The organism is Cryobacterium sp. N21 (genome assembly GCF_002929575.1).
Classification (GTDB): domain Bacteria; phylum Actinomycetota; class Actinomycetes; order Actinomycetales; family Microbacteriaceae; genus Cryobacterium; species Cryobacterium flavum.
In genome coordinates this window covers 1-114,629 of sequence record NZ_PJJQ01000026.1, presented here as the reverse complement: position 1 = coordinate 114,629, position 114,629 = coordinate 1, and the positions used below count along the sequence as shown (strand labels likewise).

Below are 114,629 nucleotides of genomic sequence, written 5' to 3'. Positions count from 1 at the left end.
CTCCGGCTGGAGGAGTTGTACCCGTGCTTACTCGCCGTCGGATAGAGCGCGTGCGGCGCGGCTTCCTACCGAGGCGCCGTAGAGCGTGAAGGTGATCATGCCAGCGGCACCGATGAGGCTGGATGCAAGCATAATCGTCAGGGGGACGGGGAGGACGGAGGGCACGGCGGCGGCAATTGAGCACCAGCCCGCCCATCGTATTGGCCGTTTTGCTGCCACATGTGCGGCGAGCCACGCACTATCGCTTGCCATCGTCAAGGGAAGGCGTATGCCAGCGACCTGATTGCGTCCAAGACGTCCGCTGGCTGCAGCCTGCGCCATCCACAGCAGAAGAACGCCACTGCCAACCATGACCACGAATAACACCACTCTGACAATCGCCTCTTCGCCCATAGCTTGACTCTATGATCTGCGTCTTCCACCCGCCAAAAGGAAGGTGCCCCCGCCAGGGGGACGTCGGGCGCGACAGATTTGGCCAAGCCGTCACGCAGCGGGGTTCGCCGATGCCGTGTCGCAGGGGAACCTCTTCCGGTCGATCACAGCGATCCACGTGGGCAGCCAACGAGGATCGGGGTGCGCTCGTCTATGACTTGTTGAGCGCTGCCGCTGCGCGGACGAGCGCTTGGAATGCTGTGGCGTTTATCTTGTCGCCCTCGTGTAGGTCGATGGCTCGCCTCACGCTGGCGGTCTGGCTGGCGTTGAAGAGTTCATCCGCGTCGTCGAGCGAGGCGCCTTTCGCGAAGGTGAGTTTGACCTTGTCCTTGTAGGTCTCCCCGGTGCAGATGAGCCCATCGAGGCTCCAGGTCGGCACGCCGAGCGGGTTTGTCGTCTTCTTCCATTTGGTCTCTTCGACCACGTTCGGTTCGGCCTCAAGGATCAAGCCGCGAATGCGGGCCAGCATGTCGCCTCGCCAGCCACCCAACGCGGCAATGATTTCATCAATCGACGTCATCGGAATCTCCGCTACCTCTCTGTCACACCGGGCGCAGCCCGCACGTCACCCATAGTATGAGACCCCGGAAGGAAGCGTGACGCGGATGGACGAGACTGCAGCTTTCGAGCGGGAGCGCCCTCGGTTGTTGCGTATTGCCGGGCGGATCCTGCGGGACAACGCAGAGGCCGAAGACATCGTCCAGCGAACCTGGCTGCGCCTTCACTCCACCGAGGCTGCCATTGACAACCTGCCCGGCTGGCTGACCACGGTGACCACGCGGCTCTGTTTCGACAGGCTGCGCGCCCCGAAACCGATCCTGGTCGACGACATGGCTTTCCCTTCGCTGATTGAAGATCCCGCCGATGCACTTGCCCTGGCCGACACGGTTGGCATTGCGCTCCAGGTGGTCTTGGACCGCCTCACGCCCAGCGAGCGGGTCGCGTTCGTGCTCCACGACAGCTTCAGCTTTGATTTCTCCACGATCGCCGCGATCCTCAGCACCACTCCCGCCGCCGCCCGCAAGCTCGCCTCGAGAGCGCGTAGCAAGGTCCGCCCGCAGGGCGTGCAGCGCCGCCGAGCTGACTGGGAAGTCGTGGACGCGTTCCTCGCCGCCGCACGACAGGGCGATTTTGAGCAGCTCTTGGCCCTGCTGGCGCCGGGAGTGGCGGTCGCCGGTGATGAAGCGGCGATCTCGGCGGGAACCCCCACCCGGATAGAAGGACGGAGCGCCGTCGCGACGATGTTCAACGGCGCGGCCAAAGCCGCGTTGCCGGTGTTCATCGACGGCCGCCCGGGCGCGGCCTGGTTTCATCGTGGCTCGCCGCGGGTCGCGTTTGATTTCAGGGTCGTCGGCGGGGTTGTGTCTCGGATCGATTTCCGCGCCGATCCGGCCGTTTTGGAACACCTCATCCGCCGCGACGCAGGAGAACAGCGGGGCTGACCGGCCGCCTGCAACAATCGAACCCGTTGTCAGCGGTCACACTTGCTGGCGTTGCATCGTTATACAGGTAGCAAACCTCAAACGGGGCAACGCGTTCACAGTTAGGATTCGAGTCGATGAAAACAATGATCTGCCGCCAGCTGGGCGGCCCGTGCGAAGAACCGTTGTACGGCAACACTGCTGATGAGGTCATCAAGGCCCAGGACCGCCACCTCAAAGACGCCGTCAAGGCCGCAGACACCACCCACGAGCAAGCGCACAAGGATATGAAAGATCGTTGGAAGCACCCAAAACGATCAATGGACTGGTACTCCTCCACCAAGACGGCGTTCGCTGCGTCACCCGAAGACGACTAACCGGGCCGCGGCCGCCCAAAGAACCGCACGGCCCTCTGCGAAACTACACGGCGAGACCTTCCTCAGCGCGCCCGCTCCGCTGTATCCCGCCGTTGCGTAAGCCGGACGCTTAGCGACGCAGTTATAGAGCGAAAGCGACCATCGCAACGTGGCGCTCGACGTGTGTCACAGGGGAACCCTTCACGTGACGCTCGAATCTTCCCTTCGTCGCGCGTGCTGGCTGGGATCGACAATAGCGTCGGCATATTGGTCAACGACGCCGTGATAGAGGGGCAGGGTCTTCCCCAAAGCCTTAAGGGCGACTCGTAAAGCGTCGCCAGGACGCCCAGCATCGAAGAGCGATAACGCAAGGAAAGCTTCGCCTGCATCGCCGATCGTAGGGTCGGGTCTAACGCCTTCCAGAATCTTGATCGCTTCGGTGGTCTCACCGATATTGCGAAGTGAGCTGGCCAGCTGGATGAGAGCCTGAGATCGACGGACAGGGTCGAGGCCGAGGTCCAGCGCACGTCGGTAAAACGGGATCGCTTCCGCTTCCCGTCCAAGAAAGTCTTGCACCGACGCCCACTCGTAGATGGCGGCCGGATCATCGTTGTCCCGCTCTGCGACCAGGATTTGCATTGAACCGAGAATGGCGTCTGCGTCGGCGTCACTGGCCTCCAGCCAGAATCCTCTGATGCGTTCTTCCCAGTTGGCCATGGCCTATTTGGGCAGACTGCAGGACTGCTTGAGCACTGCCCAATGGGTAACGGTCAGCGGGACGCCTCACCATTCCGATAGGGAATTGGTTACCTTCGACTCCGACTGGTGAAGGAGTACCCTTGCTTCGTGCGCCGACGTGATGGAGATGAGACGAGAGTCTTGCGTCTTAACGTCGGAGGTTCGACCCGCACCGAACTGCGGACTGAACTGGGCTCACGAGGCATCTTGCTCAACGCGTACGCCGACATGCTGCTCGATCATACGGTCTTCGATCCGCGAGCCCAGGAGGAGATCAACATCATCGAGCGCAATGTAGGTGAACTCGGTCTGCGCACCGGGGCGACGCTACTGGAGATCTTCGCGGTGGCCCGTGAACGAGGATTTGCGCTCTGCACCCCGGACACCGGCCCGTATCTTCGGCTCGCAATGGCGTCGCAGGCAAACGCGCCTGATTCGGTTCTGTCCGCCGGCAGGTCACCTGCGGGCGCGCTCAAGGTCGCCTCGGCACCATTCAGCGACGACGTGGCGTTTCCGAAAGGTTTCTATCTACGCGTCGTCGACGGCCAGCAGTGGCTGCGTGGGTTCCGCTGCGACCATGAGTACCTATTTTCACCGGAGGACAGGTTCGCATTCCAGCCGTTGTAGATGGGAGCAGCGGGTGCGAAGGGACTCCAGGTTCGTATCGCGAGTTGATGAGCCGTTCGCAAGCCGAACCCTCAGCGGTATCGAGTATCTCACGCGCCATCGGTGAGGATGGCCCAGCGTTCCGTTTCCACCGTCGGATTCGCGTGGGCCGGCGAGCACTTCCTTTCAGCGTCTTTCTGGCGTGCGATTCCCTGCAGAACCTGGTCGATCAACGTCTCGATCGTGGGCCTGTCCAGAGGACCGTGTCCGAACAATAACCGCAGGTACACGGGTCCGTACAGGCCGTCGAGCACGACTTCGAGGTCGAGATCAGCACGCAGTTCGCCACGCTCAGTGGCGCGGAAGAGGACCTCGCGCCCCACTGTCCGCCGCGGCTCAAGCCACCCCGACCTGAAGGCCGCCGCTAGCTGCGTGTCGTGCTGGGCCTCGCCCAACAGCGCGATAGCCATCTGCCCCAGATTGGTTTGTCCGAGCACGTGTGCGAGAGCGGACACCTGTGCGACAAGGTCCTCCCGCAGGGTCCCACTGTCAGGAAAAGCAATGTCAGCTTCGACCCCAGACAGGAACGCTTCGAGAAGTATCGCTCCCTTGCCCGCCCACCATCGGTAGATTGTGGCTTTGCTCGCGCCAGCCCGGTCCGCGATCGCGTCGATGGTCATGCGTGAGTATCCAGATTTTTCGAATAGCTCGATCGCCGCCCTCAAAACCGCTTCGTGTGTGCTTGATGAACGCCGAGAGGGAGGGATCGGCTTTTCGCGGTGTTGATCGGTCACAGGGCAAGTCTAACGAAACGAAACGATTCGTGTAGGCTGACAACCGAAACGCTTCGTTTCGTTAGAATCGAAAGGGCAACCATGTCTCAGATCGCCGTATTGATCACGCACAGGACCAAGCCTGGTCAACGCGATGCCGTTCGTGCCATCTGGCACCGGCACATGGCCCCGGCCGTCCAGGCCAACGACGGCCACGACGCCTATTTTTACTGCGTCGACCCCGCCGTCCCGGACGTCGTGTGCGCCTTCCAGGTGTATCGCGATGCGGCCGCCTCCGCCGCTTTCCTGACCACCGCCGCCTATCGCGACTACGAGCACGAGGTCACCCCCTTGCTCCTGGGCCCCCCTGACGTCAAGCAGCTTGTCCTCGTTTGGTCCAAGGCGTCACCAAGCATCTAACGGCGAGATAGTTCGCCCGACGAGCTGCCCGTAAGCCGGACGTCGAGCGCGACAGATCTGGGGCCAAACCACCCCGCGACCGAGTCCGCCGACGTTGTGTCACACGGGAACGCTATTCGGGCAATTTTCGGCTGGCGCTGATGCCGATTTTTGTCTGGAAGACTTGAGAGATGCCTGTGACCCTTCAGCGAATCCACACTAGCGAGTTCCCGTCGTGGTTGGACCACAGCTGCACCGAATACGTCGGTGATTTGGTTACCCAGGGTGGATCGCACGAGGAAGCTCAACGCATAGCGACCGAGAGCATGGCTCGTTCGTTCCCGGATGGTGCTCCGAGCCTTGGCAATGAGGTCTTTCACGTCATGAACGAGGCGGGTGCGGCAGTGGGATACCTGTGGATCGGACAGGATGTCAGCGCCGATCCAGGGGCGTGGTGGGTCTGGGACGTTGTCATCAACCCTGACCAGCGTGGTCAGGGTTTCGGGAGAGCGGCAATGCTTCTCGGCGAGGAATATGCACGCTTACATGGTGCGCATTCTCTCGGCCTTAGCGTCTTCGGATTCAACAGCGGAGCGCAGGGGCTCTACAACTCGCTTGGGTACGAAACAACTTCGGTGAAGATGCTCAAGAACCTCGTCTGAGCCTTCCGAAAGAGACAGGAAGGCCGCATGACTCCAACTGCCAACTTTGTACTGGTCACCCTCGGCGTGATGGCAATGTCCTTCGCCACTGCCGGTTGGCGCCCCCGAGGCCCGAGACGGACGCCCGTATACCGAACTTCTACGGTACGGCCTCATCAGTCGATCACTGCAGCGACCGCTTCGATCTCGACGAGCTGATCGGTATACCCGAGGACGGTGACTCGTAAGAGCCTGCTTGATACGTCATGCGTGCCGAAGGCCTCGCGGACAACTGCCCAAGCCTTGACGAGGTCGCTCTGATGAGAGGAGGCGACGAGAACTCGTGTGCCCAGAACGTCATCGAGTCGGGTGCCAGCCGCGTGCAAGGCAATAACAAGGTTTTCCATCGCCTTGCTGGCCTGCGCCGAGTAGTCTCCGACTCCTGCGGTGCTGCCATCCAGATTGAGGGGGCAGGCGCCGGCCAGAAAGATGAGGCGCGACTGAGCGGGAGCTGTCGCCGCGTAGGCGTACTGTGCCACATCGGAAAGCTCAGCAGAACGGATCAAGTCAACTTTTTGCGGGATGCTCTCACTGTATTGGAAACCTAAATCACGACTGACTTGCTTTGGAAAGCCCGCCAGCCGGACCCCTGGCGGAGAAGGCTGCGGCTTTTTCGATGTTGGTTCAGATACGCCACGAGCGCGAACGTCGCTTTGAATGAGTACCAGCTATGACAAGTAGAACGCTCCACGCGACGATCCCGGCCATGCCAATACCAATGCGAGTCCAGGGAGGGAGGCCCCACAAGACGATTGTGGAAGACTGTAGCCCTAAGGCGCCGGAGATCAAAACATATGCACTGGTGGAGGCCAGGACGATCGATGTGATGATCAATGCCCAGAACGAGATCAAGCGGGACCGCGGCGCGAAGTTGTTGGCGTAGTCACTCGGCGTTCCAAATTCGCCAACTGGGTCTTCTCCGGATTCCACAGAATGGCTTTCGACCTCGCGCACGATCTGCGCGATCGCCTCCTCCGGAACACCGCGCAGTTCGAGTATCTCGGTAAGCTCCTCCGCGTACTGGTCTCGTGCTGCTTCTGTCATGAGGGTTCCTACTTTCCTGAAATGACCGCTGTGGCGTGGTCGGCGAAGATTTGCCAATCGACTCGAAGCATTGCGAGGCGCTGTTTGCCCGCTGGAGTTATCGAATAGTATTTACGCCCGGGGCCACCTGCGCCCTCTCTCCACGAAGCGATAACATCGCCATCCTGTTCCAGTCGGGTCAGGAGCGGATAGAGGGTTCCGCCCTTAACGACACCCAGCCCGCCTTCTCTCAGTCGCTGTGCGACCAGATATCCATAGGTTTCTTCTTCGCTCACGATGGATAGCACGGCCGCGGTGAGTGCACCACGGAGCCACTCGGTGGGCCACTTCATAGTCACCATAAGTAGATGGTGTCACATACTAGTTAGACGTGCAACCTACACTCGGTCGTGCCCCCTCGCCAACCGCTGATACCCGTAAGCCGGACGTCCAGCGCGACGGATCTGGGGCCAAACAACCCGGCGCCAGAGTGCGCTTTTGCTGTGTCGCAGGGAACCCTCTACGAGACGAGGGGCGTCACCCTTGGGGAGGAGTCCGATTCTGTGCTGGGCAGTTCGCCCGCATACCCCGCGCAAGGACCTTTGGTAACTCTCCAGGGTTGGCACGAGAGCGAGTAACGCGGTCCGGAGGGCGTCTCCGTAGCGCCCCTCGTCGCACAACGCCAGCGCCAGAAATGCCTGGCGCGCAGGTTCATCAACGGCTGACATCGGCGCCGCTTCAAGCATCGATACCGCTTCTGCAGATTCCCCCACGTTGCGCAGCGTGCTCGCCAATTGAATGAAGACTCGCGTCGCCCGTTCCCCTTCGAGCCCTGCCTCGAGCGCAGCTCGATACAACGGGATCGCTTCAAGCTCCAACCCCAGAGAATCGTATACGCCACCCATCTCGAACATGGCAGCAGCATCACCGGCCGGGCGATCCGCTACGAGTGATCGCATCCTTGACATTGCGTTCTCCGGATCTGACGCGTCGAAATCATGCTCGTAGAAGTCGTCGATCCTCTGGTCCCAAGCCGCATCAATCATAGGTTCAGCCTCCCATAGGATCGATTGAATTCCTCTAACTGCTGCCGCTCGTACCGTCCGCCGTGCCCATATTCGGAAACCCTTACGGTCATGGGAATAGGGCGACATTCCCGACGCGCTGGAAGCGCAAAGGTTGCAGCCGAGCCTCACCCAATGTCAATTCCATGTTGACAAGAGCCTCTGTCAATCTATAATTGACACATGAAAGAAACGAGTCCCTCCCTGAAATCGCAGCCAGCATCGACAGCCACCTTGCTCGCGCTTGCTGCCGTCGGCATCGCGCTTACTACGCTGCTCGTTGCGTCCATTGCGATCAAGATCGCCTTGCTCGTCGTGGCTGCACTCCTGCTGTTCGCGACTGGGATATTCCTTGCGTTAGTCATCGCACGCCCCAAGCCGTCTCGCAATTCATGAGTCCCTTGCCAGAGTGGGACGACAATACTCTTCGCCATGCTCTATCGGATGCAATCGCAGAGGCTGACCCGTCCCTGGCGGGTCGTCTGGAACACGATCCCAACTCCTACCTGGACCTCATCGACCTGACAGCCCGGAGCGCTGAGGAAATCGCTCAGCTTTTGCAACTCGCCGTCACATCTGCCCGTCAAGCCGGCCTGAGCTGGGACCGCATCGGGCAGCAACTTAGCATGAGCCGCCAAGCGGCCCAGCAAAGATTCGGGCGGGTCGTTGACGGTATCGTCACTCCTTCCTCGGACAAGATACGTCGGCTCTCTCCGCTGACTGCGTTTGACGAGATGGAAGAATTAGCCGCAGCCGGACGCACGGGGTGGCATTCAATTGCCTATGGAATGTACTTCCATGACCTCATCCAATCTGATGAGCAATGGGAACACCTCCGGGTTGTGGCCTTCGCGTCCAGCCGACGCGCCTTGGAGAGCGAAGGGTGGCATCGAATAGGCTCGATGTGGTTTCCCTGGGCCTACTACGCGCGCCCCACGGGCAAACCAATCGAGTCAGACGGTGATCCCGGCGATCACACCCGTTAGTCCAACCTCGCGGCTTAGACCATGTTCTGGCCTCCAGATTGAGTGCCAACGTCCGCTGCCCCCAAGGGGGACGGCAAATTCAACCGGTCGTCGCAACACTCGATTTCTGTGAGGTGTTGTAGGTGTAGTCGAAGTTTGAGTTGGTGGAGAAACAGGCGCGGTTCTGGGTGTTGATGGCCCAGGGCTCGACTCTGACTGCAGCGTGTGATGCTGTGGGGGTGAATCGACGAACTGGACGGCGTTGGCGTCAAGCAACGGGTGGGCGGATTCATCCGAGGCAGAGCGGAGGACGCCTTCTCGAGTAGTCAGGTGGGTTCCGTGCGGTGGCCCGTCATCGATGACGGGCCACCGTCGGTCGTTGCCCAGAAAGGGTGTTGAGCGCGTGCTTAGTCGAGGACGCCGCAGGCGGCCGGGTCGGTTGCTTCTGCAGGCAGGTTCGGGTCGAGTTCGCTTGCACCCGCACTGAAGTCGTACTCACCGTTGCCGTTGTAGTCGACACCATGGATCACGACGACGCCTTCGCCTTCGCGGATAGATTCGGCAATTTCTTTCGCCGTTCCTGTTCCGTCCGGCCCCGGGTAGCCCGTTCCCGCCACCTTGGTGATGCGGATGTTATCGCGGCTGTAGTGGTAGCTGCCGCTCTCAGACACCGGAAAACGAGTCACATCCAGGAAGCTTGTGGGAGTCGTGTCGCCTGTCGTGGTAAGCGACACAACGACCGGACCGTACGCGGGAACCCCTTCCACGGTGTTCAAGCGGCCATCACCGTTGCTGTCCAGAGCCAGGGTGGGGCACTCGTGCAGCGCTTGCTCGCCGTAGTGGATGTGTTGGGCATGCGGAGCGTCTGGTGTCAGACCAGAAGCGTGCACTTCAATGTGCTTGATCCTCTGGTTACGAACTGTTGCTGTGGCAGTTCCTGACGCCCCGGAGCCGTTGAGCTCCGTGAGATCGGCGGACAGCGATACCGTTTTTTTTGTCGCCGGAGTGTCCAGGATCGTGCGCTTGAGCTGCGCCGGCCCCGAATGTAGCCGCAGCGAGTAACGCAACGGTCGAAGCCCCCAGAATCCCCATGGAATATCGTTTCACGATTATCTCCTTGAGTAACCGCCAGCAAGAAGGTCCCGCTGGTCGTGGATAGTTCGTAATAAACACTAATGAAATTTAGTCATATTAAGGGATTTGTTCACTTTTTTATTTCCCAGAGTCCGAGCAATACTCGGCGCCGAACCAGTCGACGTTGGGCCACGGCGACTCCGATCCCTCGCCGATCAGCACAGGACGACAGACAAGGTCCTCAGATCCGCAGCAGGACAAATCCGTTTCCTCTGTTGCCAGGAGCGACCGTCCAGTGCAGACCGGGTTCTGCCGGTCGGTCTCAGAGGTGCTCGGCGGGGTGCACTGAACCTGCCCCTCCTGCAGGGCCATCACGTCGGCCGCACCTGCGCACCGCCCCACGCTCCCGGTAGGGCAGAAGGGTGGCCGCCATCTGAGCCGGGTCGACCGTGTAACGGTTGCGGAACACCTGAATTCAGCGGTGAAGCGTGCCAACTCTTGACACTTAATGCTCTCGGTAGCAGGGCGGATTCAAATGGTCGTCGCAACGATGGGCTTTTCTGGTTTGAGAGTAGTCGTTGCATAGCTTGAGTGGGTGCGATGCCGCCGAGTGTTTTGGGAGTCGATTATTGAGTTCGGTAGCGACTTCCAGGAGACCTCCCACCAAGCAACAAGCGCTCTGAGCTGGGCCCACGTTCCGGACCCGAGCCCCGCACAGAGCAGCGGGTACCTGAGCGTCAGAGAATGGTGGTGCGATAGGTCAGAATCTCGGTGCCGTTCCCTTCGCCACCATCGTCGGGGGCGACCCACATCGTCACGGACCCCGCGTCGACAGAGACCGAGAAGGGGTTTCGAGTGACCGTGTGCCCAGCAGCCGAATACAGCGACATTGGAAATTCATGCACGATCGCGCGCTTGGCGGTGTCGATGAGCGCTAAACCTCCCAGCTCACAGGTTCCGGATGCCGCGGGCAGCACCGCGATACCGCTCGCGACGATGAGACTCTCGCCGACGAAGCGACAGTCCTGGTAGTCGATGAAACCGCTCGGGTTCTTCCAGCGCGAGATGAGCGCCCCGTCGATTGTCCAGGTGTAGAACTCGCGTGAGCCCCAGCTGGCGCCGTGCACCAGCGCATTCGCCAGGTCGCAGACCACCCAGCTCACGTGGTCGTCAACCCGAAATCGCTCTCGAATCTCGGCGGTTTCAGGGTCGATCGTCATAATCATGCTTTGGCCGCCCGGGCGGTACTGCGCTACCGAAACCCACACCAAACTGCCATCGAAGTCGATGCCTCCCGGGTGGTACATCTCGCCGTCGCCCACGATCAGGTCCCGCTGCAGCGCTCCTTGCTTGTCTACGATGAACACGTGACCCACCCCGCGATTTTCGGCCTGAATTTCCACCGAAGACAGAAAGGTGAGCCCCGCGGCGAAGGCAAGCCCCTGCGGGTGGAAGGTGGCAAAGTCGAGCGGTAACCGGTCAACCAGGTTCCAGGGCGTGTGGCGGTCGAGGCCGTCAAGTGCGAGCATCACCTCGCGCCCACGGCGGCTCGCCACAGGCCATACACTTCCGTCGCGGCCTCCGGGGCGGCCACCAGAATGCCGCCGTGCTGAGGAAACGCGTTCGGAATTCCGTCTTCGTCAAGTACGACGCCACCGGCCTCCTGCACGATCAGCGTGCCGGCCAGATGGTCGACGGCGCTGAACTGACCGATCACCGAGGCGGCTCCCCGTCCGGCGGCTATTCCCACGACGGTCAGGGTGGCTGAGCCCATCACCCGCATGATGCTGAATCGCTCGCCAAGGGCGGTCAGGAGTTCGATCATGCCCGGCCACGGCAGGTGCCCGGCGAGCTCCGTGTGCACGACCCGTCCGGCCAACGACAGTGGTCCCTCGCCGGCTCGGGGCAGCGCCAGGGCAGCGCCATTGAGCCGGGCGCCCTGCCCGGCCACCGCTTCGAACAGGTCGCCGCGCCAGGGTTCGGACACGACGGCGACGTAGGGAACGTGATCCACCGCCAGGGCGAGTGAAAACGACGTCCACGGAATCAGGTTGGCGTAGTTTGTCGTGCCGTCGACCGGGTCGAGGTACCAGCACGGCACACCGGCCTGCGCCTCGCCGCCCATTTCTTCGCCGACGAAGTTGTGCGACGGAAATGTGGCCGCGATGCGCGCTCGCACGTGGCGTTCGACGGCAACGTCCACCTCGGTCACGAGGTCACCGGGGTTCGCCTTGGTCGAAATTGTTCCCCTGTCGGCGGATCGGCTATAGTCCTGCGCCCAGATCGCGAGTTCCCGGGCAATCGCACTGGCCTCGCGCAGCTCGTCCGCCGAGAACGCCGAAACCGCAGAGAAAGCCGCCGGCTCAGGCCCGACGGCCTCGCGCACGGTCTCGGCGAGCAGAGCCAACCGATTGGAGGTCACGGAATCCACGCCCAGCGCGAGCACCCACCGCATGATCGCGGCGCTATCGACCGTCCAGCAAGCGACCCCTAAGCCCAGGGCATGAATGTCGTCCACGAGCTTTCGGCTGAGCACGACATACTCCGCGTTCACAAACTCCGGCCGGAGCTCATCGATCAACTCGAGCGGTGGAACCTCGCGCCGGTCCCACGGCAGCCAGATGCGAGCCTGTGCATCCAGAGAACGGATGCGCCGCATCCCGGCCAAACTTCCACACCACGCGACGTCCAGGCCGCTTTCTCGCACTACTTCAAAAGCCGGTGCGGCCGGCGCTTCCTCGTCCATGTCGATAAGCAGCAGGGTGGGGAAATCTTCGAACAGCTTCAGCGCGTCTCGCAACAACGGGACACGAAGATCGTCGCCGCCCAACAGGGCGACCTGCGCGTAGGTCAGGTCCGAGATGGCGGCGTCGAAGCCCCACAACCGAACGAGACTCGCATCGTGCAGCAACACCACCTGGCCGTCACGGGTGACCCGAACGTCGACCTCGACGTAGTCCGCTCCCGCCGCAATCGCCGATCGAATCGCTGCGAGGGTATTCTCCCGAAAATTCTGGGAATCCCCGCGATGAGCGGTGACGGCGGCGACCCGCTGGGCGGCCGCGCTGGGCGCGCTCATAACGCCACCCCGCCGGTCGCGACGAGCCGGCCCTGCCGAAAGGTAAGCGCGTTCTGGATGGCGGCGTGACCGCGATCACCGGGCGCCGGTGGCAACCCGGAGGCGAAGGCGCGAAGAGTGGCGTCATCGCGCTTCAGGTAGATTTCGTGAAAATGCCCGTGGGGCACGACGCGCTCGACGACGGCCGGGCGTGCATCGAATGATGCGTGCAGGGTGAACACCACGTCTTCCGGGCGAATGCCGATGACGTCGTCACCGGGCACGACGGCGCCGTTCACCAGCGAACCCTCGATCCGGTTCAGACTGCCGATGAAGGTGGCGACGAATTCGGTTTCCGGCCGGGAATACAGCTCGGCCGGCCGGCTGAACTGCTCAATTTTTCCGGCGTTCATCACGGCGATTCGGTCGGACATCGACATCGCCTCCTCCTGGTCGTGCGTCACGATCAGCGTCGTGATGCCCAGGCGCTGCTGAATTTCACGGATGTCCTCACGCACTTTCACCCGCAGCTTCGCGTCCAGGTTGCTAAGCGGTTCGTCCAACAACAGCAGCTCCGGCTCCTGCACCAGGGCGCGCGCCAGGGCAACGCGCTGCTGCTCCCCCCCGGAGATGCGGGCCGGCCGCGAGTGCTTGTGATGCAGCAGGTTGACCAGCGCGAGGACAGCGTCCACTCGCTGCTCGATCTCCTTCTTGCCGAGGCGACGCAGTTTGAGAGGGAAGCCAACGTTCTTCACGACCGTCATGTGCGGCCACAGCGCATAGTTCTGAAACACCATGGCACTGGGCCGTTTCTCGGCACCGAGGGCGGACACCTCGCGGTCGTGCACCTGGATCGAGCCGGCGTCGGGCGCGAGGAATCCGGCGATCATGCGCAGGGTCGTGGTTTTTCCACAGCCGGAGGGGCCAAGCAGGGAGACCAGTTCCCCGTCCTGCACGGTCAGGTCGAGATTGTCGATGATGGTGCGACCACCGAGCACCTTGTGTAGGCCGCGCACGCGCAGACCGCGCGAGCCGCCGGCATCCGTTTCACGGTGTGTGGGTGTCGTGGAATGTATTTTTTCGATCAAAGTCATGGTCTTCTCTACACTTCTTGCGATGCTCGGAGTGGGGCTATTTGATTTGGAATCCTTCGGCGAGCGTGCCGCCGACGATGTGCTTGTGCGCCGCTAGCAGCAGGGCGACCGAGGGGATGGCCAGCAGAATGGAGAACACGGCCGCCACCTGATTCGGGTAGTTGAGCACGAGGGTGTACATCTGCGTTGGCATGGTCATAATGTCGGGTGCGCCAATGAGATAGGTGCCCTGCGCCTCGTCGAACGACGCCAGAAACGACATGACCGCTGCTACCAGAATTCCCGGCAGGGCCAGGGGAAAGGTAACGCTGATGAAAACCCGTAGCTTCGTGGCGCCCGCGTCGCGCGCCGCTTCCTCGAGACTGCGTGGCACCGCAGCGAAGGCCGCAGCGGGAATCCAGGTCATGAACACCACGGTTCCCAACACGTGCACGATTAGCACGCCCATCACGGTACCCATCAGGTTGAGCGCATAAAACAGCGAGGCGATGGTAACGTACAAACCCATTTTCGGGAAGGCGTTGAGGGCGAACAGCCCGATCAGAAAAGTTCGCCGACCCCAGAATTCGTAGCGCGCGAAAGCATACGCGGCCGGCAGACAGATGCAGGCAGACACCAGCACGGTCAACGCGGCTAGCGCAAGCGAATTCTGCACGGCCCGGCCGAGCGTTTCGTCGCCGAGCACCACGCTCCACCAGCGGAGGGTCCAGCCGTCCGGGCCGAGGTTGGGGAAGGTCCAGGATTCGGCGAATGCTCGAATGCCCAGCCAGGCCAGCGGACCGAGAATGAAAACGACCATGAGGACGAAAAAGAGCCCGCTGAGCGGACCGCTGAAGCTGAGCCGCGCTGCGGACTTTCGCGCGCGCTTGGTGATCATCGTCATCAGACTTTTCCCTGATCCTTTGCTGATCGAAAGTTGGCCCAGACATACGCTGCGGCAATACCGGATGCGATCACAAAGACGATAAAGGCCATCACGACGGATTGCTGCGGCTGATTAAAGGCCGAGAAATAGTTGGACATGCTCACGCCGAGCATGTTGGGCGCATTCGGCCCGGTGAAGTACGGAACGGTGAAGGAGCCGACCACGCCAATCGCGGTGAACGTGACCGCAATCAGGATCGGCACGAAGGCCATGGGAATGAGAATGGACACGACGATGCGCAGAAAGCCGGCACCGGCATCCCGCGCGGCTTCGATCATGGCGTTGGGGATTGCCTGCAGGCCGGAGGTGATCATGAGTACCGCGAACGGCAGCGAGGTCCAAACGGACCCGATCACCACAGCGACCATGGTGAAGGCCCACACCGGCGCCTCGACACCGAACTGCGCAAAGACGCTGCGCACGAAGCCGTCACCGGAGTAGAACGTGACGATCGCCCAGGAAGCGATGACTACCGGGATGAACAGCGGGATGATCGCCAGACCGGACAGTAGCCGAGCCATCCGTCCATCGCGGAGCTTGAGGAACAGACCGATTCCCAGGGCCAGAAAAATGACGATGACCGTGCTGAGCGCTGTCACGCCGACGGTAACCGAGAGGTCGCGCAGGATGCGGGAGTTCGAGAGCACCTCGATATAGGCTGCCGGTGTTCCCCACCAATTCTCGGCTTCGTGCACGTTCAGGCCGATCGAGGCGATCACATGGTTCAAGCCACCGGTCAGACCAATGCTGAACGCAAAAGCCAGGACGATCGGGAATCCCACGAACAGCAGAATCAAAATGATCGGAGGAAGGGCGAGGAAGAAACCCAACGGGCGACGCGCCACAGCCGGGGTGGCTATGGCGCGTCGCTTTGAGCCCCTCGTCGGGGCGAGAGTCACTGTCCCGGCACTTCCTGATCCCACAGGTTGCTCAAGTCACTGCCCATCTGAGAGAAGTAACCCTTGCGCAGGTTGCCGGTATCGGCATCAGCGAACTCGTTTTGAATGTCGGTCGAAAGCAGGTCGAGGCTGATTGCCGGGAAACCAGCGATCTCGTTCACGATCATTTCCTGGGCGCCGGGGGTCAAGACGAAGTTGGCGAGCTTGAGCGCACCCTCCTGGCGGGGGCTGGCAGCCGGAACTCCGAGGTAGGCCGCGCTTCCGGTGAAGGACGGGTCAGAGATCTGCGTGTAGTCCACGGACTCGCCAATCGCGCCGTTCTTCTTGCCCGAGATGAACATGTCGGACCAGACCGGCGCCATCGAGATTTCACCGCTTGCCAGCAGGTCCAGCGTCTGCTGGTTGCCGTTGGGGTAGAAACCATTCTGGTAGATGTACGGGTTCAAGCTGCGAAGCGTTTCGAACCCTTCGGTCCACTCGCTTTCCAGTTCTTTTTCGTAGCCGACGGTCATTTTTGCGCGGGCATCGTCAGAGACGTACTTGTCGAGGACCGTCGCGACGAAGGCCGAGCCGGATCCGCCGGACTTCGGGGAGTTGTAGGTGAATTCGCCCGGGTTTGCCTCGATCCACGCCAGCAGCTCGTCGAGGGTCTTCGGAGGTGTCGGGATGGTGGCGGTGTCGTATGCCAGCAGAACGACGGAGCCGCGGTAGGCGATTCCACCAGCGCCACCGGCCTCGACGACGTCTTCGGGAATGTCGTTGAAGGCGGAGATTTCGTCTGCGGTCATCGGCGTCAGCAGCCCAGCCTCGGCGGCCATGGGCACGAATCCGCCGTCAACCAGGTCGAAGCCCGGGTCCTTTTCCTGCTCCGTGGCACTCGTCAGCTTGGCCATGGTCTGGGCATCGTGCTCGCCGTGCAGATCGAGGTTGACAGCGACCGTGTATCCGGGGTTCTCCTCTTCGAAGGCCGGAATCAGGTGGTCTTCCCACAGCGCCTGGATGTTTTCACCGCCACTGATGAGTACCGTGAGGGCCTGGTCGGCTGAATCGCCGGGGCCGGCCAACGATGTTGCTGCGTTGCTTTGCACGCAGCCGGCCAGGGCCATCATGGCAAGTGACGCCGCGGCGGTGGTGGCAAGGAGCCGAGTGGTTTTCATTGCTGTCCATCTGTTAGTAAGGGCGCACCTCAGAGTGAGATCAGAAAGATAATCTGAAATGAAGACAACGAGAACCTATCCCACAGGTAAACGCAGAATGACGCTTAACTAACGCGAAGGTGAACGCAGATCGCTTGGTCTGGCACTCAATGGGCACGCGGACTGCGGCTTTGGACCGCGATGCATCAGCTGAACCCAACCCAGAGAACCGGGCCCAGGGTATAGAGCTTGTTGCGCTTTGCCCTCGGGCTAAACATTGACTAGAAGTATCGACGCTCTTGGATTCAAGTGGTCGTCGCAACAAAGGTCGATTTAGGTATTGAAAAGGAGCTTACTGACGAGTTCTCCAGGGTTTGCCAAGTTGAGGAATTTGCGCGGTCGGTTGTTGAATTCGTGGGTCACTCGTCCCAGCTCCGGCAGGGTCTGCGTGCTGAGATCGGTGCCCTTGGGAAAGTATTGGCGCAGGAGGCCGTTGGTGTTTTCGTTTGATCCTCGCTGCCACGGGCTCGCGCGGTCGCAGAGGTAGACATCCATGTTCGCGTCTTTGCTGAATGACTTGTGGAGCGCCATCTCCACTCCTTGGTCCCAAGTGAGGGAAGTGTGGATGTGGGCGGATAGGGAGCTCAGGGAGGCCAGGAGACCGTCGCGGACGGCCTGGGCACTGTGATTGCCCGGAAAGTGAATGAGAGCAAGAGCGCGTAGTCAATTCGATCAACAAGCGCCGCGACGCCGGAAAAGATCTGGGCAGGCGACCGCGACTCATCACAGACAGTCAAATCCGGAATGCCCGCGGCAGCCCAGACTTCACCGGGCTTAACCAGACCAGCCAATACCCATTACAGAGGCTAGGACCCGACCCCAACGATCCGGCAAGGCACCGACCATCGAACGCGCTGGGTCGAACTGATCGACACGGCAGAAGGCCACCTATAAACCACATCAGATCATTTACAGCCAGCTCAGACCTTCGCACGGAGATAGACGTAAACAGTTTCGCGGCTGATCCCAAACTCACGAGCAAGCACAGACTTCGGCACACCAGCAGCAGCCTTCTCACACAGCTCGGCCGCACGGAACGTGTCGAGTGACGGGGTACGACCCCGGTAAACGCCCCGCTTCTTCGCCAAGGCAATACCCTCGCGTTGACGTTCACGAATCAAAGACCGCTCAAACTCAGCAAACGCCCCCATAACGTTCAAAAGCAGGTTCGCCATCGCATTGTCATCGCCGGTAAAGCACAGCTGCTCTTTCACGAACTCAACCCGGACCCTCTTCGCTGTAAGCCGGCGCACGATCAAGCGAAGGTCATCCAAGTTACGGGCCAGACGGTCCATAGAATGCACGAGAACGGTATCGCCCTCGCGGACGAACTTGATCATCTCCTCCAGCTCGGGCCGGTTCTGATCCTTCCCCGACGCCTTATCCTCAAACACCCGATCGACGTCGACTCCAGCAAGCTGACGGATGGTGTTCTGGTCGAGGGTACTCACTCGCACATATCCAACTCGCTGACCCGTCATGTGACTTTTTCCCTGCTCTGTTAGGTTGAAGTCTAAGACCCGGCCATGAGGGGTGTCTACCAATCAAAAAGCGACCCTATCTTGACAATATTAGATAACGGTGCCTGACGCCTAGTTGGGGTACACGTCCCGGCGAGGGTAAATGTGTATGAGTGTGCATTTCGGAGACATCGGACACACCGCACATTCCCAGATACGTCGGGCGTGTTGAGGCCGCGCATCTCCATGCGCTCACCGGCAACGCATCCCCTCGCCGTGACCGATGCGGGGACGTCGAACCGGTGCTCTCGAGCCGCCACAGCGCACCATGGAGATCGTCGCCAGGAAGGTGCGGGCTACCAGGCAGTCGCGTGCGTCACCACCCACCGCATGCCTCAACTCGCACTTGCTCACACCCACTCACAGATGTTCCGTTACCGCTGCGTTACTGCTGGGTCAATCTCGGCAATGAAAAACCCCCTACTCCCCAGTTGAACACTGGGCTGTAGGGGGTTTTTCGTGGCGGTACCGGTGGGATTTGAACCCACGGTGGAGTCTCCCCCACACGACTTTTCGAGAGTCGCACCTTCGGCCGCTCGGACACGGTACCGCCGTCGATCCTAGTAGAGACTGGGGTCCGACGCGAATCGGCGAACATGCAGCAGACACACGGATGCCGCGGAGTAGCCTCAGTGGGTGCGCGAATCAACCCCGAGCATCCGCCCGTTAATCGCTACCGGTATCGCCGTTGTCGCGACCGGCATTGTGCTTGCCACGACCTGGTTTCGTCGCGACCTCGAACAGCAGAAGGCCATTCTGAACGAAACCCTGCCGGTGCATTCCGCCTGGTGGCGCGACAATGCCAAGCAACCGGGTGAGCTGCTCTACGTCGCGATGGGCGACAGTGCGGCCCAGGGCATCGGTGCCTCCAGCCCGAACAGGAGCTACGTCGGCGTGCTCGCCGATCACGTGCGGCTGGTCACCGGCCAAACCGTGCGTGTTGTGAACCTCAGCGTGTCGGGTGCCACGGTGGCTTTGGCCGTGCGCGACCAGCTTCCCCGCTTCGAAAAGCTTGAGCCCGACCTGGTGACGGTCGCGATCGGTGCCAACGATATCGCCCAGTGGAACCCCACAACCTTCGAAGCGGACATTCGCACCATTTTCGCCGCGCTGCCGCCGCACACCCTCGTCGCCGACCTGCCGTGCTTTCACCTTCCCCACAACGAGGTCAAGGTGGCAGAGGCCAACGAGATCATTCGACGCGTCGCCGACGAACACGAACTGACCGTGGTCCCGCTGCACTCGACCACCAAACGGGCCGGGTTCCGCAGCATCCTGACCCACGTCGCCAAAGACTTGTTTCACCCCAACGACCGCGGCTACCGTTCCTGGGCCGAGGCGTTCCTGCCAGCGATGAGCGCGGATGCCGCGCGGGTGTCAGCGCATCAGGGAGCGGCAGTAACCTAACTCGCTCACTGCTGCGCAGCGACCGAATCGGCGTCCCCCATGGGAGTCTCCAGCTCCCATACCCCCGACAACACAATATTGTCCATCAAGGTGAGCAGTGTGTCAGCCAGGTCAACGTGCGGGCTTGAAAAAGTGATCAGGCACAAGCCGCGATGGTCGGGAAACTCAATCCAGTAGTCAACGATGAGAAGCGGGAGGTCTGGCGTGCCCACGTCGGCCGACGCGCTCGCGACCCTGCTGTGCCTCACGAGTGGGCCCGCCGGGGTGACCGCGCTGAGAAGCTTTGCCTCGGGTGCCAGCCGTTCGCTCAGCCGCTTGGCCATACTGTCGAGATGGGTGCGGCCTCCCTGGGCCGGCCCGAGTTGCTGCCAGTACAACACAACATTCAGCGCGAGTGCCCCGGTAGGGTTGCGCTGCAACAGGTAGGCCATGAATTCGGCTCCGCCGGCAGCCGCACGAATGCAGGTTTCGGTGAGCCAGCGGGCGAGTTCTCGTCGCAACACCGGCGCCGCCGGCAGCCCCTTCAGTTGGCGGTTGACGAGTTGCTTGACACTCGCGTCTCGTGCTGCGGCATCGTCGAGAGCGATCGAAAACCAGTCTCCGGAAAGCGGCAAGTCAAAGCCGGTGACCCGCGACAGGGTCGGGTCTCCATCGCTTCGAAATTCAGACGGGTGCGTATCGCCGGCTACCCAGGCCGCCTCATCATCGCCGGGTTGCGGCTCCAATGCGGCGATCACGTCGGCAACGGAGGCCGACATCGTGTGCGGGCCAGCGGGATCAAACACGACCGCGTTGAGAAAATCGGCATGCTGGATCAGAAACGGTACGAGTGCTGCACCGCGCTGCAGGGCGAACTCGCGGTCGGAAATGTCGCTGATGAATTCTGCGAATGTCTCAGTGGAGGAGAACAGACAGAGGTTGAAACGTGGAGCGCCCGCGGGAGAGTCAGCGGCGGCGAACACCCGGGTCTCGAGCACCCCGACTTTACTTCGCAGCAACGGCACGACGACAAAGTCGAGGCGCAGCGCTCGGCCGATAGCCTCGACATCCTGATTCTCAAGCGCGACGGCCAAATGCGCCGACCCGACCTCGGTCGTGGCAGCAACGACAATGCCGTCCGGCAGATCATCCGTCATGACAATTTCTCCGCATCAATCTCGTCCTTTGACCCTATCCGCACCGTGCACAGCGCCTCGCGTCGGCCAAGCAGCGCGTCCTCGGTCACGTCGACTTCGTTCTCGCGGGCACCAACGGAAAACAACTCGAACCGGTCTTTGATCGCCGTCGGATTGGCGAGCACGAGACTGGCACTTGGCCACCCCGGCGGAGGCTTGAGCGCCGCGAACATGTGAAGGAACGGGGGGTACTCCCGTTTGAGAAGATTAATGGGAAAGACGCCGAATGACCCGCTCAGGTCCTGCGCCCACTGCGCCGCCGCAAAATCGCCCGCATAGGCCGCATCAGTGATCCACGGCGTCTCGGCGCGACGTCCATTGTAGATCTGGTCGGCATCCGCTTGCAGCTTGCCGGCACGGGCTGCGTCGGCGACGAATTCCACCTCGGCGAGCGCGGTCGCCGATCCCCGCCTCATGATTTCGGCACGAGCGTTCGCCGGCGTCTCCGAACCGTCAACGGCGTAAACGGCCGCTGAAACCACCCAGCTCTCAAGATCGGAACGATCGGCCACGGCGCGAGCACGAGCCTGGGCAAACAAGTACGTCGAGGGGAGGCTGGAATCCACGCTGGCGTTGCGCAGAAAGACCCCACGATTCCAGCCACCGATACGAGCGGATGCCTGCAGCCCGCGCGCGACAAAATGGCCCGGCTCCCCCCACACACCCACGTCGTACGAGTACGCCAGCTGCGCAACCGTGCGTCGCCATACGCTCATGGAACAACGAACGGCAGGTCGTTCAGCACCGTAATTTTGCCTTGGGCATCCCACGGGATGCGATACTCGGGCGCACCGCCAAGATTTCCTTCATACGGCAAACCGTGGCGGAGCGTCTGCACTGCCTCCACGTCATCGAGACGCGCGACGACCACACGACTCATACCATTGTCACCGGGAAGGCCCATCTGCATTCGCGGATTGCTTAGCCCCTGCACATCGACCGGGCTCCACGAGCCTCCAGTGGCGTTGGCCTTGCCACCATAGGCACGCCAAATGGTCTGCCCATTCACGGGCGGGGGCACTGGAGTGCGCATGTCACCAGCCCACTGTTTCCAATCGGCAGGACGCAACCGCAAGGACTGCTTGACCGTGATCTGCTGCCCCACCTTCATGGTGACTTTCTCTGCCATGAGCACTCGTCCGACCACTTTCACCGCTGCCCCCATGCCGATGAAGGACAGCGCCACCCCCGCGATGCTGAGTCCGGCCTCTCCCCAACTGCGTTCTCCGGAGGAGGCGAGCACGATATTTCCGATCGCGTTGACCACCGCTGCGAGTCCGGCCACCACGAGAAGCGCCGCGGCCAGCAGCTGGCCTACGACCGGAATCCACGAAACCAGCAGGGCCAGTACGCCCGCGATCGCCGAAACCCAGCCGGCAATGTCCGTGATGACGGCGAGTGCGTCCTTACCCCAGTTGTCCCACCAGCCGTCGTTGAGGTCATCCGAGGATGTGATATTTTCGATGCTGCCGCGTGCAGTCTCAGCGCCCCGGTCACGACTGGTGACGGCGTCATTAATTCGAGTGATGGCCAAGCCGACGCCAGCGGATGCCGACACAGCATCCGTTTCAAACGTCTCGGCAACATTCGTGTACATGAGCGCCTGCACAGGATCGGTGTCATCGGCGGCCAACCGCAAGTAATGACGCTGATGCGCGCTGGATTCGTCTGCCGTATCCCGGGCGATACGAGCGCTTTCCAGCGCGGACTGCGACTCCCGCTGCGCGGATTCCAGCTGGGGCGCATAGTCGAGCAGCGCCTGACCGACGGCTCGGTAGCGCTTCTCGGCCCGCAGAATGTTGTCGGCGACCGTGTTCGCGGTCTCCTGCAGCGCTTCGACCGCCTCCGAGACCACGCTGCCCCCGGCGTCGAGGTTGCGCAAGCGCCGCTCAGCACTCCGGATCGCGTCGGCCACCTCCAGATAGGACAACCCGCCGCTCTGCACGATCCCCGGCTCCCCCGGAACCGGGTCGGAGCCCAAGTTGACCGGTGTCCAGTCGATGGATCTCATTGCGCCACGCTTCCCGTGGACGTCGCCGCCATCGGGGACGGAACTTCAATCGACTTCGCCAGTTGGTTGTCGACGTCCTCAAAGGTGTCCGCGCAGCCAGCCGCGCCTTCTGCGAGAAAAGCAATCGAGTCGACCATCTCGGAGCGACGGTCGTCCCATCCGTGAGCAAAATCCGTCACAGCCTCGGCCAGCCCGGAATGCCCAACGGCCGCCGCAATCGTGTCACTTCGCGTGTTCGCATTGTTGAATTCCTGCGCGACAATGGTCAATTCGTCACTCAGTCCCCTCAAAGACTGTGTGCTGACACATAGGTCGGCCATTGTTCCTCTTTCTCCCCACTGCTGGTTCGTTCTGTTCAGGATACGACCGGGTCTGACGTTCTGCGACCGCAACGGCCGGTTCAGGCAGCCGATTGCCGCCGCAGAGCCGACTGTCGGTGGCCCCGGCTAGGCTCGAAACATGGCAAAATCCGTCTCTTCTTTCCGCTGCTCCGAGTGCGGCTGGACGACCCTGAAATGGGCGGGCCGTTGCGGCGAATGCCAGCAGTGGGGCACCGTCGTCGATGCCGGCCAGACAGCCGGCATCACCCGCAAGCTCAAGGCCATCACGCTCGTCGGCGATGGCATCGCCCGCCCGATCACCCACGTCGAAACGGATGCCGCCGCTCACTGGCCGACGGGCATTAATGAATTCGACCGTGTGCTCGGCGGCGGCATCGTGCCCGGCTCGGTGATTCTGCTCAGTGGGGAGCCTGGCGTCGGCAAGTCCACGCTGCTGCTCGAGGTCGCGTCTAAGGCGGCCGCAGCGAAGAGCCGCGTGCTCTACGTCAGCGCCGAAGAGTCGGTGAGCCAGGTTCGGCTGCGCGCCGAACGCACCAACGCACTCGAACCCGAACTCTATATCGCCGCCGAAACCGATCTCGGAGTCATCCTCGGGCAGATCGATGCTGTCAAGCCCGACCTCATCATCATTGACTCCGTGCAGACCGTGTCGAGTGCGCTCTCCGACGGGTCGCCGGGTATGCCCAGCCAGGTGCGGGAGGTGGCATCCACTCTGATTCGGGTCGCCAAGGATCGCGGCCTGCCGGTGCTGCTCGTCGGTCACGTCACCAAAGACGGCTCGATCGCCGGTCCGCGGGTGCTCGAGCACCTGGTCGACGTGGTGTGTCAGTTCGAGGGCGACCGGCAGACCTCGCTGCGGTTCATTCGCGCTCTGAAGAACCGGTTCGGGCCTACCGACGAGGTCGGCTGCTTCGAGATGACCGGCGACGGCATCGCCGAAGTGCCCGACCCGAGCGGGCTGTTCCTGAGCCGGGCCACCGAACCGGTCGACGGCACGTGTGTAACCGTCGCGTTGGAAGGCCGTCGGGCGATGCCGGTCGAGGTGCAGGCGCTCGTCACCGACACCCAGGCACCGAATCCCCGCCGGGTCACGAGCGGCGTGGACTCCGCCCGCGTGGCTATGCTGCTCGCGGTTTTGCAGGAGCGCGCGGGAATGAACCTCTCCACCAAAGATGTATACGTGTCGACGGTCGGTGGCATCCGTCTGAGTGAGCCGGCCGCCGACCTGGCCATCGCGCTGGCTATCGCGTCCGCGTTCACCGGGCTGGCCGTGGCACACAATGTGGTCGCCTTCGGCGAGATCAGCCTGGCCGGCGAGGTACGCGGAGCACTCATGTCGAAGCAGCGAGTTAACGAGGCCGTTCGCCTCGGGTTCACCACCCAGATCGACGCCGCCTGTGGGTCGATCCACGCGGCGGTCGCCCTGGCACTCGGCACCACCCGCAAACCGCGCGACGCCGAACTCGATCGGGCGTTCTAGCCCCGGCCGCCCCCGGGCTCGATTGTTCCGTCGGGCGCACCCGGTGCGCGATTCAGTTAGTCGGCGTCGCTGTGGCCGAGCTCAGGGCTCAGGGCGTTCAGCAGGTCGGCCGGGGCGGCCTGCATCACGTTGGGTCCGGCAATGTCGAAGAAGACCATCTCCAGCGTCGCGGCGTGCACGGTGAGAAACTCCCGCAACCACTGGCCGTCGCACACCATGACCTGCGGGTCCACGTCGTCGGGAACCACTCGCAGGTAGTTCTCCGCGGCGGAGAAGAGCAGCAGCATCCGCTTGTCTGAGCCTTCGCGGCCGAACACGCGCACCTGGGCCGCCTCGCCGTTGACCACGAGTTGCGGCACGATCATGTAGTCGTTGCGCAACGCATATGCGACGGCGACGACGTCCTGCGCTGCCAGTGCGGCGGCGAGCGCCTCGGAACGGGTGTTGGCAGTCGTATCGGTCACACATTCATTCAATCAGGCGAAGCTCCAGACGCCCAGCTGGCAGCGCACGCCACGAGCGAACGGATGCCCGCTCGCCCCCGCGGCGCGCAAACCGGACCCCGTGTGCGGGAGCTAAACCGTGCGCGCGGGCTAAATCAAAAAATCATCCGGGTGCCGAAGCAGCCGTCCCACAGGTACGGCGGTCCTGATTGCTCCCGCGACCGGATCCCCTGAATTAGCCACCGAGCCGTGTGCCAGCCGGTCGACCGACAGGCCCTAGTTTAGGATCATCAAGGCCGGGTCGGCCGCCTCGATGCCTTCCACGGTCACGTGCAGGTAATACGAGGCTCCGCCGGCCGGAACCGCGGTGCGGGTTTCGGCTTGACAGGTATCGACGGCCGAGCGGGTGCGATCCCAGGTGATCGGTGTTGCCAGCGGCATGACCACACCGGGCTTGAGGGTGACCTGGGCGTCGATCGGGTTGGTCTGGCAGTCGGTGGAGGTCCAGTAGACGTCCTGCCCGCTCATCACGGTGAACACCTGCTTGGCGTTGCCGGCGTTGATCACACAGTCGGTGGTTCCAATGTTGGTCAGGCTCAGCGACAGCTGCGGCAGGACTCCAACTGCATAGTTGGTCGCGTCCGTGACGGCCGCAACCTGCACATCGGACGGGTCGCAGGCCGCGCCGTCGACGGCGGTGGCTACCTCGGGGATGGTGGTGGCGGCATCCGTCGGCGCCGCCGACTCGGTCGTGTCGGCCGCGGGCGTTTTCGGGGAGTCCCCGTCGCCCTTGCTCACGCCCGGTTGCACGATGATGAGAAACAGAATGACGAGCACGGCGAGCAGGCCGAGCCCCACTACGAAACGCCGGCGCCGGTACACCTTGCTGGACTGGCGGCCGACCGGTTGCTTGATCGTCGACATGCCCCAAGGTTATTGAAGTTCAGCGGCAGAACTCGGTAATGGTGTGCGTGTCGGCGGTAATTGCTGCCGGAAAGACCCGCTCGCAATCGAAAGACTGCGAACGGGCACTCCGGTGCCCTCTGTTTAGTGGTGCCCGTGTTTGGGCGGTTTCGGTGCTTTCTTGGCCTTGTCGACCTTCACATCGGTCCAGCCGATCACCTCACCGTCCGCGTTCTGTGCGGACACTGTGTATTTGCCGTTCTTGAGGTTGTCTGCGAGCGTGACGCTCACGGTACCCTCGGCGCTCACGAGCAGCCAGCTGCCCAGGTCGTCGGTTTTCTTCTTGGAGTAGGCCCACACCGACACGTACTCACCCGCGTGTTTGACACCAACCTCAATAACTACCGTGTCACCAGCCCGATAGGCCTTCTTGTCAGTGTCGATCACGTTCTTGAGCTTCTTGGTGAGCTCCTTCTCACCAGCCGCGGTAGGCGCATCGCCCGGTTCGGCGGTCACGGAAACCGCCACGGCGAGCCGCACGATCGTGCCCGACTCCGCTGCGGTCATCTCGAGCATGCTGTTCTCCACCGCATCCGCCGGCACCGTGACGCTGACGGTGGCCGTACCCGTCGAATCAACGGATGCCGTCCCCACGTCGGTGCCCGACCAGCGCAGCGCGAGCTGCGTGTTCTTCGGAGCGCCAAGCGAGGTGAGGTTGAGGCGGCCGACCGTGAAAGTGACCGAGTCACCCGGGTCGACTGCCGCCGTGGGGGCACCGGTGATCGAGGCCTGGTTTGCCTTGAACGACGGCGACAGTGGGCTGTTCGTCTGGATGTAGGAGATCCAGGCGTCCCGGTCGACGAGACCGGAGTCCCGGGTATCGGTGCCGTTCAGGAACTCGCGGAAGTTGTCGCCGCCGGTGAGCAGAAAGTTGAACGAACCGATGCGATATGACTGCGCAGGGTCGATCGGGGTGCCATCGATCCAGACGCCTGTCACGCGGTCGCCAGCGCCACGGTCGGCGTCGAACGTGTAGTTTACGTTGTCGCTCAGGCCGAGCTGCAGGAACGGACGACTCGGAATCGTGCCGTCGGCGTTGGTCTGCCACTGCTGCTCGAGAACGGTTTTGAACTGCGCGCCCGTGAGGCTCGTGGTCCAGAGATTGTTTAGGAACGGCAGTACTGCATTTGCCTCGGCGTAGGTCACGACACCGTCGGGATCAAGAGACAGGTCAGCACGCATCCCCCCGGGGTTAACGATGCCAATCTCGGCGCCGCCGATGGTGGAGTCGGCCAGGGAGGCGCGCAGCGAGTTTGCCACGAGCGTGCCCATGGTAGAGGGAGCCATGCGGTCTTCGGCGCACGGCGCAACTCCGCCCGTGCAGGCCCGAGTGATGTCAGCGGTGACCGAACCGACGGGCACGTTGCCCTGGACCGCGGCCTCGGCCAGCGCGGCGTTCGTGATCGTCTGAACCTCGGCAGCGCGCGGGTACGCGGCCACGAGGTCGGCGTCGGGTGTGGTGGAGCGGGCCACGTTCCGGTTCTTGACCGTGGTCGTATCCCCGGTGGCGATGTCGTAGCTGAGCACGACCTGGCCGATGTTCTCTCCGTAACTGCCAGTCTGCAGCACCGGGCGCGTCACGCCGTCAGCTGCCCCGGGAACCTGTGCGTCCCACGCGTACTGCTTGTGCGTGTGCCCGGTGAAGATCGCGTCGACCTCTGCCGAGGTGTCATTCACGATTGCGGCGAAGGCGCCGCCTTCGGTGAGCTCCTGCTCGAGCGTGGCACCATCGGGAATCCCCGCGCCGGCACCCTCGTGGTACTCGGCGATGAGAACATCCGCTTCACCGTTCGACGGGTCGCCGTCGGTGAGCTGGGCGGCCACGCGGTTGACCGCGGCGACCGGGTCACCGAAGCTGAGGCTGGCGATGCCGTTGGGCGAGACAAGCGCCGGGGTCTCTTCCGTCACGGCACCGATAACGCCGACCTGCACGCCGGCCACGTCGATGATGGTGTACTCCCGCATGGCTGGAGTTTCAGTGCCCGCGTTGTAGACGTTGGCACCGAGGTAGTCGAAGTTCGCCGTGTCGGCCACTCGACCGCTGAGGTCGCTAAACCCCTGGTCGAACTCGTGGTTTCCCACACCAGAGGCCGCGAGGTTGAGTGCGTTCAGCACATCGATCGTGGGCTGGTCGTTCTGCGAGGCCGAGGCGAACAGCGAGGCGCCGATGTTGTCGCCGTCCGAGAGGAACAGCGAGTTGGCGTCGCCATATTCCGCCCGGAGCTGCTCAATGGTTCCGGCAAACTTGACGGTATTGGCGTCGATGCGTCCGTGGAAGTCATTGACGTTGAGCAGGTTGAGCTCAACAGCGGTGGGCGTGGCGAGGTTTAGTCCGAGCACGACCGGGTCGTGATCCGACGAGCGGAACGCGTCGGCGACGTAGAAGTCGGTGACGTTGTTGTTGTACCTGCTGTACTCCAGCGCGACCGATTCCACCGAGTTGATGTTCCAGACGTCGACGGCGTTGACCGTGACAGCTGCTTCGGGCGAGGCGAAGACGTGGTCGAGTGAGCCGACAGTGCCGCCGAAGGCGTACGTATACTCTCCGCTCTTGTCGCCCTGGTTGATGTAACCGGCGTCAAGTAGCACCCGAATCGGGTCTTCGAGGTCGTAGGCGTTGAAATCGCCGGTGAGAAAGACCCGATCGATGCCGGAATCGGCCTTGACCTGGTCAGCGAAGGCTACGAGCGCGTTGGCCTGCTCGATGCGGGTCGGGTTGGATGCTCCCTGACCGTCACCCTGATCGGCGTCGTCACCGGTGCCTGATCCCTTCGACTTGAAGTGGTTCACGATGGCGAGAAAGCTCGACTCGTCGTCCCCGACCAGCTGGAATGCCTGGGCGAGTGGTTCACGTGCGCGGCCATTGAAGGCGACGGATTCGGTGAGGATGACCGACTCCCCCACCGTTTCAACAGCGGCGGGCTTGTAGATGAAGGCGGTGCGAATCACGTCCTCGCTGGCCGGAAGCGCGGCCGGCGAGGCCACGAACGCCCAGACGTCATTGCCGGAAGCCGCGTTGAGCGCTGCGGTCAGGTTGGCGGGGGCGTCGTCGCGGTCCTTGCCGAACGCGGCCGAGTTCTCGATCTCCTCGAGAGAGACCACGTCGGCATCGAGGGCATTGATCGCCGAGACGATCTTGGCCTGCTGGCGTTCGAAACTGAGCTGGGTGGCGGCGCCGCGGGCGTCACATCCGCTGCTCACCGTGGTCGGAACGCCGGCCCGGTCGTTGTAAAATCGGCAACCGTCGAGCGAGTCCCCCGTGGTCGAGAAGTAGTTCAGCACGTTGAAACTCGCCAAGCGGATGTCGCCGCCCACGTTCTCCGGCGCGCTCGTGCGGGTGTCGGCGAAGGTCACCGGCTGTACGGTAGCTGCATTGGACGATACGAGGGCTGTCACCGGCTGGAACTTCCAAGCGTCGTTGCGAAAGTCGAAGATGACCGGCGAGAGGAAGGAGACCGCGGCGCCGATGCGCACCGGTGCACTGGTCGACAGGTACGGAACCGGGCTGCCCTGGTTCGCTGCGGCCAGGTAGTTCGTCGTGGCGCCGTCGTCGAGGGTGACTGCTCGGCCGGCATTCTCGGCGAGGGCCGACTGATACTCGGCGGAGCCGGGCAGGGCCGTGACGCTCGGGTTCACTAGTGGGGTCGTTCCAGCGGCGAGGCCAATTTCGGCGTATTGGTTGGTCGTGTAGTTGTTGGTGACGGTGAAGTCGCCCTGCGGGGCGAGCAGCATACCCTCGAGGGTTTCGCGCTGTTCTGCGCCGGTCGGCAGCGCCACAGTGACCGGGGTCGGGGCGACCACGTTTGTGGTGGAGAGCTGAGTGACGTCGTCGACGGTGCCGAAGGTGACCTCGGTCATGCCGAAGAATTCCACGACGGTGCCGACGACCTGAACGTGGTCGCCGATCTTCACGTCGGCGGTCGCCGTGCTGGAGTAGGCGAACACGCCGTGCGAGGCAGTGTGGCTGGCGAAGTCCAGTTCGCCGCCGGTCGCTGCGGTTTGCAGGTAGAACCCGTCGAAGCCGCCGGTCGGGTAGGCGGCCGTAACGACACCCGAGGTCTTGACGACGGTTCCGGCGAGCGGGCTCGTGTCGGTCGTTCCCTGGATCGCGTCGATCGCGGTCAGTTCGTCGGGCGCCGGGGTCGGGTCGGGGTCCGGCTCGGGTTCGACCGGTGTGCCAGTGTCGCCGGCGGCGTTCGTGGGCGTCGGGGCCGACGCGGTGAAGTCGGCGGCATTGACGTCCGTATCGACAGATCCAGTGCGGTTCACCGATGTGGTGACGGATGCCGCGGTGGCGGCCGTTCCTTCAAAAGTGTTCGAGCTGCCGTAGCCGATCAGGTCGAGGATCTCGGTCTGGCCGGTCAGTGAGCCGGTGGCCGGAGCCGTCAGTGCCGTCGACTGGCTGGCGAAGAAGATCGTGCCAGAGCCGGCGGCAAAGGAGGTGCCGAAGGCGGCATCCGCTGTGGGCAGGGTTGCGCCGTTTGCCGCATTCGAGCTGCCCTGCACGAGGTAATAACCACCGGCAGCAATAGTGCCGGTCAGGGCGACGACCCCGGTGGGGTTCGACGTGCCGCTGGCCGAGCGGTACTGAATGGAGGTGCCGTCGAGCGACACGTCGGCGTCGCTGGGGTTGTAGAGCTCGACGAACTTATTCAGGTAGGTCGCGCCCGAGCTGCCGCCGTTCAGGTACGCCTCGTTGATGACGACTCCGGTGCCGGCGGTGTTGGCGCTGGCCGGCATAGCGATGAGCGGAGCGGCCGCAAGGCTCACCCCAAGTAGTGTGGCGAAAACCAGCCTGGTACGGCGATGATCGGCGGATGACATGGATCTCCTCATTCATAGAATGATGCGTGTGTCATTGCGCCCGGGGTCGTGCTTATCGGAAGTTCCCCCGGCCCACGGTTGGCAGGTGCAATAGTTCGCAGCCTAGCGACGGCCCGTGTCCGGGGGGTGAACTCCGCGTATTTTGCTCCTATGAGCAGCGCTTCAAGCCGTGATCGGGCCGATTGCGCCGACATTCGCTAGTTCAAGCGCTTCACCATGCGGGTGTTGCCGAGCGTGTTCGGCTTCACTCGGGCCAGGTCGAGAAACTCCGCGACGCCCTCATCGGGCGAGCGCACGAGCTCGGCATAGACGGCCGGATCGACGGTCTCGGTGCCCATGTCACTGAACCCGTTGCGGGTAAAGAAACCCACCTCGAAGGTGAGGCAGAACAGGCGGCTGAGGCCGAGGTCGCGGGCATCCGCTTCGAGGCGCTGCATCATGGTGTAGCCGACCCCGGCTCCGAGCCACTCGGCGTCGACGGCGAGAGTGCGCACTTCGCCGAGGTCCTCCCACATGACGTGCAGTGCGCCGCAGCCGATCAGTGTGCCGGACGAGTCAACGGCCACCCGAAATTCCTGCACGGCCTCATAGAACACGACTCGGTCCTTGCCGAGCAGAATGCGCTGCTGCACGAGCGGTTCGACAAGCGCTTCGATGCCGGGCACGTCGCTGGTGCGAGCACGGCGCACCGTGTATCTCGTTTCCAATTTCACTCCCCTAGTCTATTGACCGCCCCACCACCCCCGTTTCTCCCGCGAGAGCGCAAAAAGTGCCCTAATGGACGTCCATTGGGGCACTTTTTGCGCTCTCGCGAGCAGGTAGAACTAGTCGCTCGTGATGGCCAGGTCGGGAGTGGCCGGACCGGTCCCCACTGCGGCGGCCGTGTTCACTCCGACGCCGACCGGGTCAACCCGGGTCGTTGTGGTGAAGATGTACTCGCCGTTGACGTAGTCCACGTGCACGTGATCGCCAGCGTTGAGCTCGCCCTGCAGAATTTTCTCCGACAGGCGGTCCTCCACCTCGCGCTGAATCGCGCGACGCAGCGGGCGAGCACCGAGCGTCGGGTCGAAACCGACCTCGATCAGGTGTTCCTTCGCCGGAACGGTGACCTCGACGGTCATGTCCCTGTCGAGCAGACGCACGCCGAGGCGCTTGATGAACAGGTCGACGATCTGCAGCAGCTCGGGCTTGGTCAGCTGCGGGAACACGATGATCTCGTCCACGCGGTTGAGGAACTCGGGCTTGAAGTGCTTCTTCAGCTCGTCTTTCACCTTGCCGGCCATGCGCTCGTACCCGGTCGTGCTGTCCCCTTCCAGCTGGAAGCCGACCGGTCCGCCCGAGATGTCCTTGGTACCAAGGTTGGTGGTCATGATGATGACGGTGTTCTTGAAGTCGACGACGCGACCCTGACCATCCGTCAACCGGCCCTCTTCCAGAATCTGGAGCAGGGAGTTGAAGATGTCGGGGTGGGCCTTCTCGATCTCGTCGAACAGCACCACGGAGAACGGCTTGCGCCGCACCTTCTCGGTGAGCTGGCCGCCCTCTTCGAAGCCGACGAATCCGGGAGGAGCACCGAACAGGCGCGACACGGTGTGCTTCTCGCCGTACTCACTCATGTCGAGCGAGATCATGGCGGCCTCGTCGTCGAACAAAAACTCGGCGAGCGCCTTGGCCAGCTCGGTCTTGCCGACGCCGGTGGGGCCGGCGAAGACGAAGGAACCGGAGGGACGCTTCGGGTCCTTCAGGCCGGCACGGGTGCGTCGGATGGTCTTGGCGAGGGCCGAGATGGCCTCTTCCTGACCGATGACGCGCTGGTGCAGTGCCTTCTCCATGAAGACGAGCCGCGAGGACTCTTCCTCGGTGAGCTTGAACACCGGGATGCCGGTGGCCTGAGCGAGCACTTCGGCGATCAGGCCTTCGTCGACGACCGCGGTGGTCTTGACGTCGCCGGACTTCCACTTCTTCTCGAGGCGCAGACGCTCGCCGAGGAGGTTCTTCTCCTCGTCGCGCAGGCCGGCGGCCTTCTCGAAGTCCTGCTCTTCGATGGCGAGCTCCTTGGCGGCACGCACCACGGCGATCTTCTCGTCGAATTCGCGCAGCTCCGGCGGCGACGACAGGATCGACAGGCGCAGTCGGGCGCCGGCCTCATCGATCAGGTCGATGGCCTTGTCGGGCAGGAACCGGTCGGAGACGTAGCGGTCGGCGAGGTTCGCCGCGGCCACGAGGGCACCGTCGGTGATTGACACCTTGTGGTGCGCTTCGTAGCGGTCACGCAGTCCCTTGAGGATGTTGATGGTGTGCGCCAGCGACGGCTCGTTCACCTGGATCGGCTGGAAGCGGCGCTCGAGGGCGGCATCCTTCTCGAAGTGCTTGCGGTACTCGTCGAGGGTGGTCGCACCGATGGTCTGCAGCTCACCGCGAGCGAGCAACGGCTTCAAAATGGATGCTGCGTCGATGGCGCCCTCGGCGGCTCCCGCACCCACCAGGGTGTGGATCTCGTCGATGAAGACGATGATGTCGCCGCGGGTGCGGATCTCCTTGGTGACCTTCTTCAGGCGCTCTTCGAAGTCACCGCGGTAACGGCTGCCGGCGATGAGCGAACCGAGGTCGAGCGAGTAGAGCTGCTTGTCCTTCAGGGTCTCGGGCACATCACCCTTGACGATGGCCTGGGCGAGGCCCTCGACGACCGCGGTCTTGCCAACGCCGGGCTCACCGATCAGCACAGGGTTGTTCTTGGTGCGACGCGAGAGGATCTGCATGACCCGCTCGATCTCTTTCTCGCGCCCGATGACCGGGTCGAGTTTGTTATCGCGGGCCATCTGGGTGAGGTTGCGACCAAACTGGTCGAGCACCTGGCTGCCGGCCGTGTTGGCCGCCTGCTCGTTGGCACCGACCGCGACCTGCTCCTTGCCCTGGTAACCGGAGAGGAGCTGGATGACCTGCTGGCGCACTCGATTGAGGTCGGCACCGAGCTTCACGAGAACCTGGGCCGCGACGCCCTCGCCCTCGCGAATGAGGCCGAGCAGAATGTGCTCGGTTCCGATGTAGTTGTGGCCGAGCTGCAGCGCTTCGCGCAGGCTCAGCTCGAGAACCTTCTTCGCACGGGGCGTGAAGGGGATGTGGCCGGTGGGCTGCTGCTGCCCCTGGCCGATGATGTCCTGAACCTGCTCGCGCACGGCATCCAGCGAGATGCCGAGGCTCTCGAGGGCCTTCGCGGCGACGCCTTCACCCTCGTGAATCAGCCCGAGCAAAATGTGCTCGGTACCGATGTAGTTGTGGTTGAGCATCTTGGCCTCTTCCTGGGCCAAAACGACGACGCGACGAGCTCGGTCGGTAAATCTCTCAAACATATGATCGCTCCCTTGGCGCCAGGGCAGTTGGTGCCGTTACATCGAGAGTAACCAGCCTGCGCGCCTCGCGGGCGTTTGTTCGCCGTAGGCGTGACTAATGCTGCGGAGCATCATTAGTCACGCCTTGTTTTTATAGGAACAGCGTGACGGATGCTGGGCGCGGCCGCCTATTGCACCGCGGACGTGAGGCGGGCGAGGTTGTCGAGGATGGTGGAGCGCAGCGGCTGCTTGAGCCATTCCTCGAGGGTGAGCTCGCGGCTGTTGCGCCGGTTCTCGTCTTCCATGGCTCGCAGGTTGCGCACGAACGACCGGCCGCGCACCATGAGCGACACCTCCATGTTGAGGCTGAACGAGCGCTGGTCCATGTTGCTGGAGCCGACGACCGCCACCTCGTCATCGATCGTGAAGTGCTTCGCGTGCAGAATATACGGCGCCTTGTACATGTAGATGTGCACGCCAGCGGTCAATAGCTCCTCGTAGTAGGAGCGCTGTGCGTGATACACCACGGCCTGGTCGCCGATCTCCGACACGAACAGTTCCACGTGCAGCCCCCGCTGCACGGCGGTCGTGATGGCATACATGATGGATTCGTCTGGCACGAAATACGGGCTCGTGATGATGATGCGATCCTGCGCGTAATAGAGCAGCGCGAGGAACAGGCGCAGATTGTTTTCGCCCTTGAACCCGGGGCCGCTCGGCACGACCTGGCAGTCGAGAGCATCCGTTACCGGTCTCGGATGCACCGGCTCGATGTCGCGGGTGAGCAGTTCGTTGGTTTCGCTGTACCAGTCGGTGATGAAGATGGCGTTGAGTCCCGACACGATCGGGCCCTCCAGCCGCGTCATGAAGTCTTTCCACATCAATCCGCGACGAATGTTTTTGCGCATGTTGTAGGTGCGGTCGATGATGTTCTGCGACCCCATGAATCCGACCAGGCCGTCGACGATGAGCAGCTTGCGATGGTTGCGCAGGTCGGGCCGCTGCCATTTGCCCTTGAACGGCTGCACCGGCAGCATCAACTGCCACGGAATACCGGCATCCGTCAGCCGTTTCTTGGTCTGGCGAAAGCCGGGCTTACGCATCGACTGAATGTGGTCCAGGAGCACCCGCACGCTGACGCCGCGTTTGTGCGCGTTTTCGAGGGCGTCGAAGAAGGGCGCGGTGGTGTGATCGAGCGAGAGGATATAAAACTCGACGTGCACATATTTCTTGGCCAGGTTGATGTCGGCGATCATGGTGTCGAAGGCCACCTGGTATTCGTTGATCAGGCTGGCCGTGTTGTCGCCGACGAGCGGCATCGCCCCGAGGTTGCGGTTGAGTTCGACGACCGATTCGAGCCAGCTCGGCCACGGATGCTCGCGGCTCACCAGTTCCATACCCTCGGTGCTGTCGAGGATGAACTTGTTGATTTCATCCTGCATCAGGCGGCGCTTCTTCGGCAGGGTGCGGTAGCCGATCATCAGAAAGAGCAGCACACCGAGGTACGGAATGAAGAAGATGGTCAGCAGCCAGGCCATGCCCGACATCGGGCGGCGATTGCGCGGGACCACGATGATGGCCACCACGCGAACGGAGAAGTCGGCGATCAGGGCCAGCAGAACGGTGATGGTCAGGCCGTCGATGCCGAACATTGGTACTTAGGTGGCCGGTTTGTCGAGACCGAGCCTGGCGCGTTCTTCGGCTTCGATTTGGGCGTACACCTTGCGTTCGGTACGGTCGGCGCGCAGGATCGAGCGCATCAGCATCCAGAAGACCAGGCCGAGCGCAATGGTGGGTACGACCGAAAAGAGCGCGTTACCCCAGAAGTTCTCAATCACACCCCCAGACTACGCGCAAAGGCGCCCTACTTGCTGAGCAGGCCGAACATGCCGGTGCCCAGGTAATACACCCCGACACCGCCGACGATCACCCAGAGCGCGATGCGGTTCATCGACAGCTTGCGCCCACCCTTGTCCGGCTTCAACTCGTCGTCGGGCAGATAGTTCATTACTTCACCAGTGGAAAGAGAATTGTTTCGCGAATGCCGAGCCCGGTCAGGGCCATCAGCATACGGTCGATGCCCATGCCCATGCCACCGGTCGGCGGCATGCCGTATTCGAGTGCGCGCAGAAATTCTTCGTCAAGGCGCATAGCCTCCGGGTCGCCGCCGGCGGCGAGGCTGGCCTGTTCGATGAAGCGTTCGCGCTGCACGACCGGGTCGACGAGCTCGGAGTAGCCGGTGGCCAGTTCGAAGCCGCGCACGTAGAGGTCCCACTTCTCGACGACGCCGGCCACCGAACGATGTCCACGCACAAGGGGGCTGGTGTCGATCGGAAAGTCCATAACGAAGGTGGGGCGCACGAGTGAACCCTTGACGAAGTGCTCCCACAGTTCCTCGACGTACTTGCCGTGGATGGGGTGGTCGATCTCGATGCCCTCGCGCGCGGCGAGCGCAACGAGGTCGGCGAGCGGTGTCGCTGGCGTGATAGTGATTCCTGCGGCCACCGACAGGCTGTCGTACATGCCGATGCGGTCCCAGTCGCCGCCGAGGTCGAACAGGGTACCGTCGGCCCAGGTCACCACGTATGATCCGGCGATAGCAAACGCGGCATCCTGAATAAGCTTCTGGGTGAGGTCGGCGATGGAGTTGTAGTCGCCGTAGGCCTCATAGGCCTCGAGCATCGCGAACTCGGGTGAGTGGGTCGAGTCCGCGCCCTCGTTGCGAAAGTTGCGGTTGATCTCGTAGACGCGGTCGATGCCGCCAACCACAGCCCGCTTCAGGAACAGCTCGGGTGCGATACGCAGGAACAGCTCGGTGTCGAAGGCGTTGCTGTGGGTTTGGAACGGGCGAGCGGATGCCCCGCCATGCATCGTCTGCAGCATCGGGGTTTCGATCTCGATGAAGCCTCGGTCGGTGAAGGTGCGACGCAGGCTTGCGACAGCTTTGGAGCGCGAGAGCACGTTGGTACGGGCCTGCTCGCGGCTGATCAGGTCGAGGTAGCGACTGCGCACCCGGGTCTCTTCGCTGAGCTCACTGTGCAGGTTGGGCAGCGGCAGCAGCGCCTTCGAAGCGACCCGCCAGTCGGTCACCATGATCGACAGCTCGCCGCGGCGGCTCGAGATGACCTCTCCGGTAACGAACAGGTGGTCGCCGAGGTCGACCAGCTCCTTCCAGGCAGCGAGGGACTCGTCGCCGACGGCGGCGAGGGAGACCATGGCCTGGATCCGGGTGCCGTCACCCGACTGCAGGGTCGCGAAGCATAGCTTGCCGGTGTTGCGCAGGTGCACGATGCGGCCGGCCAGTCCCACGGTGACGCCGGTGACGGCATCCGCTTCGAGGTCGCCGAATTCGGCGCGCACGGCCGGAATTGTGTGGGTAACCGGAACCGAAACCGGGTACGCGCCGCCGGCCGGGCTCGCGGCGGCAGCGTTCAGGCGGTCGCGTTTGCCGAGGCGCACGGCCTTCTGCTCGTTCATCTCCGCGTCGGAGAAGCCCTCGTCGTCGGTCGCGGCGGGCGTGGGATTCTGGCTCATATACTTCTTTCGTTGGTGCTGTCTGTTCACAATAAAGCGGATGCTGCCCCTCACCCCAGGGTGAGCGACACGTTGTCGATCAGCCGGGTCGCGCCCACCCGCGCGGCCACGAGCATCCGGGCCGGCCCGCGATAGTCGCCCGGCACCGTCAACAGCGTCAGTGGGTGCACGATCACGAGATAGTCCAGTTTAACAAGCGACTGGGAGCCAATGCGCGCATTCGCAGCCGCGAGGGCAGCAGTCGGGCCGGCCGGCGCCGCCTCCACCGCCGCGCTGAGCCCGGCGAACAGGGCCTGCGCCGCCGTGTGCCCGGCGTCGTCGAGATAGCGGTTGCGGCTCGACAGGGCCAGACCACTCGGTTCGCGTACGGTCTCGACGACCTCGATGACCGTGCGCACGTTGAGATCGGCAACCATCCGCTGCACCAAAAACGCCTGCTGGCCGTCTTTTTGGCCGAACACCGCGGCATCCGGTGTGACGATGTTCAGTAGTTTTGCCACGACGGTGAGCATGCCGTCGAAGTGGCCGGGGCGCGCGGCACCCTCGTAGAGCGAGCCGACCGGGCCGGTGGTCACCCGGGTGTCGCTGGCACCGCCCGGATACATCTCGCGGGCGCTCGGCGCGAACACGAACGAGACGTTCTCGGCCGCCAGCGCAGCGAGGTCGGCGTCGAGGGTGCGCGGGTAGCTGTCGAGGTCTTCGCCAGCGCCGAACTGCAGCGGGTTCACGAAGATCGACACCACCACGATGTCGGCGAGCGCGCGTGCCCGCCGCACCAGCGCGAGGTGTCCGGCGTGCAGCGCCCCCATGGTCGGCACCAGCACGATGCGCGTGTCTCCGCCGGTCAGCGCCGCACGGTCGCGGGCCTGCCCCAGACGGTCGTGCAGTTCGGCAATGGTACTGAGAACTTCGATGGTACTCATTCGACCTCCCGGTCGTCATCAAACGGATGCTGTCGCTGCTCGATCTGGTCGAACCCGGCCAGGTCCAGTCGTTCGGGGCTCGTGCGCCCGAGGGCGTTTTCCATCGCGGAGCGCAACAGCGGACCAAGAATAGCCCCCGGATGCTCGAGGCCGATTCCGTCGAGCAGCCGGGTGGCCTGCTCGACGATCGAGGTAGAGAAGGCGGTGGCGATCTGGATGGCTTCGGCGTAGCTGGTGCGGTCCGCCTCGGCGACGATGAGCGGTTCGCCGCCCATCTCCACGACGAGCGCCTGCCCGATCGGCAGCACCGGGCCTGGCGCGGTCACGGCGAAGTAGCTGTCGGCGAGGCGGGCCAGGTCGAGACTCGTTCCGGTGAAGGCCATGGCTGGGTGGATGGCGAGCGGAATCGCGCCGACGGCCTGCGCGGGCGCGAGCACCGCGGTGCCGTAGCGGGCGGAGGTGTGGAGCACGAGTTGGCCGGGCTGCCAGGTGTTGGTCGCGGCGAGGCCCTGCACGAGGCTTTCCAGCTGGGCGTCGGGCACGGCGATGATGACCAGTTCGCTGCGTTCGACGACCTCGGGCACGGGCAGAATCGGCACGAGCGGCAGAATGGCTTCGGCGCGGTCTCGACTGGCCTGCGAGATCGCGGAGATGCCGACGATGGCGTGGCCGGCGCCAGCGAGGGCTGCTCCGAGAATGGGGCCGACGTGGCCGGCGCCGATGATTCCGACGCCGAGGCGTCCCGGTTTGGCGTTCATTCGGTGGCCTCCGTGGCTGGCACTGGAGTCGCAGTCCGACTCCAGTGGTGACTGGTATCGGCGAGGGCCGATCGCACCGCGCCCGTCGACATCCACTCGAACAAGACGAGGGCTTCTTCAACGTCGATGACGCTGAGCGAGGCACTGACCGGTCCGGCGACCGTGTGCAGGTCGGCCGAAGCGAGGCGCAGTCGGCGCCGAACGGCGCCCTGGCTGATGCGCACTCCCTGCATGCGTGCGAGGGGCACCAGAATGAGGTCGCGCGACAGCACGCCGCGACGTATCAGGGCCACCGGGCCAGAGACGGCCCAGCCGGTGCGCCACCACGAGAACGGGCGCAGCCAGACGGCCCGCGCTGGGGCGTTGCTGTAAAAATCGGCGAGGCCGGCGTCACGTTTGCGGCCGCCGAGCATGCCGTTTTCGACCAGGGCACGGTGGGCGTCGGTGTCGAACCCGGGAAGCGCCAGTTGCAGTACTTTTTCGACGTCGGCGAGGGTGCCGACCGGCAGCAGGGTGGTGCTCGTCACCGCGCCACTGCTGCGGCCGGACGTCTGCCCGGCGGTGTTGATGCTGATCTGCCACCATCCGAAACGGCGCCAGAGAATGGGCTGTGACACCTTGATGGCGTGGATGCGCCCGGGCGGCAGGGTCTGGCTGCTGGTCGAGAGCAGCCCGTAGCCGACGCGCACTCCGTCGGTGGTGCCCGCGATGCTGAATCGCAACGTCTTGGTGATGCGGGAGAAGTAGTATCCAGCGCTGCCGATGAGGCCGGGCAGCACGGCTACGAGCACCCAGCCGCTGCTGCCGGCGATCACGCTGATGATGAGGCCGACACCGGCCAGCAGGAGAAAGACGGTGAAGCCGCTCAGCACGACCGACCCGATCAACCGCCCCGGCGGAATGCGCACGATCGACTCCGGTGGGGCGGCATCCGGGTCCAGTTCCGGCGCCCGAAACTCGTTGAAGCGCGCGGTTGCGAAGTCGCCGAGGGCGGAGTGGGCGGTGGGCGGGCCGATCAGCGGTGGCGCGGCGCTGTCACCGGGCAGGGGCTGTGCGGCGGCCGCGAGGGCGCCGGGTGCGTCGGGTGCCGTGCCGGGCTGCCTGGCCTGGCGCAGGCCCGAGGCGAGGTGCAGGATGTCGCGGCGCAGGTCATCCGCTAGTTTCGAGCCGAGGTAGGCGAGCTGCACGTTGCCATCTTGCCCGGCGACGGTGATTTCGAGTCGGGCGGCACCGAACAGGCGGGGAATCAACGGCCGGGCGAGGTTGACGCCCTGCACCCGGTCGAGGCGGGCCTTGCGGTGACTGCGAAAAACGAGGCCGCTGCGCACTTCGACGACTTCGCCGTTCACACGAAAGGTGTGCAGGCGCCAGGACAAATAAAAGGCTACGAGGATGACCAGCAGAATGCCGGCGATGATGAGCAACGCCCAGCCGGTGGCCCCGCGCTGGTAGATCTCGTCGATCGGATCGCCGCCGTAATTCTCTTCGCCGATGAACAGATCGATGAGGCGTTCGCGCAGGTTGGCCACGATGAAGCCGATGATGGCCACCATGAAGATTCCGCCGCGCAGCAGCGGGGTCGCCGGGTGCAGGCGGTGCCATTCACCGTCGGTGAGGTCGGTGCGCGGTGCTGCGAGGGGCGCCGGAACCGCAGCGGCGGGCTCGGTCACAGTCCCGCCCGGCGGCTCTCCGCGAGTTCCACCAGCCGGTCGCGCAGGCTTTCAGCGTCGGCCTCGGCCAGGCCGGGAATAGATACCCCGGCGGTCGCCGCGGCGGTCACGAACTTGAGATCGGCCAGGCCGAGCCAGCGGGCGACCGGGCCGCGGGTGATGTCAATGAGCTGCATACGCCCGTAGGGCACCGCGACGAAGCGTTGAAAGAGGATGCCGCGGCGAAAGAGCAGGTCATCCGCACGCAGCAGGTAGCCGATGGAGCGCACGCGCCGGGGTTCGAAGATGAGGTTGATGATCGACAGGACGAGCACCACGATGCCGACCCACATTGCCCAGGTCGCATCGAGCAGCAGCCAGAGCAGGCTCGCTCCGCCGCAGACGACGACGGCGTTCACGATGGTGCCGACGATCTCGACCAGCACGTACTTCGGGGAGACGCGCTTCCACTCCCCCACGTCGGCCAGTTCGAGGCGTTTCGACGGCTCGGGCAGGTCAGCCGTCGGAGGCAGCGCTGCCGGCAGGTTCACGTCGGTCAGGTCAGGATCAGGCACGGGTACCTCCAGAATCGTCGGTGTCGCCGTTCCTGTCATTGTCGGGCGGCAGGGTGCAGAAGTGTTCGGCCACCAGGCCGGCCGTGAGCATGAGGGCCGCCCCGATGGCCGTACCGATCGCGAGCCACAAGGACGTGACCGCCGGAACGACCGATCGGGTGAGAATGTACAGCACGATGCCGAGGGCGGCACCGAGCAGCAGCGACGCCGACAGCGAGGTCGCCTTCGACAGCACGGCCACGCGCATCGCCCAGAACGGGTCGATGCGGCGCAGCGCCTTGCGATGGCTGCCCTGGCGCACCTGCCAAGCCAGGCTGACGACCACCGCACCCAGCAGGATCAGAGTCAGCGGCAGGGTGACCGGCGGAACGACGATCGGGGCACCGGAGGCCGCGAAGGCGATCTCGAGCAGAAAGCCGATCACGAGGCCGATCAGCAGAACGACGAGCAGCCCGGTCGCGTGGGAGCGCTTCATTGCCCGGCACCCAGCGCGAGGTCTGCGGCATCCGCTGCCCGGTGCACCGTATTGCCGGTCGCGGCCAGGAGGTCGCGCACCAGACCGCGGCCCGGGATAACGGCTGCGGAGTCGACGTCGAGCCAGGGAGCGAGGACGAAGTCTCGTTCCGCTGCACGCGGATGCGGAAGGGTCAGGCGGTCGTCTTCGACGCTCAGATCGCCGAACACGATGAGGTCGATGTCCAGTGTGCGGTCGCCCCAGCGTTCGGCGCGTACCCGGCCGTGCTCCGCCTCGATGGCGTTGACGGCGTCGAGCAGGCCATGTGGGTCGCCCGCGTAGTCGATGGTCAGCACCGCGTTGAGGTAGCGCGGCGCGCTCTCGTCGACGCCGCCCGGTTTCACCGCGGCCGATTCGTAGACGGGCGAGACGGCCATGAGCGCGGCACCGGGCAGGGCGGCCAGATCGCGCACGGCCTCAGACAGGGTGGCCGCGCGGTCGCCCAGATTACTGCCGAGGGCGAGCACGACGCGTTCCGTTGACCCGGTCATGACCGCGACCGGGTGATTTGCACGGCCACATCGGTGAACGGCACGGAGATCGGGGCCTGCGGCTTGTGCACCGTGACCTGCACGCGCAAGGCTGGCGGGTGGGCCAGCACGACGCCCGCGATGCGCTCGGCGACGGTTTCGATGAGGTCGACCGGGTTGTGCGCGGCCGCGGCCGTGACCTCCTCGGCGAGTTCGCCATAGTGGATGGTCTGGGTCACGTCGTCGCTCGCCGCTGCGCGCACCAGATCGAGCCAGACGGTGACGTCGATGACGAAGTCCTGGCCGTTTTCCTTCTCGAAGTCGTAGACGCCGTGGTGGGCGTTCACCCGCAGGCCGGTGAGGGTGATCGAATCAGTCATGGGTCCATTGTGACGGACTCGACGCGGGTCCCGGCAATTCCTCCGTGACGCAGGGCGTCGACCGCCGAACACTGGCCAGTACGTTCAGGGCCGTGCGGGTCGCCGCGACGTCGTGCACCCGCACCGCCCAGGCGCCGGCCTGGGCGGCCAACACGCTGACCACCGCGGTGGCCAGGTCTCGCTCGATGACGGGGGCACCGACCGGCAGCACGCTGGCGAGAAAGCGTTTGCGGGACGCCCCGACCATGACCGGGAGGTCGAGTGCGGCGAAGGCGTCGAGCCGGTGGAGGAGCTGCCAGTTGTGTTCGGTCTTCTTGGAGAATCCGAGGCCCGGGTCGAGCACGATTCGATCCCGGGCCACTCCGGCGGCGGTGAGCGCGTCGACGCGGGCGCTCAGTTCCGCGACAACGTCGGTGACGACGTCGCCGTAGTCGGCGAGGGTGTCCATCTGCTGAGCGTGGGCACGCCAGTGCATGGCGATATAGGTGAGGCCGGTGTCGGCGGCGACGGCGGCCATGCCGGGGTCGGCGAGTCCGCCGGAAACGTCGTTGATGACGCTCGCACCGGCTTGCGCTGCTGCGCGGGCGGTCGAGGCGTTGAGCGTGTCGATGCTGAGTTTGAGGCCCTGCCGGGCGAGCTCGGCGACGACGGGAATGACCCGGCGCTGTTCCTGCTCGGGCGACACCCGGGTGGCGCCGGGCCGGGTGGACTCGCCGCCCACGTCGATCAGGTCAGCGCCCTGGGCGTGCAGTAGCAGGCCGTGCTCGATGGCGGCATCCGTTGACGCCCACTGGCCGCCATCGCTGAACGAATCGGGGGTGACGTTGAGCACGCCCATGATGAGCGTCATCCGCCGGCCGCAATCAGCGCGATGATCTCGGCGCGAGCCGTCGGATCGGTCAGGGCGCCGCGGGAGGCCATGGTCACGGTCGAGCTCGCGCTCTGCCGCGGGCCGCGGGTGCCGACGCAGCCGTGCACGGCGTCGAGCACGACGAGAACGCCGAGCGGGTCAAGGCCGGTCTGCAGCGCATCGGCGATCTCTTCGGTGAGCCGCTCCTGCAGCTGGGGCCTGGCTGCGATGGTTTCGACCACGGCTGGTAGTCGGCCGAGCCCAACGACGCGGTCCCCTGGCAGGTAGGCCACGTGCGCGATGCCGAGGAAGGGCAGCAAGTGGTGTTCGCAGATCGAACGAAAGGCGATGTCGCGCAGCAGCACAAGTTCGCCCGTGCTTTCCCCGACCGGAACGGAGTCCGCCAGCAGGTCCTGCGGGTTCTGGTCGAGGCCGGCGAAGAACTCGGCGTAGGCATCCGCTACCCGTCGCGGGGTGCTTTCCAGGCCCACTCGCTCCGGATCCTCGCCGATTGCAGCGAGGATCTCCGAGACGGCCGCCTGGATGCGCGCCCTATCCACTGCCACGGGCGCCTAGGCGGTTGCGGGGCGGGGGTTGCGGGCCGGCGCGCGCTTTGGTTTGGCGGGAACGGCGTCGCCGCTGGAGATGCCTCCGTCAACGGCAGCGCCGTCGATGGGAGCCTTCGGGGCCGGCATGGCGATGGGCGGCACGTCGGAAACGGGACGCTTGTCGCTGGAGAGCCACTGCGGGCGCGGCGGCAGCTTCTCGACGTTGGCGAAGATCTCGGCCAGGGCGGTCTGGTCGAGAGTCTCATGTTCGAGCAGGTGCGCGGCGAGGTTGTCGAGAATGACACGGTTCTTGATCAGAACTTCGTAGGCCTCGTCGTGGGCGTCTTCGAGCAGCTGGCGCACCTCGCGGTCGACGCTCTCGGCGACGCGCTCCGAGTAGTCGCGCTGGTGGCCCATGTCGCGGCCGAGGAAGACCTCACCGGAGCCCTGGCCGAGCTTGAGCGGGCCGACGACACTGCTCATGCCGAATTCGGTGACCATCTTGCGTGCGGTCGCCGTGGCCTTCTCGATGTCATTGGAGGCGCCGCTGGTCGGGTCGTGAAAGATGATCTCTTCGGCGACGCGGCCGCCCATGGCGTAGGCCAGCTGGTCGAGCAGTTCGTTTCGGGTGACCGAGTAGCGGTCTTCGAGCGGCATCACCATCGTGTAGCCGAGGGCCCGGCCGCGCGGCAAAATGGTGATCTTGGTCACCGGGTCGGTGAAGTTCATCGCGGTGGCGACGAGGGCGTGGCCGCCCTCGTGGTACGCGGTGATGAGCTTCTCTTTGTCGCGCATGACGCGGGTGCGGCGCTGCGGTCCGGCCATGACCCGGTCGACGGCTTCGTCGAGCGCACGGTTGTCGATGAGCTGGGCGTTGGACCGGGCGGTGAGCAGCGCGGCTTCGTTGAGCACGTTGGCCAGGTCGGCTCCGGTGAAGCCGGGTGTCTTGCGGGCGAGCACTTCAAGGTCGACGCCTTCGGCCATCGGCTTTCCCTTGGAGTGCACCTCGAGGATGCGCTTGCGGCCGAGCATGTCGGGTGCGTCGACGCCGATCTGCCGGTCGAACCGGCCCGGGCGCAGCAGCGCGGGGTCGAGGATGTCGGGGCGGTTGGTGGCGGCGATGAGGATGACGTTCGCCTTCACGTCGAAGCCGTCCATCTCGACCAGCAGCTGGTTGAGGGTCTGCTCGCGTTCGTCGTGGCCGCCGCCCATGCCGGCGCCGCGGTGACGGCCGACAGCGTCGATCTCGTCGATGAAGATAATGGCGGGAGCGTTCTCTTTGGCTTGGCTGAACAGGTCGCGCACCCGGCTGGCGCCGACACCGACAAACATTTCGACGAAGTCCGAGCCGCTGATGGCGTAGAACGGCACGTTGGCCTCGCCGGCGACCGCGCGGGCGAGCAGCGTTTTACCGGTTCCGGGAGGGCCGTAGAGCAGCACGCCCTTCGGGATGCGGGCGCCGACCGCCTGGAATTTGGCCGGTTCCTTGAGAAAGTCTTTGATCTCTTCGAGTTCTTCGATGGCTTCGTCTGCGCCGGCGACGTCGGCGAAGGTGACCTGCGGGCTTTCCTTCGAGACGAGCTTGGCCTTGGACTTGCCAAACTTCATGACCTTGCTGCCACCGCCCTGCATCGAGATCATGAGCCAGAAGAAGGCACCGATCAGCAGCACGGGGAGCAGGAAGCTCAGAACCGAGAGCACCCAGTTGGGCTGGGGTACCTCGTCGGTGAAGCCGTCCTTGGGGTTTGCGGCGGTGACCGCGGTGATGATCTCTTCGCCACGCGGGGCGACGTAGTAGAACTGCACCTGGGTGCCGAGGTCACCGCTGGCCTTGGTCAGCGTGAGGTCGACGCGCTGTTCACCGTCGACGATGGTGGCTTCGGCGACGTTGCCCGACTTGAGGTAGCCGAGGCCCTCTTGCGTGCTGACCTCGCGGAATCCGCTCATGGTGATGAGGCTTGACCCCACCCAGACGGCGATGACGGCGAGCACAATGTAGAGAATCGGGCCGCGGAGTAGCTTCTTGACGTTCATGGTGACCTCAGGCTAGCGCTCGATTGCAAGGGAATGCCGTGTGTTCGCCCAAAGGAAAACTTGGGGCTTGGTGCAGGCTGTGGCTAGAGCGCGGCTGCGGCGGCGGTGGAGTAGACGTGCGGGGCGAGAATGCCGACCGAGCGCAGGTTGCGGTACTTCTCGTCGTAGTCGAGGCCGTAGCCCACCACGAACTTGTTCGGAATGTTGAAACCCACGTATTTCACGTCGATGTCGACGCGCGCGGCATCAGGCTTCCGCAGCAAAGCGCAGATCTCAATGGATGCCGGACCGCGCGTTTTCAGGTTCGCCAACAGCCACGAGAGGGTCAGGCCGGAGTCGATGATGTCCTCAACGATGAGCACGTTGCGACCGGAGAGGTCGGTATCGAGGTCCTTCAAAATGCGTACGACGCCGCTGGACTGCGTTCCGGAGCCGTAGGAACTGACCGCCATCCAGTCCATGGTCACCGGGTGATGCAGTTCGCGGGCCAGATCGGCCATGACCATGACCGCGCCCTTCAGCACGCCGACCAGCAGCAGGTCGGTGCCGGCGTAGTCGACTTCGATCTGGCGTGACATTTCGGCCAGGCGAGCCCGAATCTGCTCCTCGCTGATCAGGATCTCGGTGAGGTCGCCGTCAATGTCGCGAGGTTCCATGTGAAAGGTGCAGTCCTTTTCTTTCGATGTGTCAAAGAACGGAAAAAATCAACATTCCGTCCTGCCGTACAACTCTAATACCTGGCAGGCTGAGCGCTCCCTGTCCGTGCCAGTCGGTCACCAGCGCCGCCACGGCCAGGGTCTGCACTCGAGTCAGCCATACGCCGCACATCGCCTCGACTCCGAACCGAATCACGCGCTGCCGCACGGCGGCCGACTGCGCGTCCAGCAGGTCCGTGGCGATCTTCCCATTGGCCCAGTTTTCCCGCAGCATCGTGCGCGCCAGCTCGTCGAGGGCGTCCGAGTCTTCCCGCAGGGTCTCGGCGGTGCGGGCGAGCGCCCCGGCGACCCCGGGGCCGAGTTCGGTTTCCAGCAGCGGCAGCACCGTTTCTCGCACCCGCACCCGGGCGTAGCGCGGGTCGAAGTTCTGCGGGTCGCTCCACGGCTCGAGGCCGGCATCGGTGCAGAATTGCCAGGTTTGGGCACGACGGATGCCCAGCAACGGCCTGAGAATCGGCCCGGTTCGCGCCGCCATGCCTCGCAGGCTGGTCGATCCGGAGCCGCGGGCGAGGCCGAGGAGCACGGTTTCGGCCTGGTCGTCGAGGGTGTGGCCGAGCAGTACGCCGCTCGCGCCGGTCTTGGCCAGGGCAGTATCGAACGCCGCGTACCGTTGAACGCGTGCCGCGGCCTCCGGGCCGGTCCCGTCACGCTCGACAGTCACGCTCAGCACCAGTACAGGGTCGAGGCCCAGCCGGCTGGCGGCCTCGGCGGCCCGCGCCGCGACATCCGCTGACCCGGTTTGCAGGTTGTGATCGACGATGACCGCGCCGGCACGGATGCCCAACCGCCCGGCTTCGAAAGCGGTCGCGGCGGCGAGCGCGAGCGAATCGGCGCCGCCGCTCAGGCCGACCAGGACGAGGCCCTCCGGCGGCAGCAGCTCGCGCACGGCCCGGCGAATGTCGGCGACGGCCGGGGTCAAGCGCGGGCGGCGGGGAGATTCCATCCAGTAACGTTAGCGGCAGACTTTGATCAAGGGAGAAACCAGCCATGGCCGAATACGACGCAGTAATCGAAATCCCTCGCGGGAGCCGCAACAAGTATGAGGTGGACCACGAAACCGGTCGCGTGTACCTCGACCGCGTGCTCTACACGAGCTTCATGTACCCCACCGACTACGGCTACTTCGAGAACACGCTCGGCCTCGACGGCGACCCCGTCGACGTTCTCGTGCTGCTCGATTACCCGCTGTTCCCGGGCGTTGGCGTCTCAGTGCGCCCGGTCGGCGTGTTCAACATGACCGATGACGGCGGAAGCGACGCCAAGGTCATCGCCGTTCCGGCCGGCGACCCGCGCTGGAATCATATCCAGGATGTCCTCGACATTCCGGAGTACACCCGCAAGGAAATCGAGCACTTCTTCGAGCACTACAAGGACCTCGAGCCGAATAAGTGGGTCAAGACGGAGGGCTGGGGCGACGCCGAAGAGGCCAACCAGATCGTGGTCGACGGCATTGCGAAGCTGGCCGCAGAGGGCCACTAGCCCGGTACCGACGAAGGCCCCCTGACTGACCAGGGGGCCTTCGTTTTGTCTGTGGGCCTGCTCGCGGGGGCTAATTCAGGAAATCGGCCGGGAAGGGCCGCAGCGCGCGCACTGGTCCGCCAGCCATCGTGCGATGCCGCGAGGATCTCCTGAATTAGCCAACGGGCGGCCTATCCGGCGCGGTGTTAGGCGGCCGGGCGACCCACGTAGGGCGCCACAGCCCAAGACGACCAGATGCTGTGCACGCGCACCCGCGACGAGGGGTTTGGCGCTTCGAGAACCTGGCCGTTCCCCGCGTAAATCGCCACGTGGTAATAGTTGCCGGGGCTGCCCCAGAACACCAGGTCGCCCACCTGCACCTGGGCGAAGGAGACCAGCTTGCCTTGGCTGGCCATGGTGTTGTACTGGTTCGTGGCTGAGTGGGTTCCGATGTAGACACCAGCCGCTGCGTAGGCGGCCTTTGTCAGGCCGGAGCAGTCCCAGGCGTCTGGACCGGAGCCGCCGAAGACGTAGCGGTCGCCGAGCTGGGCGTTGGCGAACGCCAGCGCGGTGTCGACGATGCTCGCATTGGGCAGGGCGACGGGTGGGGACGGCGTTGCCGGCACGGACGGCGCAACCGACCCAGAACCCGAACCTGATCCAGAACCGGCACCTGAACCTGAACCAGAGCCGGCGGCTGCTGCGGTATCCCGCACGGCCTGCGCGGCCGCGGCATCCGCTATGGCAGCAGCGGAAGCCTGCGCCTGCGCGAACGCGCTGGCCGCAGCGGCCGCGTCTTCGCCGGCATGGAAGCTGCGTTCGGCCTCGGCCGTGGTGTCTTTGAGCAAGGCGAGTTGTTCGAACAGTTCGCTCGACTTGCGTTGCTGAGTGTTGTAAGCGGCCTCGGCTGCGGTCGAGCTCGCCGTGGCGACATCAAAGGTGGTCTTGGACTCTTCGGTGAGACGTTCGCGTTCCTCTGTCGCCGATGCGGCCTGCTCGCCGAGGGACTCGGCCGCGTTCTTGTCCTGCACGGCCTCGGTGTAGATCTGCTCCGACTGCTCACTCAGCTTGCTGGCCGTTCCGAGCTGGCTGAGCAGGTCATCCGCGCTGTTGCCGTTCAGGAACAGGTTGAGTGACAGACCGCTGGCACCAGACTTGGCGAGGTGCGCGGCGATGAGGCCGGCCCGCATCTTCGATGTTGCCGCGGTGGCTTCGGCCGTTGCAGCCTGCTCACTGAGGCTGGTTTCGCGCAGGGTAGCGGCGTCCAGGGCATCCTGCGTCACTCGGTAGGCCTCGGCCGCAATCTGCGCGGTCGTGACGGCCTTCGCGGCCTGGCTGGCCAGCCCGTTCAGCAGCTCGCCGAGAGTCGCGATCTCGGCCTGCTTGGTCGATTCGTTCTGCTTGGCCTTTTCGACGTCATTCCAGCTCGGATAGTCGGGGGCAGCGAAGGCTGCCCCGCCGGCAGCGGCAACGGATGCTGTGACCGCCGAGACCGCGCCCATCGCCACCGCCGACAGCAGCCGCTTCGACTTGGTGCGAACCCGTGCGCGTGCGGTGGTGCTCGGTGCGGTTGTAGTGCTCTTAGCCAAGTGATGCTCCCCGGTCGGCCATGAATGGAACGGGATTGATGCGGTTTCCACCAATCCACACTTCGAAGTGCAGGTGGCAGCCGTTGGCGGCGCCGGTATCCCCGGAATAGGCGATGATCTGCCCGGCGGACACTGACTGGCCGGAACGAACGTTATAGCCGCCGTTTTGAATGTGGGCGTAGCCGGTTGAGACGTTGTCGCCGTGGCTGATCTTCACGAAGTTGCCGTACGTGCCGAGAACGCCAGCCCAGGTGACGACGCCGGCGTGGGCGGCGTAGATGGGCGAACCGCAGCCGGTGCCGAGGTCGGTGGCGTAGTGGAAGCTGCCGCTGCACTGGCCCCCGTTACAGATGACCGACCGAGGGCCGAAGCCGCCGGTGATGCGACCGCTGGCCGGAACGGCCCAGCCGGTCATGCTCACGGAACCACCGGAGCCTCCGCTGTTGGCACGCGCCGCTGCGGCAGCGGCGGCCTTTGCCGCCGCTTCAGCCGCAACCCGGATGGCTTCAAGCCGGGCGCGTTCGGCAACTCCGGCTTCATACCCGGCTGTCGTAGTGGCTTGGGCGTCGCGCATGAACTGCAGCTGCTGCTCCAGTTCCACGCTCTTGGCCTCGGACTCGGCCAGCGCGTTCGCTGCTGCTTCGGCGGCAGCCTGGGCTGCGGCGAGCGCGGCCTCGGCGGCGACGCGCAGAGTCTCGCGTTCGGACTGCGCGACTTTGGCCTGGTCTCCGAGCGACTGGGCGTTGTTCGTGGCCGACTGCGCCGATTCGTAGACGTCGGAGCTGCGCTCAACGAGCTTGCTCATGTTGCCGAGTTTGGCCAACAGCAGGTCGGCGTCGGCACCGTCTCCCTGGCCCTCCAAGAACAGGTTCACGCTGAGATCGGTGCCACCGGTGCGGTAGAGCTGGGCGGCGAGCTGGCCGGCTTGCTTGGTCGCGGCATCCGCTGTGGCCTTGCTCGCGTCGGCCTGGGTCTGGATATCTTCGGCACGTCGGGTGGCGTCGTCGAATTCCTGCTGAGCCACCTCGAGTTCATTGGCACTCTTTTCGGCTGCAGCCTGCGTCTCTTGTACCTGCACCTGTAGGCCGGCAATGAGATTCTCGATAGCGGTGACCTGCGCGGCCGCCGAGGCGGTGTTCGCCTTGGCGTTTTGCAGGTCCTGCCAGGAGGGGTAATCGACGGCGCGGGCGGGCGCGACGGGGCTCACCAGGGTGATCAGTAGAGTCATGGCAGCCATGATGCTGGTCAGCGCCAGGGTGTGCCTGGGCCAGCGATTGGTTACACGCAAGCGGCGGGCGGGCGGGTCAGTCCTAAGGCCGGTCACGGTTCTGGTACGAATCATTGTTTCCCAACAGGCTTATAGCAGTCGCCACGTGCGCCGAAGCAGACTCTTCAGAGTAACAAGCTGGGCACGATTCACCCAGTCTTACCGGTGAATCTAACCCGCGAAATGCCCGCTGGCCCGCTCATTTGCTGGCGCGGTGCGAACCGGCGTCGAAAACAATTGACCAATCGAGCGGATGCTGCGCGCGCCGATTTGGCCTTCTCTTCACAAGACCGTATGCTTACTCTTCGGCAGCCATGAACTTTGTGGCTCACGGCCCCATCGTTTAGCGGCCTAGGACGGCGCCCTTTCACGGCGTTAACACGGGTTCGAATCCCGTTGGGGCTACGCAAACTGCACGTGCACGAAGCATTACTCGAAATAGAATAGTCTTACCAAGTGCCTCGCACACAGATTCACATTTTTACATCGAGGCCCTGTAGCGCAGTTGGTTAGCGCGCCGCCCTGTCACGGCGGAGGTCGCCGGTTCAAGTCCGGTCAGGGTCGCAAAGGTAATAGCCCTTTCGAAAGGAAGGGCTTTTTTCCTTAGAAGAGGCGTTTTTCAACGCAGCTTTGGGGCCCTGTAGCTCAGTTGGTAGAGCGTTCGACTGAAAATCGAAAGGTCACCGGATCGACGCCGGTCGGGGCCACTAGAATCCTCGTAAGCCCAGTGCTTACGGGGATTTCTTTGTTTTTACGAAGGTTTTCAGTCGGCCGCCCCGCATAAACCCCGCACTTTCAAATTAGGCCATCGAGCCGCTTTTCCATCACTTCAGCAGCCCGCTTCGATCCCTTGACCGTGTTCATGTAGACGTCTTGAGTCATAGACGGGTTCTCGTGACCGAGGTAATCGGCGATCTCAGTGGCCGACAGCCCCTCCTTGTCGAGAATTGTCGCCACGGTCTTTCGAAACGAATGTGTAGACAGCTCGGGATAGCCAAGCACGCCGCGCCGGTCACGAATCTCGCGCTGAGTGTTCGACGGATCGCGTAGGCGCATCAGCGGCGTAGGGAATAGAAGCGTCGTGAACTCCCGCAGCACCTCATGACGGCGGCGGAGCAGCTCCATCGTCTGCGCCGGTAAGGGCGTAATACGTGCCGACTTCTCGGTCTTGGGGAAGTTCTGCCGCACGACACCCTTGCCCTTCACTCGAACGTTGATGGCCTCGACGGTGGCCGTGCCGGCTGGAAAGTCCACCGAGCCGATTTCAAGGGCGCATACTTCCGCCACGCGCCAGCCGGACGAGAGCATGAACTCAATCAATCCGACAGCGTCCCACCTCATTAAGTCTGCATCGGCCCGGGCCAGAGCCAGAAATGCGGGCAGCTCGTCGAGAGGGATGGCGGCGCTGCCTCTCTTCTTCCCCCGACTTCGGGAGATTCGCTCCAGCTCACGCACGGGGTTCTTGTCTAAAGCGCCGTTGACAACGGCCAGAGCCATCATGCCGCTCAGTGTTGAGCGGCAGTTTTTCGCAGCGCCAGCCCCGCTCTCCTTCTCGATGCGGTTGAGAAACGGCTGCAGACGCTCCGGCTTAGCCTCGGCCACGGTGAGGTCACCGATCTTCGGGATGATGTGGGCGGACACCGCGTAGCCATAGGTTTCCAACGTGCCCTCGGCTCGCCCCACATCACGCTTGGCGTCTAGAAACATCTGCGCGAGAACACGCAAGGATGTGGTCGGCTTCAACTCTCCGCCCCGATCCGCCTCGATGGTCGTAAGCGCCTGTTTCAGCGCAGTTGTCGCCTTTGCCTTACTGGAACCATATTTTTCAACTTGACGAGCCCTCCCATCGGTGAATCGGTAGCGGGTGCGTGCGCGCCATTTCCCGGTCTCGAGTTCACTAGTATTAATGGTGCCGTACGTCCCAATTGCCATCCTCGGTCTCGCCATCAGCGCCCCTCCTTCATGAACCCTCGGATCTCGTCAACGAGCACGCGAGTTACACGGCCGCGGGCCTGCGGCGCGCTGTCGGGTCCGGCACGGCGGGATGACTCCTCCTCGAGCGAACGCGTCCAAAGGTCGAGCGCTAACTGCCGCAGTCGGACGATGCTAACGCCGAGTTTCTTGGCCGCGCGCTCCTCGGCAAGGCTGCCTGCATTGCCTTTAGTCGGGTTCCGGGTCGCCGGTTCAGGGGGCATTTGGGACTGATCGAGGAGCTGGGCGAACCGGTCGTCCTCCTCGGCAGATGTCAAGCCTCGACCGTTCATCTCGCCCATCTTGCGCGAGACCTCAGCCTCAAATTCCCAGTCCACCTCGAAGTCATTCTCGGCATCGACAGGGTCGTCGGAGTTCCTTGTTACCCCTGCGCCCCTAAGCGCGTCATCGACCCATGAGCGCTTCACCGGGTATTGGCCACCGGCTACCAGAGTGAGAACCTCCACGTCTCCCAGCAGAGCTGAGAGCGTGAGCGGCCGCCCCAGGAGGTCCCCCAGGGCAAGCGCCAGCAGCAGCAGAGTCGGCAGCGTCAAGGACGCCTGCCCGCGCTCGATGTTACTGACGCTGCTGGCGCTCCAACTTGCGCCGTAAGAACGGGCGGCGTGGGCGATCTGGTCGAGTGTAAGACCTCGCTCCCGTCGCATTTGCGAGACAAACGCGCCGACGGCAGCAGATATTGTTTCGGATTCTCTCATGCTTACAGGATACAGAACTTGTAGATGAAAAAGAAAGCCACTAGCATCTAGTTACACGTTATAGAACTTGTAGAAAGGAACGCTGCAATGACAGTGCACCACCCAGAAGTGCGGCCAATCGCACTCCTCACGGCTAAGGACCTCTCGGCTCAGACCGGCATGTCGATGTCCACCATTTACCGCAAGCGCTCGAACGGCGAGTCGCTGCCTCGAGCAGTGAAACTCGGAGGGCACGCGGTTCGGTGGCGTCAGTCCGACGTCGACGCCTGGATCGAGGAGCAGCTCGAGCCTGCAGCGGGGTGACCCAAAAAGAACGCTATCCCAATTACCCCAGCCATGAAAAAGCAAAACGCCCCGACTATTGCCGAGGCGCTCTACACGATATTCAGCTCCAGCCAACGAGTTACAGCTCGTCTAACAGCCGAAAGAACCTAAACATGACACTACCAAAAGTCACCGAGACGGACAAGGATTCTCAGCCCGACCTCGTCCACGATGCGAACTCCGAGCGGACGACCTCCTCTGATGATCGCGTCTTGACCAGCGGTCCTCTCACAGACAATACGCGCGAGCGTCCTCCGGGCGCCGCAGAAGGCTCGAAAGTTGACACGGAATCAACGCGCCCTTCCAATGACGCGCTGGACTCGCGCAATGGCAAGAATCAACAGCCAACCAGCCTTGACAAACTTCCGCTGCAGTGGAGTCGTGCACAGCGTATCAACTTCGCCACCGAGGGTTACATTGAGGGTCTCCCTCACCTCGACCCCACGGTACTGCCCGCCAAGTTGACGGCGAACTCTGAGCTCTTGGCTCTCACGACACAGGCCTGCGTTCGCGAATGGGGCGGCGATGAAGGCAAAAAGAAGCCCGTTTATGTGCCGGGTGGCGCCCCTGCCGCGCTGACGGCATGGCAGCTCGCGATGCTCGCCGCACGCTGGCACCGGATCCGTCGGATCGCGCATGCTGGCCTGGGCGACACGACTCTCGATGAGCTCAGTTACTATCAGACCACCGGTGCGAACCGCGGTCTCTTCGTCGTCGATGAGTCTGCTCTGAGAGCGCTGATCCTCGGCTTCGACCAAGACATCCCCGACCCGAAGATGAGGGAGATCGTCGGCAAACTCTACGACATCGCGCCTCGCGTAGAGAAGACCTCTGACCGCGACGCAATCCCATGCAAGAGCCGTGTCTTCAATTTCCTGACGAAAACGCAGAGGGACTATGACCCCGACATCGATGTCTTCACGTCGAAACTCGCCGTCGACTGCCCTCCCACCGAACCGGAAGAACCGATGCGCTTCCTCAGCGACAGCTCTAAGTGGCAGTTCAGTGAATGGCTGATTGATCTCTTTAAACCTCTGGATGATGCGGAGGATATTGCGAATACAGTCTGGGAGATCATCAGCGCCAGCGTCCGCCCCGGCGTCCGCTGGAACAAGGCGGCATTCTTCCACAGCACCCTCGGCGAATCGGGAAAGGGCACGCTCGTCGAGATGATCCAACATTTATTCGGCGAGGGCTCTGGCGCGTATTGCTCGATCCCTCTCGACCAGTGGGGCGGGCCGGGCAATGATTTCAAACTAGAGCCGCTTCTCACTGCGATCGCCGTGCTGGTCGACGAAAACAACGTCGGGGAGCATCTCACCTTCCTAGCAAATTTGAAGGCCGCAGTAACGGGCGATCGTATCCCAATCAACCGCAAGGGGCGGAAGGTCATCACAATGCGCTTTCGCGGATTCGTTGTTCAGTGTGTCAACGCGCTTCCCAGCACTAAGGACAAGTCCAGCTCGTTCTCGCGCCGCCAGCTGTTCGTGCCTTTCCCGAAGAGTTTCACAGGAGCCGCATTTCCGGAGATCAAAGAGACTTTTCTGAGCGATCCCAAGGTGCTGGAGTACGTGCTCTGGCGCGTTCTCCATATGAAGCACTACACACTGTCAGAGCCGAATTCGTGCCGCGACCTGAAAGAGCAGGCGCAAATGCGAAACGACTTGGTTCGCGAGTTTTGGATGGAGCTTCGTGAGGACTTCGCATGGGATCTCCTACCATTCCCATTTCTGCACCGCCTATTCGAGGCGTGGCGCGTGCGCGAGAATCCCGGCAGCAAGCCGATAGGAAAGCAGACGTTCACCGACCGCGTGATGGAGGCCGTGCGCAATGATCAGCACTGGTTCTCTGACGGCCGCAACAAGGCAATCAATCGAGCTCAGCGGATGCTCGGTGAGGAACCGATGCTGCGCGAATATGGCGTCCCCTCGGATTCCTGGAACAACAAAGCGACGACGTTTAAAGGATTGCAGCGGCGCACCTCGCTGCCTGCCAGCGTTCAGGAGCTGTCGCATCTCTTGGCGAGCGACATTGCGGATTGGCAGCGTCGCGCCATCGAGGACGACGGCGTGAGCGATCCGACTCACGTGCCTGAACATGCGCGCATCCGCCGCATGGGCTCCGGCTGCTCGTGTCCGTCGAAGGGTGGCGCAACGAAACCGCAGCTCGCGCGGGCTGCCGCGGTCAACCGGTCAAAGGCGATTGTCGTCGCCTTTGAGAATGCGCGCGCAGACGCCGATGAGCGCGCAAGGACTCTGCTGACAGCTCCAACGGGTGGAATCCTGTCGCAAGTCGCGTAATTTGACGATGGCAGCGTTATCTTCGGTGACGATATCCTGCTTTAAGAAGGCCCCGCCAGATTCTGGCGGGGCCTTCTTAGATGGCGATTTGGTGATCGTTGCTCTCGACTTCGGTTCACTTGCTATTCTCCGTAATCGCCTACCCTGCCTCGCCTATACATGGCCACTTTCTCAGCGTCGAAGGGCGTGCTCGTCCGCCACGTCCCTCTCGGCGTGGCGAGTCGGTGCAGCCAGTCGTGCTGAACGTGGCATTCGTCAGTCTCCCGCCCCGCGCGAGGCACAGACGGGCCTACGGCCAGCTACCGCAGAGCGAGCATGCACACAGGGGGAGAGCTCAAGGCGATGGTGAGCTAGATTACAAATCTCATCTGAGATTACAGACTCGGCTACATCGTTGTAACGGCGGCAACAGCAGGATTCCGCGGCTGAAAGCACCAGTATTACAGAATTACTAAGTTACAAAAGATCTAGAGATGCACAGAAGGCCCTTATTTCATCACCTGGCCCCTTGTACGGTTGAGGGGAGAGAATATTCGTAACTAGAAAATCGTGGTTGAAAAACGCCTTCTGAACTGGGTATTTACTCGTTACAAGAGGTGGTCCGCAATCGTAATGGCGCCATCCACTCAGCCCCACCTTCTCCCCCACTTACCCGCCATGGAATTCCGGCCCGCTCCCCCAGGTCGGTCGAGCATAGCCCCCTCCTACGCCGCGATCGTGTGCCCCGCGCCGCATCGGCTTTCACCGCGACTCGTGCGGAGATCGACTCGCATGCTGCCACCGTCGGCGACAGCGTTGTCCCTGTCTTCCCCTCGCTCTCCGAAGATGGGACTGAGTCCATCGCAGTTTGAGCGGTGGCGGCCTTAAAAGTAGACATTTCAGCGATGGCCAGCACCGACTGGGACAGCCTTCGTGCCGAGACTCGATACTAGGCAGCGGCTAAGGACTACGAAGCCATCGTTTTCCGCAGCCAGCGCGGAGCCGGCTTTCTACCCAGCTGCGCTGAACGCGGTCTCAGCGGCGGGTTCGCGCAGCGCCCAGATGGGCCATGTCTTCAGCTGGTCGCGTTCCTCAGGCTTGAGCAGCTCGAGGCAGTATTTGGCGTCTTCGTGGTCGTCGAGCAGGAGGGCGCAGGCGACTTCGATCTGGCCGGCAAGTTCAAGGTCGCTTCTCGACATCAAGCGTTTAAGATCTCGGATCTCGCTTCGGTGCGCACTGTTGAGATCTCCTCTTCTTTTAAGAATCTGCCATCGGTTCACGAGATGGTGTGGTTCCTCCCCCGCCGTAGCGATGAGCCACTCGGAAAGTGCATTCGCCGCGCCGAGGAATTCTCCGCGGCGCTCCTCGTTCGCATCCGCTGCGGAGATGAGCGACAGCACCTGGAGATTTGCCATGGTGGCGGTGTCAGGGAGGTCGGCGATGACGTCATACGCTTCGGTGATCCGCTCCAGCCATAGATTCAGGATTGATTTCAGGTCCCCGTTCTCAACGATCTCGTACATCGTTGATGGTATGTACTCGGACTCATCATCATCGGTGCGCTTCCGTCCTGCCCGAAATTCGTGGCGTGATTCCGGGGCAAACGGATCGATGTAGCGCCACGATCCCGGATCTGATCCGCGAGTGACGAGAAGCATCAATTGCCAACGGCCTACCTGCCGCACTACCCACCCAGGTTCTCCATTTTCAGCGAAGAACTCTTTGTGGTTTACCAACGAACTGTGAACGAGCTGAAGTTCCCGATGCTGGTTCTGGTCGATTTCGCTGAGGTTCACCAGCTTGGCATCCACTCCGAGCACTTTGAAGAGATCGGCTAACTTGCAAAGGTAGTCCAGATGACGACGCAGCTCCGGATCATCACCGGTGACCTTCTCGAACGGGATTGCTCCCCCATCAACGACGAGCGGATGACGATCGAGCAATGCCACAAAGAAGCTGAGGGCCTTCAGCCGCTCCGGGAGAAGGTCCACCAAAGTGAAGTTTGCTTGCACCGACTGGACATTTGAAACCTTTCGGAAGCGCAGCGACAGCCCATCTGCGAGCTTCATCTCGACGGTCTCATCGTCGATCGTTTGCACAGTTACCTGGTCAAACAAGAAACCGCCGCACTCGATTTTCACGTCGACGCTACGAGGAATGTAGGTCGGCGGGAAGAGCTGCAGCTCACCATCGAGGTGCAGCGACAACCCCTCAGTCGTCGTGAGTACCACTGTGACTTCGGTCTCACCAGTCACCAGCGACACTGGAACATCAAGTTTCAAGTTCTGGGCTGAGAAAACCGTCAGACTCTTCATCTGGGGAAACAGCGAGGAAACATTGCCCGCGGACGGTCGCTGCTCTTTGGTCTTGTGCGCGAAGTGTAGGAGCCGTTCAATCTCATCCTGGTTGGTCGGGAAGTCCTTGAGTGGCACCGAAATTTGCTTGGTTGTCGGTGCGGCGTCGGAAAGAATCTTCTCGATACGAAACGGCGAAAGGAGGGCGTAGTAGGGATGCCGTTCTCCTGTATCGCGGTCAATGGATACGACGAAATACAAGACGCCCGAGTCGGCCTGATAGGCCAGAAGGTCAGTCCGTGAGATCGGATAGGACTTCTTGAACCTCCCCTTGGCTGGGGTACTTCGTCCTTTGACCTGGACCGAGACGCGTCCGACCCACTCGTCCTTGCTGCGCTCGAGGCCGCTGTAAATTTCGATGTGCCCATCCGTGAACGGCGTCTTGTCGTTGGTTGTGATCTGCTGAATTAGGTGCGGGCACATCGCAACCAAAGTGCTTATCTCGTTCACCGCGAGGGTCTCGATGTCCATGACAAGAGTCTCTCAGAAACCTTGTCAACGACTGACTCGCATGGCGTCCAAGGCTGTTCCCCAGTCCGTCTGCTACCCCCAACGGAGTCATCATCGTTCGAATAGCGGTCGGAAAATGGGCACGTCGCGCCCACTCCCACCTAAGCCGAACAGAGCGGGAGGCCTTGGACCGCAAAGTGTCCACAATATGGTTACCGGTCGCCCACTCGGGCCCGCAATTACGGTCAAGTATTTTCACCGGACAGATGGGGACCAATCAATGTCCACATATTGGTCAAGTTCTGGTCGCAAAGTGCGGTCCCGGCTCCCGGACGCCTCGGCCGTTCCGTGAAGGCCTAGACGCGGGTACATCTGTGCTCACGACGTTGAAGATGACCATTGAGACAAGGCCGCGGACACGTCGACCCGATGACAGCTCCGTGCTCGCACAGACCCTGAACGCCTCCAGGGTCTGGTCAATTCGCTGCTCAGGCGTTCGACCTGCGCAGCGGTTGCAGCATCGCTGAGGGCCGATTTCACAACAGTGAAGCCCACCACACGGCCATCGCACGGGGTGCGCTTGCCGGCCCCGACCAGGGGTGGATGCGCGCGGTGACAGGGGGTCTCGGGGGGCGCAGCCCCCTGAGCAAGGAGTTATCCAAAGATATGAGCGGAGCGATATGTCTGACGGATAAACTGCTTGCCGTACTTCTTGTAGGCTGGTACCACCCTCGCGGAGCGTGGGAGATACAGGACCGGACTACAAGAAGTACCGAGCGGAGGGGGCGGACTGATGACGAGGACCGATGAGGCAAGCGGAGCGATGCCGAAGCGGACGAGGAAGAAGGCCGTCAACTTCGCGAAGCGGCGCACACTGCGGTTCAGTGACAGTGAGGAACGAGCTGTCGAAAACGTGCGTCGGGCTTTGGCCCGGTCCAGCGGTCGGGACATCGCAGATGTCACCTTCAGCGAAGCACTGCGCCTGCTCATTACGAACAAGATCGGCACCGCCGAGATTGAAGCGCAAGCGCTCGTGATGGAGCGTAACGGCGTATCGCCGGGACCTAATCTTGCCAGCATGTCCGACCGGCTCGGCTATGAGCTGGGTCCAATCAGGAATTTCCTTTCGCACATTTCTGGGAACGTGAATCAAATCGCGAAAAGGCTCAACATGAATGATCAGGTGACGGCCGACGAAGTCTCGAACGCACTCGAGGGCGTTGCTGAGATGAAGGCAATGCCAGACGAGATCGAACGGCGCATCGCGCACCTTGTCGCGCAAGGTCTTCCACCGCGCGGAGCGGTGTAGCCATGCCAGTTGTAGTAGCGAGTGCATCGCGCTCAGGTCATGCGCTCATAAGTTATGCCCTCGACGACAAGCCCGACCAAAAGGGAGAGCGCTACGTGATGGCGTCGGGCGTCGGCGGATTGCTTGTCTCGGTCGCGAAGCAGCAGATGCGAGACGTCAGAAAGAAGTGGGGCAAGGACAAGCCTGGCGCGTTTGTGCAGGCGTACCACGTGATCGAAAGCTTCGCGAAGGATGAGCTCGATCCAGATGATCCTGACTCTTGGATGACGGCGCAAAAATTGGGCCGCGCGCTGGCTGTGGACCGTTTCCCTGGTCGGCAGGTGCTCATCGTCACGCAGCGCGACGGCAAGACAGGCTGCGTGCACAATCACATCGTCGTAAACAGCGTCGATACCAAAACAGGCCGGAGCCTCGACAGCAGCATTGTCATGCATTCCCGTCTCGTCGAAGCCCACGAGCGCGTCCTCGAAGCCGAAGGGTTCGAGCAACGCGCCGATCTCAAGAAGGCGTTCTCTGACGCCTCTGAGCGCCAAGAGCGGGGTGAGCCGAGCGGGCTCCGCAGGGGCAACTCGACGCAGCGAAGTGAGCTTCGCGAGTTCCAGCGATACATCATGTGGGAAGCAGACAGCGACATCGCCGACGAGTTCGGGGCAGCGCACAAAGCAGAGCCGTTCAGCTCGACAGTTCTCAAGAACCTCATCGAGCAGACGCTTGCAGATCCAGCGGCTATAGGCTGGGCCAGCTTTGTCGCCGCGGGCCGCGCGCACGGAGTTCACATCCAGCAGCGTGGAAAGAAGGGCCGCGGCATTTCTTACGGCATGCTGCGAGAGCAGCCCGACGGCACGCGCGCTGAAGCCGCAGCAAGCGACCGCCGACGCTGTTCGTCGCTCGGTACTGGCTTTGAGATGGATGCGGTGGATCTGGCGCTGGCGCGCAACAGCGCAGCTCAGCAGGCGGTAGCCATTCCTGTTGCTGCCGCGCCAGTGCAGATGACGCTCACTAAGCCACTAAATCGACCGGCCCAGCAGGGCCTAACCATGAACGAACGGTTGAGGGCCGCGCTAGCTGCGGTCCACGAAGAAGCGAACGTCAAGACACAGCAGACGATCGCTGAATACAATTCAGCGAAAGCCACCTCTACAAACGTGGAGATATCGGACGCTACCTCCACGCAGCCCGAACAGCGGGCAGCTGCGCCTATTCCCGACGTTGTGTCGCTCCCCGCTCTGCCTGAGGCAAACGAGGCGCGGGAAGACGTTCAGCTTGCCCCAACGGCAACGATTGACCCCGACGCCGCCGAGGTCGTCTCGACGCCTCAGGAAGTCAAGCAGGCTGCCGAGAAGCTGCGTACGGTCAACGACCGCAACCGGCGCCTCGGTCTGCCGGCTGTGTCGCCCGAGCAACACGCTGCCAACCAGGCTATGACGCCCGAGCAACGTAAGCGGCGGCTGGAGCATCCCGAGTGGTTCGACGACATTGAGGCGGTCACGAAGCCTAGTAAACAGGAGCACGTGCTTTGAGACTGCAGGCAACGACGGACGGCCGCCGGAGCCCGAAAGGGGCGTCAGCAGCAGCTCAGCAGTGGTGATGCACGGATATAGTCGGCGTCATGAGCGCTGACTGCACGACCAACTCCCCTACCGATCCATTCGTGCACTGGTGCGAGACGTGCGGCCGTGAAGAGGTGCTCAGCACCCAAGACGCTTTTGATGCCGGGTGGGATTTTCCTCCCAGAATGGGAACCTTCGGCGTAATCTCGCCGCGCACCTGCCCAAGCTGCCCAATGACGAGCACCGTGTGGTGGGCGATCTCAGTTGAGAAGCTCAGCATGGACGACCTGACGCCTCACCAGCTGAAGGTTCTTGGCCGGATCCTAGAAGAAGTTCCACCAAGCGCCGGCGGCGTGCAGTAGCCGAGTTCGACTGGTATCCGAGAGAACGTGCACCATACCGAGGCAGAGACTCTCGTGTGGGGGCAATCGGCCCGCTGGCGACGTCGTTTGAATGCCTCTAGTCTGCTGTTCATGACCCCTCCCGCGCCCACCCCAAATGATGCCGAGGGGCGCATCTACCAGCCCGTCTCGGACGCAGCTGTTTGGCGACTCGCGGAAGCCGTGGCCTACCTGGCCAACGATTCTGACTATTTCCTTCAAGCGCTAACCGACATGCTCACGGCAATGAGGCCAATCTCGCGCGAGCGGCCGACCGATAACGAAGTTCGCTTCCTGATCGAGTCAGGTGGATTCACCGCTGAAGCGTGGGCCGAGACTTCGGCATCCGTCGACAGGGGATATTTGCAGCTTGGTGAAACGCAGGGGTGGCTGCTGGACCTTTTCGCAACCATGTCGCTCGAGAACGTCAGTGGGTTTCTGGGTTGGGACGAAAAAGCCGTTCAGACAGCTGTCACTGACGCGTACCTCTATGCGGTCGAAGTATCAGGCCGGCTCCGATTTCCTTTATGGCAGTTCATTGTCGGAGATCCCAACAAGCTCATTCCCGGGCTCACCGACATAATCGAGGTCGTCACGCCGAGAGGGGATTGGCACAGCATTGCTGGCTTCATGGCGACGCCGCAGTCACGCCTCGTCGCCGAGGGGTGCAAGACCCCCGCTCAGTGGCTCCGAGACGGCGGCGACGTCCACGACGTCATTGAGATCGTGGAAGCTTCGGATTGGCGTTGAGCACTTGGCACCGACACCTGATGGGGCGCTACAAGATCCGTAAGTAGAGAGGGTGAGGAACGGATGAATGAATCAGGCTGGCGGTATCCATTCCGGGTAGATCGCGTAGATGAGACGAGTCAGCAGCCAACCGTGACTGGTCGGACACGGGACATCGTTCGCGCCGAACCGCGCCAAATCCCGATCGATCTGATGCCGTTGTTCTTGGAACTGACGGGCGAGGACACCTCCGACGAATGGGCGCGGGGCGCGGGCCTGTACATCCGACACGTGCGGAAGACCACGAAAGCTCGTCCATCGTTTTCGAGACTCTTCAATAAGCTCCTGTCCCAAAATGAAGCCGGGGCGACGGCCCCACGAAAGCAAAAATACTTCTTCAATCAGATCGTCGCGATTCACTGGCGCCGCAGGGGTTGGATCTGGTTCACACGCGATTCATGCTCGTTGTCTGAGGGACCGGCGTCCAAGGACTTCGGCCGCGCTCAGAGAGCGAAGGCCCGTGCCTCACGATTCGTAGTGACCGAGCTGCGCGCGTTCCGGCTCGAGGCGGAGTTAGAGGACTACCTCCGGGCCCATCCGTCGATACTGGGCGCGGATCTGCTGATTATCGGCAAACAGGTGCAGACGACTTCCAAGCGCCGCATCGATCTTCTGGCGATCGATGCAACAGGCAGAATCCATATCATTGAACTGAAGGTGGATGGGACTACCCTCGAGATCGTTGGCCAGGTGACCGACTACCTGTTCTGGGTCCAGCAACTCGACAGTACCGAAATTATTACCATCGCCGCTCGAGGTGAGTACGGCATCGACTTGGAATTTGCTTTCTGCGAGCGATTTGGGCACCCTCTACCCGTGGTGATCAACCAATCCCAGGTCCTCACGATCATCGCAGCGTCTATCGACCTGCGAACTCAGCGCAGCATGATGGCAATCAGGCATTCCGGACTTTTGACCACAATGTTCCGCTACACCATCCAGTCCGATACCGTCAGCCTGATACCGTGCTGTCGGGATGGCGAGGATGTTGAAGCCACGCGCGTCACGCCAAGTCTCCAGGCTCTGCGAAAAGGTGTGACCGCTCCGAAGTCGCATCTGCCATGGGGCATCAAAATACACATTGACGATAGCGTCCGTGAGTTCTGGCTGACCCACGCTCCGCATTTCCCGACCATCGTACTTTTCAGCGTCATCTACGCTGATTACGAGCAGTGGGTTCGCGCACGAGCAGACGAAGGCCTAGAGCTCGTCACGGTAGGGCTATTCGGCCGGCAGCTGGTTGCGATCGTTGCTGAGTCCGACGAGTGGGTACACGTCTTTATTCCGACCGGGAGCACTATGAAATCGCTCGCGGCATTGAAAAGCCTGCCGTCGACTCGCCCCGACCCAGCGGACGGCCACCACACTGGGGCATATCTGCGAAATCCGGGCTACCGGGAATCTGAACGCTAGTCGAAACCAGGGTATTGCTTCAAAGCAGCACGTCTCACTCGATTCGGCGCACAAGCTCAGCCATCTCGGCCATCACGTCGGTGCACGATTCCGCTTGCGGTTGAGAAGCGCTTATTTCGAGTTATCGCGTTAACTCGAAGTAAGAGTGCGCCTATTCCGAGTTAGACGCCTCCGGCGAGCCCGAGATTTGTACTTGAAACCGAAGACGCTCAGACTGATCTCGATCGTGGCCCTGACGGTGGCGTTGGGAAGTTCTGTCACCAGGTGACACCGCCGGAGTGCTTGGGGACTGAGTAGTAGTTGAACATATCGAAGACGCTGACGGTCATAGCGGGTTCTCAGTCTCTAATCAGCCAAGGGAAGTGGGGCGCCGAGTGTGGCCCGTCGCCCCACCAAGCAAATTTCTATCGCTGCATCGAAGGAAACGGCGCGGAAGGTGTTGCAGTCGGTACCCACACGGCCTTCAGTTGGGTGTACTCATCGATCACCCCGGGGCCCGAGGAGCGCCCGTGCCCGGAGTCTCCAAAACCGCCAAAGGGGACGGCGACATGAATGGTCTTATACGAGTTTATCCAAAAGGTCCCTGATTTCACCGCGGCGGCGACACGGTGTGCGCGGGCAACATCCGAGGTCCATACAGCGCCGGCGAGGCCGAAGTTGGTCGCGTTCGCGCGGGAGACGGCCTCCTCTTCGGAGTCAAAAGTACTGACTCCAAGTACTGGTCCGAATACCTCCGTCGTCTCAAGGCGGTGGTCGGGTTCGACGCCGTCGAGGACGGTAGGAATGACCCAGTTTCCCGCGGCGAAGATGCCGTTAAGGAGTCCGGCCGGCGCGGACGTGCCGGTGAGGCGGGTTGCTCCGTCTTCTTGGCCGCTGCCGATGAGGCCGCGGATGGTCTCGACCTGACGGCGGGAGATGATCGGTCCGACCTCGGTGGTCGGATCCAGCGGGTCGCCTAAACGCAGGTTGTTGACGTGGTCGACGACCTTTGCCACGAACTCGTCGTGAATGCTGCGTTCGACGAGGAGACGGGATCCCGCGACGCAGGACTGGCCCGCTCCGGCGAAGATCGCGTTGACCGCGCCCATGGCGGCCTGGTCGAGGTCGGCGTCGGCGAAGACGATGTTCGCGCTCTTGCCTCCGAGCTCTAGCACAACGGGGATTCCTGCGCCGGCGGCCGCGCGGGCGACGATACGGCCCACGGGGACGGAGCCGATGAAGCTGAGCTTGCCGACGCGGCGGTCCGTCGAGAGCTGCGCTCCGATAGTGGTCCCCATTCCGACGGCCACCGAGAATACACCGGCCGGGAGCCCTGCCTCTTCGGCGAGCTGGGCGAGACGGATAGTGCTGAGGGGCGTGAACTCGCTCGGCTTGATAATGACGGCGTTACCTGCAGCCAGCGGGGCTGCCGAATTCCATCCGGCGGTATTCAGCGGAGCGTTCCACGGGGTGACGGCGACGACAACCCCCCACGGGACGCGCTGTGTATAGGTGAGCCAGTCACCGGGGACGGGAATCGTCTGGCCGGTGACCTTATCTGCCCATCCGGCGTAGTAGCCGAACATCTGCGCCACGCGTCCGGCTTCGACGCGTGCATCGCGCAATGGCTTGCCGGTGGTGACGGTCTCCAGGATGGCGAGTTCTTCTTGGTGGTCGGAAATGTTCTTCGCGACGGCGCGGAGGATCTCGGCCCGGTCGAACGGGTTCATGACTCCCCAGATTTTCGCTCCCTGCGTGGCAGCGTCGAGGACGATGTCGGCGCCAGCCGTGCCGGGGTCGGGGTAGCTGAGGACGCTCTCGCCGGTGGCGGCGTCGATGAGCTCGATGGGGTCGCCGCTGCCGACGTGGACGCGGCCGTTGGCGTAGACGCCTATCCCGTCGGCAAAGGTCTCCGCGATGAGAGTTCGGGCCCGTTCGGCGGGGTGGGTCGAGCTGCCGCGGACGGATTCGAGGATGGTTGTCATGGTCAGGAGTCTTTCTGCGTCGTGGCTGCCGCTGCCGGGGTAAGGGCGTCGGTGGCGGTGGTGAAGGTGGTGGTGGCGGAGGTGAAGTCGGCGGCAGGGCCGAGTGAGACAAGAGCTTGCTGCCATGCCTCGTTGGTCTGGGCGAACACGCGGGGTGTGGCACCGCCTTGTAAGGCGACGGCGTACGCGAGGGCGACGTCGCGGGACATGAGGCCGAGGGAGAATCCGGAGCTGAAGTTGCCGTTGAGGATCTGCTCCGGGTACATCTTCGTGCTGACCGTGGACGCGCCGGTGGCGGTGTTCAGGGCGGCGACGGCGGAGTCGAGGTTGATGCCGTAGGCGGCGGCGACGTCCATCGCTTCGGCTACTGCGAGGAGGTTGGTGGAGACGAGCATGTTGTTGAGCAGTTTCACGACGTTTCCGGCGCCGGCGGGTCCGACATGCTTCCATTTCCCGCCGGTCAGTCCGGCGAGGACGGGCTGGGCAGCAGAGATGGCGTCGTCGGAGCCGCCGACGAAGGAGGCGAGGGTGCCGGTGGCAGCGCCGGTGTTTCCGCCGGAGACGGGCGCGTCGACGAATTGTGCTCCGCTCTCGACGGCGAGGGCGGACATCTTCTGGCTGGTCTTCGGTTCGGAGGTGGTGGTGTCGATGATCGCGATCGTGCCCGGTGCGGTTAACAATGCGGGAACGGTGCCTTCGACGATTTTCGCTGACGGGAGCGACATGACGATGTAGGGGATGCCGGCGAGGGCGTCGACGGTGTCGACGAGAGTGATTCCGGCGGCGACCGCGGTAGTCCGAGCGGCTTCGGAGGGGTCGAAGCCGAGCACAGTCCAGCCTTGGCCGACGAAGGACGTGGCCATGGCTCCGCCCATGGATCCGAGGCCAATGATGCCGATACGTCGATCGGTGGGGAGTGTGATGCTCATGGGAGTCCCTTTCTGTATGTTGTGTCGGTAGGTCAGTCGTTGAAGGTGCCGAGCTGCTGCCACAGTTCCTGCGTTCGGCGCAGTGCTGCGCGGCTTCGCTCGGGGCGCGCAGCTTCCATGCCCGAGAGCAGCCCGTAGACCACCGATGTCGCGGCGGTCGCGGACTGGAGAAAGGAGACACCTTCGCTGGGAACGATGAGGGGCAAGTCGGCGGCGGCGGCGAGTTTCCCGCGCCGCATGTCGGTGATGGCGATGACCGTCGTGCCGGTATGTTTGGCAGCTTCGGCAGCGGCGAGGACGTCTCTGATGGGGCGCCAGACGTTGCAGACGACGAGGACGTCGTCTGCGGTCAGCGTCGTCATGGCCGTGGCGAGGTGGGGTCCGCCGCGCCCCTCGAATGAGATGGGGTACCCCATCACTGAACCCAGGTGGGCAAGAACGGATGCTGGGGCGCTGAACGACCCCATACCGACGACTAGGATACGACCGGCGGAGGCGAGCGCTTCGATGGCTGCTTCGCTGTCGGTGATCTCGATGGAGTCGATCGTTTGTTGGAGGTTGGCGATGTCCTGGTGGATGGCGTCGTGGACGGCGCTCGGCAGTGTGGACGACGGGTGCGCGCGGAGGGTCTCTTCGGAGGTCAGCGTCGCCAGATAGCGGACACGCAGCTCCTGCTGCAGTTCCGGCCAGCCTTTGAAGCCCAGAGCTTGAGCAAAACGAACCACAGTGCTGGGATTGACTCCCGCTCGTTCGGAGATCTCGGCGATTTCGGAGTACGAGGCGAGCTGCTGGTTCTTTAGGACGACTTCGGCAACGCGTCGGTGGGACGGGGTGTGTCCCCCGGCGGGCTCTAAATCGTCGAGCCAGAGAGTTAGCGGATCAGTCATGTGCCATCCCGTTTCGTTATTGCAATAATAATTGCATTGTGTGATGCATGCAATGCGGATTGCTGACGCAGATCTTGTGGGAATCCGCCTCAGAATCGGCTATTACCAGAATCCCAGCGCGAATTCGGCGATGACTGCGGAGAAGACGAACGAGGCGGTGATGGCGACGAGGCCGACGGGGATGATCTTCCATCCCACGGTCTTCAGGAGCGCGAGGTCCTTGCCGAGGCTCAGTCCGGCAAACGTGAGTGCCACGCATCCGATCGACAGGAAGTCGATTGAAGTGACGAGGACCACGAGGGGCGCGGCGATCGGCGAGTAGGGGCTGGAGACGAGCGCCCCGATGGTTGTTACCCAGACGATTGCGGAGATCTTCCGGCTGACCTTGGCAAGGAACTGGCCGAGGAGAAGGAGTGCGATCAGTACCGCGTAGCCGCCCACGATATTCACGTTCACTCCCCCGGCGAAAACGGAGGCCGTTCCGATTCCTACGATGGCCATGATCGGGATGGAGACCCAGGGGCGAATGTAGACGGGCGCGGCGGATTCGTTGACCTGCTCGCGGAAGACGCGGTTGGATTCTTCGGTCTCGGCCGAGACGGCAGAAGCGGCGACGGCCGCGACCTTCTGGCGTCGGGTGAGGAACGTGTAGAAGCGGTCGGCGAGCGGGAGAGCTATGTAGATGCCTACGTAGACGCCGAGAACGGTGGTGATGAGGTTGGAGACGGCGGCGATGGCAAGGATGGATTCTTCCTGGCCGGGGTAGGCGCCGATAATGCTCGCGGTGGAGGCAGCCATCATCGACCCGGATCCGACGCCGGCGCCCATCGCCAAGGCCAGGGGGTCGAAGATGTTCGCCGATGCGACGAGCGAGGTGAGGAGCGTGATGTAGATGGCGCCAAAGAGGGTGCCGAATACGTACATCGCGAGCACGCCCCGGTACTGGTCGGAGTCGGGTCCATACTTCTCGCTGACCATTGCAAACGCAGGCTCACGATCCAGGGAGAAGGTGGCACCGATAGTCGCTTTGCCCATGCGCAGTAGTACGGCAAGAGGCAGGGCAAGGGCAACTGTGCCGAGTAAGTGGCCGACTTCCTGCAGCAGAAGTGCGGGGCCCGCCTGCAGCAGGGTGGGGATATTGGGGCCGATGTTGAAGGCGAGCCGGGCGACCAGGAACAGGACGGCGATTCCAACGAATGCGTTGGCGATCCTCTGGAAGTCCAGACTCACCCGCTTGATGCGCTGGAAGGAGATCCCGGCGCCGATGAGTAGTCCCCAGACCATGGGGAAGAAGACGATGGCTGCTGGGCCGAGGTCGAGGGTGTGGGCGCCGATGAGTTGGGCGACGAGGGCGACGACAAATGCAGCGGCAGCGACCGGCCAGATCTCACGCAGTCCGACGATGAGCTTCACTTTCGCGTCTGTGGTGATGGTCATAGTCGTGTCCTTTTTAGTGGTGGGCACGGCGCGCGGCAGCGGTCGTGTAGTGCTGGTGGGATTCGGGGGACGACGCCACGCTGGCGACCGTCCAGGCCATGCCGACGCCGGCTTGCAGCATCACGTCGTATGCCGCGTCCGTATTGGCGCCGGCGGCGAAATCGTGGGAGTGCACGGGGCTGGCCACCCCGGGTATCCCAATCCATGGGTGGATCGAGGGAATGACCTGCGAGACATTTCCCATGTCGGTGGATCCTCCGGTGAGTCCGGCGGCGCGGCTCACGTCGTGGCCGAAGATCGCTATTGCGGCGCTCCAGTGCGAGCAAAGGTCCTCGTCCTGGAGAAGGGCATCGTAGACCGGGCCGATTGCTTCAATGGACAGCGCCGCTCCCGTCGCCAGCGCACCCGCCTCGAAGCAGCGGTTCACTTTCTCGAGGAGGATGTCGAAATCGCTGCGGGAGAAGGCGCGGGCTTCGAAGTTCACGACCGCGAGCTCAGGGATGATATTCGTGACGGATCCGGCCTCGGCAACGTAGAGGGCGACACGGTGATCATCCGGGAGTTGCTGGCGGAGAAGCCCGACGGCCACCTGGGTGACTACGGCGGCATCCGCAGCGTTGACGGCGAGGTGAGGGGCAGCTGCGGCATGGGAGGCGGTCCCGGTGAAGATGGCGCGGAACCGTCCAACGACCTGGCTGGACGTCCCGGCAGGGTTGAAGCTCATGCCCTCCGGAAACGGGTGCACCATCAACGCAAGCGCGACGTCGGCGAACACTCCTGATTCAAGGAGGAGCGCCTTTCCTCCTCCGTGCTCCTCCGCTGGGGCGCCGAAGACCTTGAGAGTGATGTCGAGTTCGTCCAGGAGCGGCAGCAGACCGAGTGTCGCCGCGAGTCCTGCGCCGGCAATCAGGTTGTGCCCGCAAGCATGTCCCACTTCGGGAAGTGCGTCGTATTCGAGGAACACGCCAACCGTGAGCCGTCCCGACCCCTTCGCGCCGACGAACGCCGTCGGCAGGCCGCCGAGAGTACGCGTGACGACCATCCCCTCGCTCTCGAGGAACGCAGCGAGCAGCTCAGCCGACTCAACCTCATCGAATGACATCTCAGCCAAAGCATGGATTCGACGACTGACATCGATGACGCCCTCGGCCGATTCGGTGACGATCCGGTAGATGGTCGACTGCAGCGGAGTCAGCTCTTGATTGGTCTTCATTAACCTCATGCGGCTCATTATCCATCTCCTCGACATTCGAATGCAATCCAATTGGCAGAAATGCATTTCTGCAATTCACGTTGCTCTCAAAGTTAGGGGCTGCGCGTGGGACCGAAAAACCGGGCATGTTACGGGTTTGTAAATTCCGTCATGAGCAGTTCACGGTCTCTCGCCGTCCGCGTCTGCTGACGTCAGTGCGAGGCCAGGCATCGAATTGCATCGAAATCTCTTTACATGGTTCCCGCGGAGGTCTTAGCCTCGATCCAGCGGTCCGCCTTGGGTTAGTGGCGTCGCTGATTTTCTAGCGCGACCGTGGTGGTGGGCGTGGCGATTATGAACGTCATTAGTCGAAGCCAGGACGTCGTCCGGTGAGGAAACTCTCTAGATCAGCACGGTAAACGACCACACCGTGCTCTGGACACACACCCATGGTCTGCCCGCGCATCCAAGCCTGAAACGTGGGCAGACGGTCACCGAAGAGTGCGTGGATCTCGGCCGATGTCGTGCCAAGCTCGCACGCTCCGCGCTTGCCTACACCGACGTCGAGTGACGTGGCAAATCGCTCCATTGCTGCGACGTCGTCCACAGTCAGCCCAACGGTGGGCGCCGGCTCGAGCATCATGTGTGACACAGTGAAGATCAGGTCGTCGCCAAAGTTCGGCGAAGTGCGACCAATCGCAATCTCCTCGTCGTCCGCCCAGATCCAGGGCTGCCCGGCGGTCTCGACTAGTGCACGTAAGGCGGTTCGTTTCCACTCGGCCAGCACAGCTCCGCGGTATCGCGGCGGCCTGCTGCCCAACACGAAGCCGCCTGATAGCTTTCCGTCGAGTGTTTGCTCGATGAAAGCTCGTACGTTTGGACCCCAAGATGTGAGCCAACCGAGCTCGACGTTGTTGGTTTGGACGAACGTGTCGAGTGCCTGGACAACCGCGGGATCGATGTCGACCCAGTACTTGTGACCGTGAGCAGTACGCACGTGACGACGTTCGATTCCATTAGCAACGGGCGGCATCGCCTTCTCGTAGGATTGCCCGTTCCTGCGATTTCTCTCCCACAGGTCGACGTCGATGGAGTTCAGTACGCCGTCGACGTCGAGGGCGAGCAGGATGCCGGTGCCAGGAAAAGTGTCGGCCGGGAGCAGAGTCTCTACGCGCGTGTCATCTATGGCAGTCATTGTGTCACTTGCACTGGTTGATAAAGTTATCAGCCGCCGCGTGCGGTGATATCTTTATCAGAATCCGGCGGCAACCCTCCGTAAGCCGCGAATCCAGCTGCACCACCGGGACTGGCTTATGAATCTCTATTAATTTGTATTAACGCTATTAACACGACGTCCCCCGTTTACTGTGTTTTTGTTTCTTTATCCTGTTTATCAGGAGGCCGTGCGCTCGTCCACGAACCGTATGGCGTGCTCGAACTGAGACTCGTTGAAGGATAAGGCCATGTGCTCGATCTCAGTGGCCTTGATGCCGTGCTTCTGCGTGGTCTCGCGCCAGGCGCTGACAGCACGTGTCACGCGGGAGAGCGCATCTGCGGCGTCACTCTTCGTGAGACGGTACGCATCCCGACCCTCGATCAGAAGCCGAAGGTCGCGGTGCGTTGGGTCATCACGGTTATGGATCCGGCGTGGGCGCACTCGGCTTCCCGCGCGGGTCGGGTTCACTTCGAAGAGTGGGCTAAGCCGCCAAGCGCCGCGCTCGCGCGTAAATCCTTGGCTCTTCCAGTGATCGTCGACGTTGTTCACGAGCACAGTGAACGCCACGCGGCCGAACATCTCGCGCAGGTCGCCAGCAGACGCCGAGAGCGTGACCTGGTCGATCGTGTCGGCGAAGTCCTCGTAGCTCGCAGAACTCTGCGGCCCGAGTCCCATCGCCGTCATCGCAGACATATAACCCACGCGCGATTGATCAGCGCCAGCGCCGACTCTATCGAAACGCTCAATGAGTAACGATGACTTGTGCTCGTTGAGGCGGATGAGCCGACGGCGGGGCACGCGCAGGCCGGCCGGCGCCGCCGAGGGCGCTCGCGAACTTGGGGATCGGGAACATCTTCCATCTCTGCAGCCTGCCCGGTCGAGCTGGCTCCTGCCATTACGGCGTTCGTAAAGGGAACTCCTTCGCCGCCTTCTACGACACTATTCGGGACGATCCCGGTGCCCTATTCAAGGTTGACAGAGAGGGGTATTGGAACTGTCGGAAAGGAAATGGTAATTCGAATCTTACCTTTGCTGTTGCTGACGCCCTGCGTCGTGTGTCGTCTCCAGCGCTTGGTCGAACATTTGGGTCCGAGGGTCGCGCAGTTAGGTCAGCAGTTGGTTTCTCGCCAGGTCTGCATAGAGCGCACTGTTAGCAAGGAGTTCGCCGTGCGTTCCGATCGCGTCAACCCGCCCATCCTTCAGCACAATGATCTGATCAGATGCGACTACAGTGCTCAGGCGGTGGGCTACCACGATCAGAGTGCGTTCTGAAGACACGCCCTCCAACGCACTGAGAAGCGCTTTCTCCGTGGTCGAGTCGACGCTGGAGGTCGGCTCGTCAAAAAGCAATACGCGTTGCTGGCCGAGGAGCACCCTCGCCCACGACAACCGCTGTCTCTCGCCACCTGATAGGAGACCCCCCGAATCTCCTACCTGCGTTTCCAGACCCAGGGCGGATCGTGCGACGACCTCAGTCAATTGCACCTGAGCAAGCACAGCTTCCATCTCAGCGGCCGTTGCGTCTCGTTTGCCGAGACGTAGGTTGTCGCCAATTGTTCCGCCCAAGGCAGGTGCATTCTGCTCGAGATACCCGATGCTGTTTCGGTAGTCCGACATCCCCAGCTCTCGAACGTTGCACCCCTGGTAGGTGATTGCACCACTGTCGGGGATGTAGAACCGTTCAATAAGCGCCAAGAGCGTTGACTTGCCGGCACCGGACGGGCCAACAATCGCTACCCGAGATCCCGGCGCGATTCGGAAAGTCACGTCGTCAAGAGTCGGGTGCGCAGCTGAATATCCAAAGCTCACATTATCGAACGCAAGCAGCGGCGCCCCTGCGGTCTGATGCTGGTGTCGAAGCGGGATACCCGCTGGATCTTCCTCTATCGGCAGGGCGATTATTTCAGCAATACGGTCAAACGCAGCTAGGCCGGCCTGGATCTGGGTGAAGGCTCCCATCGCCTGAGTGACGGGCATCACAAGAAGGAAGAGGTACAAGATGAAGGCCATCAGCTCGCCGATTGACATCTGCCCGCCAGCTACTCGAATTCCACCGAGGGCCAACACGACGATAAATGCGCCTTGTATACAGATAGACATCAATGGCTGAACGGTTGCCTGAAGCCGAGCCATAGCCACACCTGCGTCATAAGCTCGGGCGGCCGCCGCACCAACACGCTTTTCCTCGTGGGCGGTCGCATCACTTGCACGGATGAGGCGGATGGACGCTAGCGCCCTCTCGACGAGTGACGTCATCGCGGAGACTTCCTCTTGAGTGCGCTGGCTGATTACGCGAATAGCTTTGCCGACGAAGGTCACTCCGACTGCACCGACGATGACGGACCCGACGGTGATTGCGAACAAAAAGGGGTCGAGCATGACCATCAGAACAACCGCGGCAAGAAACATCAGAATCGCGGAGATAAAATCGAAGAGTCCAGAGGTGACAATGGATCGAACTACGCCGGTGTCGGCACCCATTCGGCTGATGAAGTCACCTTTAGGGCGATGGTCGTACTGATGCATTGGAAGACGTAGAATTCGCGCGATCAGCGATTTGCGTAACCCCAGGATCACCGCTTCGCCGGTGCGCTGGAGGGCGAATGACTGCAAGCCGCGTAAGAGTGCCTCGCCGAGCGTAACCCCGACCAACACGGCGACCCAGGGGCCGAGAGCCTCCGACGCTCCCACGGCGTCGATCATGCCACGCACCACCAGCGGTTGAGCAACTGTTAGCACAGTCGCCGCCAGGGACACGACGGCCACGATGACGATCGCGAACCGGTGGTCTCGCAAATGGGGCCAGAAGTCTTTCAGCGAAGTCTTCGGTGGCCCCGCTTTTGCATCGAAGTTGTCTATCGCCGTCGCTGTCAGCTGATCAGTCATTCCGAACTACTTTCGTTTGGCGCGAGGTCATAGCGCGGTTGGTGTGGCACGTGAGCCGCTCGATATTCGCCCAGGTTTCGGCGAGTGATATTACAGTTTGTTGACGGGACGCCAGAGGATTGCCTCTCCCAGCGGATCGCTCGTTCCGATCTGACGTCGGCCTAATAGCAGTCGTGAACAGCACGTTTTTTCGGTCAATCATCAGCGAAGCGGGCGGGGTATTCGGGGCCCTCGACGTGCATCTCCACCTGATGCCAGCTGACGCGGCTGGGAGGGGCTCCGACCGGCCCCGTTTTGCCATCCATCCCGCGTGGCAGACGATCTGCATCAAGGGCATGTGGGTCGTTTACCAAATACACCGCTCCCCACGTGTTCAAATGCGGATTCGAGTACCACGTCTTCACGATTACGCCGCTTAGGGAGCGGTACTTCTCGGCGGCGGAGGATTGGACCCATTCGCGCAGGTCGTCGATTGTTGCTCCAGAGCTCACGAGGTCCCATTCGGCTATTACGAGGAAACGCATGTGTGCCTCACGGGAATGGGTGCGGGAACGGATTGATGTCCGCTTGGTCCAGAGGTTTCTCGCGGTACCCGAGGAGAGCCGGGACCGACAGCAGCCGATCGATGTTTTCTGTCCTACGGAGCGCGTGCCCGAATGTCATCGTAAGCGACCCTGTCACCAAAACTTTTACGCAGCTGAGTCCAGCAGCACGATGCTCGTCTGTTGTTTGGTCGACGACGATCACATCTTGCCCGCATCGGTCTAGGCGTTCCACAAAGTCGTAGACGTCGTCGCGCAAATCGGAACTCGCAATTTCGACGTGGAGCTTTGAGCGCTCTGAAAAGGAGGACATCTGGGATTCAGACAAGAAGGCAAACCGAGACGAAGCTTCTGCTGAGCCGTAAACCGTCGCGTGGTCTTCCATGTTGCGGACAAGTGTTGAATCCCGTGCCATCGCCAATGCTCGCTCGGCGTTCGTCGGAAAACGGCTGATGAAATCTTTGAGGAAGGGGCCGAGTTCACTGATTGCGCTGAGCGCTGCCCTCTCTAAGTTCAGGTGGGCACCAGCGGCGCACACCCGAGCGGGACGGACGGTGTCGGTCAAGCTCGATCTGGCGTCTTCGGCCATCGCCCAAACCGTTGGGATGCCGTTCTCAGTCGTCTGATCGAATAGTCGAATGATGTAGCCGGTTTCCTGTTCGAGCAACGATGCTTGTATCCGCAATGACTGGTCAGCGGCGGACGTGAGGTCGAGTTCCGGAATGGGTAGCTGTGCGTACCAGGTCAGTAGAAAGGCGTCGCGCTCCACGACCTCGAGCAAGCCGAACAATATCGCTTCTTCAATCGAGCCTCCCAGCGCACAGCCGTTCGATACCTCTGATGTGAACGGCAGCTGCTGGGAGTCGTGGGCGACGTAGTAATAGGCGGTCGACTCTGGCACCAAAACGGGGCCGTTGGCAGCGAATGAAAATGCCCATACCCACGCGCACTCCAGGTCGCGTTGAAAACGTCGGTAGGGGTACGCACCTGACGTATATGTGTCCTCTGGGTGAACGCCGAATAGTCGAGGGTCGACAGCGTCTGGTTGGAGCGCGTCATATGAGCCGACAATTGCGGTACGCCGTGCTCCGGGCTGGACGCCGCCGTACCTCTCCAGGGCTTCCAGAATCGCGGTGGCTTCACTTTCGTCGTAGTTCATGCTTCGGCCAAATCCCGGCTCGACCCAGTCGTGTCGGCGGAGTTTCATCAGCGCGGCGGAAATTGCTAGACCGCCTTGGTTGTCCCTACGGACCGCGTGGATGAGTCCGGTCTCACTATCAACGTATGTAGAGCGGAGTTGGTCGAGCTTCTCGACTGCGGCAGAGAGACGGTATTGGTCGGGTCTGCTCTTGATCCGCGTTTGGAGGCTCAATGTCCCTGCCTCCGCTGTGTCTTCTGGAAGATCGGAACATTCGGGGCACAAAGGGTCTATCAGGAAAAGATGGCGAGATGCGGTCAGATTCCAATGGTCGAAGATAACGACGGACCGTTGATAAGGCGTGATAGTCGAGTCGTCGATTTCCAGCTTAATGATGGTCGTCAGCGTGTGCATCGCAATGACATCGAGCAACGGCTGTGGCCGTTGGTCGCTTTCCATCCAACGGCGCTCGTCTGCGTCCTTCGCCGCATTGTTCGGGCGCGCTAATCGACGCCGCGTTGCGAAGCAGGTGTAGCACCCGGGGGCGTCGTTGACGAGCGGACCAACCACCGTTTGTGCAGCGCCCGTTGTGACGATGAGAGCGGGTCGAGGCGCCTTGGAGGCTGGGCGGTCCACGACTACGGAGGCTGAGCTTTCGGGGTGCCGGTAAATGCCCGACTCCAGTACGTCGAACCCTGCCCGAAGGAAAGCTGCCTCTAGGGCGTTGGAGGGCGGAAAAGACCGGCCAACTGCCAGGATAGGAGCCGAGATTGTGGTCACAAGTACACCGCCGCAATACGAAAGGGGAAGATCTCGGCAAGTGCCGGGTCTTGGGTGAGGGTGAAGTAAGCGATCTCTCCGTACCGGCTTACCCACGAGACGTCGGAGAACCAGTCCGGGTGGCGCGGCGCCACATTCGTGTCATCCGGTAGCGCCCAGCCTTGAGGACGCATTCCTTGGTTGTCTCCTTTAGATGACTGGTGCCACGCAAGGGCGAGCAGCAGAGCGGCGTCTTCTGCATCTTCAGCGTTCGCCCCTTCTGCGTAGACCGCGTGTTCTGCCGCCACTTGAACAGCACATACATGAAACGGTGTGTTGGTCAAATGCCAGGTGACGACCTGACGGTTGTCAAGGGTGCGCAACAAGGCCTCGTGGACAGTTCTCCGGGCTTCTGTGCGCAGCCCGTGCAATTGGGCTGTTCGGAGCATTCGGCCTAGCTCCAGAGAACGAGCAGCTGCTGCTGTGGCGGAAATCCAACTGGTCCCGTGCGCCAAACCGGCGGGCACTTCCGATAAATCCCGCTCGGTGCCGAACCGCGACCCCAGTTCTTCGTCGAGAAATACCCAGTCTAAAGAAACTCGTGCGGTGTCACTGCGCATGACGCCTCCGGCTCTTGGCGTCCTTGGCGTCCTCGGCGATGCCACAGCCGGGACGCCAGGACCGAATCCGTGTACTAGGAGTGCCAGTCGCGCCGCGGCTACGCGTGCCGCCTCGAGCGTGGCTCCATACCCGTATGCGCGAGTCGGAATTGCCCGACCGTCGCGAACCAAAACGCGCGACACCTGCAATGGGCCTTGCTCCAAGCCAGATTCTGACGGGACTCCGATCGGGCCGATGACATCATCAGCGATGCAGGCTGCCCTACGCGAGAATTCAACGTCGGACACTTCCGCAATCGCCTGGTCATGGTGCTCGATGGTCTCGGGGTCGGTAGTTCCGGATCGACGCACGAGTGTCCGGTCAGTGGGCTCAAGTGTCAGCAAATCAAAAGATCGAACAGCCGCCATGCCGGGTTCCTGCGTGCTCAAGGACGCCACTAAAATCGATTGGCAGAGCTGGTATACGGCGGCTTGCAATCGGCTCACATCTATTCCAGTTGCCGTCCGGTCGGCGCCGCCCATGCGGTGAAGCAGGTCGTCGGCTGTCGGTGCTGGTAGGTCTGTTCCGGGCCGAAGCCACCAAAGTCGATGACCTATGAGTGCGACGTGGTGGAAGTGGCGCCGCGCAGCGCTACCGGCTTCGTTGCTCACTATGCGCGTTTCCGGTGTGGGTGCCCAATCGATCTGGATGCTGGTCCCACCGAATTCTGCTGTGTCAGCGTGTGCTTCGCCCGTCGTGACCTCGATTCCAAAGAGCGCGAATGTTTGGGCCAGGAAATGGGACACCGCGTTTTCTGGCTCGGACAAAAGAATAATCCGAGGAAGTACATGGCGAAGCCCCGTACCGCGTTCTAGACGGGATCCGGCCGAGGGCGCAAGTTGCGCTGTGTCGCTGACGATGTTTAGCGCTCCGGCTCCCTTGAGCGTCCGAACCAACTCCTCAAACGCCGCAGCGCGTCCTTCAGGCATGGCCGCGACCAGTCCGCTCAAAAGCTGCGGTTCGACTGTCTGCTGTGCCAACCAATCGACAATAGGAAATATTGAACGCCCGCGAACAAAAGACGCGCCGACCGCGTTTGAGATGAGAGCCCCATCTAGGTCGTCTGTAACCGTGGCGTCTGGACGCCATCTAACGAAGATGCTCATGCTGGGCGCTCCGTGAACTCCTCGGTCGCTGAGCGCGAGCCGAGGAGAAACTCCCCAATAGTGACGTCGGTCAGAGGGTCAAGGCCGGTCGCAGCGGAGAACAGGTCACTGTCTCCGCTTCCGATCGCGCACGGAGCAAGCCCCATGTCGGAAGCGACGAGATACATCGTTTGCATGACCACTCCGACGTGTTTCAACATCACGGCGTACCCCATTTGTTCATATTTCCAGAGAATGCGACCGACGCGGGCCACGAAGAAGATCACTACCTGCGGCTCGGATTTCACCGTCGACGAGTGGGAAGCGATACGGATCAGGTTTGCCAAGGCACCAGGGTCTGGTGTGTCAATCTTGTCCAGTCCGTGATCGAACGAGTCGTAGTGGTACAAGCCAGGACGTAGGCCGACGACATTGCGAACCGCAATGAAAGTATCAATTTCGTACGCGGACCCGCCTGATGGGTGCGGTCGGCTGAGGTACTCCACGCCGTCGACGCGATGCGAAAGTCGCGTCCGAACAGACCGGTACAGAAACTCTCCGAGCTGGTCGAGGGTCAAGGCATTCGCGTCGTCATGCACGCGAAACGACCGACGGTCCTCGAGAACCTGATGCAGGCTTCCCCCGATTTTGTTGTCGGCAAAGGGCGGGCTAGGTAGTGAAAACTGCTCGATCACTCGGTGCTTGGGGAGTGCGGGAAGGGCAGGGAATTCGTCTTTGGCCCAAAATGTGCCGCCGAAATTTCTTGCTCGACCATAGCGGCGCGTACGTTCGTGGAACCACAGCTCATGAGCGGACCATTGCCGCTCATTGAATCCTTCCGGGTCCCCCTCGTTGGTGGCTTCCAGCCATCTGAGCGCTGTGGCGATGGCTCCCCCGTTGTCGGGAATTTCCGCGCTAATGCCGTGCCAAAGGACATCTAGGACATTGGTCGAGTGAATCACGGCGTCGGCCCACGAATGAGGCAGTTCGAGCCTCACCTCGTCCCCAGCGCGAACCACAATCGCGAATTTGGATGCGCGCATGTTTTTCGGTGAACGATGAAATTGCGGGTAGTCGGCGACGCTGCGCCGAGGGACGATCGTAAGCAGAGGTTGTCCGCCTGCGATCAGGAGGATCTCAAGCCATCCGCCGCGAATCAGCTTCAGTATTAGTGCTGATTCGGTGCTGACCCCTGACAAGACGGCCAAGTCTGGCAGCGAAACGTCGACCCAGTCGTCTGCGAGATCGCGAAGAAGAGCCTCGTTCGTGTCTGAGATGACGCCCAGGTCGAGTTTCGCAGGCCATTTTGCGAGAAAGGTCTCGCGATTTTCGCCGGTGACTTGGTAGACGCCGCGGAGAAGCTTCGCCCGCCAATGCCCGTCTTGCGATTCGGAAGAAAGTACCTGGATCTGATCGACCCCAACGACACCGGTCATTATCCCTCCAACATTCTCAGCGCGCTCACGCCGTATAAGTCCTCGACACTGTTTGAGATCAGCGTGCAAATCATGAATCGCTGATGAGGCGTCAGGCCCGCCTTGGTAAGGTGTAGATAGGTCAGATTGAGTACCAATCGGAAGCGTCGGAACCAATCGCTCTCCCGGGTGTCCAACTGCCATCGTGAATTGGCGGCAAGTCGCGCGTGAAATGCGCTCGTGGGCCACATGTCCACACTTCTGGCGCCCGTCTTCGCAGGTGAGGCGGGAAAGATCTCGGACAGCGGAGCGACGCCCGCCGTCTCGATGAGAATGTCTACGAAGTTTTGGATCCGCGATTCGGACTGTCCGGAGCCGGCAGCTTCTACGATGTTGCTAAGGCGTTCGCGCATCGATGAGCCCCCGGCAAGGTACATCTTTTCCCAGGCACCACGTGTCTCGGCCATCCCGCCTCCCGCAAGGTAAGCCTCAGAGTGAGATTTAAGGGACACAAATCCGCTCTGTATAGAACCGTCAGCAAAACTGTGGCTTACAACGGTGATCAAATCGAAGGCGTAGGCGAGGAGGTCTGCAGGTTTAGTCAGAGAGGTCATCGATAAAACGTCGAGCTCCAGAGAGCGCCTTTGAAACTCGATCAGAATACCGTTGAGTGCGCTGTTCGCCTGCCGATCTTCCCCTGCAGGTTTATAGGCCGACCGGGTTACCTGACCGTCGCGCTGCCAAGGAAAGAGCACTCCAGTGTTTTTCTCGTAGGTGGCCAGCTTCGTGTGCATGTTCACGAAGTTCGCCGGATCCACGTCGCGTGACGAGCGGTATTGCGCGTCGGCGGACAGGAGTTGACTGTGGATCGCCGGCAGGACCGAGGCAGCGTAGGACGCTGCCCTTGAATCGAAAACACACGAGACATGCGGTCCGCGTGCCCATCCAACCTCAAGGAACGCGTCAACTCCGCTCCTCCGGGCTAATGCGAACACGGGACTCGCGCGCTCTACTATGAATGGGACGTGATCCGAATCCCACCGGTAGGCGGTCACTGAAACCCATCTACTCATGCTTCCGACTCTGTTCCCACGGATGCTGAGTCCGCCGATGGCAGGGCTTGTACGGCGATGCGGCGCAGATAAAGCTCTTCCTTGAGCGAGAGGCCCATTCGGTTGCACCAGAGATGCGCGCAGATGTCGAGCGCGGATGCGGTGGCGACTTCACCGGCTCTGCGGGAAATGGCGCGTAGGGATTCTGCCCATCGGCCAAGGACGTCGGAGCGTCCTGCCTCGTGTGCCGCGGATTGAGCGTCCTCTACTAGTGATGCCAACGCCGGCGGGAGCTGGACTGGATTCTCGCCCTGCGTTTCCCCGCTGGACCAGCGACCGAGTATCGTCTCTGCCGAGCGGATGTCCAGGTCGGCGGAAAACCAAGTGGTCAGCAAAATCGCTGTACTGGTACTCCACCTCTGGCTTCTGGTCGTTTCAAGATTTTCCAGCGCTAACTCGGACGAATCGCAAAAGTGTTGCTCAAATGCCGCCAAGGTGTCGCCCCAACCGTATTTCGCGTTCTCCGGTTTGTACGGTGGTGTCCACACGTCGCCGTGAGGACGAAGTGTGTGAGATGCGTCGTCGACCAGCTCACGCGATGCGAACTCGCGGGAAACGCGGGCGAAGCTATCTTGCGAGTAGATGTACACCGGAGCGTGGTCCCTCGCCCACCCTGCGCTTACTTGGCACAATTCTGTAGCAATACCACCGGCTCGCTGCGGGTTATCGCCCTGAATCCGGATTCGGACGTGTGGGCCTTCCTCCCAGTAACGAAGAAAGAACCAGCGCGCGACATCACCTGAGCTTTGTGCGTCTTGCATAAGAGGACGAATTACGCCCGTGAGTAGTTCGTCGGTGTCTGCGTCGCAACGAATGTGAATCGATTTCCAAGCGGCTGAGGGGGACTTTCGGGTTTTGGCTTCGTATCTACTTGTCGTCATCTGCTCGCCCTCTCGCGTTCGATGTGCGTAACTGGGGTTTGGCTCTCGATGAGGATTTCACTCACGAATTCAGACGGGTCTCCGTCCATGGGGTCGGGGAGCGCCTCGTCGAAGACGTAAAAATCGCAGTTTTGGCCATGCCGTAGATAGTCTGCAATACCCCACCATGAGTCGAGATCCAAGAAGACAGGTTTTCGGGATTTCGCCTTGTCACCGGAAAGCTCCTGGCCCCAAGCTCGTGCGAAGGAACGTTCCGGTATCGCTGAGCTGGCAAACCATTCTCGCAACCGATACCAAAAGACCGGCCTAGATTCGCTGGCATCCTGTGCTGGGAACAGAGGCGCAGGAACGATCCATCGCTGTCGCTGAATGACGACTCGGCCTACTTGAATTCGCGGGACCACGACTGTTTCTTCTATTTCGTCCAAGCGAAAGTTTGACGCGAATGGGGGTGCACTGGGGTGGAGCAGATATGTATTCGCAAACACTCTTTCGAGAAAACGAGCAAGTGGCGGCAATTGATAGTCCGCAAGCATGCCGACGTGTGCCGGGACAACAACACTGTCGAATCGGTCATCGATGAGGACGAGCCCGTCTCCAGAGGATGGTCGTTCAACGGCCAGCGCTGAAATCGGAATCCGTTCCGCGAGAGGCCGGGCGGAATAGGTAAAGGGGTAGTCGATCTCCCACTCCGTCGTTGACCCCCGCACGTTTAAACTCGAACCATGCGTGCCGCTGTACTCTGCCTGGCGCGCATTCGTTTGGCGGCTCTGGCTGAGCACCGGGAACTCTGCATCGACGCTTCTTAGCATGAAATTTGTGCGCGCTCGGCCGCGTCCGTTACCACCGTGAATCACGTTGATCGCTAACAAGCACGGGGCATTGATCCGCGCAATGGGCTGGACGTAACATGCTGCAGACTCGGGAATGCCCAGCCATCGGGGCCAGCTGGCGAAAACCTTAGTCACTTCGGCTGGGGGAATAACTGAGTGACCGCCGAAGGTGAACTGGTCCACCAACCGGAAAGAGTCGGCACGTAACGCGGCCAACTGCCTCAATCTAGGAGGATCGGCAGCATCGCCGACCACGGGTTGCCGCGGGATTCTGCTGAAGTATTTCTTGAGTGGTGCAGTTCGCGGCGACTCGGGAGTCTGGAGAGCTGTGCTGATGGCCCGGTAGAACTCCAACAAACTAGTTCGCTCGCCTGGTGCCATGAACGACGCCGCGAAATCTTCGACCGCGAGACGACCGGGAAGTTTAGGGTCAAATTGCGACAACCAGGAACGAGCTACGTCAAGCTCAGGAAGCGCGTCTCCCCACCCATCGGTTGATACAGACCAGTCGGCGTCGAGGACGACTGCGCTTTCGTGGATGACGTCAACCGAGATGCTGTGAGCGAGGTCCGGCGGGGCGACGAGCGCAAGAATCGTTGAGGCGCTACGGATTGCTCTAGTGATCCGTTCGCGCTGAGCCGTCTGATCAAAAATCGTGAGCGAGCATTCCTCCAGATCGTTCTGCAACTGCTCTAAGACGTGGCCATAAGATAGTGCCTGCGTCACCACACGGTCCAGGGTACTTAGCCAATCGTTGAGTGCGGTCAGTGGTCGCAGGGCGTTGTCGGAGACCGGCACATTGCTCTGCAAGAACCCTGCCTGCAGCAACGAACGAACCATGTCCAAGGCGTCCGTTCGCCCGACACCGTGCTCTTCCAGTGTCTGCGCCCATCCACCTACAGACTGCGGCTTAGAAGGAATATTGAGCATGGTCCTCAGTAGTCCGCTGGACGGCATGCGAAGAATAGATTCCCGCGGGGTCGAGCCGACAAACTCGATGCCATGCTGAGTCTCGTTGGCGGACGGATTGACTCGAATGAAGAGGTGCGGTTCGAAGGCTGCGTTATGACGGATGTCCTCAAGAATCAGAGTCCAGAGTCGCCCGTCGAGCTGCAGCACCGGCACGGTTGGCTTCAACTGCACATCCGACCCTTTTGGTTTCGTCGTCAAAGAACCTTGCGCGGTTCGCGTGAACGTCGAGTATGGACTGGTTTTAGCGGCGACCCTCGCCAGAAACGTCGCGAGTCTCATCGCAATCTTCTTCTCAAGAGGACGGCCGTCTAGAGCACGACGCGCGAGAACAAGTTCCAAGGAGGGGGCGGCAGTCAGCAATCCGTGCAGCACGTGGGGGTCTGAGGCGAGACCCACGTTGGTATGCAGGTGACGTCGCTCTTCATCCGCAAAAGCAGACCCCAGAGCAAGCCTGAGCCGCTCCGTCGTAACCAGCGTTGCATCCAGGCTGTTCATTGCGGATTCGACTAAGTGCCGCCGCGGGAACTGATCAGGAACGACGTAGGCGCCGGCGACCTTGAGGTCGCGTACCGTGCGCCTCAACCTGATGAGCGACTTGGATAGCGCGGGGGATGCCCGAGCGTCGCCGACAGCGTCGAACAGGACCGTGCGAGCATGCTCGCGAGCCGTATCGACGGTATTCGATGCGATCTGAAACTCGGCCATGATTGTGATCGTTCGAGGCCAACGCAGGCTATGGAGCGTCGACTTTGACGCTCCAGCTATACGGACGTCCACGGTCGAGTCAACACCTCGACGGGCGACCGCTGACGATTCCGGCGCCTTCGTCATCGGGTCTTTCTCCTGTTCTTTGAGAGGGAGAGGTGGGCGAAGTGGCACGGAAAGTAGCCACTCCGCCCGAGCAACGGACTTACGCGCTGCTAGAGGGGGCGGAGCAGGAGCAACACGGGTAGCAGAAGCAGTTGGTCGAGGCCCCAACTTCATCCATTCCATGTCCCGCGGTGAGGGAGTTAACGTTCAACCCCTCATCCATCAACTCGAATACATCGATTGGCAAACCTTTGATCGAATCAGCCATGAGAGTTCACACCTTTCGCTACGTCGGCAAGCCGACTGGTTTGTGCCAAGACCATTTGGCCTCACAAACAGATTGCACTGTTTGTTTTGAGTTGTCAATTCATTCCTGATAAGTGCCGAACACTTATGGCTCAGTGCCGCCGATAGCGGCCGGCAAGTGTGCAACCCGCCACTGCGCCTGAGGGTACAGGGAGCCGCTAGCCCGTCGAAGCACGTGGGCCAAGGCGCCGCGGAAAACGCTTGAAGCAAGGAGTGCGTTTGCGATTAGCGCGACGCTGATTTCCTGGGCGCGCCAACAGGCCACACGGCACACGATCCGGGACAGACCGATACCTCACCTCGCCCTCTCTTCCAGAGGCACAGGGCTCGGCTGATTTCGCTGTTTAACCGCGGAGTAGCCCTCGAACGTCGAGCCCCGGATGAGCTTCCTTTGCGTGTCCAATACCAGTAAGAAGCAAGGCCCACATCTCTTCCAGACGGTCGAGAATGTCTGCCCATTGGGTGCGCGCCTGCGATAGGGATTGGACGCCGGTAAAGGTGGCAATCACGTAGGCCGCCAATCGATCAGTGCTGTGATCGGAAACAATGTCCCCGTCTGCGACGGCGCGCTCGATCAATGCATTACAGGTTTCAATCCAGTCTTCGTAAGGCCCGCGAGCCGTTTCAACGAACACGTCGGCTGATTCCGTACTCAGCCGAAGTCCGGCCCGAACGAGAGGTGACGTCGTTATCTGAGTTGCGAGCTCCCGCGACAGCATGATCATGGCTGGTAGGCCCCGAATTTTTTCGTCGAGAAGCACTTTCCCGGCATCGAGAAACAGTTGATGCTGACGCTGAATTACTTCGAGCGCAACAGCTTTCTTTGAGTCAAAATGGAAATACAGTGACCCTTGGGTTGTCCCACCTTCACGTAGGATATCCGCCAGGGTCGCCTGAGCATAGGTCTTGCTCGCAAACACGGTTCCTGCCGCCTGGACGATAATTTCCCGTGTCGCGTATGCTCGAGCTTGCTTGGCCATCAATTTCCACTTGTAAGTTGTAAGTTGTAAGTTGTAAGAAATATTACGGGGTTCCCGGTACTTTATTCCGGTCCCATACCAGTGCCGAAACTTTCGCCTCGTGCGGCACAGCCTGCGGCGGCATGGCAACCAAGCTCGACTCGTACCAAGCGGCTCCCGCTGGGGAAATATCTATCGGTATCCCAGGGTTAGTGGCTAGAAGACCCCACAACGATCCAGAATCCACCCAATTGTCTTTGGCAACCATTTCTATCTGCGATTGCGTAACTCCCATCTTCCCCAGCGCCCGCAACGTGTATCCGGTGTCATACGAGACACTTGGCAAGCGTATTGCATGTGGCTGAGTGACGCTCTCTACGAGTTGCGCCACTGTAACGGTCTCCGGGTGCGCTGCATGGAAGACTCGACCTCCGACATTAGGGGACAGGTCGGTGGACACCTCGCTGATCACCCTCGCGAGACTTTCGCTCGAGATGATGGATACCCGCGCTCGACCGCCCTCAATCCATCCGCCTAGTGCACGCATGGCGCGGAGCAGCGGCGGAATGAAGAAACGATCGCCCGGTCCATAAACAAGGTGTGGGCGAAGAACAATTCCGCCAACGTCGATGGTGGCACGCTCGGCGACGAGACGACTGGTGTTCAGCGTTGATCGCGGAGTCAACTTGTCGAGCTGCTCCCGCGCACCGTTTGACACGGCCCCTCCATAAACACTAGTGCTGCTGATGTACACCAGTCGAGATGCGCCAGCTCGTTCCGCTGCGATGGCGAGGTTGGCGCCGCCCACGGCGTTAACTTCGTGTTGTTTACTCGGGTCAAAGCCGACAAAGCTCGCTGCGTTCACGATTGTTTGATGGCCCTGGCAGGCGCTGACCAAAGAGGGAAGGTCAGTCAGGTCTCCCGGGACCGCGTTAGGTCGTCCCTCCAATGCGGATCCTCGTCTTGCAAGGTAGGACGCCTGCACTCCTTGGGAAAGCATCTGCTTCGCTACAGCTGACCCAATGAAGCCGCTTGCACCGACGATAAGCACGCGAAATGTAGGGTGGGCGACGTGCGTCACGAGCATCGCTTCGCATCCGGCCCGGCCCCGGTTTTACTGCCTTGCCGTGGCGCCGTGTAAGCGAGCGATGCAGAGGCGATTATTCCAAATAGGTCCGGACACTCAACCTCCACGCTGTGCAATATGCCTTCGGATCCGCGGTCAAAAGTTCTCGATTTCACAATTCGCAGGACGGAGGACGACACTCCCCCACCATGGGGCGTCCTAATGGCTGAGAATCGTGCGCGGCGCATCCAAAGGTTCGATGCCGTCGACCGGCTCACGTCCGATGCTGCAAAGATAAGCACTTGCGCCATCTGAGACGCGATCACCAGGCAGTCGATAACGGTGACGCCTGGCCAGTATCGGCCTTCTATCCCCGCGCTTTCCGCGCCGCCATATGGGTGAATCACGTGGCGGGACGTAATTGCCTCATGATCACTTGTCGGCTCGAAGTTCAGTGATGACGAGTGGGAAGTATCTTTGTAAAGGTCGGTGAGAGCTCCTGAACCAATCGGCACCGCCACCGGTCCTTCTAGACTCTTCGCTTGCCCAACCCTCGCCGTCGCCGCCAGGTGGCAAATGTTCATTGAGACTGAGACCCCGCCGATGCGTGTCCGGAAAATTGAAGTGATGCCGGCTCCTGACCCTTCTCGGGAAATTCTGAAACAGTGGACCGGGATTGATCCAAGCTCGATGAATGGCGTCGCGCCGGCTCTAATTTCGATGTCAGCAAGCCATGCCGCGGCGAGTTGGACGTCAGATAGCTTTTCAACATTACTCAAGTACGTCTCTGCGAGCCGAACAGCAAGCACCACGGCATCAATGGTGCTCAAATGCGGCACCCGCACGGAGCCGTCCGCATGCGTCGACCAATTACGAGGGTATTGAGCAGTTCCGATCCCAGCCACCGCTAAATGTCCATCCTCGCGGGTTAGGATCTCGAGCTGGGCCAGTTGATGGTCGACTCGGCGGTAGCCGTCTCCGAAGTACCGCCCGCTAGAGGCCCCAAGGTAATCGTCGAACCCGTTCCCTGTCGTCCTGAAGTGATGGGGGTCGGCCGGGAAAAGTCGGGCGGGCGTGTTTCGCGACGCGCGTGTCACGGCTCTCGGCCAATCTGCAAAAGGTCGACCACTTCATCTGGAACCGTGAAGTGCCTAGCCTTGACACCGAGCTTGTACTGGGATCTCAGCAGGGGCAGAACGTCCTCCGGCACCACGCCTTCCGCCTGAAGCGACGCGACAATAAGAGTCACCGGGCGAGCGAACGCAACAAGCATCCGTTCATCGGCTCGACCGTCAATTTCATACACCCGCTCACGGATCACCCGTCCGCCGTTCGTGGCGGCTTCTCGAATGACAGCTGCGTCTACAAGCTCTTCATCATCGAGTCGATCTAACACAGCGAGCAACGTCGACGGCGTCCACGGCGTCCTTAGAGAAGGCTCATCCCTAACCCGTTCGATATCGGCGACCGACGTGGCCCGAACGACCACGTCCAAGACTTCACATCGTTGAAGGAACTCAGCGGGCTTTAGGAAAAAGACACGTTGACTTGTGCGCGCGGCATACTCGGCGACTAGTTCCCGGCGGGGGTCAACCAAGAACCCCTTGTCGCGTTGCCTCCAATCGTCTTTGACGTCGCCGGACACCCCTTCCTCGTTTACAGAGTCGATCGTGTCTACGTGCGCGTGACCTGGCGGCTCATGAGCCAACGCCTTTCGAATGCCTCCATCGGTTGCCGCCGGCCGGCTCGTCTCGTCGCACGCATCGCCGACTTTGCCCTCGAGTAATACTTCCAACCGTTTCAGCACGCTGTCGGTGTCGGTCGGTGTCGCAGTATGAATTCGAGTAGGCGTATCCATCTCCAGCCGCTCCCGGATTTCCGCGAACGCCGCGTCAAACCGAGAGAGCATCGGAACCCTATTGACCGCGTTTAGGGCCAGAGACTTCGACCAACGCATGATTGCATCACGGGTCGATGATTCGCTTTCGCTCAAAGCACCGGGACTGTCTCGAACGTCCGAGCTGGCCTTTCCTGAAACACGGCTGCGATTTCGCCAGAATTCCCGGACCAATTGGTCCGGCACGAATAGACCCGGCCCGACTTTGGCGAAAAATTCGAGACTTCTGTCATCAACCGTTTCGTGGTGATACCGGTAAAGATTACGAGAAACATTCGTGTCCTCTGCAAGGAACCCATATTGCAGTGCCGCCCACGAATCTTTGCCAGTTGGAATTCTGAACGATTCGAGTCCCGTGTGTAGACCGTTCGGAGGCATTGGCGCTCGTTCCTGTCGTGTGCGATTCCCTCGCCGACGCCCCCATTCCAAGGACAGGGTCGTCTAACGATCGCAAGGGCCTTGGATTTAACATACCTATTGAGTTGTTTTTTTTCGATCGGTATTTTTGAAACCGCCGAGTTCTTCACCGCACGGGCCCAAACGACGGGGTGTGCACAGTAGATGTGCCCACAACTGGGGTGGCCATCGACATGGTCGCAAAACTCGAGGCTAGGGACTGCGATTTGAGCGTAAGGTCCTGCGATCGACCACACACGAGGAGAAGCCCGCATTTCGAGACAACGGGGCCCCGGGCTATCTGGCCGTGCAGTCGAAGAGCCCAACCGTCTGGCCCAAACTCCTAGTCCGCGGTGCAGATACGGAGGTCGGATGTTGCCGGAAAGCGAATCAGGTAATTGCGGTCCGCAGCTCCAATAACCCCCCAGTCGTCCTTGGTCAATCTGATTCCATCGGGCGACACCTCGGTGATACGCACGCGCAACCAGGTCCCGCCTGCGAGGAGTAATTCGTAGCGATCCGCGAGGTAGCCGATGCCGAGCTCGTCAAGAGTTTGCTCCGCGGTCAGCCAATCCACTTCTTCGGTCTGCCGACGTCCGAGCAGATCGACCGCTACGAACCCGTCACCCGTTGGAATCATCCAACCGAGACGTTCTTTGTCCCCAGACCGGCGATGCTCAATCCAGCGCTCGTCCAACATGGCCACATTTCTCCTTTCACGGACACACCAACGATCATGACTAGCTGCTAAACCCACGACGATACAAACCTACTGCAATGTTTTGGATCGCGGACAGGCGGTCCAGCGCCGATCCGCTTCCGCAGACCCCTGCCATAAAAAGGCAACCTATTCCGACGTCACGTGGTCTGCGCCTGCATGCTGAATTGAGACAGACCTCAAGAAAATCTGTTTCATGACTAATCGTCGTAAGTTCAGTGCCGAGTTCCCTGCCGAGGCCATCGTGAACCGTCCCGGGTTTCATGCCGCCGTTTTGTTGGCGGCTTCGATATTTGTCGGGCCGTTTGTCCCAGCGTAATAGTTGACCTCATATTCGGCCGGCGGCATGTTTCCCAGGGCGCTGTGTAGACGCCGATTGTTGTACCAGTCGAGCCAGTCGAAGGTGAGTTTCTCGACGTCGGCGAGGGTCTTCAGCGGACCGGTTATGAAGGGTGAGTTCTTCGCGACGGCCTCGTTCTTGTAGAGGCCCATGACGGTCTCGGCGGCCGCATTGTCATACGCGTCACCGACCGTGCCGATCGATGCGACCAATCCCTCGAGCGCTACGGTCTCCGTGAATCGAATGGACGTATATTGCGACCCGGCATCGCTGTTAAGCCGAATTCGGCTTAACAGCGATTATGCCGAGGATGACGTTAAGCCGAGGAACCGTGTTGATGCTGGTTGTTTGCAGGGAACGGCGTTTGTTTTATCGGATTAGCGTCTCCGTCGATCAGCGGAGTGTGTAGAGCATTTGCAGTTTCTCCTCGCTGAGCCAGGTGTTGTCGGCGATGTTGATTTCAGGAGTGGCGGCGTTCATTGCCGCGGTCATCATGTCAAGAGTGGCGAAGGCGTAGAACGCGGAGGTGGTGCTCATGCTTTCGTGGCCGAGGAGTTGCATGATGATCGGCAACGGGATGCCCTGTTTGTGAAGGTCCATCGCTTTCGTTTTGCGCAGCATGTGGCAGTGCAGCCGAATCGGAACCGTCCGACAGTTCTGCCTGGCGAGGTTGCCTGCGGTGGCCAGGATCGCCGAGACACTGTCGACTGACAGCCGAGTTGGCTGCCCAAGGTGGGAGCTGTGGAACAGCGGACGCGTCGCCGGGAGCCGCGCGAGGTTGGGATGGAACTCCGCGAGATAGACCTGCAGATGTTCGACCGTTTTATCGCCCAGTGGGACGATGCGGCTTTTGGCTCTTTTCCCGGTCAAGGTCAGGTGCGCCGGCGTTGCCAGGGCCAGGTCCCCGAGGGTGAGGGCGGTGAGTTCGCTGACGCGGGCGGCGCTGTCATAGAGAAGGATCAACAGCATCCGGTTGCGGCGGGACTTCGCCGTGGAGCCGTCACAGGCAGCGAGAACCGCGGCGGTCTCGTTCGCCTCAAGGTATTCGATCGGTTTGCGTGGTGCCGTCGGTGCTTTCAAGGTCTTCGCGGTGTCGTGGAGGGCGACGAGGGTCAGGTCTTCCTGGGCTGCGAAAGCCAGGAATGCGGTGATCGCAGTCAGCCGTAAGCTGACGGTTTTGGGCTGGTAGTGCTTCGTCTCGCGCATCCAGGTGAGCCACTCTTTCAGCATCGGCCGCTCGAGATGAACGAAGCTGATGTTCTTGCGGTTCAGCTGCTTTTCATCGGTGAGGAAGCTGACGAAGCACTCCAGGGAGATGCGGTAGGCCTCGATGGTTCTCGGCGAGAGGGCGCGGACTCTGGGCATGTAGTCGTGGAGGTAGTTGCGGGCGAAGCCCCAAAAGTTCGGCGTCGAGGTGAGGGGGTCGCGTTTCATCAGAAGCCCACTTCGGGCAGCAGCCGGTCGCTGTCGCGGGTGATGGCGGCGTAACTGTTCATGAAGTCCGGCGAGGTATGGACGTAGTAGTAGGTGCTGTCCAAGGACGCGTGGCCCATGTATCGGGCCAAATAGGGCAGCATCGCGTTGACGTCGGTGCCGTCGGCCATCCACCGCTGAAGGTTCGCGTAGGCGAAGTGGTGCCGGAAATCATAGGGACGTGGCCGCTTCCCCTCCAAAGTTCGCGTCAGTGCAGCCTTGTCCCAGATGCGATTGAAGATTATCCCGACCGCCACCGGGGTCACGGGTTTCCCCGTCGGCATGACGAAGAACGGGGCCCGATCGCCTGCGATAACGCCGCGGGTGCGGGCATCGCAGCCAGCCAGAAGCTCCACGAGTTCACCGGTGAGTGGCAACCGCCGGTCGCGGTGCCCTTTCGATGCGAGTACTTCGATCACACCGTCGTCCAGGTGGACGTCGTGCGGGGTGAGGTGGCGGACTTCTCCGGTGCGCAGCCCGCAGGAGTGCATCAAGGCGAAGAATGCGACGGCCTGCCATGTCCACGGCGACGAACCCTCTATCCGGGCGGCGGCCTGGAAGAACAACCTGATTTCGGTATCCGCCAACAGGTAGGGCTGCGACCGGACAAAACTTGCCTTCCAATGATCCGACAACACATAGGCGTTGTCATCGCCATTGATATGCGCCCACCGGCCGAAATCCCGAATGTAGGACATCCATGATCGGTAAGGTCCCGGCCGGGATGATTGCAGGGCCGTCACCCAGCCCTCGATCGTCGCCCGGTCGAGATTCGCCAGAGAATGGTCGGCGCAGTATCGGTCGAACTGTTTCAGATACCAGATCCGGGACGCGCCGTAACAGCCCATGCTCGACTTGAACGCGAGGTAGCCCTCCAGATCGGCGGCGAACACGCTGGTGAAACCGTGCCCGCTCATCGTGCGGTCCCTGCCGGCAACGGGAGCACGCAGGCGCGCATCTGCTCGGTGTCCTCGCCCAAATACACGTTGGTGGAATCCGGAGACGAGTGGCCCAGAATCGCCGAGATCGTCGGCAGCGGCGTCCCCGCGCGCAGCAGCTTCGTCGCCGCGTGGTGACGCAACTTCCGGGTGCCCACTTTGGTCTGCGTCACACCGGCGGCCCGAAACGTCCGCCGCGTGATCGCATAGATCGACGCATGGTCCGCCAACGCGAGGTGCGGGGCCAACGACCGCAGGAAAACGTTTGGGATGTCGGAATGCGGTCGGTCACCCAACACATACTCGGCCAGCTTGCCGAGGACCACCGCAGGCAGCGGCAACGTCAGCGGGTTGCCCGTTTTCTGCTGCACGATACCGAGCGTGGAGCCGCGCCAATCGATGTCCTTCAGCCGCAACGCAATAAGGTCGCAGGCACGCAAGCCCGTCACCAATGCCAGCAACGTAATTGCCGCATCCCGGGCAGGAACATCCCTGCCGGTGCAGGCCCGAACCACCAGTAGCTCGTCACGTTCGGCAAGTTCGGGAATGAGCTGGTGCCACCGCCGGATCCGCGCCATCGTCAACGCGTCAAGTAAATCCTGCCGACGTGTAAAGGCGAGGAACGGCCGGAAGTTCGTTACTGCGGACCACAGCGCTGATGGCGCCCACCGTTCGAGCAACGAGTCCAGATATCCGAAGATGGTGGTGCCATCCGCTTCTTCCCACGACGTGATCCCGCTTGCTTCCAAAAAGAGCAGGTATTCACGGGCTGCGCGACCGTAGGCGCTTCGAGTAGATATGGCCAGGCCGCGGCGTTCTACCTCGTCCGACCACGCATCTGCCAGGGCGACGAAGGCGGCGCAATGAGGAACCACAATGCCAGCGCCGCGGGTTCCCTTCACCAGGCTCACCAGCCCGGTCGCCACGTACGAATCGAACACGCTCACCAGCCGGCCGTAATCGAAGCGGCGCTGGCCACTGAAGCGGCCCGTTCTCGGACTCGTCGTCATCGAGGCGAACTCCGCCCCCAAAGCCGGCGTGTAGCGGCCGTCGTCCTTCTGCGCCAGCACTGCCAACCATCGAATCGACTTCTGATAGTTGCCAATCGTCGACTCTTTATAGCGGGCCGCTCTCAACACCTCGACAACGACGACACCAATGTCATCAACCATCGTTTCCATAGCATTTTCCCTTCATCGCGCATCCGGACATGATGAAAGTAACGCTGGTTGAGGCATCGCACTAAACCGACAAAACCGCGGCCATCCCCAAAAAACTTCTGGCGTCGGAACGGTTCCTCGGCTTAACGTCATCCTCGGCATAATCGCTGTTAAGCCGAATTCGGCTTAACTCGGACCGTGGCACCCAATATGCCTCGGCCCAGATCACCGCATTCGCGATCAAGAATGGCATCACCCGCTCGATGGGATTGACCGGTATTTGCTGGGACAACGCGATGGCCGAGAGCTTCTTCGCGACGCTGAAAACCGAGTTCTACTACCGACGCGTTTGGCCCACCCGCGACCGCGCTACTCGGGAAGTCGGAGCCTGGATCGAGGACCGATACAACCGTCGGCGCCGGCACTCCTCAATCGGAGATGTCAGTCCCGTCGACTTCGAACTGCAATACTCGTCACAGACCGCGGAAGTTCAACTCGCCGCTTAACCCGTGTCCACTAACCGGGGGCAAGGCCAGAGAGCCCGCTGCCTCACTGGAGGTAGCGGGCTCTTTTGCGCGGGGAGGGCTTCCTCTGGCGCCGATATTCGAGGAAGGCTGCACTCGAGGAAGACATCTAGCCTGTTACGGACTCGCTGTCTTGGCGAGAAAAAAAACTACTTCGCGGGCAGGTGTCTGAGACAGCTTGACGATCCACTTGGGCGTCGCTACGCCGCTACGGCGGTCTGCATTCACTCGAACACGCGCCGCTACGGCCTGGGCTTTCGGGCTAGGTCGGCTGTCGCTCTGACGTTGCTGAATCTCGTTGATCGTCATGGTGTGCCTCCCGTTCCTGTACTAATTATGCGCGTGGGAGCGTTTCTAGAAGCCAATAGAACTCTGTAGTTTCGCGAGAGGAGTACGTGCAATATTGACACATATAGTCCGTAATGGGACTATATGTGTATGCATCTCTCCACGTCTCAGGCCGCGACAGAGCTGGGAGTCACCCCCCGGCAGGTGAGGCGATCTGCTGCCAGCGGACGCGTTGTTGCCACCAAGTACGGCAGTTCACACGCATTCTCTCAGCGACAGATTCAGGCTCTCGAACGCACAGCGCACCGAGGTCGTAACTGGACAGACGCTGTGCAGATGGCTGCTCTTGACCTGCTCGCTACTAAGAAAACCTCTGACCTGACCAACGCAGCGCTGAGCAGCACCGAGCGAAGCCGACTGAAGCAGCGCATCCGAAGCATGGACGTCGGCGCGCTGGCCGGCCAGATCCTACGCGGCCGCGTGTCTCTGCGACGAGCGGCAAGCGACGAGGCCAAGAGTCGTTTCGTAGCCGCGCTGGCCAGTGAGCTTGGCCTCTCCGCTGGTGGCGGACTGGGCATACTGGTCTCACAGGACGCCAGCCGTGCGGCCAGAAGGGCACGTCTGGGCCTCGATGACTCCGGCGACATTGCTGTTGTTGAAGGCGACGAGGTGCACCGCAGGGTCCTGGAGGCCCTAGCTCTGTACACCTACGGCGATGCGCGCGAATGCTCAGCCGCGACCCACTGGATCGCATCTGCGCAGAAACACATATGAGTCCCGGCCCGCTGATCAGCCGTCCGCTGATCAACATTGACGCTCGATCCAGCAAATGGGAAGAACCGCCTTGGCCGTCAGCCTTCGAGCTCGCCCGGCTGCTCCCGCAGAGCTCATGGACACTCGTTGGTGGCCTCATGGTGAAGCTTCATGCTGAGCTGGCTGAGCTGCCAGCCCCGCGCACGACAGTCGATGTCGACTCGGCACTCCACCTCGAAACCAAGGCGATCAGTTTTCTCCAGGCAGCCGCACTCTTGCAGGAAGCTGGCTACGTCCTGGATAGATCGACCAAATACGCGTACCGTTTCGACCGCGGACCCGAGCGGGTGGACCTCATGTGCGCGGATCGACAGTTCATCTTTAGAGGCCCTCGATACGGCGGCCGCCCACTGTTCGGAATCCCTGGCGGTACTCGCGCACTCCAGCAGACCCTCAACATCGATGTTTTGACCGAAGCCGACACCGTGAGGCTCGTCATCCCCAGCGTTCGTGGCGCACTGGTGCTCAAAGGCGCTGCCTATCTGGCGGACTCTCGAGATCGAGGCCGTCACGCTGAAGATGCAGTGGTGCTCCTTGCCTGCATGGACGACGCCAGCGAGGCGCTGCTCGGGCTGAGTCAACAGAGCCGGGGACGGCTCCGCGCTCTTGTCAACGTACTGATCGAGCAGACGGCGCCCTGGGCCAACCATGATGCCGTCGTCCAGTCGCTCGCACGGGAAACGCTCGACGAGCTAGCCGGACTGCTGGGCAAGTAGCCAAGTAGCCGTCGACGCCGGAGCGAGCCGCCGGCCGAGTGATCATCGCGCTGTGCCCAGACAGGCGGCCGGATGGCCCGCCGGGCCGGCCGAGAGTCGGATGTCCGGCCTGGCTCGGCCGAGCGCGACCGGGCAGTGATGCAAGTGGCCGGGCCGGCCAAGCCAGGCCGGACAATCTCTGAGGTCTCCATACCCCTTTTTCTGCGCAGCCTCATCTCACTTCAAGGGTCTGGTTTTTTACCCCCGATAATCGCACTTATCCCTACTATTGGCGGGGTTGTGTCAGTCACATTCGCGCGACCTGGAGCAGGATCTACGGACTCGGAAACCACCAAGCGCACAGAAAACTATCTGCCGGCCGGCGTCCTTCCATCACAGTGGATGGCGACGCGGGACTGTTCAGACCGAAGCCGACAACGGCGTTCAGTGCGAGCGCGGGGAGAGCGCTAGCAAAGTATTTGGGTGAGTTCGCCGCGATGTCACACGTAGCGACCTGGCCGGCGTCGGGAATTGGCGCGAGCCCACTGCATTAGCGGTGGGCCCTCCTTAGTCACGATAACCGACCTCACTAATAACGCCATCCAAAAGCAATTCACACGAGTTCCGAATGGAGACTGAGCCCAGGGTTGACTGGGCCGATTGCGGGCCATCGGCGGGCTCAGTGCGCACAGCCCTGGGTGGCTGGGAGTTTCCGACGAGTTCGGTGATAGTGACGAAAATTCCTCTCTTTTTCCAAACTTAAAGTCATTAACGTCATGATTGGATACGACTCAAACCACTGAAACCCCCATAATTCAACGGCTTCTGGATTTGATCGCTTAACGAAATTTCGGGTGAATTGTTTCTGGCCTAATAGTGACTCATGCCTGAATAACGCGCATGCATACTCGCTTTCACTACCTCGAAGTCTCCAAAGTCATCGGCGCGTCTGCGAAGCATTCCGTCACATAATGCCCGTTATTGCGGTGTTTCTTCTAAAGTCAATCATTTTTGTGGCGAAAGACTAGCGATCCTGAGATTTTTCGCAGATAAATTCATGTGGGCGGTAATTTGCGGAACTGAATAGACACAGTTTCACCGAGCTCCGCCGCGTGCTACGTTCCTGTATTGAACTGATCGCTTCAAAACGCAGGTCAGACTTCACTGCAGGTGGCCATGCCCGCTGAGGGTAGATGGAGGGGAATAAGAAATGAAGCGCACGATATGCGGTTACGGGCGCGGGTATACGCTGTCTGGTCCCGGTGAATCCTATATGGAGAGTGCTGGACGGATCGCTAAGAACGCATTTGCCCGGAACTCGATTTGTTTGCAGGTCGCAGGTCGGAGGATGGTGCAAGCGTGAGCAGCCAGCTACGTGCGATCCGTGGCGGCATCGGTCTCATGAACGACAGTCGCGAAGTGATCAGTCGTGCATCGAAGGAGCTTATTCAGGCAATCGTTGATGAAAACGGCTTGGAGTATGCCGATCTCGAGTGCCTATGGTTTACAGTCACACCGGATTTGAAATCTGACATTCCGCCTCTCGCTCTTCTGGAACAGATGGGCATCAATATCCCGGCTCTTTGCGCCGTCGAAGCTGACTGGGAAGGGCAGCCAGAGAAGACCATCCGAGTGCTCGCATTAGCTCGCTTCGACGGGGAAGCAGCCGTCCAACACGTCTTCCGCGGTGGCGCAGGCCCTGAACGCCCAAATGTCGCTGGTCAGACCCCCAATATTGAACAAAGCCCGTTGGATGAGAGTCTCAATACAGCTTCAATCGGGTATGTTGGCTCGAACTTAAATATCGCAAAGGCGCATCGAAGCACCGCACTGTCACCCAAATTAGAGCAGCAACTCACGCGTATCCTCGGTGAGTCTTCTGAATCTCTCATCTTCCCGGAATTGATCGAGCCGAATGTATCCGGATTTGCGCCGCGGCGCATTCTTGCGATTCTGCGCCCGCACAGCGTAGAACAGGTCGCCGAAATTATCCGTGCCTTTCAGTCAGGCGCTGAGCCACCGCTCTATGCCGTTTCAACCGGTTGCAATTGGGGTCTAGGCTCGCGCGGCGCTGTTGAGGACGACTCTGTGCGCCTCGAACTCGACGGTCTTAACCAGATCCGAGACATTTCCGTTGCCAACGGATGGGCCGTCATCGAACCAGGCGTTACACAACACGATCTGACTACCCGACTCCTAGGAAGTCGCAGGATTCTTAACGTCACCGCCTCGTCGGCACATACGAGTATTTTGGGCAACGCCCTCGATCGCGGTGTGGGCTTACGGAGACAACGCCTGCATGACCTGGTCGGAGTCGAAGTGATAATGCCTGACGGTGAGTTGGTGCGGCTTGGCTGGTGGCCTCACGAAAGTGGGTCTGCACCGAACGCCGCGGGCCTGGGACCATCCTTGCTTTCGCTTTTTAGCCAATCTGATCTGGGTATCGTGACTGCTGGAGTGATCCGGCTCATCGCCCGGCCAGAAGTCCAGCATGTACTTCGGCTATCGTTCGGCGCCGACCGGTTAGTTTTGGTGGTTGACGCTATTCGACGCTGGCAGGCACAAGGACTATTCCAAGGGGTCCTGAAGATCTACGACGCGACGTCCTCGACCTCGTACGGCAGCAAGGATGAGGATGGATACAGGGCTCATCTCAGCGTCGGCGGAACAGCGGCCTCGGTCTCGGCGCTACTCGGAATTCTGACCGACGAAGCCAGCGAAACTGGCCTGTTTTCTTCGATCGACCGTTCCGATCAAAAGCCGCCGACGGAGGATGACACTGTTGCACGGGTTGTCGAAGCTGGCTTCGCTGGTGACACGAGCCTTCATGAGCAAATGCTTCGCGCAGCCACGGGAAGTGAGGCCACTATGGTCGACACTCATGGTGGGGGGTGGATCTTCTTCCTTCCGCTGATCCCGTACACAGGTGCGGATGTTCAGTCAGCGCTCTGCCTGCTCGATGAGGTTCACGAACAAACTGGCGTTCGGGCAGGAGCAACGATTAATGCTCTTGACTCCGATGTCATCGACCTTGTGGTTTCCTTGCGCTTCGACCGGAGTAATGAGGAAGAAGCGGCCAAGGCCCACCGTGCACTTGATCGTCTATACGAGAGTTTTACCGAATCCGGCTATTGGCCGTACCGACTCGATACTGAGCACAGCGCTTGGGCAGATCGGCTCGGCAATCCTGCAGCGCGAGCACTCGGACGTCGTCTCAAGGCGATGCTCGATCCTGACCAAGTCATCGCGCATGGTCGGTACTCCTAAATCGTCGTTGCCTCTAGAAGAAAAGGGACGTTTTCCATGACCACAACCTTTCACACGAAAGATGCCGAGTCCGTCGGCATCCCCTCGAACAGCGAAGAGATACTCGACGCGGCTAGAGCGCTTCAGTCGTGGCTGAGCGAGCAGTCTTTCCGTATTGAGCAAAACAGGAAGTTGCCCAACGATGTGGTGGACCGCCTGCGCGCTGCAGGCATCTTCAGGGCAGCAGCTCCTGCCACATGGGGGGGTCCAGAAATGAACTCGATCGAACAGACCCTCCTCGTAGAAGTCATCGCTGCCGGAGACGTTTCTGCCGCTTGGTGCGCGATGATCGGCATGGACTCGGGCATCTACTCTGGCTTCCTCGATGACGGTGTAGCACGTCAAATTTACGAATCCATTGACTCAGCTCAATCAGGATGGATCTATCCGCATGGAAAAGCGATTCGGGTCGAGGGTGGGTATCGAATTTCCGGACGTTGGCGTTTCGGTTCTGGAATCACCCATGCAAATGTGATTTCTGCGGGTTGTACGGTGTACAACGAAGACGGCACTCCATTCACTGATGAACTCTCAGGGGGACCTGAATGGCGAGTCATGCTCGCCCCAGCGGAGGCCTACGACCTCATTGACACCTGGCACACCACGGGCCTCGCAGGTTCTGGTTCCTTTGACTATTCCGTCGATGAGCTTTTCATTCCCAAGGAGCGTAGCTTTACTTTCAACCGTCCTGTCCGCACCGGGCCGTTGTATGATGCCCCCGACGCGATTCTTCGGAAGATGGCCGGTGTTCCTCTCGGTATGGCAAGGGCTGCGCTTGACCACGTTCGAGGCCTTGCACTCGATCGAGTTGATCGTGAAACCGGTATCGCATGGGCGGAAGATCCGCGCGTGCAGCAGACGATCGCTCAACTGGAGATGGAACTGTCTGCGGCCCGGGCGAGCGTGTACTCGACTCTTGAGCGTCAATGGGCAGCTCTTGAGGTGGACGCCCCACGCGATGCCGATGCTCGCGTCGAAACTGCTCTCGCGCGCTACAACGCATTCCGCACCGCGAGGTCGATTGTGCAGCGTCTTTATGACCTTGTCGGGGGAGCAGCGGTTTACCGCGATCGTTCCCCACTCGATCGCTGGTTGCGCGATGCGAACACAATGTGCCAGCACGCAGTCGCACAAGACTCCATTTTGCGGCTATCCGGCAAGGTCCTGCTCGGTGGCGACTCGGCGTCGCCATTCTTCTAAAACACCAGAAGTTCATCCGCAGCGCCACGAATTAAGAATGGTGCTGCTAAGTAAGAAAGGAGGCACGTCGTGGCTTCGACCGCACGGGTCGTTTTATTTTCTGAAGTTAACTCCAAACTCGGCTCGCCGTTTCTGGACATGCTTCATCATCATCCATTGATTGACCTAGCAGCAGTTGTTACAAGTCCACCAGCGACCCTTTGCGACTATTTCATTGGGGACACGCAAACAGTGGACCTAGAAGATCAGGCAAAGAAATACGGCGTGGAGGTTCTTCGACCTGCCAGCGTGAACGACCCGGAAGCCGTATCGGCAGTCAAGTGGCTGGAACCTGATTACCTGATCGTCGCAAATTTCCAGCAGGTCATCAAAAAAGGCCTAATTGAAGTCCCAAAAGTCACATCGATCAATTTCCATCCGAGCCAACTCCCACTCTATGCAGGTCTTGCACCCTTTTATTGGATGGTACGCAACGGCGAGACTGAAGGGGCGGTCTCCGCAATCGAGTTGGCAGCAGGGCTCGACACCGGCGCGATTATTTCCCAGCACAAGACTCCACTGACCGGTCGAGAGACAGCAATCGAACTGCGCACTCTCCAAGAGCGCGCGAATGTGCTCATGCTTCTCGACTTGATTCCGAACCTAGCGAAGCGTTCTTTGACACGTCGGGAGCAAAACCTCGGCGAGCGCACCTACTTTGGCCGCCCGGGGTCCAAAGAGTACCGGCTCGACTTTGCCTACCCGGCCGAAGTTGTTGCTCGCCACGTGCGAGCAGGTTACCGGCACCCAGGTGCATTTGCAGAGGCTTTGGACGGAAGCCGGATAAAGATCCTGTCGGTCGCCCCGTCAGGAACGAGTAGTCCCCAAAGTGAGCTTGTTCCTGGTCTGATTCGGGGCACAGTGGATGGAGTGTATGTCGGTTGTGCAGATGAATGGCTACGCATCACGACCATAGGCATAGGGGAAGTAGAAGTTCCCGCCCAAAGTGCACGGCTTGTCGACGGGCAGCGCCTTGTCGTCGACGAATCCGTTGCAAGCGGATCGAAGAGTCTGGCATGAGCGTGCCACCGAATCAGCGACCTACTGAAACCAAGCCTGAAGAGTTTTATCTGCCGCGTGGTGAAGGAAGACGCGTCTGGCTCAACGGGGACGTCTATACGTTGAAGGTAGGCGGGGAACAATCGCGGGGAGCACTGACGCTAATTGAAGCATCCGTGCCCCCAGGCGGGGGTCCGCCACCACACACTCATGATGTCGAAGACGAAGCCTTTTATGTCATTGATGGAGTGCTCGAAATTATGGCAGAAGATAATCGCTACGAGGCTGGGCCTGGAGACTTCGTATTCATACCGAGAGGTACGGTACATGCTTTCCGCAACAATGGCGCCCTGCCTGCTAAGCAACTCCTGATCTTCACGCCAGGCTACTACGAGGGATTCTTTTTTGAAGCAGGATCCCCTGTCATCGAAGGTCGTCAGGCGCCACCAAGAGACCCGGCCGATGACGGGCGAATCAACGACGTCGGTGAAAAATACGGCTCGGTGCAGGTGCAATTCCGACCTGAACTGTTTGAAGCGCCGACCACAGAGTGACCTTCAGGATGAATAGGCAACGCGAGAGCGAACCACCAAAGACGACTTTGAAAGAGGTAACGATGAGCAATCACGGCGAACTGAATGGACGAGCTGCGCTAGTAACGGGCGGAGGCCGAGGAATCGGTGCTGCTATCGCCCTCAGACTCGCCGAGGAAGGCGCCGACGTAGCCCTTGGCTACCATTCCAATTCTGTATCGGCCGAGGAAACCGCGCGCAGCATTGGAACGGCGACAGGGCGTCGAGTCGTAGCGATCCAAGGAGACGCGGGTGATCCAGCAGCGGTAGCCGCCGTGGTCGATCGTTCCGCCGAACTTCTGGGACGCCTGGACATCTTGGTCAACAACGCGGGAATTCTTGACCCGGAATTGGCCATGATCGATGAGCTTGATCCGGAACTCGCAAACCGCATCATTGACGTAAATGTGCGTGGTCCCTTGTTTGCTGCAGCAGCTGCCGCACGCCATCTGGGCAGGGGAGGTCGGATCATCAACATTGGCTCCTGCGTCGGCGATCGGGTACCGGGTGCTGGCTATACGATCTATGCGACGTCCAAGGCCGCCATTACCGGAATGACTAAAGCCCTCGCCCGGGACCTCGGGCCACGCGGGATCACTGTAAATGAAGTCGCTCCAGGCGCTACAAACACTTCCATGAATCCTGAGGACGGGCCAAACTCCGCGGAGCAGAAAGCAACGTCGCCATTTGGGCGATTCGCGAGCCCAGAAGAGATCGCCGATGCGGTGTTGTACTTCGCTTCGCCGAGAGCAGCGTTCACGACAGGGGCTCGGCTTGGAGTCGACGGTGGCCGCAACGCATAAAATGCCCATCTACGTTAGGGTTTTGGATAGATTCGTTCAGAATGCTAGTGTGGGCCAATGGGAAGACCGCGTCAGTTCGATGAACGCCAAGCGGTGGCTGATGCATGTCAAGTGTTTTGGGCCAAAGGCTTCGACGGTACTTCCACGGCGGATCTCTGCGAGGCTATGGGGCTAAACAGAAGTAGTCTTTACAATACTTTTCTGTCCAAGGAACAACTTTTCCGGCTGTCATTGGTGCATTACATTGCAGCAACGACAGCTAGGCAAGACAAGTTTCTTGAGGTTCCCGGGAAGAGTGGCCTGGAGCGTCTCCGAATACTCTTGACGGCCATTGCGGAGGATGAAATTGCCAGCCGTGCCTCTGGCAATGGCTTCGGTTGCTTTATTGTCAACACCATCACATCCATTGCTGCTCGCAATGCCGAGATTGCCCACCTCATCGATGCCGACCTGCAGAAGCGCATCGCAGCGTTAAGTGCCGCGGTGCAGATTGGGCAAACCGATGGGTCGATCAACAAAGAGCGGGATCCTCGCGAAACCGCTTGGTATATAACGACTGTCATTTCGGGAATGCGAGTCTCGGCACAATCAGGCGCAAACAAGAGAATTCTGGACGCTCTTGCCGAGATCGCGCTCCACGCTCTCGCCAACTAGTTTGCACTTCACTGCAGCACTTGTTACCTGACGCGGAAGAGTTCATCTCAAGCTTCAATCCCGTCACCTAGCAAGCGGAAGCATTGCGATGCTTGTCAATCACTGCCGACTCGCTCATCGTCATTCTGAACTGAACTATTCAATACCCCAAGTCGCCCTAGGAGGAACAACCAATGCCAAAACCCGTTTACCTTATGTCGCTCGGAATCTTCGTGATGGTTTGCAGCGAGCTGCTTGTCAGCGGACTAATGCCGCAGATGTCGAGGGATCTTGGCGCGAGCATCCCAGAGATCGGCTATCTCGTCACTGCGTTCGCCCTGGCGATGGCACTCGGCGGTCCGCCCCTCACCCTTGCCGTGATGCGTATGAGCACGAAAAGGGCCCTGCTCACGCTATTTATAGTCTTCTTGATTGGAAATGGACTAGCCGCGTTGTCGATGTCTTACGGCACGATTCTGGCCGGTCGCCTCATCACCGGAGCGGCTTCGGGAGCCTTCTTTGGCGTCGCACTGTCCGCCGTCGCCCAGATTACCGCTCCCGAGGTGCGCGGACGTGCAACGAGCCTTGCGCTGCAGGGGCTTATGCTCGGCACCGCACTTGGACTGCCGCTGTCAACGCTTATTGGCGGCCAGTTAGGTTGGCGAGCGGCATTCCTTGCGATCGCCGTCCTGACCGTGATCATCGCTGTCGCGACAATGCTGGCGCTGCCCAATCTGGCGCCAAAGAACGCAGGCGGCCTGCGCGCAGAAATCCAGGTATTCCGCAGTCCTCGTTTGTGGTTCATCATGGCAACGTCGACGCTCATCATTGGGGCAACCTTCGCCGCTTTTTCGTACTTTGCGCCAATTCTTACGGAAGTCACCGGTTTCTCCGAGTCAGTCGTCCCGCTTTTACTGCTTGGATACGGCGCAGCGACCGTGGTCGGCAATATTATAGTTGGTCGACTCGCGCAGTCGCACACGATCACAGTGATAGTCATCGGCCTGCTGCTTAACATCGTGTTCCTGATCGGCTTTGCGCTCTTCGCCCAGGTTCCGCTACCGGCGATTATCGGGATGATTGGTATTGGGCTGGTGGGCATTACCTTGAACCCGGCCATGATCACGCGTGTCCAGCTGGCCGGCAATACGGGTGCCCTCGTCAACACCGCGCATTCTTCGTTCATCACCTTGGGGGTTGTTGTCGGTTCTTGGCTTGGTGGCTTGGGGATCAGTGCTTCTGGGCTCAGGGCCCCGCTCTGGGTTGGCGCTGGCCTCGCGGTTCTTGCAATCATTGCGATGGTCCCGGCAGTCCTAGGCAGATCTCGCAGCTGTCGGGAGACGGCGGCCGAATCCGGAACTCCTGAACTAGCTGCCGCCGAAAACTAGCTAGTCACAATCCGCATTCTCTCTGGGCACGTATCCAGCGTGCCTGACTCCTGTCAGGACAAGGCGCGATCGCTCGGCATGAATTAGGAATTCTCGATCCTTCACCGTTCGGGATTATCAGCCAGCAAACTGCGGCTAGGCACCTGCACCAATGACCTTGAACGTGGGAGAACTACCGTGCAAAACAGTCAGGAAAACCGGGCACACCTAGTTCAGCGCACTAGGCTCGGCCCGACATGCTTTCTTCTGCGCCTCCGCACAACCAGGGGAAATGAAATCCGTGCCGGTGAAACCATGAGAATACGCATGTCCGAGCATGGACACGAGGAGCGCTCCTCCTATTTCACTGTTCTCAGCTCACGTCCTGGCGGTGAAATCAGTATTCTGACACGTGTCAACCGGCGCGGAGGGGTTGCGGATGCTTTGGCTCTTCGATCGGAAGTCGGTGACGCTGCATGGATATCCCAACCATTCCCATCAATTATCGATCGTTTTAGAAACCTGAGTGGTTCGGTTCTCCGTCTCGTTGCTGGTTTAGGAATATCGATGATTGGTGGAGTCGCGGAGCATAGTCTGACGGTCGACGCAGATATTGTTTTCTTCGGAAAGCAGGAGGACTGCGCTGCAATTCCTACGACGGCGATTCACCACGCCTATCAGCGGTCGGCTGCCCGGGGGCCCCGAAGTTTCTATTTATGGAACTCCACGGTGCAGGGGCGCCCGATTCCCGTTGATATCGAACAGATGATCCGTAGACATCGGTATTCAGCGGTGATTGTTTGTGGCCCAGATGGATTCTGCGACTTTATTTGGTCAGCATGCGGTGAGTTGGGAATTAGCCGCCAACACGAAGAACAAAAATGGGGGATTGCGGCGGTTCTTGACGAGAACTTGTTGGAGTAACTAGTAGAGCCGAGTATTCGCTGATACCTATTCGACTCGATTCATTTGGATTCCGCTGCGGAATATGAACCGGGGCCGCTGCCGCGATCCAAGCCTGATTGTCGGCGGCCAGGACAAGCGGGGCGCTTTCCGGCCGATGCTACATGCGGTGGCGACGTCTGAGTTGCCCAGACTGTCCCGGACAGTGTGCCCTCTTCGTCGGGGGTCTACTAAAAAGTGAAGATCAACAGCGCCACCGACTAATGCCTGAATTACGGGACGCCTCACAGACTATACGATTCCTCTAAAAAATTCTCGACAACGAGAAGGTTGAGCTGCTGCGGGCATTTCGGTCGCTCTCGTACCGGGAGCAGGGCGATGTTCTCGGCGCTGATCCCGGCATCGTCGAGGCGGCGGCGGCAGCTCACGCGGATGTGCATCCGGTCCGGCGCCGTGACTGCGCACCCCGTCGCCCGGCAGACAGGCCGGGCGATCAGCCGATGTCCTGCGGGCAGAAACAACACCATCGAGGTGGCATCCCAGCCGATCTCCACAAGAAAGGCCGGATCAATCCCGGCGGCGAGCCTCAGATTGTCTCAATAACTTGACGGGCGCAACCATTGACGTTATCCCGACGCACGACATGAATATCTGCTGAGCCGAGCAGAGCCTACCGACATGTGCTCGGGCAATGTGTGCAGTGTCTCGAGCCGCATGGGGATGTCTCGCAACGTGTGTTTTTACCGTTCGCTCCCATTCTGGTAGGCAAGGACGGTTGCAAGACATCGGGAGGCCTCAATGATGAAGCTGATTGGGTACGCGGGTGTCTCGACCTAGAGTGCCGGCTGGGCGAGGTCGAGCCAAGGGACCCGTCCCACTGAGAAGCTTGACAATAGAATATGACAGGCACGTATCGTTTTCTCCCGAGGACAGTCGGCGGGCCTCTGCATGCCGGCAACGGCCCACCACGGATCACATCGTCGAGGTCGACGAACTCTCCGGAAAGGCACCATGCCCAACTCTAAACAGCCAGCCGCTCCGCGCATCGACGTGGAACGCCACCAGCGGGCACTCCTCGCGGCGGCGGCCGACGTGCTTGCCCGCGACCCCGACTCCTCGATGGCGGATGTCGCGCAGGCCGCGAGCCTAACCCGTGCCACCCTCTACCGCCATTTCAGCAACCGGCCAACCCTGCTCAAGGCCATCCAGGCGGAAGCCCTTACCCGCGCGTCGGAGACCCTCCACGCGTGTCGCCTTGACGATGGGAGCGCCCTGGAAGTACTCCAGCGCGTCATCAGTGCGCTGGGCAAGCACGGGATGCGCTTTCGCATCATCCTAATGAAGGCATCCGACGCCAGTCCGCGATTCCTCACCCAGCGCGACCAGGTTCTCGCCCCCGTGGTTGAAGTGGTCAAGCGGGGTCAGCTCGAAGGTGACATCCGTGCCGACCTGCCACCGGAGTGGATCGTCACGGCCATGGCCTCGCTGCTCATCGCCGCGGTGCGCGCCGCTCCGACCATGAAGCACTCCGACGGCGACGTGTCCGACCTCATCTTCCGTACCCTGGTCGGCGGGATCGCGGCAGAGAACCCGAGCGGCACGAACACTTAGGCACGAAACTAGACAGCATTGTCTCATTTCATATAGTCTCGGTTCGGTAGCCCGAATGGTGCTGCCGACTCGATGAACCGTGATGGGATTCCCGTGCTCTCTGCACTCGCTCGCATCTCAATCCGCTACCGCTGGATAGTGGTCGCACTGTGGCTGGTGCTGCTGGTTGGCGCCCTGTTCGGAAGCCGGGCGATCGGCGGCACCTTCAGCAACGACCTGACTCTCGCCGGCACTGACTCGCAGGCCGCCTATGACACCCTCCGCGAGCAGTTCCCGGAACTGTCCGGTGACGGCATGCAGGCCATCGTGCACAGCACGGATGCCGCCGCGCCCGTCACATCCGAGGCCACCCGCACCGCGGTGGAGGAGGCCGTGGCTGAGCTGGCCGCCCTCGACGGCGTCGCCGCTGTTCGGTCGCCCTACGGGCCGCCCCAGCCAATGGTCTCCGAAGACGGAATGACGGCGATGGTGACCATTCAGTTCACCGAACGGGCCAAGGACATTCCGGTCGAGATCGTGGCCGAAGCGCAGGCCGCTTTTGCCAGCGTGCAGGATGCCGGAGTCCAGGTTGAATTCGGCGGCTCCGCCGCTCAGGCCGAGTCCGGACCGTCGGGAAGCGAGATTTACGGACTGCTCGCCGCCGCCCTGGTGCTGCTCCTCGTGTTCGGCTCCTTGTTTGCCATGCTGGTCACCCTGGTCAGCGCCCTCATGGCCCTCGGCATCGGGATCGCCGCGATCTCCATGATCGCGTTAACGGTGACGATCGGCACGTCCGGTCCGATCGTGGCCGCCATGATCGGCCTCGGCGTCGGCATCGACTACGCCCTCCTGATCGTCACCCGGCACCGCGAGGGGATGTCCCAGGGGTTGGCCCCGAACGCGTCCATCGAAGCGGCCATGACCACTGCGGGCCGTTCCGTTCTGGTGGCCGGCGCCACGGTGATCATCGCCATCCTCAGCCTCTACGCCATCGGCATCCCATTCGTCTCATCCCTCGGGCTCGCCAGCGCCATCGTAGTCAGCGCGACGATGCTCGCCGCAGTGACCTTACTGCCGGCGCTGCTGGCCATCTTCGGCCGGAACCTGGACCGCGTCCGGGTGCGCAAGATCGGCAAGAAGACGGCCCTGACGACGGATGCCGCGAGCACCCCCCACACGCAGCCCGCGTCGGGCTGGCGCGGCTGGGTCGGCGGCATCCAGCGTCGTCGCTGGGTCTCGGCGCTGGCCGCCGTGCTCGTGCTGGCGATTCTGGCTCTGCCGCTGCTGTCGCTGCGCCTCGGTACGGCAGACGGTGGATCCCAAGCCGCCGACACCACCCAGCGCAAGGCCTACGACCTCATCGTCGACGGCTTCGGTGCCGGCTGGGCCGGCCCGCTCTTGGTCACGGTCGACTTCGGCGCCGACTCCACGCCGGCCGAGAACCAGGCCGCGAGCATGGCCGTGCGCACCCAACTGGCGGCAACGGACGGCGTCAGCGCTGTCACACCCCCACGGCTGGCCGAGAATGGGACGACCGTGCTGTACACGGTGATCCCAACCAGCTCGCCGGATGACGCCGCCACCGAAACGCTGGTGCACGACCTGCGCGAGACCGTGCTGCCGGACGCGGTCTCCCACGTAGGCGGGGCAACAGCCACGAGCATAGACCTGGCCGACACGCTTCTGGCCCAGATCGGCTGGTTCGTCCTGATCGTGGTCGTGCTGGCCTTCATCGTTCTTTTGATCGAGTTCCGGGCGCCGTTCATCGCGGCCATGGCTGTCATCATGAACCTGTTCGCTGTCGGCGCCGCCTACGGACCCGTCGTCGCTGTGTTCCAATGGGGGTGGTGGCCCGCCGGCCTGCTCGGGGTGTCCTCCGGCCCAGTGGAATCGTTCGTGCCGGTAATGCTCTTCGCTGTGCTGTTCGGGCTTTCCACCGATTACACCGTGTTCCTACTTAGCCGCGTCAAGGAGGAGCTCGCCCGCACGGGAGATCCCGACCGGGCAGTCCAAAACGGCCTGGCAGCGACGGCCAGGGTCATCCTGGCTGCGGCATCCGTCATGGTCGTCGTCTTCGGGAGCTTCATTCTCAACGACCAGCGCACCGTGACGATGTTCGGCTTCGGCCTGGCGATGTCCGTCGCCGTGTACGCCCTCGTAGTGATGCTGGTGCTCGTGCCCGCGCTGCTCGCAATCGCGGGCCGCGGTGCATGGGGGCGCACCAAACGTCATCTGTCAGCCGAGTCCGAGTCCAGCCCCGATCTCGAACCCCTCCTTGCAACGCTCGGACGGGGTTGAGGAAGCATTGAACTGCCCCTGGAGGACAGCTTCCAGCTTGAGGCGGGGCGAGAGAGAGATTCCGGCGATCCGTATCGGCAAAATATGGGAGATGTGAGACTGCTCATATCCCCAGGGTTATAGGCAGCTTCCCTGCGTCCGTTTGCCGCCCCGCCTTCACCGCGTTATTTCTCGGGAGGTCCTAGGCCGATGTCGGGATAACGGGTCTTACGGGAATACCACCATAGAGAGCTCGCCAAGTCGGTGGCGCCGTTGCTTTGAGTCTTGTCTCTCGCTGATCGTCCGCTCTTTGCACCATCTTGGGCCGGGCTGGTTGGTGGTGACCGGAATCTGATTTGACCGTGTGATACGCGCTGCGCACGAGCGTCACGCTCGTGCGCAGGTGATGCCCACTCAGGGGTGGTCGTCTCCGCGCATCCGCACGGCAACAACGATTCCGGATGCGGCGGCCAGCCAGATGCCAAAACTGTCCCCGGCGGCGACCATTCCCAAGGCGACAGCTTGCACGATCATCCCGCCGACGATGAGCCATTTGCGGCCGATCCGGTCGGAGAGCCCGCCGGTGATCAGCTGGCCCGCTCCCCAAACGGCCGGGTAGACGGCGGCCAGGATACCGATGCGTTCGATGCTGAGTCCGGCGGCGGCGAACAGGATGGGGTTTCTGAGCCCAGTGATCGCAAAGAGCGTGCTTGCACTCGTCCTGATGGTCTTGGCAGTCACCTTGATCCTGTTCGCGCGGAGCATCGATTCAGGTGACACGGCTGTTCTGAAGTGCTCAACGCCGAACGACTCACGAACGTTCACGCCTGTCTGTCCCTGACCCCCAAAGCGACTGTCGTCAATCCCGCAGGTGGAACCCCGTACGGGACGATTGCCTCAAAGAGGATCCGTGAACGGGCGCATTCACGGTTCGACCCAGCGGCGCTCGTTGGTGTCGCCCTAGGCTCAAGGCATGACTTCGGCACTGGACGGGGCCCTCAAATCGGCTCAAGCATTCGTCAGGAAGGTACACCCCGAGGCGGCAGCGTCCGTTTTAGCCGGCAGCATCGCGCTCGGCCGCGGGACCAGAACTTCTGATCTCGACATCGTGGTCTACTACGACGACCGTCCGGCGAGCTTCGCAGAAACGCTCAGACACGACGGCTGGCTGGTCGAATCGTTTGTCTACGGCCCCGAGGGCATCGATGAGTGGTTCGCCTTGGAGGCGAAGCAGCGCCGGCCTGTCGCCTTGGATATGTGGGCTGGCGGCATCCCACTGGTTGACAACGGAGCAACGGCGCTGCTGCAGGCCCGTGCGCAAGGGGTGATGGCCGCAGGCCCGGAGCCGATCGGCGCGACACAGAAAGCCGACCTGCGATACGGGCTCACGGCAGCCATCGATGATCTCCAGGGACGCCCGGATCCCGGAGAGGAGTTCGCCATCATCGCGGACGTCTACACGCGCGCCGGGGAACTGCTGCTCTTCGCCAACCGCAGCTGGCTTGGGAGCGGCAAGTGGCTGGTGCGACGCCTCGGGAATCTCCAAGATCCGACTGCGAAGCGTCTCGTCCAGTGGGCGGAGTCAGTTCCACGAACATCTGAGGAGCTCTGCCGCATCGCACAGGAGGTCCTCGAAAGCGTCGGCGGACCGTTGCAGGAAGGGCATACCCGAGGCTCCCGCGAGGTTGGGTAAGCGATCCTTCACCGGGCATCAAGGATGCCGGATGTTCCGCGTTCTCAGCGATCAAGCACTGAATCCGCGATCTGCTGCGCGGCTTGGTCCGCTGTGATGTGTGTGGTGTCGATGACCTCGGCTTCTTTGTGTAGCCAGGTATGAGCTGCCTCGGCGTATGGCTCCAAGTACTCGAAGCGGAACGTCGAGGGGCCGAGGTCTTTGTCGTTTTGTATGCGGTCGCGGAGCGTTGCCTGGTCGGCGTGGAGGACGAAATGGTGGATCGGTATGCCGTGCTCGGTAAGACCACCGCTGATCTCCCGCCAGTAGCTCTCGACCAAGACAGTCATCGGCATCACAAGTGTGCCTCCGGTGTACTCGAGCACGCGCCGAGCGGTTTCGACAACGAGCGGTCGCGACGGCTCCCAGTGCTGGAAGTTGTCCGTTGCAGGAAGTCCCGGCTTGATGTCTCTGAGCACCTCGCCGACCTTCTCGGCGTCGAGGACGCGCGCGTCGGGCAGTAATTGCTGCACGAACTCGCTCGTCGTCGTCTTTCCCGCCCCATGGGTGCCGTTGAGCCAAACGATTATGAACTGAACTCTAATGCCAAGAAGTATCCTTCATGGCGCGCCCGTAAGAGGAACCCTGAGCGGGACAGCTGCAACGTTCCGGTCGTGGATCCCTTAAAGCGCAGGCCGAGTCGCTGTTTGGGCGTTGGACTAGCGTGGGGTTATGACGCGCGTGTGGCTGACGGAATGGGAATGGGCGTGCTGCGGCGATGCTTTTGCCATCGGCGATGAGGTCGACTTCGGTATCGAGACGCGAACGCCGCATGCTGGTCTCGCTGACATGCTCGGACCGGAACTCATGGCCACGGTGGACGCGATGGAGTCGCACCATGAGGAAGAGTTCACCGATCGTGTGCGCGGCAGGGTCCTTGCAGTGCACGCGGTCACGCAGGACGTCATCGAGCGTCGGTCGCTACGTCGGCCCGGCCACGGCGCGCCGCACGAATCGATCATGCCGGCGGACGGCGACGAGTGGCCGATGGTTGGCCGCGACCTCGGTAATGGTGCGTTCCTGGGGACTTTGCCCTCTCGATACATGATCGAGATCGTGCCAGTTGCGAATACAGCGATGTTGGCCCCGGCTCAGGGCGTTCGGCTGCGCATCGATGAGGACGCCGAACCTGACGACGAAGAGTTTGCTGTCCTACCGCCCGAGCAACACCGACGCTCACTGGAGGGCTGGCTCGTCGACGTCCAGGAGCATCCGTAAGGTGTCCGCTCGCGGAACCCTCAGCGGGATTTGCGTAGCTTGGAGTCCAACTTGCTCATAAGGTGATCGACGCGACTCTTTCCCGTTGGTGCGTTTGGATAACGGCTGAGAACATCAATCAGGCCTGGGGTGGCGTGGTTTTTGGCTCGCGCAACGAAGTTGTCGCCAACCTCGGGATTGTCACCCGCGACCAACTCAGCGATACGCGCCGCACTTGCGGGACCGCGCAGGATGTGACTCACCTGAGTGGCTTTCGCAATTGGGTGCAGGTAGGCGGCGGCTGCGGCGTCGCCCGCGGTGCGAGCGGCAAGCCGTCCTGATTCGGTGGCGGCTTCTCGTGCGGCGCGGTGTGCGTCTGAAGCTGTGACACGCTGCAGGTTGGTCCTTTTTGCGCCGTTGACAAACTCCCACGCAGCGTCGACGGCCGCGCGTGGCCGAGGGTCATCTGGATGGGCGGCCTCAAACACCGGAAGCACTTCCTCTGCTGCCTCCACCACAAAGCGTGCCACGACTCGCAGTTCGTCTATGGTCAACTCGAAATCGCCGGTTCCCACAGTCATTATCCAATTTTCTCATTTCTGCGAAGCCCAGAAAGGGAACCCCCTGCGCGACGGATCCGCGGCCAATCGGGCCGATTGCCGAGCGCCCAGATTCTGGGTCAGTGGGGGGACCGTAGCTGGTC

General features: G+C 61.6%; 106 protein-coding genes, 4 tRNA genes and 2 pseudogenes. 36 read left to right on the top strand and 76 right to left on the bottom strand.

What is annotated here, in order from left to right; all coding sequences use genetic code 11:
• Positions 1–27: 27 nt before the first annotated feature.
• Together CXY77_RS03670 and CXY77_RS03665 are read right to left on the bottom strand one after the other, a co-directional pair.
• Positions 28–393, bottom strand: coding sequence for an SdpI family protein (locus CXY77_RS03670; RefSeq protein ID WP_104087427.1), 366 nt, complete (start codon positions 391–393; stop codon positions 28–30).
• 190 nt (positions 394–583) lie between these two features.
• Positions 584–952 carry a DUF1801 domain-containing protein gene (locus CXY77_RS03665; RefSeq protein ID WP_104087438.1) on the bottom strand — a complete coding sequence of 123 codons (369 nt, stop codon included), beginning with the start codon at positions 950–952 and terminating at the stop codon, positions 584–586.
• An 85-nt stretch (positions 953–1,037) separates the two neighbouring features.
• On the opposite strand from CXY77_RS03665, the gene CXY77_RS03660 reads away from it, so the two are divergent.
• A complete protein-coding gene (locus tag CXY77_RS03660; protein ID WP_104087436.1) occupies positions 1,038–1,874 on the top strand; it encodes a sigma factor in 837 nt (278 codons plus the stop codon).
• A 116-nt stretch (positions 1,875–1,990) separates the two neighbouring features.
• Positions 1,991–2,230, top strand: coding sequence for a hypothetical protein (locus tag CXY77_RS03655; protein WP_104129719.1), 240 nt, complete (start codon positions 1,991–1,993; stop codon positions 2,228–2,230).
• 180 nt (positions 2,231–2,410) lie between these two features.
• On the opposite strand, the gene CXY77_RS03650 is transcribed toward CXY77_RS03655, so the two are convergent.
• Positions 2,411–2,926 (bottom strand): tetratricopeptide repeat protein, encoded by a 516-nt coding sequence (locus tag CXY77_RS03650; RefSeq protein ID WP_104087647.1) that lies wholly within the window; start codon positions 2,924–2,926, stop codon positions 2,411–2,413.
• Between the two features lie 228 nt (positions 2,927–3,154).
• Here CXY77_RS03650 and CXY77_RS03645 point away from each other — a divergent pair, with 228 nt between their 5' ends.
• Entirely contained in the window at positions 3,155–3,574 is a 420-nt protein-coding gene (locus CXY77_RS03645; protein ID WP_233197202.1) for a hypothetical protein, read from the top strand.
• 89 nt (positions 3,575–3,663) lie between these two features.
• Here the strand turns inward: CXY77_RS03645 and CXY77_RS03640 are convergent, their stop codons facing one another.
• Entirely contained in the window at positions 3,664–4,347 is a 684-nt protein-coding gene (locus CXY77_RS03640) for a TetR/AcrR family transcriptional regulator (protein WP_158252771.1), read from the bottom strand.
• An 81-nt stretch (positions 4,348–4,428) separates the two neighbouring features.
• Between CXY77_RS03640 and CXY77_RS03635 the strand changes: the two genes are divergently transcribed.
• Positions 4,429–4,746 carry a putative quinol monooxygenase gene (locus tag CXY77_RS03635; protein ID WP_104129718.1) on the top strand — a complete coding sequence of 106 codons (318 nt, stop codon included), beginning with the start codon at positions 4,429–4,431 and terminating at the stop codon, positions 4,744–4,746.
• A 170-nt stretch (positions 4,747–4,916) separates the two neighbouring features.
• On the top strand, positions 4,917–5,387 hold the full coding sequence (locus CXY77_RS03630) for an N-acetyltransferase (protein ID WP_104087644.1): 471 nt from the start codon (positions 4,917–4,919) through the stop codon (positions 5,385–5,387).
• Between the two features lie 155 nt (positions 5,388–5,542).
• Here the strand turns inward: CXY77_RS03630 and CXY77_RS03625 are convergent, their stop codons facing one another.
• The 4 genes from CXY77_RS03625 to CXY77_RS03610 form a co-directional block, all read right to left on the bottom strand.
• Positions 5,543–5,950: a RidA family protein gene (locus CXY77_RS03625; RefSeq protein WP_104087642.1), complete on the bottom strand. Its 408-nt coding sequence runs from the start codon at positions 5,948–5,950 to the stop codon at positions 5,543–5,545.
• Positions 5,951–6,050: 100 nt separating this feature from the next.
• Complete coding sequence (locus CXY77_RS19870; protein WP_104087641.1) at positions 6,051–6,470, bottom strand: hypothetical protein; 420 nt, start codon at positions 6,468–6,470, stop codon at positions 6,051–6,053.
• An 8-nt stretch (positions 6,471–6,478) separates the two neighbouring features.
• Positions 6,479–6,811 (bottom strand): PadR family transcriptional regulator, encoded by a 333-nt coding sequence (locus CXY77_RS03615; RefSeq protein WP_104087640.1) that lies wholly within the window; start codon positions 6,809–6,811, stop codon positions 6,479–6,481.
• Positions 6,812–6,847: 36 nt separating this feature from the next.
• Entirely contained in the window at positions 6,848–7,363 is a 516-nt protein-coding gene (locus CXY77_RS03610; protein WP_255409977.1) for a tetratricopeptide repeat protein, read from the bottom strand.
• Between the two features lie 333 nt (positions 7,364–7,696).
• On the opposite strand from CXY77_RS03610, the gene CXY77_RS19865 reads away from it, so the two are divergent.
• The 3 genes from CXY77_RS19865 to CXY77_RS21015 all read left to right on the top strand — a co-directional run bounded on the left by CXY77_RS19865 (position 7,697) and on the right by CXY77_RS21015 (position 8,804).
• The gene (locus CXY77_RS19865; RefSeq protein ID WP_140425478.1) at positions 7,697–7,909 is read left to right on the top strand and encodes a hypothetical protein; all 213 of its coding nucleotides are present in this window, start codon (positions 7,697–7,699) and stop codon (positions 7,907–7,909) included.
• Positions 7,906–8,499 carry a hypothetical protein gene (locus tag CXY77_RS03605; RefSeq protein ID WP_104129715.1) on the top strand — a complete coding sequence of 198 codons (594 nt, stop codon included), beginning with the start codon at positions 7,906–7,908 and terminating at the stop codon, positions 8,497–8,499. The genes CXY77_RS19865 and CXY77_RS03605 overlap by 4 nt, the downstream gene beginning before the upstream one ends.
• Positions 8,500–8,672: 173 nt before the next feature.
• A complete protein-coding gene (locus tag CXY77_RS21015; protein ID WP_369827220.1) occupies positions 8,673–8,804 on the top strand; it encodes a helix-turn-helix domain-containing protein in 132 nt (43 codons plus the stop codon).
• Between the two features lie 81 nt (positions 8,805–8,885).
• Here the strand turns inward: CXY77_RS21015 and CXY77_RS03600 are convergent, their stop codons facing one another.
• The 10 genes from CXY77_RS03600 to CXY77_RS03560 form a co-directional block, all read right to left on the bottom strand.
• Entirely contained in the window at positions 8,886–9,545 is a 660-nt protein-coding gene (locus CXY77_RS03600; protein WP_104129714.1) for a CHRD domain-containing protein, read from the bottom strand.
• 744 nt (positions 9,546–10,289) lie between these two features.
• A complete protein-coding gene (locus CXY77_RS03595) occupies positions 10,290–11,081 on the bottom strand; it encodes a DUF6454 family protein (RefSeq protein ID WP_140425476.1) in 792 nt (263 codons plus the stop codon).
• Positions 11,081–12,631, bottom strand: coding sequence for an inositol monophosphatase family protein (locus tag CXY77_RS20080; RefSeq protein ID WP_104087736.1), 1,551 nt, complete (start codon positions 12,629–12,631; stop codon positions 11,081–11,083). Before CXY77_RS20080 ends, CXY77_RS03595 begins: the two co-directional genes overlap by 1 nt.
• Positions 12,628–13,704 (bottom strand): ABC transporter ATP-binding protein, encoded by a 1,077-nt coding sequence (locus CXY77_RS03585; protein WP_104129713.1) that lies wholly within the window; start codon positions 13,702–13,704, stop codon positions 12,628–12,630. The genes CXY77_RS20080 and CXY77_RS03585 overlap by 4 nt, the downstream gene beginning before the upstream one ends.
• A gap of 37 nt (positions 13,705–13,741) precedes the next feature.
• Positions 13,742–14,587, bottom strand: coding sequence for an ABC transporter permease (locus tag CXY77_RS03580; protein WP_233197201.1), 846 nt, complete (start codon positions 14,585–14,587; stop codon positions 13,742–13,744).
• Positions 14,587–15,474: an ABC transporter permease gene (locus CXY77_RS03575; RefSeq protein WP_233197200.1), complete on the bottom strand. Its 888-nt coding sequence runs from the start codon at positions 15,472–15,474 to the stop codon at positions 14,587–14,589. Before CXY77_RS03575 ends, CXY77_RS03580 begins: the two co-directional genes overlap by 1 nt.
• 50 nt (positions 15,475–15,524) lie before the next feature.
• The gene (locus CXY77_RS03570; RefSeq protein WP_092341796.1) at positions 15,525–16,685 is read right to left on the bottom strand and encodes an extracellular solute-binding protein; all 1,161 of its coding nucleotides are present in this window, start codon (positions 16,683–16,685) and stop codon (positions 15,525–15,527) included.
• Positions 16,686–16,997: 312 nt separating this feature from the next.
• A complete protein-coding gene (locus CXY77_RS19855) occupies positions 16,998–17,369 on the bottom strand; it encodes an IS30 family transposase (protein WP_134505215.1) in 372 nt (123 codons plus the stop codon).
• 275 nt (positions 17,370–17,644) lie between these two features.
• Positions 17,645–18,205, bottom strand: coding sequence for a recombinase family protein (locus tag CXY77_RS03565; protein WP_092341794.1), 561 nt, complete (start codon positions 18,203–18,205; stop codon positions 17,645–17,647).
• Between the two features lie 499 nt (positions 18,206–18,704).
• A tRNA-Ser gene (locus tag CXY77_RS03560) sits at positions 18,705–18,794 on the bottom strand.
• Positions 18,795–18,880: 86 nt separating this feature from the next.
• Here CXY77_RS03560 and CXY77_RS03555 point away from each other — a divergent pair.
• Complete coding sequence (locus CXY77_RS03555; protein WP_233197199.1) at positions 18,881–19,651, top strand: SGNH/GDSL hydrolase family protein; 771 nt, start codon at positions 18,881–18,883, stop codon at positions 19,649–19,651.
• 5 nt (positions 19,652–19,656) lie between these two features.
• Here CXY77_RS03555 and CXY77_RS03550 read toward each other — a convergent pair whose 3' ends face one another.
• Genes CXY77_RS03550 through CXY77_RS03535 form a run of 4 tightly spaced genes read right to left on the bottom strand, consistent with a single transcriptional unit; the run spans position 19,657 to position 23,106 of the window.
• A complete protein-coding gene (locus CXY77_RS03550; protein WP_104129712.1) occupies positions 19,657–20,787 on the bottom strand; it encodes a hypothetical protein in 1,131 nt (376 codons plus the stop codon).
• Positions 20,784–21,542, bottom strand: a complete 759-nt coding sequence (locus CXY77_RS03545) for a hypothetical protein (protein ID WP_104129711.1) — start codon at positions 21,540–21,542, stop codon at positions 20,784–20,786. The genes CXY77_RS03550 and CXY77_RS03545 overlap by 4 nt, the downstream gene beginning before the upstream one ends.
• Complete coding sequence (locus CXY77_RS03540) at positions 21,539–22,837, bottom strand: putative T7SS-secreted protein (protein WP_104129710.1); 1,299 nt, start codon at positions 22,835–22,837, stop codon at positions 21,539–21,541. Before CXY77_RS03540 ends, CXY77_RS03545 begins: the two co-directional genes overlap by 4 nt.
• Positions 22,834–23,106: a hypothetical protein gene (locus CXY77_RS03535; protein WP_198412748.1), complete on the bottom strand. Its 273-nt coding sequence runs from the start codon at positions 23,104–23,106 to the stop codon at positions 22,834–22,836. Before CXY77_RS03535 ends, CXY77_RS03540 begins: the two co-directional genes overlap by 4 nt.
• Before the next feature lie 190 nt (positions 23,107–23,296).
• Here CXY77_RS03535 and radA point away from each other — a divergent pair, with 190 nt between their 5' ends.
• Complete coding sequence (gene radA / locus CXY77_RS03530; protein WP_092341789.1) at positions 23,297–24,658, top strand: DNA repair protein RadA; 1,362 nt, start codon at positions 23,297–23,299, stop codon at positions 24,656–24,658.
• 56 nt (positions 24,659–24,714) lie between these two features.
• Here the strand turns inward: radA and CXY77_RS03525 are convergent, their stop codons facing one another.
• From CXY77_RS03525 to tilS, 21 genes are all read right to left on the bottom strand, one after another.
• Positions 24,715–25,122: a dehydrogenase gene (locus CXY77_RS03525; protein ID WP_233197198.1), complete on the bottom strand. Its 408-nt coding sequence runs from the start codon at positions 25,120–25,122 to the stop codon at positions 24,715–24,717.
• 255 nt (positions 25,123–25,377) lie between these two features.
• A complete protein-coding gene (locus CXY77_RS03520) occupies positions 25,378–26,025 on the bottom strand; it encodes a hypothetical protein (protein ID WP_104129709.1) in 648 nt (215 codons plus the stop codon).
• 123 nt (positions 26,026–26,148) lie between these two features.
• Positions 26,149–30,888: an ExeM/NucH family extracellular endonuclease gene (locus tag CXY77_RS03515; protein ID WP_104129708.1), complete on the bottom strand. Its 4,740-nt coding sequence runs from the start codon at positions 30,886–30,888 to the stop codon at positions 26,149–26,151.
• Positions 30,889–31,085: 197 nt separating this feature from the next.
• The gene (locus CXY77_RS03510) at positions 31,086–31,601 is read right to left on the bottom strand and encodes an amino-acid N-acetyltransferase (RefSeq protein WP_092341785.1); all 516 of its coding nucleotides are present in this window, start codon (positions 31,599–31,601) and stop codon (positions 31,086–31,088) included.
• Positions 31,602–31,712: 111 nt separating this feature from the next.
• Entirely contained in the window at positions 31,713–34,238 is a 2,526-nt protein-coding gene (locus tag CXY77_RS03505; RefSeq protein ID WP_092341784.1) for an ATP-dependent Clp protease ATP-binding subunit, read from the bottom strand.
• 167 nt (positions 34,239–34,405) lie between these two features.
• On the bottom strand, positions 34,406–35,869 hold the full coding sequence (gene cls, locus CXY77_RS03500; protein ID WP_092341783.1) for a cardiolipin synthase: 1,464 nt from the start codon (positions 35,867–35,869) through the stop codon (positions 34,406–34,408).
• Between the two features lie 6 nt (positions 35,870–35,875).
• Entirely contained in the window at positions 35,876–36,055 is a 180-nt protein-coding gene (locus CXY77_RS03495) for a hypothetical protein (protein ID WP_092341782.1), read from the bottom strand.
• Positions 36,056–36,081: 26 nt separating this feature from the next.
• On the bottom strand, positions 36,082–36,225 hold the full coding sequence (locus CXY77_RS20075) for a hypothetical protein (protein WP_158252770.1): 144 nt from the start codon (positions 36,223–36,225) through the stop codon (positions 36,082–36,084).
• Complete coding sequence (gene lysS, locus CXY77_RS03490) at positions 36,225–37,751, bottom strand: lysine--tRNA ligase (RefSeq protein ID WP_104087746.1); 1,527 nt, start codon at positions 37,749–37,751, stop codon at positions 36,225–36,227. Before lysS ends, CXY77_RS20075 begins: the two co-directional genes overlap by 1 nt.
• Before the next feature lie 50 nt (positions 37,752–37,801).
• Positions 37,802–38,674: a pantoate--beta-alanine ligase gene (panC, locus tag CXY77_RS03485; protein WP_092341780.1), complete on the bottom strand. Its 873-nt coding sequence runs from the start codon at positions 38,672–38,674 to the stop codon at positions 37,802–37,804.
• Positions 38,671–39,432, bottom strand: a complete 762-nt coding sequence (locus CXY77_RS03480; protein WP_104087747.1) for a Rossmann-like and DUF2520 domain-containing protein — start codon at positions 39,430–39,432, stop codon at positions 38,671–38,673. Before CXY77_RS03480 ends, panC begins: the two co-directional genes overlap by 4 nt.
• Positions 39,429–41,102, bottom strand: a complete 1,674-nt coding sequence (locus CXY77_RS03475; protein ID WP_104129707.1) for a PH domain-containing protein — start codon at positions 41,100–41,102, stop codon at positions 39,429–39,431. The genes CXY77_RS03480 and CXY77_RS03475 overlap by 4 nt, the downstream gene beginning before the upstream one ends.
• On the bottom strand, positions 41,099–41,656 hold the full coding sequence (locus CXY77_RS03470; RefSeq protein ID WP_241983059.1) for a PH domain-containing protein: 558 nt from the start codon (positions 41,654–41,656) through the stop codon (positions 41,099–41,101). Before CXY77_RS03470 ends, CXY77_RS03475 begins: the two co-directional genes overlap by 4 nt.
• Positions 41,649–42,131, bottom strand: coding sequence for a DUF3180 domain-containing protein (locus CXY77_RS03465; protein ID WP_104087750.1), 483 nt, complete (start codon positions 42,129–42,131; stop codon positions 41,649–41,651). Before CXY77_RS03465 ends, CXY77_RS03470 begins: the two co-directional genes overlap by 8 nt.
• On the bottom strand, positions 42,128–42,661 hold the full coding sequence (folK, locus tag CXY77_RS03460) for a 2-amino-4-hydroxy-6-hydroxymethyldihydropteridine diphosphokinase (RefSeq protein WP_092341776.1): 534 nt from the start codon (positions 42,659–42,661) through the stop codon (positions 42,128–42,130). The genes CXY77_RS03465 and folK overlap by 4 nt, the downstream gene beginning before the upstream one ends.
• On the bottom strand, positions 42,658–43,020 hold the full coding sequence (gene folB, locus CXY77_RS03455; protein ID WP_104087752.1) for a dihydroneopterin aldolase: 363 nt from the start codon (positions 43,018–43,020) through the stop codon (positions 42,658–42,660). The genes folK and folB overlap by 4 nt, the downstream gene beginning before the upstream one ends.
• Positions 43,013–43,870 carry a dihydropteroate synthase gene (gene folP, locus CXY77_RS03450; RefSeq protein ID WP_092341774.1) on the bottom strand — a complete coding sequence of 286 codons (858 nt, stop codon included), beginning with the start codon at positions 43,868–43,870 and terminating at the stop codon, positions 43,013–43,015. Before folP ends, folB begins: the two co-directional genes overlap by 8 nt.
• A complete protein-coding gene (gene folE, locus CXY77_RS03445; protein ID WP_092341773.1) occupies positions 43,867–44,436 on the bottom strand; it encodes a GTP cyclohydrolase I FolE in 570 nt (189 codons plus the stop codon). Before folE ends, folP begins: the two co-directional genes overlap by 4 nt.
• A gap of 6 nt (positions 44,437–44,442) precedes the next feature.
• Complete coding sequence (gene ftsH / locus CXY77_RS03440; protein ID WP_092341772.1) at positions 44,443–46,452, bottom strand: ATP-dependent zinc metalloprotease FtsH; 2,010 nt, start codon at positions 46,450–46,452, stop codon at positions 44,443–44,445.
• Between the two features lie 83 nt (positions 46,453–46,535).
• On the bottom strand, positions 46,536–47,108 hold the full coding sequence (gene hpt / locus CXY77_RS03435) for a hypoxanthine phosphoribosyltransferase (RefSeq protein ID WP_092341771.1): 573 nt from the start codon (positions 47,106–47,108) through the stop codon (positions 46,536–46,538).
• A 31-nt stretch (positions 47,109–47,139) separates the two neighbouring features.
• The gene (gene tilS, locus CXY77_RS03430) at positions 47,140–48,111 is read right to left on the bottom strand and encodes a tRNA lysidine(34) synthetase TilS (RefSeq protein WP_092341770.1); all 972 of its coding nucleotides are present in this window, start codon (positions 48,109–48,111) and stop codon (positions 47,140–47,142) included.
• Positions 48,112–48,155: 44 nt separating this feature from the next.
• Here tilS and ppa point away from each other — a divergent pair, with 44 nt between their 5' ends.
• Positions 48,156–48,647, top strand: a complete 492-nt coding sequence (gene ppa, locus CXY77_RS03425) for an inorganic diphosphatase (RefSeq protein WP_092341769.1) — start codon at positions 48,156–48,158, stop codon at positions 48,645–48,647.
• Positions 48,648–48,832: 185 nt separating this feature from the next.
• Here the strand turns inward: ppa and CXY77_RS03420 are convergent, their stop codons facing one another.
• Both CXY77_RS03420 and CXY77_RS03415 read right to left on the bottom strand, forming a co-directional pair.
• Positions 48,833–50,215 carry an NlpC/P60 family protein gene (locus tag CXY77_RS03420; RefSeq protein WP_233197197.1) on the bottom strand — a complete coding sequence of 461 codons (1,383 nt, stop codon included), beginning with the start codon at positions 50,213–50,215 and terminating at the stop codon, positions 48,833–48,835.
• Complete coding sequence (locus CXY77_RS03415) at positions 50,208–51,443, bottom strand: M23 family metallopeptidase (protein ID WP_158252769.1); 1,236 nt, start codon at positions 51,441–51,443, stop codon at positions 50,208–50,210. Before CXY77_RS03415 ends, CXY77_RS03420 begins: the two co-directional genes overlap by 8 nt.
• A 371-nt stretch (positions 51,444–51,814) precedes the next feature.
• On the opposite strand from CXY77_RS03415, the gene CXY77_RS03410 reads away from it, so the two are divergent.
• The 3 genes from CXY77_RS03410 (at position 51,815) to CXY77_RS03400 (ending at position 52,189) form a co-directional block, all read left to right on the top strand.
• Positions 51,815–51,887 (top strand) — tRNA-Glu (locus tag CXY77_RS03410).
• 85 nt (positions 51,888–51,972) lie between these two features.
• Positions 51,973–52,046, top strand: a tRNA-Asp gene (locus CXY77_RS03405).
• A 70-nt stretch (positions 52,047–52,116) separates the two neighbouring features.
• A tRNA-Phe gene (locus CXY77_RS03400) sits at positions 52,117–52,189 on the top strand.
• An 88-nt stretch (positions 52,190–52,277) separates the two neighbouring features.
• Here CXY77_RS03400 and xerC read toward each other — a convergent pair.
• Both xerC and CXY77_RS03390 read right to left on the bottom strand, forming a co-directional pair.
• Positions 52,278–53,414 carry a tyrosine recombinase XerC gene (xerC, locus tag CXY77_RS03395; RefSeq protein ID WP_158252768.1) on the bottom strand — a complete coding sequence of 379 codons (1,137 nt, stop codon included), beginning with the start codon at positions 53,412–53,414 and terminating at the stop codon, positions 52,278–52,280.
• 14 nt (positions 53,415–53,428) lie between these two features.
• Positions 53,429–54,169 carry a helix-turn-helix domain-containing protein gene (locus CXY77_RS03390; protein WP_104129705.1) on the bottom strand — a complete coding sequence of 247 codons (741 nt, stop codon included), beginning with the start codon at positions 54,167–54,169 and terminating at the stop codon, positions 53,429–53,431.
• Positions 54,170–54,256: 87 nt separating this feature from the next.
• Here CXY77_RS03390 and CXY77_RS03385 point away from each other — a divergent pair, with 87 nt between their 5' ends.
• A complete protein-coding gene (locus tag CXY77_RS03385; RefSeq protein WP_104129704.1) occupies positions 54,257–54,472 on the top strand; it encodes an AlpA family transcriptional regulator in 216 nt (71 codons plus the stop codon).
• A 134-nt stretch (positions 54,473–54,606) separates the two neighbouring features.
• Positions 54,607–56,793: a DUF5906 domain-containing protein gene (locus CXY77_RS03380; RefSeq protein WP_104129703.1), complete on the top strand. Its 2,187-nt coding sequence runs from the start codon at positions 54,607–54,609 to the stop codon at positions 56,791–56,793.
• Positions 56,794–57,782: 989 nt separating this feature from the next.
• On the opposite strand, the gene CXY77_RS03375 is transcribed toward CXY77_RS03380, so the two are convergent.
• Positions 57,783–59,597 (bottom strand): hypothetical protein, encoded by a 1,815-nt coding sequence (locus CXY77_RS03375; protein WP_104129702.1) that lies wholly within the window; start codon positions 59,595–59,597, stop codon positions 57,783–57,785.
• A gap of 772 nt (positions 59,598–60,369) precedes the next feature.
• Between CXY77_RS03375 and mobC the strand changes: the two genes are divergently transcribed.
• The 5 genes from mobC (at position 60,370) to CXY77_RS03350 (ending at position 65,017) form a co-directional block, all read left to right on the top strand.
• On the top strand, positions 60,370–60,885 hold the full coding sequence (mobC, locus tag CXY77_RS03370; RefSeq protein ID WP_104129701.1) for a plasmid mobilization relaxosome protein MobC: 516 nt from the start codon (positions 60,370–60,372) through the stop codon (positions 60,883–60,885).
• Positions 60,886–60,887: 2 nt separating this feature from the next.
• A complete protein-coding gene (locus CXY77_RS03365; RefSeq protein ID WP_104129700.1) occupies positions 60,888–62,405 on the top strand; it encodes a relaxase/mobilization nuclease domain-containing protein in 1,518 nt (505 codons plus the stop codon).
• Positions 62,406–62,494: 89 nt separating this feature from the next.
• Positions 62,495–62,797, top strand: coding sequence for a hypothetical protein (locus tag CXY77_RS03360; protein ID WP_104129699.1), 303 nt, complete (start codon positions 62,495–62,497; stop codon positions 62,795–62,797).
• Between the two features lie 111 nt (positions 62,798–62,908).
• Entirely contained in the window at positions 62,909–63,565 is a 657-nt protein-coding gene (locus CXY77_RS03355; protein WP_104129698.1) for a hypothetical protein, read from the top strand.
• A 63-nt stretch (positions 63,566–63,628) separates the two neighbouring features.
• A complete protein-coding gene (locus CXY77_RS03350; RefSeq protein ID WP_140425475.1) occupies positions 63,629–65,017 on the top strand; it encodes a hypothetical protein in 1,389 nt (462 codons plus the stop codon).
• A 404-nt stretch (positions 65,018–65,421) separates the two neighbouring features.
• Here the strand turns inward: CXY77_RS03350 and CXY77_RS03345 are convergent, their stop codons facing one another.
• The 24 genes and pseudogenes from CXY77_RS03345 to CXY77_RS03230 all read right to left on the bottom strand — a co-directional run bounded on the left by CXY77_RS03345 (position 65,422) and on the right by CXY77_RS03230 (position 95,009).
• A complete protein-coding gene (locus CXY77_RS03345; RefSeq protein ID WP_104129696.1) occupies positions 65,422–66,981 on the bottom strand; it encodes an aldehyde dehydrogenase in 1,560 nt (519 codons plus the stop codon).
• A 2-nt stretch (positions 66,982–66,983) separates the two neighbouring features.
• Positions 66,984–67,910: an NAD(P)-dependent oxidoreductase gene (locus CXY77_RS03340; RefSeq protein ID WP_104129695.1), complete on the bottom strand. Its 927-nt coding sequence runs from the start codon at positions 67,908–67,910 to the stop codon at positions 66,984–66,986.
• A 32-nt stretch (positions 67,911–67,942) separates the two neighbouring features.
• The gene (locus tag CXY77_RS03335; RefSeq protein WP_104129694.1) at positions 67,943–68,797 is read right to left on the bottom strand and encodes a MurR/RpiR family transcriptional regulator; all 855 of its coding nucleotides are present in this window, start codon (positions 68,795–68,797) and stop codon (positions 67,943–67,945) included.
• 102 nt (positions 68,798–68,899) lie between these two features.
• Positions 68,900–70,234 (bottom strand): DUF3100 domain-containing protein, encoded by a 1,335-nt coding sequence (locus CXY77_RS03330; RefSeq protein ID WP_104129693.1) that lies wholly within the window; start codon positions 70,232–70,234, stop codon positions 68,900–68,902.
• A 13-nt stretch (positions 70,235–70,247) separates the two neighbouring features.
• Positions 70,248–71,447, bottom strand: coding sequence for an amidohydrolase (locus CXY77_RS03325; protein ID WP_199181870.1), 1,200 nt, complete (start codon positions 71,445–71,447; stop codon positions 70,248–70,250).
• Positions 71,448–71,790: 343 nt separating this feature from the next.
• Positions 71,791–72,621: a hypothetical protein gene (locus CXY77_RS03320; RefSeq protein WP_104129691.1), complete on the bottom strand. Its 831-nt coding sequence runs from the start codon at positions 72,619–72,621 to the stop codon at positions 71,791–71,793.
• 198 nt (positions 72,622–72,819) lie between these two features.
• Positions 72,820–73,449: pseudogene (locus CXY77_RS03315) on the bottom strand (HipA domain-containing protein); the annotation flags it as partial.
• A gap of 297 nt (positions 73,450–73,746) precedes the next feature.
• Positions 73,747–75,528: an ABC transporter ATP-binding protein gene (locus CXY77_RS03310; RefSeq protein WP_104129689.1), complete on the bottom strand. Its 1,782-nt coding sequence runs from the start codon at positions 75,526–75,528 to the stop codon at positions 73,747–73,749.
• Positions 75,529–76,059: 531 nt separating this feature from the next.
• Positions 76,060–77,844 carry a TOMM precursor leader peptide-binding protein gene (locus tag CXY77_RS03300; RefSeq protein WP_140425474.1) on the bottom strand — a complete coding sequence of 595 codons (1,785 nt, stop codon included), beginning with the start codon at positions 77,842–77,844 and terminating at the stop codon, positions 76,060–76,062.
• 140 nt (positions 77,845–77,984) lie between these two features.
• Positions 77,985–79,733, bottom strand: a complete 1,749-nt coding sequence (locus CXY77_RS19850; protein ID WP_140425473.1) for a hypothetical protein — start codon at positions 79,731–79,733, stop codon at positions 77,985–77,987.
• Positions 79,730–81,148 carry a SagB family peptide dehydrogenase gene (locus tag CXY77_RS03295; RefSeq protein WP_104129686.1) on the bottom strand — a complete coding sequence of 473 codons (1,419 nt, stop codon included), beginning with the start codon at positions 81,146–81,148 and terminating at the stop codon, positions 79,730–79,732. Before CXY77_RS03295 ends, CXY77_RS19850 begins: the two co-directional genes overlap by 4 nt.
• The gene (locus CXY77_RS03290) at positions 81,148–81,945 is read right to left on the bottom strand and encodes a hypothetical protein (protein WP_369831286.1); all 798 of its coding nucleotides are present in this window, start codon (positions 81,943–81,945) and stop codon (positions 81,148–81,150) included. The genes CXY77_RS03295 and CXY77_RS03290 overlap by 1 nt, the downstream gene beginning before the upstream one ends.
• A gap of 251 nt (positions 81,946–82,196) precedes the next feature.
• Positions 82,197–83,120 (bottom strand): thiopeptide-type bacteriocin biosynthesis protein, encoded by a 924-nt coding sequence (locus CXY77_RS03285; RefSeq protein WP_104129684.1) that lies wholly within the window; start codon positions 83,118–83,120, stop codon positions 82,197–82,199.
• On the bottom strand, positions 83,117–85,630 hold the full coding sequence (locus CXY77_RS03280) for a lantibiotic dehydratase (RefSeq protein ID WP_158252766.1): 2,514 nt from the start codon (positions 85,628–85,630) through the stop codon (positions 83,117–83,119). Before CXY77_RS03280 ends, CXY77_RS03285 begins: the two co-directional genes overlap by 4 nt.
• 205 nt (positions 85,631–85,835) lie before the next feature.
• Positions 85,836–86,003 carry a thiomuracin/GE37468 family thiazolyl RiPP peptide gene (locus CXY77_RS03275; protein WP_104129682.1) on the bottom strand — a complete coding sequence of 56 codons (168 nt, stop codon included), beginning with the start codon at positions 86,001–86,003 and terminating at the stop codon, positions 85,836–85,838.
• A gap of 382 nt (positions 86,004–86,385) precedes the next feature.
• The gene (locus CXY77_RS03270; protein ID WP_104129681.1) at positions 86,386–87,021 is read right to left on the bottom strand and encodes a ScbR family autoregulator-binding transcription factor; all 636 of its coding nucleotides are present in this window, start codon (positions 87,019–87,021) and stop codon (positions 86,386–86,388) included.
• A gap of 43 nt (positions 87,022–87,064) precedes the next feature.
• Positions 87,065–88,087: an NAD(P)-dependent oxidoreductase gene (locus CXY77_RS03265; RefSeq protein WP_104129680.1), complete on the bottom strand. Its 1,023-nt coding sequence runs from the start codon at positions 88,085–88,087 to the stop codon at positions 87,065–87,067.
• Positions 88,078–89,163 carry an AvrD family protein gene (locus CXY77_RS03260; RefSeq protein ID WP_104129679.1) on the bottom strand — a complete coding sequence of 362 codons (1,086 nt, stop codon included), beginning with the start codon at positions 89,161–89,163 and terminating at the stop codon, positions 88,078–88,080. Before CXY77_RS03260 ends, CXY77_RS03265 begins: the two co-directional genes overlap by 10 nt.
• Positions 89,160–90,341, bottom strand: coding sequence for a PIN-like domain-containing protein (locus CXY77_RS03255; protein WP_140425472.1), 1,182 nt, complete (start codon positions 90,339–90,341; stop codon positions 89,160–89,162). The genes CXY77_RS03260 and CXY77_RS03255 overlap by 4 nt, the downstream gene beginning before the upstream one ends.
• A gap of 361 nt (positions 90,342–90,702) precedes the next feature.
• On the bottom strand, positions 90,703–91,059 hold the full coding sequence (locus CXY77_RS03250) for a hypothetical protein (protein WP_233197196.1): 357 nt from the start codon (positions 91,057–91,059) through the stop codon (positions 90,703–90,705).
• 279 nt (positions 91,060–91,338) lie between these two features.
• The gene (locus CXY77_RS03245) at positions 91,339–91,629 is read right to left on the bottom strand and encodes an integrase core domain-containing protein (protein ID WP_158252765.1); all 291 of its coding nucleotides are present in this window, start codon (positions 91,627–91,629) and stop codon (positions 91,339–91,341) included.
• Between the two features lie 181 nt (positions 91,630–91,810).
• Positions 91,811–92,851: a tyrosine-type recombinase/integrase gene (locus CXY77_RS03240; RefSeq protein ID WP_104129676.1), complete on the bottom strand. Its 1,041-nt coding sequence runs from the start codon at positions 92,849–92,851 to the stop codon at positions 91,811–91,813.
• Positions 92,851–93,807, bottom strand: coding sequence for a tyrosine-type recombinase/integrase (locus tag CXY77_RS03235; protein ID WP_104129675.1), 957 nt, complete (start codon positions 93,805–93,807; stop codon positions 92,851–92,853). The genes CXY77_RS03240 and CXY77_RS03235 overlap by 1 nt, the downstream gene beginning before the upstream one ends.
• Positions 93,804–95,009 carry a tyrosine-type recombinase/integrase gene (locus CXY77_RS03230; RefSeq protein WP_092342714.1) on the bottom strand — a complete coding sequence of 402 codons (1,206 nt, stop codon included), beginning with the start codon at positions 95,007–95,009 and terminating at the stop codon, positions 93,804–93,806. Before CXY77_RS03230 ends, CXY77_RS03235 begins: the two co-directional genes overlap by 4 nt.
• Positions 95,010–95,155: 146 nt before the next feature.
• Here CXY77_RS03230 and CXY77_RS21010 point away from each other — a divergent pair, with 146 nt between their 5' ends.
• From CXY77_RS21010 to CXY77_RS19845, 11 genes are all read left to right on the top strand, one after another.
• Entirely contained in the window at positions 95,156–95,494 is a 339-nt protein-coding gene (locus tag CXY77_RS21010) for an integrase core domain-containing protein (protein ID WP_104129674.1), read from the top strand.
• A gap of 642 nt (positions 95,495–96,136) precedes the next feature.
• Entirely contained in the window at positions 96,137–96,574 is a 438-nt protein-coding gene (locus tag CXY77_RS03220) for a hypothetical protein (RefSeq protein WP_140425471.1), read from the top strand.
• Complete coding sequence (locus CXY77_RS03215) at positions 96,526–97,329, top strand: hypothetical protein (RefSeq protein WP_158252764.1); 804 nt, start codon at positions 96,526–96,528, stop codon at positions 97,327–97,329. The genes CXY77_RS03220 and CXY77_RS03215 overlap by 49 nt, the downstream gene beginning before the upstream one ends.
• A gap of 1,338 nt (positions 97,330–98,667) precedes the next feature.
• The gene (locus CXY77_RS03210) at positions 98,668–100,575 is read left to right on the top strand and encodes a chorismate mutase (RefSeq protein WP_104129671.1); all 1,908 of its coding nucleotides are present in this window, start codon (positions 98,668–98,670) and stop codon (positions 100,573–100,575) included.
• A gap of 36 nt (positions 100,576–100,611) precedes the next feature.
• Positions 100,612–101,814, top strand: coding sequence for an acyl-CoA dehydrogenase family protein (locus CXY77_RS03205; protein WP_092112316.1), 1,203 nt, complete (start codon positions 100,612–100,614; stop codon positions 101,812–101,814).
• 69 nt (positions 101,815–101,883) lie between these two features.
• Complete coding sequence (locus tag CXY77_RS03200) at positions 101,884–102,873, top strand: methionyl-tRNA formyltransferase (RefSeq protein ID WP_104129670.1); 990 nt, start codon at positions 101,884–101,886, stop codon at positions 102,871–102,873.
• Positions 102,870–103,406, top strand: a complete 537-nt coding sequence (locus CXY77_RS03195) for a cupin domain-containing protein (protein WP_092112320.1) — start codon at positions 102,870–102,872, stop codon at positions 103,404–103,406. Before CXY77_RS03200 ends, CXY77_RS03195 begins: the two co-directional genes overlap by 4 nt.
• 8 nt (positions 103,407–103,414) lie before the next feature.
• Positions 103,415–104,227, top strand: coding sequence for an SDR family oxidoreductase (locus tag CXY77_RS03190; RefSeq protein ID WP_233197195.1), 813 nt, complete (start codon positions 103,415–103,417; stop codon positions 104,225–104,227).
• A gap of 57 nt (positions 104,228–104,284) precedes the next feature.
• Positions 104,285–104,881: a TetR/AcrR family transcriptional regulator gene (locus CXY77_RS03185; RefSeq protein ID WP_104129669.1), complete on the top strand. Its 597-nt coding sequence runs from the start codon at positions 104,285–104,287 to the stop codon at positions 104,879–104,881.
• A gap of 173 nt (positions 104,882–105,054) precedes the next feature.
• The gene (locus CXY77_RS03180) at positions 105,055–106,248 is read left to right on the top strand and encodes an MFS transporter (RefSeq protein ID WP_104129668.1); all 1,194 of its coding nucleotides are present in this window, start codon (positions 105,055–105,057) and stop codon (positions 106,246–106,248) included.
• 306 nt (positions 106,249–106,554) lie between these two features.
• Entirely contained in the window at positions 106,555–107,151 is a 597-nt protein-coding gene (locus tag CXY77_RS19845; protein ID WP_140425470.1) for a hypothetical protein, read from the top strand.
• Between the two features lie 263 nt (positions 107,152–107,414).
• On the opposite strand, the gene CXY77_RS03170 is transcribed toward CXY77_RS19845, so the two are convergent.
• Positions 107,415–107,684, bottom strand: a complete 270-nt coding sequence (locus CXY77_RS03170) for a hypothetical protein (protein WP_104129666.1) — start codon at positions 107,682–107,684, stop codon at positions 107,415–107,417.
• A gap of 457 nt (positions 107,685–108,141) precedes the next feature.
• Between CXY77_RS03170 and CXY77_RS03165 the strand changes: the two genes are divergently transcribed.
• Both CXY77_RS03165 and CXY77_RS03160 read left to right on the top strand, forming a co-directional pair.
• Positions 108,142–108,741 carry a TetR/AcrR family transcriptional regulator gene (locus CXY77_RS03165; RefSeq protein WP_158252763.1) on the top strand — a complete coding sequence of 200 codons (600 nt, stop codon included), beginning with the start codon at positions 108,142–108,144 and terminating at the stop codon, positions 108,739–108,741.
• Between the two features lie 72 nt (positions 108,742–108,813).
• Complete coding sequence (locus CXY77_RS03160) at positions 108,814–111,018, top strand: MMPL family transporter (RefSeq protein WP_104129664.1); 2,205 nt, start codon at positions 108,814–108,816, stop codon at positions 111,016–111,018.
• A gap of 441 nt (positions 111,019–111,459) precedes the next feature.
• Here the strand turns inward: CXY77_RS03160 and CXY77_RS03155 are convergent.
• Positions 111,460–111,675, bottom strand: a pseudogene (locus CXY77_RS03155) (MFS transporter); the annotation flags it as partial.
• A gap of 295 nt (positions 111,676–111,970) precedes the next feature.
• Between CXY77_RS03155 and CXY77_RS03150 the strand changes: the two are divergent.
• Entirely contained in the window at positions 111,971–112,690 is a 720-nt protein-coding gene (locus CXY77_RS03150; RefSeq protein ID WP_092341941.1) for a nucleotidyltransferase domain-containing protein, read from the top strand.
• Between the two features lie 44 nt (positions 112,691–112,734).
• Here the strand turns inward: CXY77_RS03150 and CXY77_RS03145 are convergent, their stop codons facing one another.
• Positions 112,735–113,256: an AAA family ATPase gene (locus CXY77_RS03145; RefSeq protein WP_255409976.1), complete on the bottom strand. Its 522-nt coding sequence runs from the start codon at positions 113,254–113,256 to the stop codon at positions 112,735–112,737.
• A gap of 145 nt (positions 113,257–113,401) precedes the next feature.
• Between CXY77_RS03145 and CXY77_RS03140 the strand changes: the two genes are divergently transcribed.
• A complete protein-coding gene (locus tag CXY77_RS03140; protein WP_092341939.1) occupies positions 113,402–113,947 on the top strand; it encodes a DUF6578 domain-containing protein in 546 nt (181 codons plus the stop codon).
• Positions 113,948–113,967: 20 nt separating this feature from the next.
• Here CXY77_RS03140 and CXY77_RS03135 read toward each other — a convergent pair whose 3' ends face one another.
• Positions 113,968–114,507: a putative immunity protein gene (locus tag CXY77_RS03135; RefSeq protein WP_104129662.1), complete on the bottom strand. Its 540-nt coding sequence runs from the start codon at positions 114,505–114,507 to the stop codon at positions 113,968–113,970.
• Positions 114,508–114,629: the final 122 nt, after the last annotated feature.

Excerpts from the sequence above, each read along its gene's own strand:
- ppa (WP_092341769.1), top strand. The coding sequence starts at position 48,156 with ATGGCCGAATACGACGCAGTAATCGAAATCCCTCGCGGGAGCCGCAAC.
- CXY77_RS03140 (WP_092341939.1), top strand. The coding sequence starts at position 113,402 with ATGACGCGCGTGTGGCTGACGGAATGGGAATGGGCGTGCTGCGGCGAT.
- CXY77_RS03160 (WP_104129664.1), top strand. The coding sequence starts at position 108,814 with ATGAACCGTGATGGGATTCCCGTGCTCTCTGCACTCGCTCGCATCTCA.
- CXY77_RS03190 (WP_233197195.1), top strand. The coding sequence starts at position 103,415 with ATGAATAGGCAACGCGAGAGCGAACCACCAAAGACGACTTTGAAAGAG.
- CXY77_RS03280 (WP_158252766.1), bottom strand. The coding sequence starts at position 85,630 with ATGGCCGAGTTTCAGATCGCATCGAATACCGTCGATACGGCTCGCGAG.
- hpt (WP_092341771.1), bottom strand. The coding sequence starts at position 47,108 with ATGGAACCTCGCGACATTGACGGCGACCTCACCGAGATCCTGATCAGC.
- folP (WP_092341774.1), bottom strand. The coding sequence starts at position 43,870 with ATGACGCTCATCATGGGCGTGCTCAACGTCACCCCCGATTCGTTCAGC.
- CXY77_RS03610 (WP_255409977.1), bottom strand. The coding sequence starts at position 7,363 with ATGTTCGAGATGGGTGGCGTATACGATTCTCTGGGGTTGGAGCTTGAA.
- CXY77_RS03195 (WP_092112320.1), top strand. The coding sequence starts at position 102,870 with ATGAGCGTGCCACCGAATCAGCGACCTACTGAAACCAAGCCTGAAGAG.
- CXY77_RS03355 (WP_104129698.1), top strand. The coding sequence starts at position 62,909 with ATGACCCCTCCCGCGCCCACCCCAAATGATGCCGAGGGGCGCATCTAC.
- folK (WP_092341776.1), bottom strand. The coding sequence starts at position 42,661 with ATGACCGGGTCAACGGAACGCGTCGTGCTCGCCCTCGGCAGTAATCTG.
- CXY77_RS03505 (WP_092341784.1), bottom strand. The coding sequence starts at position 34,238 with ATGTTTGAGAGATTTACCGACCGAGCTCGTCGCGTCGTCGTTTTGGCC.
- CXY77_RS03350 (WP_140425475.1), top strand. The coding sequence starts at position 63,629 with ATGAATGAATCAGGCTGGCGGTATCCATTCCGGGTAGATCGCGTAGAT.
- CXY77_RS03215 (WP_158252764.1), top strand. The coding sequence starts at position 96,526 with ATGCTCAGCCGCGACCCACTGGATCGCATCTGCGCAGAAACACATATG.
- ftsH (WP_092341772.1), bottom strand. The coding sequence starts at position 46,452 with ATGAACGTCAAGAAGCTACTCCGCGGCCCGATTCTCTACATTGTGCTC.
- CXY77_RS03540 (WP_104129710.1), bottom strand. The coding sequence starts at position 22,837 with ATGAGATCCATCGACTGGACACCGGTCAACTTGGGCTCCGACCCGGTT.
- CXY77_RS03515 (WP_104129708.1), bottom strand. The coding sequence starts at position 30,888 with ATGTCATCCGCCGATCATCGCCGTACCAGGCTGGTTTTCGCCACACTA.
- CXY77_RS03365 (WP_104129700.1), top strand. The coding sequence starts at position 60,888 with ATGCCAGTTGTAGTAGCGAGTGCATCGCGCTCAGGTCATGCGCTCATA.
- CXY77_RS03665 (WP_104087438.1), bottom strand. The coding sequence starts at position 952 with ATGACGTCGATTGATGAAATCATTGCCGCGTTGGGTGGCTGGCGAGGC.
- CXY77_RS03570 (WP_092341796.1), bottom strand. The coding sequence starts at position 16,685 with ATGAAAACCACTCGGCTCCTTGCCACCACCGCCGCGGCGTCACTTGCC.
- CXY77_RS03185 (WP_104129669.1), top strand. The coding sequence starts at position 104,285 with ATGGGAAGACCGCGTCAGTTCGATGAACGCCAAGCGGTGGCTGATGCA.
- CXY77_RS03375 (WP_104129702.1), bottom strand. The coding sequence starts at position 59,597 with ATGGACATCGAGACCCTCGCGGTGAACGAGATAAGCACTTTGGTTGCG.
- CXY77_RS20080 (WP_104087736.1), bottom strand. The coding sequence starts at position 12,631 with ATGAGCGCGCCCAGCGCGGCCGCCCAGCGGGTCGCCGCCGTCACCGCT.
- CXY77_RS03135 (WP_104129662.1), bottom strand. The coding sequence starts at position 114,507 with ATGACTGTGGGAACCGGCGATTTCGAGTTGACCATAGACGAACTGCGA.
- cls (WP_092341783.1), bottom strand. The coding sequence starts at position 35,869 with ATGTTCGGCATCGACGGCCTGACCATCACCGTTCTGCTGGCCCTGATC.
- CXY77_RS03595 (WP_140425476.1), bottom strand. The coding sequence starts at position 11,081 with ATGCTCGCACTTGACGGCCTCGACCGCCACACGCCCTGGAACCTGGTT.
- CXY77_RS03250 (WP_233197196.1), bottom strand. The coding sequence starts at position 91,059 with ATGTTGGACGAGCGCTGGATTGAGCATCGCCGGTCTGGGGACAAAGAA.
- CXY77_RS03345 (WP_104129696.1), bottom strand. The coding sequence starts at position 66,981 with ATGACAACCATCCTCGAATCCGTCCGCGGCAGCTCGACCCACCCCGCC.
- CXY77_RS03275 (WP_104129682.1), bottom strand. The coding sequence starts at position 86,003 with ATGGCTGATTCGATCAAAGGTTTGCCAATCGATGTATTCGAGTTGATG.
- folB (WP_104087752.1), bottom strand. The coding sequence starts at position 43,020 with ATGACTGATTCGATCACCCTCACCGGCCTGCGGGTGAACGCCCACCAC.
- CXY77_RS03265 (WP_104129680.1), bottom strand. The coding sequence starts at position 88,087 with ATGCTCGTGACGCACGTCGCCCACCCTACATTTCGCGTGCTTATCGTC.
- panC (WP_092341780.1), bottom strand. The coding sequence starts at position 38,674 with ATGAGTACCATCGAAGTTCTCAGTACCATTGCCGAACTGCACGACCGT.
- CXY77_RS03330 (WP_104129693.1), bottom strand. The coding sequence starts at position 70,234 with ATGACCATCACCACAGACGCGAAAGTGAAGCTCATCGTCGGACTGCGT.
- CXY77_RS03480 (WP_104087747.1), bottom strand. The coding sequence starts at position 39,432 with ATGAACGCCAAACCGGGACGCCTCGGCGTCGGAATCATCGGCGCCGGC.
- CXY77_RS03580 (WP_233197201.1), bottom strand. The coding sequence starts at position 14,587 with ATGACGATGATCACCAAGCGCGCGCGAAAGTCCGCAGCGCGGCTCAGC.
- CXY77_RS03240 (WP_104129676.1), bottom strand. The coding sequence starts at position 92,851 with ATGAAACGCGACCCCCTCACCTCGACGCCGAACTTTTGGGGCTTCGCC.
- CXY77_RS03630 (WP_104087644.1), top strand. The coding sequence starts at position 4,917 with ATGCCTGTGACCCTTCAGCGAATCCACACTAGCGAGTTCCCGTCGTGG.
- CXY77_RS03235 (WP_104129675.1), bottom strand. The coding sequence starts at position 93,807 with ATGAGCGGGCACGGTTTCACCAGCGTGTTCGCCGCCGATCTGGAGGGC.
- CXY77_RS03180 (WP_104129668.1), top strand. The coding sequence starts at position 105,055 with ATGCCAAAACCCGTTTACCTTATGTCGCTCGGAATCTTCGTGATGGTT.
- mobC (WP_104129701.1), top strand. The coding sequence starts at position 60,370 with ATGACGAGGACCGATGAGGCAAGCGGAGCGATGCCGAAGCGGACGAGG.
- CXY77_RS21015 (WP_369827220.1), top strand. The coding sequence starts at position 8,673 with ATGGCCCAGGGCTCGACTCTGACTGCAGCGTGTGATGCTGTGGGGGTG.
- CXY77_RS03585 (WP_104129713.1), bottom strand. The coding sequence starts at position 13,704 with ATGACTTTGATCGAAAAAATACATTCCACGACACCCACACACCGTGAA.
- CXY77_RS03335 (WP_104129694.1), bottom strand. The coding sequence starts at position 68,797 with ATGACTGATCCGCTAACTCTCTGGCTCGACGATTTAGAGCCCGCCGGG.
- CXY77_RS03165 (WP_158252763.1), top strand. The coding sequence starts at position 108,142 with ATGCCCAACTCTAAACAGCCAGCCGCTCCGCGCATCGACGTGGAACGC.
- CXY77_RS03385 (WP_104129704.1), top strand. The coding sequence starts at position 54,257 with ATGACAGTGCACCACCCAGAAGTGCGGCCAATCGCACTCCTCACGGCT.
- CXY77_RS19870 (WP_104087641.1), bottom strand. The coding sequence starts at position 6,470 with ATGACAGAAGCAGCACGAGACCAGTACGCGGAGGAGCTTACCGAGATA.
- CXY77_RS19850 (WP_140425473.1), bottom strand. The coding sequence starts at position 79,733 with ATGAGCATCTTCGTTAGATGGCGTCCAGACGCCACGGTTACAGACGAC.
- CXY77_RS19865 (WP_140425478.1), top strand. The coding sequence starts at position 7,697 with ATGAAAGAAACGAGTCCCTCCCTGAAATCGCAGCCAGCATCGACAGCC.
- CXY77_RS03205 (WP_092112316.1), top strand. The coding sequence starts at position 100,612 with ATGACCACAACCTTTCACACGAAAGATGCCGAGTCCGTCGGCATCCCC.
- CXY77_RS03220 (WP_140425471.1), top strand. The coding sequence starts at position 96,137 with ATGGCTGCTCTTGACCTGCTCGCTACTAAGAAAACCTCTGACCTGACC.
- CXY77_RS03465 (WP_104087750.1), bottom strand. The coding sequence starts at position 42,131 with ATGAAGCGCTCCCACGCGACCGGGCTGCTCGTCGTTCTGCTGATCGGC.
- CXY77_RS03670 (WP_104087427.1), bottom strand. The coding sequence starts at position 393 with ATGGGCGAAGAGGCGATTGTCAGAGTGGTGTTATTCGTGGTCATGGTT.
- CXY77_RS03550 (WP_104129712.1), bottom strand. The coding sequence starts at position 20,787 with ATGACGGATGATCTGCCGGACGGCATTGTCGTTGCTGCCACGACCGAG.
- CXY77_RS03310 (WP_104129689.1), bottom strand. The coding sequence starts at position 75,528 with ATGACTGATCAGCTGACAGCGACGGCGATAGACAACTTCGATGCAAAA.
- tilS (WP_092341770.1), bottom strand. The coding sequence starts at position 48,111 with ATGGAATCTCCCCGCCGCCCGCGCTTGACCCCGGCCGTCGCCGACATT.
- CXY77_RS03655 (WP_104129719.1), top strand. The coding sequence starts at position 1,991 with ATGAAAACAATGATCTGCCGCCAGCTGGGCGGCCCGTGCGAAGAACCG.
- CXY77_RS03295 (WP_104129686.1), bottom strand. The coding sequence starts at position 81,148 with ATGACCGGTGTCGTTGGGGTCGATCAGATCCAGGTACTTTCTTCCGAA.
- CXY77_RS03270 (WP_104129681.1), bottom strand. The coding sequence starts at position 87,021 with ATGGCCAAGCAAGCTCGAGCATACGCGACACGGGAAATTATCGTCCAG.
- CXY77_RS03415 (WP_158252769.1), bottom strand. The coding sequence starts at position 51,443 with ATGACTCTACTGATCACCCTGGTGAGCCCCGTCGCGCCCGCCCGCGCC.
- lysS (WP_104087746.1), bottom strand. The coding sequence starts at position 37,751 with ATGAGCCAGAATCCCACGCCCGCCGCGACCGACGACGAGGGCTTCTCC.
- CXY77_RS20075 (WP_158252770.1), bottom strand. The coding sequence starts at position 36,225 with ATGAACTATCTGCCCGACGACGAGTTGAAGCCGGACAAGGGTGGGCGC.
- CXY77_RS03650 (WP_104087647.1), bottom strand. The coding sequence starts at position 2,926 with ATGGCCAACTGGGAAGAACGCATCAGAGGATTCTGGCTGGAGGCCAGT.
- CXY77_RS03520 (WP_104129709.1), bottom strand. The coding sequence starts at position 26,025 with ATGTCGACGATCAAGCAACCGGTCGGCCGCCAGTCCAGCAAGGTGTAC.
- CXY77_RS03285 (WP_104129684.1), bottom strand. The coding sequence starts at position 83,120 with ATGACGACAAGTAGATACGAAGCCAAAACCCGAAAGTCCCCCTCAGCC.
- CXY77_RS03545 (WP_104129711.1), bottom strand. The coding sequence starts at position 21,542 with ATGAGCGTATGGCGACGCACGGTTGCGCAGCTGGCGTACTCGTACGAC.
- CXY77_RS03360 (WP_104129699.1), top strand. The coding sequence starts at position 62,495 with ATGAGCGCTGACTGCACGACCAACTCCCCTACCGATCCATTCGTGCAC.
- CXY77_RS03565 (WP_092341794.1), bottom strand. The coding sequence starts at position 18,205 with ATGACGGGTCAGCGAGTTGGATATGTGCGAGTGAGTACCCTCGACCAG.
- CXY77_RS03605 (WP_104129715.1), top strand. The coding sequence starts at position 7,906 with ATGAGTCCCTTGCCAGAGTGGGACGACAATACTCTTCGCCATGCTCTA.
- CXY77_RS03340 (WP_104129695.1), bottom strand. The coding sequence starts at position 67,910 with ATGAGCATCACACTCCCCACCGATCGACGTATCGGCATCATTGGCCTC.
- CXY77_RS03230 (WP_092342714.1), bottom strand. The coding sequence starts at position 95,009 with ATGGAAACGATGGTTGATGACATTGGTGTCGTCGTTGTCGAGGTGTTG.
- CXY77_RS03380 (WP_104129703.1), top strand. The coding sequence starts at position 54,607 with ATGACACTACCAAAAGTCACCGAGACGGACAAGGATTCTCAGCCCGAC.
- CXY77_RS03150 (WP_092341941.1), top strand. The coding sequence starts at position 111,971 with ATGACTTCGGCACTGGACGGGGCCCTCAAATCGGCTCAAGCATTCGTC.
- CXY77_RS03325 (WP_199181870.1), bottom strand. The coding sequence starts at position 71,447 with ATGAAGACCAATCAAGAGCTGACTCCGCTGCAGTCGACCATCTACCGG.
- xerC (WP_158252768.1), bottom strand. The coding sequence starts at position 53,414 with ATGGCAATTGGGACGTACGGCACCATTAATACTAGTGAACTCGAGACC.
- CXY77_RS03390 (WP_104129705.1), bottom strand. The coding sequence starts at position 54,169 with ATGAGAGAATCCGAAACAATATCTGCTGCCGTCGGCGCGTTTGTCTCG.
- CXY77_RS19845 (WP_140425470.1), top strand. The coding sequence starts at position 106,555 with ATGTCCGAGCATGGACACGAGGAGCGCTCCTCCTATTTCACTGTTCTC.
- CXY77_RS03615 (WP_104087640.1), bottom strand. The coding sequence starts at position 6,811 with ATGGTGACTATGAAGTGGCCCACCGAGTGGCTCCGTGGTGCACTCACC.
- CXY77_RS03660 (WP_104087436.1), top strand. The coding sequence starts at position 1,038 with ATGGACGAGACTGCAGCTTTCGAGCGGGAGCGCCCTCGGTTGTTGCGT.
- radA (WP_092341789.1), top strand. The coding sequence starts at position 23,297 with ATGGCAAAATCCGTCTCTTCTTTCCGCTGCTCCGAGTGCGGCTGGACG.
- CXY77_RS03255 (WP_140425472.1), bottom strand. The coding sequence starts at position 90,341 with ATGCCTCCGAACGGTCTACACACGGGACTCGAATCGTTCAGAATTCCA.
- CXY77_RS03320 (WP_104129691.1), bottom strand. The coding sequence starts at position 72,621 with ATGACTGCCATAGATGACACGCGCGTAGAGACTCTGCTCCCGGCCGAC.
- CXY77_RS03635 (WP_104129718.1), top strand. The coding sequence starts at position 4,429 with ATGTCTCAGATCGCCGTATTGATCACGCACAGGACCAAGCCTGGTCAA.